99 protein-coding genes, 3 tRNA genes and 1 other RNA gene (1 of these 103 running past the window's edge) are annotated in these 115,343 nt (G+C 45.2%); 50 read left to right on the top strand and 53 right to left on the bottom strand.

Features of this window, described 5'->3' with window-relative positions; translation table 11 throughout:
* On the bottom strand, positions 1–1,066 hold the 5' portion of the coding sequence (locus MSG33_RS19685) for an alanine/glycine:cation symporter family protein (protein WP_012842106.1). Its footprint begins 482 nt before the window's first position; 1,066 of the gene's 1,548 nt are visible here — the first part of the coding sequence; the start codon lies at positions 1,064–1,066; the stop codon falls past the left edge of the window.
* 307 nt (positions 1,067–1,373) lie between these two features.
* Positions 1,374–2,630, bottom strand: coding sequence for a D-amino acid dehydrogenase (locus MSG33_RS19680; RefSeq protein ID WP_048626052.1), 1,257 nt, complete (start codon positions 2,628–2,630; stop codon positions 1,374–1,376).
* 106 nt (positions 2,631–2,736) lie between these two features.
* Here MSG33_RS19680 and MSG33_RS19675 point away from each other — a divergent pair, with 106 nt between their 5' ends.
* Positions 2,737–3,654 carry a LysR substrate-binding domain-containing protein gene (locus MSG33_RS19675; RefSeq protein ID WP_248381818.1) on the top strand — a complete coding sequence of 306 codons (918 nt, stop codon included), beginning with the start codon at positions 2,737–2,739 and terminating at the stop codon, positions 3,652–3,654.
* Between the two features lie 63 nt (positions 3,655–3,717).
* On the opposite strand, the gene MSG33_RS19670 is transcribed toward MSG33_RS19675, so the two are convergent.
* A complete protein-coding gene (locus MSG33_RS19670; protein WP_248381816.1) occupies positions 3,718–5,463 on the bottom strand; it encodes an amidohydrolase in 1,746 nt (581 codons plus the stop codon).
* A gap of 289 nt (positions 5,464–5,752) precedes the next feature.
* Between MSG33_RS19670 and MSG33_RS19665 the strand changes: the two genes are divergently transcribed.
* The 3 genes from MSG33_RS19665 (at position 5,753) to MSG33_RS19655 (ending at position 9,391) form a co-directional block, all read left to right on the top strand.
* Positions 5,753–7,021, top strand: a complete 1,269-nt coding sequence (locus MSG33_RS19665) for an O-acetylhomoserine aminocarboxypropyltransferase/cysteine synthase (protein WP_025635612.1) — start codon at positions 5,753–5,755, stop codon at positions 7,019–7,021.
* A gap of 208 nt (positions 7,022–7,229) precedes the next feature.
* Positions 7,230–8,561 carry an aspartate aminotransferase family protein gene (locus MSG33_RS19660; RefSeq protein WP_248381815.1) on the top strand — a complete coding sequence of 444 codons (1,332 nt, stop codon included), beginning with the start codon at positions 7,230–7,232 and terminating at the stop codon, positions 8,559–8,561.
* A complete protein-coding gene (locus MSG33_RS19655; protein WP_248381813.1) occupies positions 8,552–9,391 on the top strand; it encodes a 3-keto-5-aminohexanoate cleavage protein in 840 nt (279 codons plus the stop codon). Before MSG33_RS19660 ends, MSG33_RS19655 begins: the two co-directional genes overlap by 10 nt.
* Before the next feature lie 70 nt (positions 9,392–9,461).
* Here the strand turns inward: MSG33_RS19655 and MSG33_RS19650 are convergent, their stop codons facing one another.
* From MSG33_RS19650 to MSG33_RS19635, 4 genes are all read right to left on the bottom strand, one after another.
* Positions 9,462–10,829, bottom strand: a complete 1,368-nt coding sequence (locus MSG33_RS19650) for a Na+/H+ antiporter NhaC family protein (RefSeq protein ID WP_248381811.1) — start codon at positions 10,827–10,829, stop codon at positions 9,462–9,464.
* Between the two features lie 180 nt (positions 10,830–11,009).
* A complete protein-coding gene (locus MSG33_RS19645; RefSeq protein WP_005391489.1) occupies positions 11,010–11,597 on the bottom strand; it encodes a DedA family protein in 588 nt (195 codons plus the stop codon).
* 204 nt (positions 11,598–11,801) lie between these two features.
* A complete protein-coding gene (locus MSG33_RS19640) occupies positions 11,802–13,337 on the bottom strand; it encodes a bifunctional GNAT family N-acetyltransferase/carbon-nitrogen hydrolase family protein (protein ID WP_005391488.1) in 1,536 nt (511 codons plus the stop codon).
* A gap of 120 nt (positions 13,338–13,457) precedes the next feature.
* The gene (locus MSG33_RS19635; protein ID WP_248381802.1) at positions 13,458–14,339 is read right to left on the bottom strand and encodes a LysR family transcriptional regulator; all 882 of its coding nucleotides are present in this window, start codon (positions 14,337–14,339) and stop codon (positions 13,458–13,460) included.
* 424 nt (positions 14,340–14,763) lie between these two features.
* Between MSG33_RS19635 and MSG33_RS19630 the strand changes: the two genes are divergently transcribed.
* The gene (locus tag MSG33_RS19630; RefSeq protein ID WP_005391484.1) at positions 14,764–15,327 is read left to right on the top strand and encodes a porin family protein; all 564 of its coding nucleotides are present in this window, start codon (positions 14,764–14,766) and stop codon (positions 15,325–15,327) included.
* A 285-nt stretch (positions 15,328–15,612) separates the two neighbouring features.
* Here MSG33_RS19630 and ssrA read toward each other — a convergent pair.
* Positions 15,613–15,980, bottom strand: a transfer-messenger RNA (tmRNA) gene (ssrA, locus tag MSG33_RS19625).
* Between the two features lie 66 nt (positions 15,981–16,046).
* Entirely contained in the window at positions 16,047–16,532 is a 486-nt protein-coding gene (smpB, locus tag MSG33_RS19620) for an SsrA-binding protein SmpB (protein WP_005391476.1), read from the bottom strand.
* Between the two features lie 118 nt (positions 16,533–16,650).
* Here smpB and MSG33_RS19615 point away from each other — a divergent pair, with 118 nt between their 5' ends.
* Positions 16,651–17,094, top strand: coding sequence for an SRPBCC family protein (locus MSG33_RS19615; protein ID WP_005391473.1), 444 nt, complete (start codon positions 16,651–16,653; stop codon positions 17,092–17,094).
* Complete coding sequence (locus tag MSG33_RS19610) at positions 17,084–17,437, top strand: RnfH family protein (RefSeq protein ID WP_005391471.1); 354 nt, start codon at positions 17,084–17,086, stop codon at positions 17,435–17,437. Before MSG33_RS19615 ends, MSG33_RS19610 begins: the two co-directional genes overlap by 11 nt.
* A gap of 105 nt (positions 17,438–17,542) precedes the next feature.
* Here MSG33_RS19610 and bamE read toward each other — a convergent pair whose 3' ends face one another.
* From bamE to nadK, 4 genes are all read right to left on the bottom strand, one after another.
* A complete protein-coding gene (gene bamE, locus MSG33_RS19605) occupies positions 17,543–17,902 on the bottom strand; it encodes an outer membrane protein assembly factor BamE (RefSeq protein ID WP_005391468.1) in 360 nt (119 codons plus the stop codon).
* A 330-nt stretch (positions 17,903–18,232) separates the two neighbouring features.
* Complete coding sequence (gene recN / locus MSG33_RS19600; RefSeq protein WP_248381800.1) at positions 18,233–19,897, bottom strand: DNA repair protein RecN; 1,665 nt, start codon at positions 19,895–19,897, stop codon at positions 18,233–18,235.
* Between the two features lie 167 nt (positions 19,898–20,064).
* Positions 20,065–21,255, bottom strand: coding sequence for a DUF3103 domain-containing protein (locus MSG33_RS19595; protein ID WP_248381798.1), 1,191 nt, complete (start codon positions 21,253–21,255; stop codon positions 20,065–20,067).
* A 265-nt stretch (positions 21,256–21,520) separates the two neighbouring features.
* Entirely contained in the window at positions 21,521–22,405 is an 885-nt protein-coding gene (nadK, locus tag MSG33_RS19590) for an NAD(+) kinase (protein WP_005391462.1), read from the bottom strand.
* A gap of 146 nt (positions 22,406–22,551) precedes the next feature.
* On the opposite strand from nadK, the gene grpE reads away from it, so the two are divergent.
* From grpE to dnaJ, 4 genes are all read left to right on the top strand, one after another.
* Positions 22,552–23,148 (top strand): nucleotide exchange factor GrpE, encoded by a 597-nt coding sequence (gene grpE, locus MSG33_RS19585; protein WP_012842091.1) that lies wholly within the window; start codon positions 22,552–22,554, stop codon positions 23,146–23,148.
* Positions 23,149–23,565: 417 nt separating this feature from the next.
* Positions 23,566–24,840: a dicarboxylate/amino acid:cation symporter gene (locus MSG33_RS19580; RefSeq protein ID WP_012842090.1), complete on the top strand. Its 1,275-nt coding sequence runs from the start codon at positions 23,566–23,568 to the stop codon at positions 24,838–24,840.
* A gap of 349 nt (positions 24,841–25,189) precedes the next feature.
* Positions 25,190–27,103: a molecular chaperone DnaK gene (gene dnaK / locus MSG33_RS19575; protein WP_005391455.1), complete on the top strand. Its 1,914-nt coding sequence runs from the start codon at positions 25,190–25,192 to the stop codon at positions 27,101–27,103.
* Positions 27,104–27,307: 204 nt separating this feature from the next.
* The gene (dnaJ, locus tag MSG33_RS19570) at positions 27,308–28,456 is read left to right on the top strand and encodes a molecular chaperone DnaJ (RefSeq protein ID WP_005391453.1); all 1,149 of its coding nucleotides are present in this window, start codon (positions 27,308–27,310) and stop codon (positions 28,454–28,456) included.
* Positions 28,457–28,524: 68 nt separating this feature from the next.
* On the opposite strand, the gene MSG33_RS19565 is transcribed toward dnaJ, so the two are convergent.
* The gene (locus tag MSG33_RS19565) at positions 28,525–28,956 is read right to left on the bottom strand and encodes a type IV pilin protein (RefSeq protein WP_047010170.1); all 432 of its coding nucleotides are present in this window, start codon (positions 28,954–28,956) and stop codon (positions 28,525–28,527) included.
* A gap of 103 nt (positions 28,957–29,059) precedes the next feature.
* On the opposite strand from MSG33_RS19565, the gene MSG33_RS19560 reads away from it, so the two are divergent.
* The 6 genes from MSG33_RS19560 to tadA all read left to right on the top strand — a co-directional run bounded on the left by MSG33_RS19560 (position 29,060) and on the right by tadA (position 34,429).
* Entirely contained in the window at positions 29,060–29,569 is a 510-nt protein-coding gene (locus MSG33_RS19560) for a GspH/FimT family pseudopilin (RefSeq protein ID WP_047010169.1), read from the top strand.
* A complete protein-coding gene (locus tag MSG33_RS19555; protein ID WP_248381796.1) occupies positions 29,550–30,167 on the top strand; it encodes a pilus assembly protein PilW in 618 nt (205 codons plus the stop codon). The genes MSG33_RS19560 and MSG33_RS19555 overlap by 20 nt, the downstream gene beginning before the upstream one ends.
* Positions 30,164–31,417: a hypothetical protein gene (locus tag MSG33_RS19550; RefSeq protein WP_248381794.1), complete on the top strand. Its 1,254-nt coding sequence runs from the start codon at positions 30,164–30,166 to the stop codon at positions 31,415–31,417. Before MSG33_RS19555 ends, MSG33_RS19550 begins: the two co-directional genes overlap by 4 nt.
* Complete coding sequence (locus MSG33_RS19545; RefSeq protein ID WP_053350260.1) at positions 31,407–31,817, top strand: prepilin-type N-terminal cleavage/methylation domain-containing protein; 411 nt, start codon at positions 31,407–31,409, stop codon at positions 31,815–31,817. The genes MSG33_RS19550 and MSG33_RS19545 overlap by 11 nt, the downstream gene beginning before the upstream one ends.
* Before the next feature lie 288 nt (positions 31,818–32,105).
* Positions 32,106–33,665 (top strand): AbgT family transporter, encoded by a 1,560-nt coding sequence (locus tag MSG33_RS19540; protein WP_054867886.1) that lies wholly within the window; start codon positions 32,106–32,108, stop codon positions 33,663–33,665.
* Positions 33,666–33,880: 215 nt separating this feature from the next.
* A complete protein-coding gene (gene tadA, locus MSG33_RS19535; RefSeq protein WP_005391440.1) occupies positions 33,881–34,429 on the top strand; it encodes a tRNA adenosine(34) deaminase TadA in 549 nt (182 codons plus the stop codon).
* 585 nt (positions 34,430–35,014) lie between these two features.
* Here tadA and mltF read toward each other — a convergent pair.
* Positions 35,015–36,592, bottom strand: coding sequence for a membrane-bound lytic murein transglycosylase MltF (gene mltF / locus MSG33_RS19530; protein WP_248381856.1), 1,578 nt, complete (start codon positions 36,590–36,592; stop codon positions 35,015–35,017).
* A gap of 299 nt (positions 36,593–36,891) precedes the next feature.
* Between mltF and purL the strand changes: the two genes are divergently transcribed.
* Complete coding sequence (gene purL / locus MSG33_RS19525; RefSeq protein WP_248381854.1) at positions 36,892–40,785, top strand: phosphoribosylformylglycinamidine synthase; 3,894 nt, start codon at positions 36,892–36,894, stop codon at positions 40,783–40,785.
* 294 nt (positions 40,786–41,079) lie between these two features.
* The gene (locus MSG33_RS19520) at positions 41,080–41,388 is read left to right on the top strand and encodes a DUF3622 domain-containing protein (protein ID WP_005391432.1); all 309 of its coding nucleotides are present in this window, start codon (positions 41,080–41,082) and stop codon (positions 41,386–41,388) included.
* Between the two features lie 90 nt (positions 41,389–41,478).
* On the opposite strand, the gene MSG33_RS19515 is transcribed toward MSG33_RS19520, so the two are convergent.
* The 3 genes from MSG33_RS19515 to MSG33_RS19505 all read right to left on the bottom strand — a co-directional run bounded on the left by MSG33_RS19515 (position 41,479) and on the right by MSG33_RS19505 (position 45,548).
* A complete protein-coding gene (locus tag MSG33_RS19515; RefSeq protein WP_248381792.1) occupies positions 41,479–41,922 on the bottom strand; it encodes a DNA-directed RNA polymerase subunit beta in 444 nt (147 codons plus the stop codon).
* 118 nt (positions 41,923–42,040) lie between these two features.
* Entirely contained in the window at positions 42,041–44,227 is a 2,187-nt protein-coding gene (locus tag MSG33_RS19510; RefSeq protein WP_248381790.1) for a TonB-dependent receptor, read from the bottom strand.
* Between the two features lie 253 nt (positions 44,228–44,480).
* Positions 44,481–45,548, bottom strand: coding sequence for a succinylglutamate desuccinylase/aspartoacylase family protein (locus MSG33_RS19505; RefSeq protein WP_248381788.1), 1,068 nt, complete (start codon positions 45,546–45,548; stop codon positions 44,481–44,483).
* Positions 45,549–45,877: 329 nt separating this feature from the next.
* On the opposite strand from MSG33_RS19505, the gene MSG33_RS19500 reads away from it, so the two are divergent.
* Positions 45,878–46,417 (top strand): DUF3332 domain-containing protein, encoded by a 540-nt coding sequence (locus MSG33_RS19500; protein ID WP_012842079.1) that lies wholly within the window; start codon positions 45,878–45,880, stop codon positions 46,415–46,417.
* A 62-nt stretch (positions 46,418–46,479) separates the two neighbouring features.
* Here MSG33_RS19500 and MSG33_RS19495 read toward each other — a convergent pair whose 3' ends face one another.
* Positions 46,480–47,952, bottom strand: coding sequence for an aminoacyl-histidine dipeptidase (locus tag MSG33_RS19495; RefSeq protein WP_225461964.1), 1,473 nt, complete (start codon positions 47,950–47,952; stop codon positions 46,480–46,482).
* 1,025 nt (positions 47,953–48,977) lie between these two features.
* Between MSG33_RS19495 and MSG33_RS19490 the strand changes: the two genes are divergently transcribed.
* From MSG33_RS19490 to pgpA, 14 genes are all read left to right on the top strand, one after another.
* Positions 48,978–50,267: an NCS2 family permease gene (locus MSG33_RS19490; protein ID WP_054867890.1), complete on the top strand. Its 1,290-nt coding sequence runs from the start codon at positions 48,978–48,980 to the stop codon at positions 50,265–50,267.
* A gap of 265 nt (positions 50,268–50,532) precedes the next feature.
* Positions 50,533–50,997, top strand: a complete 465-nt coding sequence (gene tet(34), locus MSG33_RS19485; protein WP_005391418.1) for an oxytetracycline resistance phosphoribosyltransferase domain-containing protein Tet(34) — start codon at positions 50,533–50,535, stop codon at positions 50,995–50,997.
* Between the two features lie 91 nt (positions 50,998–51,088).
* The gene (frsA, locus tag MSG33_RS19480) at positions 51,089–52,336 is read left to right on the top strand and encodes an esterase FrsA (protein WP_005391416.1); all 1,248 of its coding nucleotides are present in this window, start codon (positions 51,089–51,091) and stop codon (positions 52,334–52,336) included.
* Positions 52,337–52,452: 116 nt separating this feature from the next.
* Positions 52,453–52,842: a sigma factor-binding protein Crl gene (gene crl, locus MSG33_RS19475; RefSeq protein ID WP_005391414.1), complete on the top strand. Its 390-nt coding sequence runs from the start codon at positions 52,453–52,455 to the stop codon at positions 52,840–52,842.
* A gap of 121 nt (positions 52,843–52,963) precedes the next feature.
* A complete protein-coding gene (proB, locus tag MSG33_RS19470) occupies positions 52,964–54,103 on the top strand; it encodes a glutamate 5-kinase (RefSeq protein ID WP_005391413.1) in 1,140 nt (379 codons plus the stop codon).
* 17 nt (positions 54,104–54,120) lie between these two features.
* Positions 54,121–55,371 (top strand): glutamate-5-semialdehyde dehydrogenase, encoded by a 1,251-nt coding sequence (locus MSG33_RS19465; protein ID WP_248381786.1) that lies wholly within the window; start codon positions 54,121–54,123, stop codon positions 55,369–55,371.
* A gap of 206 nt (positions 55,372–55,577) precedes the next feature.
* Positions 55,578–56,027, top strand: a complete 450-nt coding sequence (nrdR, locus tag MSG33_RS19460; protein ID WP_005381578.1) for a transcriptional regulator NrdR — start codon at positions 55,578–55,580, stop codon at positions 56,025–56,027.
* Positions 56,028–56,034: 7 nt separating this feature from the next.
* Positions 56,035–57,162, top strand: a complete 1,128-nt coding sequence (gene ribD / locus MSG33_RS19455) for a bifunctional diaminohydroxyphosphoribosylaminopyrimidine deaminase/5-amino-6-(5-phosphoribosylamino)uracil reductase RibD (protein ID WP_248381784.1) — start codon at positions 56,035–56,037, stop codon at positions 57,160–57,162.
* Positions 57,163–57,170: 8 nt separating this feature from the next.
* Positions 57,171–57,824, top strand: a complete 654-nt coding sequence (locus MSG33_RS19450) for a riboflavin synthase (RefSeq protein ID WP_053811835.1) — start codon at positions 57,171–57,173, stop codon at positions 57,822–57,824.
* 174 nt (positions 57,825–57,998) lie between these two features.
* Positions 57,999–59,108, top strand: coding sequence for a bifunctional 3,4-dihydroxy-2-butanone-4-phosphate synthase/GTP cyclohydrolase II (ribBA, locus tag MSG33_RS19445; protein ID WP_114323819.1), 1,110 nt, complete (start codon positions 57,999–58,001; stop codon positions 59,106–59,108).
* Between the two features lie 169 nt (positions 59,109–59,277).
* Positions 59,278–59,748 carry a 6,7-dimethyl-8-ribityllumazine synthase gene (gene ribE / locus MSG33_RS19440; protein WP_005381572.1) on the top strand — a complete coding sequence of 157 codons (471 nt, stop codon included), beginning with the start codon at positions 59,278–59,280 and terminating at the stop codon, positions 59,746–59,748.
* Positions 59,748–60,215, top strand: a complete 468-nt coding sequence (gene nusB / locus MSG33_RS19435; protein WP_005381571.1) for a transcription antitermination factor NusB — start codon at positions 59,748–59,750, stop codon at positions 60,213–60,215. The genes ribE and nusB overlap by 1 nt, the downstream gene beginning before the upstream one ends.
* 78 nt (positions 60,216–60,293) lie before the next feature.
* Complete coding sequence (thiL, locus tag MSG33_RS19430) at positions 60,294–61,259, top strand: thiamine-phosphate kinase (RefSeq protein ID WP_248381783.1); 966 nt, start codon at positions 60,294–60,296, stop codon at positions 61,257–61,259.
* A 90-nt stretch (positions 61,260–61,349) separates the two neighbouring features.
* Positions 61,350–61,856, top strand: coding sequence for a phosphatidylglycerophosphatase A (gene pgpA, locus MSG33_RS19425; RefSeq protein WP_150916388.1), 507 nt, complete (start codon positions 61,350–61,352; stop codon positions 61,854–61,856).
* A 46-nt stretch (positions 61,857–61,902) separates the two neighbouring features.
* Here pgpA and dxs read toward each other — a convergent pair whose 3' ends face one another.
* From dxs to xseB, 3 genes are read right to left on the bottom strand one after another with little or no spacing between them, the layout of a single operon-like run.
* Complete coding sequence (gene dxs / locus MSG33_RS19420; protein WP_248381781.1) at positions 61,903–63,768, bottom strand: 1-deoxy-D-xylulose-5-phosphate synthase; 1,866 nt, start codon at positions 63,766–63,768, stop codon at positions 61,903–61,905.
* A 20-nt stretch (positions 63,769–63,788) separates the two neighbouring features.
* Positions 63,789–64,673: a (2E,6E)-farnesyl diphosphate synthase gene (ispA, locus tag MSG33_RS19415; protein WP_005391389.1), complete on the bottom strand. Its 885-nt coding sequence runs from the start codon at positions 64,671–64,673 to the stop codon at positions 63,789–63,791.
* Between the two features lie 21 nt (positions 64,674–64,694).
* Positions 64,695–64,937 carry an exodeoxyribonuclease VII small subunit gene (gene xseB, locus MSG33_RS19410; RefSeq protein WP_005381566.1) on the bottom strand — a complete coding sequence of 81 codons (243 nt, stop codon included), beginning with the start codon at positions 64,935–64,937 and terminating at the stop codon, positions 64,695–64,697.
* 263 nt (positions 64,938–65,200) lie between these two features.
* On the opposite strand from xseB, the gene pomA reads away from it, so the two are divergent.
* The 7 genes from pomA to rlmM all read left to right on the top strand — a co-directional run bounded on the left by pomA (position 65,201) and on the right by rlmM (position 72,096).
* Positions 65,201–65,962: a flagellar motor protein PomA gene (gene pomA, locus MSG33_RS19405; RefSeq protein ID WP_005381564.1), complete on the top strand. Its 762-nt coding sequence runs from the start codon at positions 65,201–65,203 to the stop codon at positions 65,960–65,962.
* A gap of 14 nt (positions 65,963–65,976) precedes the next feature.
* A complete protein-coding gene (locus MSG33_RS19400) occupies positions 65,977–66,924 on the top strand; it encodes a flagellar motor protein MotB (protein WP_006741833.1) in 948 nt (315 codons plus the stop codon).
* A gap of 211 nt (positions 66,925–67,135) precedes the next feature.
* Positions 67,136–68,584, top strand: coding sequence for a tRNA uracil 4-sulfurtransferase ThiI (gene thiI / locus MSG33_RS19395; RefSeq protein WP_031780206.1), 1,449 nt, complete (start codon positions 67,136–67,138; stop codon positions 68,582–68,584).
* A gap of 511 nt (positions 68,585–69,095) precedes the next feature.
* Positions 69,096–70,016, top strand: coding sequence for a transcriptional regulator GcvA (locus MSG33_RS19390; protein ID WP_005391378.1), 921 nt, complete (start codon positions 69,096–69,098; stop codon positions 70,014–70,016).
* Positions 69,997–70,620, top strand: a complete 624-nt coding sequence (locus MSG33_RS19385) for an alpha/beta fold hydrolase (protein ID WP_248381779.1) — start codon at positions 69,997–69,999, stop codon at positions 70,618–70,620. Before MSG33_RS19390 ends, MSG33_RS19385 begins: the two co-directional genes overlap by 20 nt.
* Positions 70,610–71,008, top strand: a complete 399-nt coding sequence (locus MSG33_RS19380; RefSeq protein WP_005391376.1) for a DUF423 domain-containing protein — start codon at positions 70,610–70,612, stop codon at positions 71,006–71,008. Before MSG33_RS19385 ends, MSG33_RS19380 begins: the two co-directional genes overlap by 11 nt.
* A complete protein-coding gene (rlmM, locus tag MSG33_RS19375) occupies positions 71,005–72,096 on the top strand; it encodes a 23S rRNA (cytidine(2498)-2'-O)-methyltransferase RlmM (RefSeq protein WP_005391375.1) in 1,092 nt (363 codons plus the stop codon). Before MSG33_RS19380 ends, rlmM begins: the two co-directional genes overlap by 4 nt.
* 107 nt (positions 72,097–72,203) lie before the next feature.
* Here the strand turns inward: rlmM and xni are convergent, their stop codons facing one another.
* The 5 genes from xni to queF all read right to left on the bottom strand — a co-directional run bounded on the left by xni (position 72,204) and on the right by queF (position 79,668).
* The gene (gene xni, locus MSG33_RS19370) at positions 72,204–72,986 is read right to left on the bottom strand and encodes a flap endonuclease Xni (protein ID WP_005391374.1); all 783 of its coding nucleotides are present in this window, start codon (positions 72,984–72,986) and stop codon (positions 72,204–72,206) included.
* A 57-nt stretch (positions 72,987–73,043) separates the two neighbouring features.
* The gene (gene ppnN, locus MSG33_RS19365; RefSeq protein ID WP_248381777.1) at positions 73,044–74,420 is read right to left on the bottom strand and encodes a nucleotide 5'-monophosphate nucleosidase PpnN; all 1,377 of its coding nucleotides are present in this window, start codon (positions 74,418–74,420) and stop codon (positions 73,044–73,046) included.
* A 290-nt stretch (positions 74,421–74,710) separates the two neighbouring features.
* The gene (locus MSG33_RS19360) at positions 74,711–76,276 is read right to left on the bottom strand and encodes a GGDEF domain-containing protein (protein WP_053808743.1); all 1,566 of its coding nucleotides are present in this window, start codon (positions 76,274–76,276) and stop codon (positions 74,711–74,713) included.
* 98 nt (positions 76,277–76,374) lie between these two features.
* Complete coding sequence (locus tag MSG33_RS19355; RefSeq protein ID WP_005391368.1) at positions 76,375–78,657, bottom strand: hypothetical protein; 2,283 nt, start codon at positions 78,655–78,657, stop codon at positions 76,375–76,377.
* A 165-nt stretch (positions 78,658–78,822) separates the two neighbouring features.
* Entirely contained in the window at positions 78,823–79,668 is an 846-nt protein-coding gene (gene queF / locus MSG33_RS19350; protein WP_104971358.1) for an NADPH-dependent 7-cyano-7-deazaguanine reductase QueF, read from the bottom strand.
* A 108-nt stretch (positions 79,669–79,776) separates the two neighbouring features.
* Here queF and syd point away from each other — a divergent pair, with 108 nt between their 5' ends.
* Both syd and MSG33_RS19340 read left to right on the top strand, forming a co-directional pair.
* A complete protein-coding gene (gene syd, locus MSG33_RS19345) occupies positions 79,777–80,322 on the top strand; it encodes a SecY-interacting protein (protein ID WP_053808745.1) in 546 nt (181 codons plus the stop codon).
* A gap of 2 nt (positions 80,323–80,324) precedes the next feature.
* Positions 80,325–81,101, top strand: coding sequence for a Zn-ribbon-containing protein (locus MSG33_RS19340; RefSeq protein ID WP_053808746.1), 777 nt, complete (start codon positions 80,325–80,327; stop codon positions 81,099–81,101).
* A 106-nt stretch (positions 81,102–81,207) separates the two neighbouring features.
* Here MSG33_RS19340 and MSG33_RS19335 read toward each other — a convergent pair whose 3' ends face one another.
* From MSG33_RS19335 to metN, 3 genes are read right to left on the bottom strand one after another with little or no spacing between them, the layout of a single operon-like run.
* Positions 81,208–82,017 carry a MetQ/NlpA family lipoprotein gene (locus MSG33_RS19335; protein WP_248381775.1) on the bottom strand — a complete coding sequence of 270 codons (810 nt, stop codon included), beginning with the start codon at positions 82,015–82,017 and terminating at the stop codon, positions 81,208–81,210.
* A gap of 32 nt (positions 82,018–82,049) precedes the next feature.
* Positions 82,050–82,727 (bottom strand): methionine ABC transporter permease, encoded by a 678-nt coding sequence (locus MSG33_RS19330; protein WP_005391355.1) that lies wholly within the window; start codon positions 82,725–82,727, stop codon positions 82,050–82,052.
* A complete protein-coding gene (gene metN, locus MSG33_RS19325; RefSeq protein ID WP_006743210.1) occupies positions 82,717–83,751 on the bottom strand; it encodes a methionine ABC transporter ATP-binding protein MetN in 1,035 nt (344 codons plus the stop codon). Before metN ends, MSG33_RS19330 begins: the two co-directional genes overlap by 11 nt.
* 341 nt (positions 83,752–84,092) lie before the next feature.
* On the opposite strand from metN, the gene gmhB reads away from it, so the two are divergent.
* The 4 genes from gmhB to treC all read left to right on the top strand — a co-directional run bounded on the left by gmhB (position 84,093) and on the right by treC (position 89,069).
* The gene (gene gmhB, locus MSG33_RS19320; protein WP_005391350.1) at positions 84,093–84,644 is read left to right on the top strand and encodes a D-glycero-beta-D-manno-heptose 1,7-bisphosphate 7-phosphatase; all 552 of its coding nucleotides are present in this window, start codon (positions 84,093–84,095) and stop codon (positions 84,642–84,644) included.
* A gap of 103 nt (positions 84,645–84,747) precedes the next feature.
* Positions 84,748–85,695: a trehalose operon repressor TreR gene (gene treR, locus MSG33_RS19315; protein ID WP_248381774.1), complete on the top strand. Its 948-nt coding sequence runs from the start codon at positions 84,748–84,750 to the stop codon at positions 85,693–85,695.
* A 176-nt stretch (positions 85,696–85,871) separates the two neighbouring features.
* A complete protein-coding gene (gene treB, locus MSG33_RS19310) occupies positions 85,872–87,296 on the top strand; it encodes a PTS trehalose transporter subunit IIBC (RefSeq protein WP_248381772.1) in 1,425 nt (474 codons plus the stop codon).
* A gap of 87 nt (positions 87,297–87,383) precedes the next feature.
* A complete protein-coding gene (treC, locus tag MSG33_RS19305; protein WP_248381770.1) occupies positions 87,384–89,069 on the top strand; it encodes an alpha,alpha-phosphotrehalase in 1,686 nt (561 codons plus the stop codon).
* A 101-nt stretch (positions 89,070–89,170) separates the two neighbouring features.
* Here treC and MSG33_RS19300 read toward each other — a convergent pair whose 3' ends face one another.
* From MSG33_RS19300 to MSG33_RS19290, 3 genes are all read right to left on the bottom strand, one after another.
* Positions 89,171–90,070: a hypothetical protein gene (locus MSG33_RS19300; RefSeq protein ID WP_248381769.1), complete on the bottom strand. Its 900-nt coding sequence runs from the start codon at positions 90,068–90,070 to the stop codon at positions 89,171–89,173.
* 131 nt (positions 90,071–90,201) lie between these two features.
* A complete protein-coding gene (locus tag MSG33_RS19295) occupies positions 90,202–91,722 on the bottom strand; it encodes a winged helix-turn-helix domain-containing protein (RefSeq protein ID WP_248381767.1) in 1,521 nt (506 codons plus the stop codon).
* 90 nt (positions 91,723–91,812) lie between these two features.
* A complete protein-coding gene (locus MSG33_RS19290; protein WP_031780204.1) occupies positions 91,813–92,415 on the bottom strand; it encodes a YitT family protein in 603 nt (200 codons plus the stop codon).
* 347 nt (positions 92,416–92,762) lie between these two features.
* Between MSG33_RS19290 and glyA the strand changes: the two genes are divergently transcribed.
* Complete coding sequence (glyA, locus tag MSG33_RS19285) at positions 92,763–94,013, top strand: serine hydroxymethyltransferase (protein WP_005391333.1); 1,251 nt, start codon at positions 92,763–92,765, stop codon at positions 94,011–94,013.
* 446 nt (positions 94,014–94,459) lie between these two features.
* On the opposite strand, the gene lipA is transcribed toward glyA, so the two are convergent.
* The 12 genes from lipA to leuS form a co-directional block, all read right to left on the bottom strand.
* Positions 94,460–95,425 carry a lipoyl synthase gene (gene lipA / locus MSG33_RS19280; RefSeq protein ID WP_005391329.1) on the bottom strand — a complete coding sequence of 322 codons (966 nt, stop codon included), beginning with the start codon at positions 95,423–95,425 and terminating at the stop codon, positions 94,460–94,462.
* On the bottom strand, positions 95,422–96,084 hold the full coding sequence (gene lipB, locus MSG33_RS19275; protein WP_005391320.1) for a lipoyl(octanoyl) transferase LipB: 663 nt from the start codon (positions 96,082–96,084) through the stop codon (positions 95,422–95,424). Before lipB ends, lipA begins: the two co-directional genes overlap by 4 nt.
* Positions 96,085–96,260: 176 nt before the next feature.
* A complete protein-coding gene (gene ybeD / locus MSG33_RS19270; protein ID WP_005384135.1) occupies positions 96,261–96,539 on the bottom strand; it encodes a DUF493 family protein YbeD in 279 nt (92 codons plus the stop codon).
* A 139-nt stretch (positions 96,540–96,678) separates the two neighbouring features.
* On the bottom strand, positions 96,679–97,857 hold the full coding sequence (locus tag MSG33_RS19265) for a serine hydrolase (protein ID WP_012842069.1): 1,179 nt from the start codon (positions 97,855–97,857) through the stop codon (positions 96,679–96,681).
* Positions 97,858–97,947: 90 nt separating this feature from the next.
* Positions 97,948–98,751: a septal ring lytic transglycosylase RlpA family protein gene (locus tag MSG33_RS19260; protein WP_012842068.1), complete on the bottom strand. Its 804-nt coding sequence runs from the start codon at positions 98,749–98,751 to the stop codon at positions 97,948–97,950.
* Between the two features lie 2 nt (positions 98,752–98,753).
* Complete coding sequence (rodA, locus tag MSG33_RS19255) at positions 98,754–99,875, bottom strand: rod shape-determining protein RodA (protein ID WP_005391317.1); 1,122 nt, start codon at positions 99,873–99,875, stop codon at positions 98,754–98,756.
* Positions 99,875–101,791 (bottom strand): penicillin-binding protein 2, encoded by a 1,917-nt coding sequence (gene mrdA, locus MSG33_RS19250; protein ID WP_005391316.1) that lies wholly within the window; start codon positions 101,789–101,791, stop codon positions 99,875–99,877. The genes rodA and mrdA overlap by 1 nt, the downstream gene beginning before the upstream one ends.
* A gap of 29 nt (positions 101,792–101,820) precedes the next feature.
* Positions 101,821–102,291 (bottom strand): 23S rRNA (pseudouridine(1915)-N(3))-methyltransferase RlmH, encoded by a 471-nt coding sequence (gene rlmH / locus MSG33_RS19245; protein WP_017821762.1) that lies wholly within the window; start codon positions 102,289–102,291, stop codon positions 101,821–101,823.
* A 4-nt stretch (positions 102,292–102,295) separates the two neighbouring features.
* Complete coding sequence (gene rsfS, locus MSG33_RS19240) at positions 102,296–102,613, bottom strand: ribosome silencing factor (RefSeq protein WP_005373015.1); 318 nt, start codon at positions 102,611–102,613, stop codon at positions 102,296–102,298.
* 88 nt (positions 102,614–102,701) lie between these two features.
* Positions 102,702–103,721, bottom strand: coding sequence for a DNA polymerase III subunit delta (holA, locus tag MSG33_RS19235; RefSeq protein ID WP_248381765.1), 1,020 nt, complete (start codon positions 103,719–103,721; stop codon positions 102,702–102,704).
* Between the two features lie 5 nt (positions 103,722–103,726).
* Complete coding sequence (lptE, locus tag MSG33_RS19230; RefSeq protein WP_199803773.1) at positions 103,727–104,266, bottom strand: LPS assembly lipoprotein LptE; 540 nt, start codon at positions 104,264–104,266, stop codon at positions 103,727–103,729.
* Between the two features lie 152 nt (positions 104,267–104,418).
* Entirely contained in the window at positions 104,419–106,992 is a 2,574-nt protein-coding gene (gene leuS, locus MSG33_RS19225) for a leucine--tRNA ligase (protein ID WP_199803774.1), read from the bottom strand.
* 153 nt (positions 106,993–107,145) lie between these two features.
* Here leuS and MSG33_RS19220 point away from each other — a divergent pair, with 153 nt between their 5' ends.
* The gene (locus MSG33_RS19220; protein ID WP_005373024.1) at positions 107,146–107,616 is read left to right on the top strand and encodes a zinc ribbon-containing protein; all 471 of its coding nucleotides are present in this window, start codon (positions 107,146–107,148) and stop codon (positions 107,614–107,616) included.
* Between the two features lie 84 nt (positions 107,617–107,700).
* On the opposite strand, the gene lnt is transcribed toward MSG33_RS19220, so the two are convergent.
* The 5 genes from lnt to miaB form a co-directional block, all read right to left on the bottom strand.
* Entirely contained in the window at positions 107,701–109,218 is a 1,518-nt protein-coding gene (gene lnt, locus MSG33_RS19215; RefSeq protein ID WP_248381764.1) for an apolipoprotein N-acyltransferase, read from the bottom strand.
* A gap of 33 nt (positions 109,219–109,251) precedes the next feature.
* Positions 109,252–110,151, bottom strand: a complete 900-nt coding sequence (gene corC, locus MSG33_RS19210) for a CNNM family magnesium/cobalt transport protein CorC (RefSeq protein ID WP_005384118.1) — start codon at positions 110,149–110,151, stop codon at positions 109,252–109,254.
* A gap of 105 nt (positions 110,152–110,256) precedes the next feature.
* Positions 110,257–110,721 carry an rRNA maturation RNase YbeY gene (gene ybeY / locus MSG33_RS19205; RefSeq protein WP_005391311.1) on the bottom strand — a complete coding sequence of 155 codons (465 nt, stop codon included), beginning with the start codon at positions 110,719–110,721 and terminating at the stop codon, positions 110,257–110,259.
* A 2-nt stretch (positions 110,722–110,723) separates the two neighbouring features.
* Positions 110,724–111,821, bottom strand: a complete 1,098-nt coding sequence (locus MSG33_RS19200; RefSeq protein ID WP_005373033.1) for a PhoH family protein — start codon at positions 111,819–111,821, stop codon at positions 110,724–110,726.
* A gap of 73 nt (positions 111,822–111,894) precedes the next feature.
* Entirely contained in the window at positions 111,895–113,319 is a 1,425-nt protein-coding gene (gene miaB / locus MSG33_RS19195) for a tRNA (N6-isopentenyl adenosine(37)-C2)-methylthiotransferase MiaB (RefSeq protein WP_005391310.1), read from the bottom strand.
* Positions 113,320–113,576: 257 nt separating this feature from the next.
* Between miaB and MSG33_RS19190 the strand changes: the two genes are divergently transcribed.
* Positions 113,577–114,755 carry a 2-octaprenyl-3-methyl-6-methoxy-1,4-benzoquinol hydroxylase gene (locus tag MSG33_RS19190; RefSeq protein ID WP_243327061.1) on the top strand — a complete coding sequence of 393 codons (1,179 nt, stop codon included), beginning with the start codon at positions 113,577–113,579 and terminating at the stop codon, positions 114,753–114,755.
* Positions 114,756–114,890: 135 nt separating this feature from the next.
* On the opposite strand, the gene MSG33_RS19185 is transcribed toward MSG33_RS19190, so the two are convergent.
* The 3 genes from MSG33_RS19185 to MSG33_RS19175 form a co-directional block, all read right to left on the bottom strand.
* Positions 114,891–114,975 (bottom strand) — tRNA-Leu (locus tag MSG33_RS19185).
* Positions 114,976–115,028: 53 nt separating this feature from the next.
* Positions 115,029–115,103 (bottom strand) — tRNA-Gln (locus tag MSG33_RS19180).
* A 50-nt stretch (positions 115,104–115,153) separates the two neighbouring features.
* Positions 115,154–115,238: transfer RNA gene (locus MSG33_RS19175), tRNA-Leu, on the bottom strand.
* Positions 115,239–115,343: the final 105 nt, after the last annotated feature.

Raw genomic sequence — 115,343 nt, 5'->3', positions numbered from 1 at the left:
TCGCCATTTGCGTAAATACAGGACCATTCGCACCAATATCAGCCGGTAGGTTTTGAATTAGGAACGTACCTTCAACTGCACCATTTACGTTGTACGCGCCAGTGATAAGAATCATAAACGCGGTTGCTGAACACACAAGTAGTGTATCGATGTAAATAGAGAAAGATTGAACAAGACCTTGCTGAGCTGGGTGATCAACACTCGCTGCAGCTGCAGCGTGAGGACCAGTACCTTGACCTGCTTCGTTGGAGTAAACGCCACGTTTTACACCCCAACCGATTGCCGCACCAACACCTGCCATTGGTGTGAACGCGTCACCAATGATCATGCCGAAAATGCGTGGAACCTCACCAATGTTTAGAAGGATGATGACAAATGCAGTGATGATGTAAGCCAGCGCCATAAATGGCACAACGATTTGGGTAAAGTTCGCAATACGTTTTACGCCACCGAAGATGATGAAGGCCAGAATGACACAGACAACCGTACCAGTGAAAATTTTAGCAAAACTGAAGGTACCAATAGCGGTTTCAATCATGTCACCTGAGCCAAATGCTGCTTCTACTGCGTTACCGATGCTGTTCGATTGAACGCCAGGAAGTAGAACACCACATGCAAAGATGGTTGCGATAGCGAAGATCCAAGCGTACCATTTTTGTCCCATTGCTTTTTCAATGTAGTAAGCAGGACCACCACGGAATTCACCTTCGTCTTCTTCTTTATAGATTTGCGCAAGTGTCGACTCTGCGTATGCGGTTGCCGCACCAAAGAAGGCAACGACCCACATCCAGAATACGGCGCCTGGGCCACCGAAACCGATAGCGGCAGCAACACCAGCAATGTTACCTGTACCTACACGGCCAGATAGTGAAACGGCAAGTGCCTGAAATGACGATATCCCTTTTGTTGAACTCTTCCCTGAAAGTAATAAGCGCCACATCTCAAAGAAGTGACGAATTTGTACAAAACGCGTCATGATTGAATAGAACAAACCTGCACCAAGGCACAAATAGATCAGTACCGGGCTCCAAATAATTCCATTCAGAAAATCAACTAATGACTGCATGAGTATTTTCCCTGTTAGTTGTGTTTGTGGTTGTTTTTCACACAATACATTACCCTTTATGTAATGCAATTGTTAACTTTTTTGGCTATAAATCCTTTGTAGCGTGATGGTGAACACAGAATGGAGAGTGATTGTTAAAATTTAGTTCTTGTTGCTTATTTGCTCCTTTGGGGTAGAAGATTTGTCTGATGATTAAATATGCAGCATATTGTCATTAAAATGTGCTGCATATTTGATGAGTTAAAAATGCCAAATGTTATGCATTTTGTAGAGTAAAGGCCTGTTTGTTTTTTATGCAGATATGTCCTTATGCATAACGGCAAAGGTTAAGCTCTGTGTCATCCATCACTTTCGCTTTTTCGCCAGCCATAATGCTCGCTAGCAATTGGCCAGAACCACAAGCCATCGTCCAACCCAGAGTGCCGTGTCCGGTGTTAGTAAAAAGGTTATCGTATTTAGTTGCGCCAATAATCGGTGTGCCATCAGGCGTCATTGGTCTAAAGCCACTCCAAAACTCGGCTTGGTTAAAGTCGCCGCAGCGAGGGAAAAGATCACGGATGACCATTTCGATGGTATTTTTTCGTTTTTGCGGAAGGGAGGCATCAAACCCTGCTAATTCTGCGGTGCCCGCTACGCGAATTCTGTCATCAAACCGAGTCATGGCGACTTTATAGGTTTCATCCATCACAGTAGAGCGAGGAGAGAAGTGCTCATCTTCCATTGGGATGGTGAGCGAATAGCCTTTTACTGGATAGACAGGAATCTCAATGTCGATTTGCTTGAGTAGCGCTGTAGAATAGCTGCCAGAGGCAACTACATATTGGTCCGCTTTAAACTGTCCTCGGTTCGTTTGGACACCCATGATCTTTTTACCTACTGTAACCCAATTGCTTACTTCGGTATCGAACTCGAACCTGACGCCATGGGCCTTAGCGAGCTCTGTGAGTTGTTGGCAAAACTGATAGCAATCGCCTGTTTCGTCATCTGGCAGGTGCAAGCCACCAACCAGCTTATCTTTCACAAGATCCAGTCCAGGTTCTTGTTCAATGCAGCGTTCTACGTCCATCAACTCAAACCGAGTCCCGCTTTGCTCTAGAAGCTGCATATCCTTTTCAATGGCTTGCAGCTGTTGAGGCGTTCGAAATACTTGCAAGGTGCCGAACTGGCGACCTTGATATTCAATGGCATGTTCTTGACGTAATTGTTCCAGACACATGCGGCTGTGGTTAGCAATAGAAAGCATGCGAGCTTTGTTGACTTGATAGCGAGACAGGGTGCAATTGGCCACCATCTTACTTGCCCAACTGATCATATCGGCATTGAGGGTTGGCTTGATTTTGAGTGGAGCATGCTCTTCCATTAACCACTTTATGGCTTTAACAGGAACACCAGGCGCAGCCCAAGGCGAAGAATAGCCGTACGAGATCTGCCCAGCATTGGCGAAACTTGTTTCCATTGCACTGCTTGGTTGACGGTCAATAACCGTAACTTGATAGCCTGCTTGAGATAAATACCAAGCAGAGGTTAAGCCGATGACGCCGCTGCCTAATACGATGACTTCCATTGATGTACTCCACACATTTATCTGAGTGGTTAGTTTCTTTTCTTTACCTTTTGTTAACAATCGATATAAATTACATACAGCGTTTAGAAAAACTATAGGCTCAAGGATGAGAAGTAATTTAATAAGTGGCTTGTGTCTGTTTAGCCAAGTCGCGGAACACAGCAGCTTTACTGGCGCGGCTAAGTTTTTGCACCTCACTACGGGAGCCGTGAGCCAACAAATTATTCATTTGGAAGCGTTATTAGGTTTTACTTTATTTGAACGCCATTCCCGCGGTATTCGTTTAACCGTAAAAGGCACTCAGTTACACCAAGCGACGCAGTTTCACTTTTCGGAACTGAGCAAATTGCTTGATGAGCTCAAAGTAGAAAAGCAAACCAATGAAATTCGTTTGAAGTTGACGCCTTCTTTTGCTTTCAAATGGTTAGTCCCAAAGCTCGAAAGCTTCCATCACGATAATCCGGATATCCAAGTACAAATCTTTGCGGAAGGTGCGTTGGTAAATAGTGAGATAAAAGACTATGACGTCGCAATTGACTATGGTCTTCATCCTTATAGAAATGCTAACGCGGAGCTGATTTTGGATGAGCATCTGCTGCCGGTGATGAGTCCAAAATACCTTGAGGATCATGGCTGGCTAAAGACGTTGTTTGGTGAACAAAAAAACTCAATGCCAGTGAAGCAATGGCAAGAGGCGACGCTACTACACGATGCGATGCCATGGGAAAAAGCGACGCGTGACTATGAGTGGCTATATTGGGCGTCAGCAATGGGATTAGACTTTAAAACCGATGTTGGACACTTTTTCAATAGAACGGATATGGCGATGTCTGCGGCGGAAGCAGGAGTTGGGATTGCGATGGCACGAATGGCACTGATTGAGGATGAATTGACGACAGAGCGTTTAGTTTCTCCCTTTCAGCCGGTTCCAGCCAATGCAGGGTACTACTTGATCATGAACACACGAAGCCAGTCCACAAACAAGTTTCGTACTTGGTTATTACAGCAAGTGGCGAGCAAATAGATAAAGTGCCTGGTGAGTCAGATAGAAAACACCGCCTCGATGACGGCGGTGTTTTATTTTGGATTACTGTCGTTGATAAACCGATTCACCTCTGCTGATGGTTTCTTCCACGTTGAGATCTTTTAGCGCCTTAGGTTCAATCTTCATCGGGTTGTTATCGAGGATGATTAAATCCGCATTCTTACCCACTTCGATAGAACCTTTATACGACTCCTCAAAGTGTTGGTAAGCTGGCCAAATCGTCATGGCTTGCAGTGCGGTATAAGTGTCAACACGCTGATCTGCACCCAGTATTTTATCAGTTCTGGTGGTGCGATTGACGGTCGCATCCAATACTCGGAATGAACTTGGCAGCGCCACAGGTGCGTCATGGTGTGTACTGAATTTTAACCCCGCCTTTCTCACCGCTTGAGTTGGTGAAATGAAATCGGCACGAGGATGGCCGAGTACCGAGTCCACATGCCAGTCACCCCAATAAAAAGTATGCATTGGAAATAGAGAAGGGAAGATGCCTTGCGCAGCTAAGCGATCTACTTGGTCTTGGCGCATGGTTTGGCCGTGAATGAGTACAGGTCGGCGGTCTTGCTTTCCTAGCTTTTCATTTGCTTTGGTCACTGCGTTGATAAATTGCTCGATCGCAGCGTCACCATTGGCATGCGTCAGCACTTGCCACTCATTTTTAAAGGCCGTTTCTACGTAATCGTAAGCTTGTTGATCTTCAAAGGTTGGGTAGCCTGCGTAGTCTTTATCTTGTCCATGTGGCGGGTGGAAGTAAGGCTGACTTAGCCATGCCGTTTTACCTTGTGGAGAGCCATCAAAGTTCAGCTTTACGCCACCGATGCGGAAATGGTTTGTGTACTCTGGCGTGTTGTATTCCGAGTCCATAAAATCACTGCTCGATACCATATCGGCGTACGCAACCAAGTCGATCATCAGTTTGTCGTTTTTAGACGCGCGTTTCATCGCTTCATAACCTTCTGATGTTGCTCGTCCTTCTTGAGCCGTAGTATAGCCATATTTCGCGTACATACCTTGCGAGGCTTCTAACATGCGATCTTGAAGTTCAGAATCAATCAACTTATTGAGGTTGAACAGCATTGCAAAGTGCGCGTTTTCTTCTAGGACCCCATTTGGTTCTTGGCTGTTTTCCATTCGGCGGATAATGCCACCTTTTGGATCTTCCGATTCTGATGTGATGCCTGCTAGCTCTAACGCTTTACTGTTTGCGACACTCAAATGCCCCGAAGTATGGATGATTAATACAGGCTTATCTGTGCTGACTTTATCGAGATCCGCTTTGGTAGGGTAGTAATCCAGTTGGGCGTCGTCGTAACCAAAACCTAAAATCCATCCGGTTTTCTCAATGAATAGGCGTTGCGTATTATTGTTCTCGGCATTTTTCAGAGTTTCTATGATTTTCGCAACGGTATTGGCTTCGCCATCAGGAGATGGCAGCACGTTTGCGACCATGGCTTGCAGACCAACACCATACACATGACTGTGCGGATCAACAAAGCCAGGCAACATAGTTTTGCCTTTTAAGTCGATCAACTGTGTTTTACCGAACTTGTGTTCCATCGCTCCATCTTTGCTGCCGACATAAATGATTTTCTCGCCTAATGTGGCGACAGCTTCGGCGTACTCTGGCTTATCGCCTGCCATGGTTAGGATGTCGCCACCATAATAAATTTTGTCTGCGGCGGTTACTTTTAGCGGCTCGGCGACGGCTTCTACTTCTTTCGCTTCTTCAGAAAAACACCCCGTTAAAGCAAGCCCAGAGAGGGCAATAGGGATCCAGTTTTTGTTCATCGGTCATCTCCATACAGAGTAAGGTTTTTGCCTATTGCCCCCATCTCAATGAGTTTGAGAACTCAATAGGTCACATTCACTTTAGTTCATATTGAAGGAGGATTATCAACAAGATTAAAGACTTTCAATCAAGCGCAAGTTATACCTATCGATGAATATCAAAAATGTTACCTTTTCCCATTTCATAAACGTTTCAGGACTTGGGCAATGTGACCCATAACGAGGTTCTGTGGTTAAAAAGTCGGCATGATAAGTCCACGATTTATCTCGATGACGCTCAAGGAAGAACATGAAAGACGAAACGCTATCCATCCATTTTGGTTACGAAACTGACCCTACCACTAAATCTGTCGCGACACCGATTTATCAAACGGTCGCGTACGAGTTTGATAACGCGCAGCACGGCGCTGATCTGTTTAACTTGGAAGTACCGGGGAATATCTACACTCGCATCATGAATCCGACTAACGACGTTCTGGAAAAGCGCATGGCGGCGTTAGAAGGCGGCATTGCCGGGTTGGTCGTGAGTGCGGGGAGTGCAGCGATTAACTATGCGATTCTGACGTTAGCACAAGCGGGCGATAACATCGTCTCTACGCCGCAACTTTATGGCGGTACTTACACCTTGTTTGCGCACATGTTGCCAAATCAGGGGATTCAGGTGAAGTTTGCCAAAGATGACAAACCAGAAAGTTTGGCTGAGTTAATTGATGAAAATACCAAAGCGGTGTACTGCGAGAGCATTGGTAATCCAGCCGGTAATATCATTGATTTAGAACGCGTAGCAGAGCTTGCTCACGCACAAGGCGTACCTGTGATTGTGGATAACACCGTCGCGACACCAGTACTGTGCAAACCCATCGAATTCGGTGCGGATATCGTCGTTCACTCCCTCACTAAGTACGTTGGTGGACACGGCACCACATTAGGTGGCGTGATTGTGGATTCCGGTAAATTCCCTTGGGCGCAGCACAAAGACCGCTTTCCCGTTTTCAACCAACCAGAACCTTCTTACCACGGCGTGGTGTATACCGAAGCGTTTGGTGAGGCGGCATTTATCGGGCGCGCGCGTACCGTACCATTGCGTAATACCGGATCGGCATTATCACCGATGAATGCATTTATGCTTATGCAAGGGCTAGAAACGTTACCGCTGCGTATGGAGCGCCATACCGAGAACACACTCAAAGTGGCTGAATTCTTGGAACAGAATGACAAAGTCAGTTGGGTGAGTTATGCCGGATTGCCAAGTTCTGATCACTTCCATCTCGCCGAAAAATACATGAAAGGTAAGCCTTCTGCGATTTTGTCGTTTGGTTTAAAAGACGGTTATGAAGCCGGAGTGCGCTTTTATGACGCTCTGAAAATCTTTAAGCGTTTGGTGAACATTGGCGATGCAAAATCATTGGCTTGTCATCCAGCATCGACGACTCATCGTCAGTTGAGCGAAGCAGAACAAAAACAAGCTGGTGTGTCACCAGAGATGATTCGTTTATCTGTGGGTATTGAGCATATTGACGATATCCTAGCCGATTTAGAACAGGCACTAAACGCGTAAAACGATTCTTTTTTTAGCTTTTGGTTACCCATAGGCCAGCCTTTAAAAAAGCTGGTCTTTATTTGTTTTATTGTTTAAATATCAAAGGCTTTATTGTTTTTTGGTTGTGGTATTCCAAAAGCTCATGGTGGGTGAAATTTATTCCCTTGTCGCGTTTGGGTTTGTTCCTGATGATATGTGCAAATCTTATACATTGGAAGGGACTCAAATGTCTTACGTATTTCACCGTCATTGCCATGCCACGCTGCCAATCATCGATAAAGGTGAGGGTGTTTATCTATTCGATAAGCATGGAAAGCAGTATCTCGATGCTTGTGGTGGTGCTGCGGTATCAAACCTTGGCCACAGTCATCAAGCCGTTAAAAAAGCCATGTTGGAACAGCTCGAGAGAGTGCCGTTTGCTCATACTGGATTTTTTACTAGTGACAGCAGTGAGCGACTAGCGGAATTGATTTGTCAGTACATGCCTGAGCAGTTCAACCATGTGTATTTAGTCAGTGGCGGATCAGAAGCGGTGGAGTCGGCACTAAAAATGGCGCGGCAGTATTTTGTGGAATCAGGTAAGCCAGAGAAGAAGCAATTCATCGCGCGTCAGCAAAGTTATCACGGCAATACGTTGGGAGCTCTGGCGGTCGGTGGTAATGAATGGCGACGTGAACCGTTCAAGCCTATCTTGCATCCGAGCCATCACATTGCCCCTTGCTATGCTTATCGGTATCAGCAGACTCATGAGTCGGAATTGGATTACTCATTGCGAACGGCGAATGAGCTTGAGGCAAAAATTCTTGAGTTGGGGGCTGAGAATGTAATGGCTTTTGTCGCCGAGCCTATTGTGGGAGCCACCGCTGGAGCTGTACCTGCGACTCAAGGTTACTTTAAACGTATTCGCGAAATATGCGACCAATACGATGTGTTATTGATCTTGGATGAAGTCATGTGTGGCGTTGGGCGAAGTGGCAGTTTTTTTGCGTTTGAGCAAGAAGAGGCAGAGCCCGATCTGGTTTGTATGGCTAAAGGGCTTGGTGCGGGTTATCAACCTATTGGCGCGGTGGTTGCGAATGATCGAGTCTATCAAGCTATTGCTGATGGAAGCGGTTTTTTCCAACACGGTCATACTTTTATGGCGCACCCTGTGGCGTGCGCTGCTGCAGTGGCAACCATTGAAACCATCTTCCAAGATGATTTGTTAACGGCGGTGAATCAGCAAAGTGCTTTGCTGCGTAATGAGCTTACTTCTGCATTGGCCCATTTACCATACATTGGCGACATTCGTGGTAAAGGCTTGTTTGTTGGCATTGAGCTGGTGGCGGATAAAGAAAGCAAGGCGCCTCTGAGTAAAACCACATTGGCAGACAAACGCATCAAACATCGAGCAATGGAAAATGGCTTAATGTGCTACCCAATGGGCGGAACGATTGATGGCGTTAATGGGCACCATATTTTGCTCGCACCGCCTTTCATTGTTCAGCCTCACCATATTGATGAGCTAGTTGGCAAACTCTCACTGACGTTAAAAGAGGTGGCGGAGACATGGAAGTAGCAAACCAGTATTTGCGAGAACCTATCGCTATAATCGTGGCTCCAAACGGCGCAAGAAAAACCAAGCATGATCACGCCAACTTACCTATGACAACAGACGAACTGGTTGCAGAGGCTATCGCTTGTCAAACAGCAGGGGCTGCCATGATCCATTTGCATGCTAGGGACGCTAACGGACGTCATTCACTAGACATCGACGACAACATGGCAATTTACCATGCCGTGAAAGAAGCGGTGGGAGAAACCATGATGGTTCAGCTCACCACAGAGGCGGTGGGTTTATATTCTCCGTCACAACAGAGGGCGTTAGTTAAAGCTGTGAAACCAGAAGCGGCTTCTTTCGCATTGAGGGAGTTAATCCCCGATCGCGCAAGTGAGAAAGAAGGGCATGCCTTTTTCCATTGGGTGGCTAAAAACAACATCGTGAGCCAAATTATTCTCTACGATGCAACCGACATTGAACGTTATTTCCAACTGCGTGATGCAGGCGTGTTACCTAAAGTGCATCAGCATGCATTAGTGGTGTTAGGGCGTTATCACCAAGCTCAACAGTCTTCGACATGGGATTTACGAGGCTTGAATTTGGCGCGTTTTGTCGAGGAAGAAATTCGATGTGCCATTTGTGCTTTTGGCGCGCGAGAGCAAGATTGTTTAGCGAGTGCGATGTTACTTGGATTAGATGTGAGAGTTGGGTTTGAGAATAACCACTTCGATGTGGCAGGCGAATTAGCAATCAGTAACGCGGATCAGGTGGAGGCTCTACGCTATGTGGCGCATCGCTTCGCGATTCCTTTACACAGTGCGCAAAGTTTGCGTTCAGTTTTGAAGTAAATCTGTTCGCGGTAAGGAAAATAAAGAAGAAAGTAAAAAGGCTCCATCGGAGCCTTTTCGGTATTTGTCGTTAGTTCTCAGTTTGCACTACAGGTTGACGCGCGGGATGTTTGATAAATACCGCGACAACAGCCGCTATCGCTAATGCAAAGCAGTAGTAAGAATTAGCAACTACTTCAATTGGCGATAGGTTGAATACGGAACCTAGCAGTAGTACTTGAGCACCGTAAGGCAACACGCCTTGCACCACGCATGAGAAAATGTCTAACAAGCTTGCTGAGCGGCGAGGAGAGACATTATTCTCTTCCGCCAGTTGGCGAGCAACGCTGCCCGATACAATGATGGCTACGGTGTTGTTTGCCGTACAGCCATTGACCATCGACACCAAGCCTGCGATACCTAGCTCACTCGCGCGGCTGTTGGCATGCTTAGAGTGGCTAGAGCCAAACGCGTGGATAAGGCTGCTAACGAAATTGGTTAGGAAAGCAAGGCCGCCTTGACGACGCATCAGTTCACTCAAACCACCAATTAGCATGGACAACAAGAAGATCTCTTGCATGTTACCAAAGCCTTTATAAACGTCTTGGGCTAGATTAGTCAGTCCGTAATTGTCAATCGATGCCAAGCTCACGCCGCCAGCCAAAAGGATACCAATCGACAGAACCACAAACACATTCACACCAGATACCGCTAGGATCAAAATAGTGATGTACGGCAAGACTTTTAGCCACTCAATATCGCCAGTTGCAGGCACTTGAGTCGCTGTACTGTTGAAAGCGAACACTGTAATCGCGATCAACGCCGCAGGCAAAGCAATACGAATGTTCTCTTTAAACTTGTCTTTCATCTCACAACCTTGAGAGCGTGTCGCCGCGATCGTGGTGTCAGAGATGATAGAAAGGTTGTCACCAAACATAGCGCCGCTCAGCACAACGCCTGCGGTTAACGGTAAGCTCATCCCGGCTGATTCAGCAATGCCTAACGCTACGGGTGCAACGGCTGCGATGGTACCCATCGAAGTGCCCATTGCTGTTGCGATAAAAGCAGAAATCAGAAAAATGCCCGGTAAAATCATACTGGTTGGAATTGCGGATAAACCAAGGTTCACCGTTGCATCAACACCGCCAGAGGCTTTTGCTACAGCAGCAAAGGCACCAGCAAGCAGATAGATCATACACATTGCGATGATGTCTGGGTGGCCAACACCACGCATGAAGTGTTCGATTGAGCGGTTAAGTTTCTCTTTACTTAAAAGAAACGCAATGATGATGGCTGGTAATACCGCGATGGGTGCAGGCAGCTGGTAGAAGGCAAATTCAACGCCTTGCAAAGATAAGTAAGTGCCTACGCCAATAAACAGCGCAAGGAATACAATCAATGGGATCAGTGCGACCGCAGAAGGTGCAACTGTTTTAGTTGTTTGTTGGGAACCGGACATGTAAACGACAATGTTAATAATAAGAGAGAAGAGCAGACTAATATCACATTTACGCATTGTCAACGTCTAGACGTCTAAATGGCTGTTTAAATTTTGCGCGTAAAGAAAAAGATAAAAGCTCGTATTACGTATCTCACTGATACCACGAGCTTTAGTTATGCGCCAATGAAGAGGCTGTCGTTATTGCATTGATTTGGCTTTTTTGCGTTTAACAATACCTAAAACCATCCACGTAAATAAGACAGCAGCAAATGCCCATACCAGATATTTGTATTCGGTGTACAGGTTGCTCAACACGCTTAAATGTTCAAATGCAAAGTGAGTTAACAAGCTGAATACCAATACCCAAACCGTCGCCGCGAGGGCGTTACCGAGCAAAAACTCTCTACGTGGCATTTTCGCGATACCGCATGCAAGAGGCATAAATTGCTTCATTCCTTCAATAAAGCGACTGACGACCAAGCACGTAGGGCCGTATTTCTGGATAGTCAGTTGAAGTGTTTGCATCTTCGGGCCAGAGATATAGCCTTTTTTATCCAACCAGCCTTCAAAGTAATAACCGATTAGGTAACCACAGGTATTCCCAAAAAAGCAGCTTAGCCACGATACCATCATAACCATACTTAGGTTCATGACTTGTTCTGAAGAGAGCAAAGATGCCGCGATCATCAGCGATTGACCAGGCATCGGCACACCTATCCCTTCTAGAAATATACTGACAATCAGCGCCAAGTAGCCGTATTGCTCGAGCAAAGGCTTCATTGACATGAGAAGTTCGTTAATGTGTTCCAAAAGCTTTCCCCTAATAAAAGCGGAACGAAGTTGGAGTGATACTCCGAATGTCCTACTGGGTCAATTCTTGTTTCTTACCGCTGAGAAAAACTGACATGCCTCTGATTATTGTGCGGAATCAATCTGCTGCTTGTTTTATTCGCCGCCACGCTCCCGTGTGGCGGCGAATAAGGCACACCATTATGACTCTTTAGCTTTAGTAAATGCGCCATACAAATCAAGGCGTCGGTGACGTAAGTTGGTTACTGAACCCTCGGTATTAAGTTGCTTCAACTTAGTCAAATCAACATCGGCGAAGATCATCATTTCGGTGTTGGCGCTTGCTTCTGTCAAGGTTGCATCGTGCGGGAAGTAGATATCCGACGGTGAGAATACGGCAGATTGCGCGTACTGGATGTCCACGTTATCAACACGAGGTAAGTTACCAACACTGCCACCAATTGCAACATAGCATTCGTTTTCAATGGCACGAGATTGGGAACAAATTCGTACTCGTTGATAGCCATTTTTTGTGTCCGTCCAGAAAGGAACGAATACAATTTGTGCGCCTTGTTCTGCTAACATTCTTCCCAATTCAGGGAATTCGCTGTCATAACAAATAAGTATGCCGACTTTGCCCGCATCGGTTTCGAACACTTGAACATTGTCACCACCGTCGATCACCCAGTCTCTTTGTTCATGAGGCGTGATGTGGATTTTATATTGAGCGTTAATTTCACCATCTCGTTGCAGCAAGTAGGCCACATTATACAGTTTGCCATCTTCGATAACGGGCATACTGCCTGCAATAATGTTGATGTTGTAGGTGACCGCCATCTGCGAGAAACGGTTTTTGATCTCTTCCGTAAAGCTAGCCAAAAAGCGGATTGCTTCAACGGAATTTTTGTCGTTTTGCAAGCCCATCAGCGGTGCGTTAAAGAACTCAGGGAATAGGGCGAAATCGGCCTTGTAATTCGCAAGAGAAGAAATGAAGAACTCAGCTTGATCGAGCAAATCCTCCAGGTCATTCATCGCGCGCATTTGCCACTGTACAACACCAATTCGAATCAGAGTCTTTTCTACATCGTGTACGGATTGAATATCCTCTTCGTAGAAAAAGTTATCCCACTCCAGCAGTGTCGCGTAACCTTTAGAAGCGCTATCCTCTGGCAAGTAGCCGCGCATGATTCGTTTTACATCGAAGTCGTTAGCAAGCTGAAAAGACAAAATAGGGTCATGAAGCTCACGGCGCTTTACTTTGTCGATGTACTCTGCAACGCTCAGTTCATCTGCGTATTGGTGGTAATTAGGAATGCGACCACCGGCTAAAATGGCTTTGAAGTTCTTACTACGGCAAAGCTCTTTACGTGCATCATATAAACGGCGACCTAAACGTAGCCCTCGATAGTCTGGGTGGACAAATACATCGAGACCATACATTGCATCACCGGTTACTTGATTCTGTATGACGTTGTTTTCGGTAATGATGTCGGTATACAGGTGAGGAAGAGAAAAGCGGTTGTAGTCCACTTTAATGGTTAATGCTGCACCGACTATTTTGCCGTTATCCTCAATACAGATTTGGCCATCAGGAAACTGATGAATGAGATCCATAATCGTCAGCCGTGGCCATGAGCCGCCAACATCAGGAAACACTAAGTCCATTAGTTCTGCAAGCTCAGGGTAATCCGTTGGCTCAATGGTACGTAATGAGAGTTTGGGCGAATTGCTGTCCATATCTTTCAATCCATTTATCCTTTTGAAACAGTGTTAATGAGAATGCCACAATTTGGAGCAGACAGATACTGAAGTCTTTGAGTTGTTTTGGGTTACCAAAAGCATTTCAAGAAAACAATATTAGCTTAGTTTGCTCTTCAACCATTCGTAAAACGCCGCCACTTTCTTAGCCGATAGGCGATAATTTGGGATCATCACGTAATAACCATAACCACTCTGTAAAGATAGGTTAAGAATACGTTTGATATCCCCTCTTAAAATAGAATTCTGCGCCATAAAATCAGGAAGTAAGGCGAGTCCTTTTCCCATTTTGACGGCTTCGTAAGCTAGGTAAAAATGTTCAAAGCCTACAGAGTGATAGGTAACGGTTGATTCTACTGCATGCGCAGCCTTAAATTGCTCCCACAACTGAGGGCGAGTGATTTGAGGTATCAGCGGATAGTCGCTAACAGCGTGCACATTCTTGAGTGCAGGAGTGTTAGTACAACCGACCAATAGTAGTATTTCTTCGCATAGTAAGTGGCTGTATTCATAATGAGTGGACAATGGAAGACAACGAATATGCAAGTCGCTTTCACCGCTTGAACCTTTGACGTTCCCATCTCCGGTACAGATTCTTACACGGATATTGGGATGTCGCTGGTGGAAGTCATCAATATGAGGCACCAACCAAAGGCTAGCGAAAGAAGGAGTAACATCCACGGTGAGCAATTCTTGCTTTGAATCTGATTGGATTAAGTTAGCGGTTGCATTCTGAATAAGTTCTAGTGCTTCTGTGACTTGCGGTAGGTAGCGTTTTCCTTCCTCAGTTAACTCAATACCATTCGAGCCTCTTTGTATTAAAGGTAAACCCACTAGTTGTTCAAGCGCGGCGACTTGTTTGCTTACTGCGCTTTGTGTAATGCATAGGGCATCCGCCGCTTTAGAGAAGCTGAGGTAATTTGCAACCGCGACAAACGTCCTCAATGCTCGGATAGAAGGGTACTCACTGCCTTTTAACATACTTCAGTCCCATGGAGATAGCCTCTTCACAGAGTAGGAGATTTACCTATTGAAGCAAAGAGAGAAAAAGCCGATGTGTGATTACCTTCCTTACTCGTTCATAAAGAATCCAGACCAAAAATTAAGAATCCTAAATATAATGGGTGTGTAAATAATTGATGATTGGGGTTTGTTTATTGATTTCTCCTATCTTTTGAAAAAACTACAAATAAAATAGAATGTTTTACATCATTAGTATTTACACAAATCTAATATTGTTTTCTCAAGGTAAATAAAACGGTATAACTTTTAGTTTTGTTGTTTTAATTTCAAAATAATGTCAATTTTTTATAAAGTAGAAAATGTTTTTCATTAAATTAAAATTGGCATTGCATTTGCTTTGTATAATTCGAACTTTCAATGGCACTTATATTAGGAGAACGAAATGAAAAGCAATGTTGTTACTTTGATTGGCCTTTTTTCTTTAGCAACGTTTAGTACTTTATCTCACGCAGCGGACTCCAAAGATCATGGTGTTTATGTCGGCGCCAACTATGGTTACTTAAAAGTTGATGGACAAGATGACTTTGATGATGACAGCGATGCTATTCAAGGCTTGGTTGGTTACCGTTTTAACCCTTACTTAGCGTTAGAGGGCGGTTACATTGACTTTGGTAGCTATGGTAATAACCTAGCAAATGCCGAAACGGACGGTTACACCGCAGCACTAAAAGTTACAGCCCCTATTGCTGATCGTGTCGATCTTTACGCAAAAGGCGGTCAAATGTGGTACTCGACGGATTACAACGTTGCGGGCTTCCAAGGCAACAAAGATGACGAAGGTGTATTCGCTGGTGCCGGTGTTGGTTTTAAAGTTACTGATAACTTCTTAGTTAACGCAGAATATATGTGGTACGACGTAGAACTGAATGCAGAGAACGTAGCGAATGGTGCAAACACAAAAACTGATTTTAACCAAGCATCGCTAGGTGTGGAATATCGTTTCTAATATTGTTAACCATGTTTAACCCAAATAAAAATGCGAAGCTAAATGGCTTCGCATTTTTATTTTTAAGAGATTTAATTATCTGCATAAAATTACTAATGAATAAAATATTTATAAAGTTGGAAGTGTTGATTATTAGAGATCGTCTGCTTATTTTTCTATAGGCTATAAAAGAAGCCGTGCACTAATAGAAAGTAACATCGTAAAAGTAGATCGTGTACTGTTGCAACATAAGTACGGATAGCAGATACAAAAAAGGCCACCCGAAGGTGGCCTTTTCCAAACGTTTGGTGGAGCTGGCGGGAGTTGAACCCGCGTCCGAAAACCGTTCATCATTGGTACTACATGCTTAGTCGATCTTTAATTTCGCCACCCACCTGCGAACCGACACGCTAATGAATGACTAGCCTGAATTAAAATTCGCCGTTCATCTCTCAGGCGGGAGAATCCGGGCTAGCGCGTTTGGGTTTGATCCCTCGTTATTCCCCGTCTTACGTGCGGAAGCTAGGGCGAGAGAGCTCTGAGCAGGTTATTAAGCTGCTAGTGCGTAGTTTTCGTCGTTTGCGACTATTTTTTTGCGGTTTGTTAACGAGGCCTACCGCACCTCGGCATGCACCTCAGACTTCTGAATTCCCGTCGAATCCTAAATCAGCCCCAGGTAATATTCGCATAGTAACAGAAAAGCATTGGCTGTCCAGTACTATGCGTTTAAGTGGTCAAGATTAACGCAGTGTACTCTTCATTACGCGTGCTTTCTCTCTTGCCCAGTCTTTTTCTTTTAAATCCGTACGTTTATCGTGCAGCTTTTTACCTTTTGCTACGCCAATTTTTAGTTTCACCCAAGAGCGAGACCAGTACAGAGAGAGGGCCGTTAATGTCATACCTTCACGGTTCACACGTCCGAATAGGTTGTCTAGTTCACGACGACTCATTAGTAGTTTACGCACACGTGTGGGGTTCGCCACAACGTGTGTCGATGCCTGATTTAAAGGAGTGATTGTCATGCCACTCACAAAGGCTTCACCGTCACGCATAAATACGTAACTTTCAGAAATATTGGCTTTACCTTGGCGAAGGGCTTTCACTTCCCAACCTTGGAGCTCCAAGCCAGCTTCGATTTCATCATCGATGAAATACTCGTGGCGAGCTTTTTTATTCAGCGCGATAGTATTGCTACCCGCTTTTTGTTTCGTTTTTTTCTTTGCCATAATAGCGACATTATACGGGTTGGATATCGGATAGGAAATCCTTTTATTTGCGCAATCGTGGAATAAAAGTAAAATTGGCAGGAGCTTTAAATCTGTACATGTATCGATAGGAGTATGTATGAAGCAAGTCAGCCGTTCTGCGCTTGTGTCTTTTAGTGCTGAACAGATGTTCAATCTGGTTAACGATGTTGCTAAATACCCTGAGTTTCTGCCTGGTTGCTCGGGCTCTAGAATCATTGAGTCTTCGGGTAATGGTATGGTGGCTTCTGTCGATGTGGCGAAGGCTGGTATCAGCAAAACGTTTACTACTTCAAATGAGCTGATCCCAGGCCAAGCAATTATGATGAACTTGGTGGATGGTCCGTTTAAGACATTGCGTGGTGGTTGGATTTTTACCGCGCTAGATGAGCAAGCTTGCAAGGTTGAGCTAAAGCTTGAGTTTGAATTCTCAAGTAAAATGATTGAGATGGCCTTCGGTAAGGTTTTTAACGAGCTTACCAGTAACATGGTAAATGCATTCACTAAACGCGCAAAACAGGTCTACGAGTGTTATGAGTATTGAGTCAGATATGATTCACGTAGAGGTTGTCTATGCTCTTCCTCATGAACAGCGTGTATTTAATTTAGTGGTGAATAATCACGCAACGGTAGAAGAGATCATTCGACAATCTGGCGTGTTAGAGTTATACCCTGAAATTGATTTATCTAAGAATAAAGTGGGTGTGTTTAGTCGTAATGTGAAGTTAGATGCGACCGTTCGAGATCGAGATCGAATAGAGATATATCGTCCGTTACTCGCAGACCCGAAAGAGATTCGTCGTAAGCGGGCGGAGCAGGCTAAAGCCGAGGGGAATGCAGACCCAGTCACCGGTGGTAAGCCTAGCTCTGTACGTAAGAATAAGTAGACTTGATATCAATCCCAATGGATGGCGTCATTGATTCAAAGTGTGATTGCGCGATATCTAGATAATAAAAAACCTCTCATGTGAGAGGTTTTTTGCAAAAGTCGTTTACTGAATCTGTTCGTAAAAAGCGTCACTTTTGGGGAAGTCACCACTGATATCTGCGAGTGTGCCTTGATCGTTAAAGTTAACGATCAGGTCTTTTTGCACTGGATCACCGTGACCAGGAGTATGGTGATAAATGTAGTACCAAGTGTTTGGGTAGCCGTTTTCAATAAGCATTGGCGACCCTAGTACGAAGCGAACCTGTGCTTTAGTCATCCCAAACTTTAATTTATCTACCGCACTTTGTTCTACATAGTTGCCTTGGTTGATATCAATGCGATAAACCAGTTTTTCCAATACCGAACATCCTGTCAGCAATGTCATTGCTAATGGTACGGCAACTAACCACTTCTTTAATTGCATAATAATTTCTTAGTAACCTTTAAAATACTGCGCTGATAATAAACAAGCTCGACGCAGATGTAAAAAGCTATGCGTCGTATGATAGGAAATCTGACAACGAATTTTGAGTTGAGTTGCATTTATTGATTCTCTCACATGTATGTTTATGTCGATGAGCGATTTTCTATCCAGTTTAAGCGGTAACTAATGACAAATAGCCAAGTTATTGAGCTATGGGGTGGTACTGACCATTATTTCGAAAGGGAATCAGAACCCAAGCACTTTGATATGGTGATGGGGGAGGTAGAGTCACGGAGTAGTGTTCGTGACTCTATCTTTGAAAGAGCATGGCTAAGCGGCGATGAGGAGCTCTTTGGCGTTTGCAAGGGTAGAATCTGTAATTTGGCTACCTCCAAGTAGGCGAGCTAATTCTGCCACACGTTGTTGTTCATCTAATGCGTGCATTTGTGTTTCGGTTTGGCCAGCTTTTGTTTGTTTAGCCACGAACATTTGTTGATGGCCACAACCTGCAACTTGAGGGAGGTGAGTGACACACAATACCTGAGTAGACTCGCCAAGCTTGCGTAGCATTTTGCCGACTACAGCTGCTGTTGGACCACTAATACCGACATCCACCTCATCGAAGATCAAGCTTGGTGTATCCACTTTCTGAGCGGTAATCACTTGGATAGCTAATGAGATGCGTGATAGCTCACCGCCTGACGCAACTTTTGCTATAGGTTGCAATGGCTGTCCTGGGTTGGTCGATACTAAGAAGCACACACTGTCCATGCCAAGTGGTGATGGGTGCGTGTTTTCATTGCTGACTTCGATATTGAATACCGCTTTTTCCATGCTCAATTCGTGCATGCTTTGCGTGATCAGCTTATTTAGCTCTTTAGCGTAACGGCTGCGTGATTTGTGTAGTTTTTCTGCTTGGTTTAGGAAGCTTTGGTACTTTTGTTCCACTTCTTGCGCGAGTTCCTCTAAACGTTCATCAGAGCAATCTAACGCTTCTACTTGGGCCAGAAGATCTTGATGATGTTGGTATAGTTCTTCTGGCATCACGTGGTGCTTGCGAGCAACAGACATCACTTTAGAAAAACGTTCTTCTACATAAGCCATACGAGCAGGATCCACATCGATGCCATCTAGATAACTGCGTAATTCATTCTTAGTTTCTTCCAGTTGAATCATCGCTTCTGACAACATGTTGGGTAGCTCAGATAGCTTTTCATCTAACTCAGCTAGTTGAATTAGGGAGTGATTGGCCGATTGCAAAATACCAAGCGCATTGACTTCTTCACCTTCGTAAATAAGTTCGATGGCTTGCTGACAGGTATTGGCGAGTTCACCACTATTGGATAGTCGTTTGTGCTCTTGCTCGAGCTCTGCAAATTCTTCTTCACCTAGCGATAACTCATTTAGTTCTTTGATTTGGTATTCAAGCAACTGTTTTTGCGCCTGGTTTTGCTGGCTATTTTCTTTTAGTTGCTTGAGGTTATTGTCCGCCTGACGCCAATGTTGGTAAGCACTTCGTGTGCTTTTTAGTAGGTTTAGATGACCTGCATATTGGTCGAGCATAGCCATTTGGTGTTCGCTTTTCATCAATTGATGATGAGCGTGTTGCCCATGGATATTGATCAGCAGTTGCCCTAGAGATTTGAGTTGTGATAGTGGGACAGGACTGCCATTTATGAAGGCTCTTGAGCGACCTTCTTTTGTGATGATGCGACGCAAAATACATTCACTGCCATCAAGCAGATCGTTATCTTCTAGCCAACGCGTTGCATGTAGGTTGTTGTCCAGTAAAAAAGCGGCACTAACTTCGGTTTTTTCTTCACCTTGTCGAACCATGCCAGCTTCGGCTCGTCCGCCTAAGCAGAGCCCAAGTGCATCGATAGCAATGGATTTACCCGCGCCTGTTTCACCTGTGATGGTGGTCATGCCCTTAGACAGCTCGAGTTGTAAAGACTTAACAATCGCAAAATTATTAACACTTAGATGAGCCAGCATTTTTATTTACCTGTATAACTGAACAATACTGTATAAGAGAACAGTATATACTGTTTCTTTATACAGTAAAGACAGGTGAGAAAAAATTTCTGTGTGGGGTGCTTTTTTGTGATGAAGTGGGAAAAATGAGCCGAAGTGATTACAACGACTCATTAAAATTGAACAGGTTACGGACGAGTTGGGTTAATCGTGAGCGGCTCTAATGTGACTACTGCATTCACACCAGCACCTGGATGATCCACGTATGATGTGTCTTGCATTAGTGTGTAGTAAACGTCGACGAAGTCATCATCATTCGTTAGGACGCCGTCAGGGATCGTGTCGATGATCTTATTCGTGATTTGCGGAATAATCGCGTAAGCCTGAACTTCTGGATCTGGAATCGCTTTCAGCACTTCCCCAGCAACTTGAACAAGGAGTTTTGCCAACTGTTTATAGTCTGTACCATCATCTTGTTCCATGAGCACGATGTCCGCAGCGCCCCAACGGTAACGAGACCAGTGAATAATGATCTGATTTGGGTAGTAATCTTGGTTATCGTAGTCTAAGTATGGAAGCTCTACTAAATCGAGAGTAGGTTCATCACGACTTGGATTGACGCCCGTTACGATAGCGTAGATTTCTGCCTTGCCAGAGATCCAAGGTTCTTTGTCATCGGCTAGACGGATCTTTTTCAACTGCGTTGTTTGAATTGGAGCCGCTTCGCCCACTGTGCTACTTGACAATAGCGGTGCATTTTGGCGTTTTTCATCAGCAATATATGGTTGAACTAAAGCTGGCTGACCGAGTTTTTTCATCTCAGCTTGCATAGCTTGCAAGCCTGCTTTTAGCTCTGCAGAGCTGTTGTTATCAACAACGAGTACAGGTACCTCAGGGAGTTGGTAAACATCGAGTTGATGGATGTTGCCATACACATCAAATGCTTCGATATATTGCCAATTCTCATCATCACCACTTGGTTCAAATGCAAATAATGGCTCGACCTCGCCACTTTGCCATGCTGTTATCATGCTCTCATTCGCTAAACGAACTTCCAGCAACTGATCTGAGTATTCAGAAATACCTTTCCAGCTACGAATTTGAGTGTCAGCTTGTACAAGCTGACGGCTAAACTCGGAGTTGGGGTTTTGTTGAACAAATGCTGATACAGAGACGCTAGTCTGTTGTGGAGTAATATCTCTTCTCAACATGGGTTCAATGGCAGCATAGTTCTCACTCAATTGTTGAGCGAGGGCACGCTTCGTCTTAGTGATATCTTCCGCTTTTGCGTTGGATACACTGTTGACTTGCGTTTCCTCTGATTGGCAGCCAATAAGTGCTAATGTACTGAGAACAGACAGAATGATAGTTTTCTTCATAATATGTCCTTTATTGATTTTATGAAATAGAGTTAATACTCTATTCATGGTGAGAATATCACCGGACATAGATCATTGAATTTGCTTTTCTATCTTTTGTGTAAACTTTGCCCACAGGATCAAAATTTATAAACTTCTCTTTAATGATGGCAAATATCGTGTCGCCTCACTACTTTGTGTCTATTTCTTGTCTAAGAAAGCCAAAAGCCAGTGGCAACTAAGCTACTGGCTTTTTTATTGAAGTCATTTCCCTGAGTAACAAGTGTTAGAACAATTTACTAGACCAACCAAGCTTGTTACGTAAAACGTGATAGTAGCTGTAGTCTTTGGGATGGATGAGTTTGAGCACATTTGGACTTTGATAGATGTGGATTTCGTCTCCTGGAGAAACAGGGAGAGACACTTGTCCATCACAGCTAACTTCTTGTGTTCCTCGGTTCTCTGGTGACACCACCAATTTAATTCGACGCTTTCCATCAACCACCAAAGGTCGACTCGACAAGGTATGAGGAAACATTGGCACGAGTGAAATGGCATTCAAGCTAGGCGAAAGAATTGGACCACCGCCAGAAAGCGAATATGCGGTCGAGCCCGTTGGTGTAGAGACAATCAAACCATCGGCTCGTAAAGAGAAGGCGAAGCTTTCATCAATGTACACTTCAAATTCAATCATATGGGCAATTTGCCCTGGGTGAAGTACAGCTTCATTTAGCGCAGCGTTGTGGCTTTTAATTTGCCCGTGACGGTGTACTTCCGCTTCTAAGAGAAAGCGCTCTTCTTCAATATACTCACCGTCGAGTACCGCTTGCAGAGACGCTTGGAACTCGTCTGGGTTTAAGTCAGTTAAGAAGCCTAGGTTTCCACGGTTCACCCCTATGACTGGAACATCAAATCGGGATAAAATTCTTGCCGCGCCTAGCATGTTGCCATCCCCACCAACCACAATGGCTAGATCGGCATTTTTTCCTAGTTCAACTAAACTGGCAAATTGACTCTGCGGGATATCATCCAGTATTGCGGCAAGGCGATCGTCAATAAATACTTTATAGCCTTCAGAGGTCAGCCATTGGTACAACTCTTTATGAGTTTGAATTGCTTGTTGATCTCTTGGTTTTCCGATAATCGCGATCACGTTACATGGATTTTTCATAGCATTTCCGCATTAAAGAGGCTTGAATCAGGAATCTTCATCCCCATAATAATGGCAAGTCACCTAAATATGCGAATTTTTATGTGGTTAAAGCCCGCAAAAACGCGCATGGCTTTAAGGGCATTATGTTGAATTCTGGAGATATCATGAGCAACGAAGAAAACAAAGTTACAGAAGAAGAGCTTGATCAAATCATCGAAGAGGCTGAAAAAGTAGAAGCTGAAGCACAAGAAGTAGAAGCTGAGCTTGAAGAAATTGGTGATGAGACAGACGCTAAGATTGCTCAACTAGAAGCGGCACTATTGTCTAGCGAGGCAAAAGTAAAAGAGCAGCAAGATGCGGTGTTGCGTTCTAAAGCTGAAGTAGAAAACATGCGTCGTCGTACCGAGCAAGAGATCGATAAAGCACGTAAGTTTGCGTTGAACAAGTTTGCCGAAGAGTTGCTTCCTGTTATTGATAACCTAGAGCGTGCAATTCAAGCGGCAGATACAGAGAATGAAACGGTTAAGCCGTTCCTAGAAGGTGTTGAGTTAACACACAAAACGTTTGTCGACGTTGTGGCGAAATTTGGCTTGAAAGCAATCAACCCTGAAGGTGAAGCATTCAACCCAGAGTTCCATCAAGCGATGTCGATTCAGGAAAGCCCAGATCATGAATCAAACACAGTTATGTTTGTTATGCAAAAAGGTTACGAACTAAACGGCCGTGTGATTCGTCCGGCAATGGTAATGGTTGCTAAATAACCTTAACTGCCTGTTTTCAAGTATAAAGCGCCCATCATTTTTTGATGGGCGCTTTTTTGTTTTAAACGTAAGTTGTTGTAATGAGCTTCATTGTATATCGATAAAATGGAAGTTTGATCCCCTTCATATTTTTTCTTATTGGTTAATTATTTTCCTATAGGAGATTTCTTCTCATCTCACTGCGTGTTTATGAACGAAGAGGGCTATAAGTAATTGTAATCATTCGTTGTGTGAATGTTTGTCCTGCATAGGAATGTAAAGATAGTCATTTTTTCTACAATAATTCCGTTAACAAAAATGTAAATTATCACTTTATTTTGTAACCTTCGTGTGTATGATTTGCGACTAATGCTTTAAAAGTAAGCATATATAACTACAAAGATGTAAATAGCAAATACAACATATCGGAGATTTATAATGGATAAATCGCTTTCTAGTAAGATTTTTATAGGCTTGTTTGCCGGCCTTGTGCTGGGAACAGCAATTCAGTACTTATTTAGCGGTATTGCGATTTTTGATACATACCTACTTGGAGCAGCAGAAGGCGTTGGCGGCATGTTTGTCTCGCTGATCAAATTGCTTGTTGTTCCTTTAGTTTACGTTTCAATCGTATGCGGCATTGTTGACTTGAAAGACATCAGTGCATTTGGTCGTCTTGGTGGAAAAACTTTTACCCTCTACATTCTTAACACCATCATTGCGATTACGGCGGCTTTGACTGTTGGTTTGATTTTCCAGCCAGGAGCGGGTGCTAATCTGGCAGGAACGGTATCTGAGGCCGTACAGCTGACGACGACAGAAACGCCGGACATTTTCTCTCTAGTTGTTAACATTGTTCCTAGCAACCCAGTACAAGCGTTTGCTAACGGCGACATGCTGCAAATCATCTTCATGGCAATTCTGACAGGTCTTGCAATTCAAGCTTTGGATTCTCGTGGTGGTCCTGCCATCCGCACGTTCAAAATGGCAAATGAAATCATGATGAAACTGGTTGGGTTAGTGATGAGTCTTGCGCCATATGGTGTGTTCGCGCTAATGATTCAATTGGGTGCAACACTAAACGCCAATACATTGATGTCCGTGGCTGGTTATGTGGCCTTGGTGGTTGCGATGTTGGTGTTCTGGATCTTCTTCTTCTATCCAATGGCAGTAAGTCTTGCGACAGGGACCTCTCCAAAGACTTTCCTACGTGCAACTCGTGAGCAGATTCTGTTCTCTCTATCTACCGCGAGCTCAAACGCGACTATCCCGGTAACGATGCGTACACTGACAGAAAAGCTTCAGGTCTCTAAATCGGTTGCTGGCTTCGGTGTACCACTGGGCGCAACGATGAACATGTCTGGTGTGTCTATCTATATTGCTCTAGCAACGATGTTTGTTGCGAACGCTTTTGGCCAGCCAATTAACACCGCAGACATCTTCACGCTTGGTTTAACTATTCTTCTATTATCTATTGGTGCTGGTGGCGTTCCTGGAGGCGGCGTGGTAATGGTAGGCGTTTTGCTTCACCAACTAGGCTTACCACCTGAAGGCTTGGCAATTATTGCTGCGGTTGACCGTATTAATGATATGTTCTGTACGTCATCTAACGTTGTCGGTGATACGGCGGTAAACACCATTGTGGCAAAAACAGAAGGTGAGATTGGTAAAGAAGAAGGCGTTGACGCTGAGCCTGCTCAAGCGAACGCATAATGTCTTGAATCATTTATTTTAACCCTAATATTGAAACGAGCTCTTATGAGCTCGTTTTTTTTGTTTAGGAAGAGTCGGGCATAAATACATTTACCTGAGAAATGGTGTTTTGTTGCGCTACAGCAGTGTGACGAGTTCCCAACTAATCAGAAAGAAACACATAAATTTCGAAAAAAGACGCTTTTTTTTAATTCTGCCCTTGAAAAGCATTTTGCCGCCCTTATCTATGTGGCATAGAGAAGCAAACATTGATTATTTTTGTTTGTGAGCAAGGGTTGAAACCCGATTCTCCTCCCCCCACATTGGGGTTATAACCAAACGAAAATAGAATTTATTCGGAGATAGCCAGATGGGTAAAATCATTGGTATTGACTTAGGTACTACTAACTCATGTGTTGCTGTATTAGACGGCGACAAACCACGTGTAATTGAAAACGCAGAGGGCGAACGTACTACTGCATCGGTTATTGCTTACACTGACGGTGAGACGCTAGTAGGTCAACCAGCGAAACGTCAAGCAGTAACTAACCCAGAAAACACGCTATTTGCAATTAAGCGTCTAATCGGTCGTCGTTTTGAAGACGAAGAAGTTCAGCGTGACATCCAAATCATGCCTTACAAAATTGTTAAGGCTGACAACGGTGACGCTTGGGTAGAAGCAAAAGGCCAAAAAATGGCGGCTCCTCAGGTTTCTGCTGAAGTTCTTAAGAAAATGAAGAAAACTGCTGAAGATTTCCTTGGTGAGGAAGTAACTGGCGCAGTTATCACAGTACCTGCTTACTTTAACGATGCTCAGCGTCAAGCTACAAAAGATGCTGGTCGTATCGCAGGTCTAGAAGTTAAACGTATCATCAACGAACCAACAGCAGCAGCGCTAGCTTACGGTCTTGATAAGAAAGGCGGCGATCGCACTATCGCGGTATACGACCTTGGTGGTGGTACATTCGATATCTCTATCATCGAAATCGATGAAGTTGAAGGCGAGAAAACATTCGAAGTTCTAGCGACTAACGGTGATACTCACCTTGGTGGTGAAGACTTTGATAACCGCCTAATCAACTACTTAGTAGACGAGTTTAAGAAAGAGCAAGGTATCGATCTTAAGAACGATCCACTAGCAATGCAGCGTGTTAAAGAAGCAGCAGAAAAAGCGAAAATCGAGCTTTCTTCTACTTCTCAAACTGACGTAAACCTACCTTACGTTACTGCAGATGCAACTGGTCCTAAGCACATGAACATTAAAGTGACTCGTGCAAAACTAGAATCTCTAGTTGAAGACCTAGTACAACGCTCTCTTGAGCCACTAAAAGTAGCTCTAGCTGACGCTGATCTATCAGTAAACGACATCACTGACGTAATCCTAGTTGGTGGTCAGACTCGTATGCCAATGGTTCAAGCGAAAGTTGCTGAGTTCTTTGGTAAAGAAGCGCGCCGTGACGTAAACCCTGACGAAGCAGTAGCAATGGGTGCTGCAGTTCAAGGTGGTGTACTTGCTGGTGACGTTAAAGACGTACTACTACTAGACGTAACTCCACTGTCTCTAGGTATCGAGACAATGGGTGGCGTAATGACTAAGTTAGTTGAGAAGAACACAACTATCCCAACTAAAGCGAACCAAGTTTTCTCTACAGCGGAAGACAACCAGAGCGCGGTTACTATCCACGTTCTACAAGGTGAGCGTAAGCAAGCGATGTACAACAAGTCTCTAGGTCAATTCAACCTAGAAGGCATCCAGCCTGCACCACGTGGTATGCCACAAATCGAGGTTACTTTTGACCTTGATGCGGACGGTATCCTACACGTGTCAGCGAAAGACAAGCAGACTGGTAAAGAGCAGAAGATCACTATCCAAGCTTCTGGCGGTCTAAGCGATGAAGACATCGAGAAAATGGTTCAAGAAGCAGAAGCTAACAAAGAAGCGGACAAAAAGTTCGAAGAGCTAGCGACTGCACGTAACCAAGCTGACCAAATGATTCACGGTACTCGTAAGCAAGTAGAAGAAGCTGGTGAAGCACTACCTGCAGAAGAGAAAGAGAAGATTGAAGCAGCAATTTCTGAGCTAGAAACAGCGCGCAAAGGCGAAGACAAAGAAGCTATCGATGCTAAAGTTCAAGCACTAATGACAGCTTCTCAAAAACTGATGGAAATCGCTCAACAACAAGCTCAAGCGCAGCAAGCACAAGGTGCTGACGCCGATGCACAGTCTAAAGAAGACGACGTTGTAGATGCTGAGTTCGAAGAAGTTAAAGACGACAAGAAATAATATTTCTTAACCAGATGGCTGCAAAGCCATCTGGGGTCGATAAGACTTCGTGTGCGGGCGTTTGGGGCAACTCTTACGCCCGTCTGTTTGTAAACGCTGTCTTTCTAGTTAAGTATGTTGCGGATAAGTGCACTTACCTAGAACGATACAAACACCAAGCGGTGAATCGATGCCGTTTGTAGTAATTAACTGGTGACGAAGAACATGTCAAAACGTGATTTTTACGAAGTATTAGGCGTAAGCCGTGATGCCTCAGAGCGCGATATCAAAAAGGCGTATAAGCGTCTAGCGATGAAATTCCACCCAGACCGAAACCAGGGTGATGAGTCTGCGGCGGACAAGTTTAAAGAAGTAAAAGAAGCGTACGAAGTTCTGACCGACCCTCAGAAGAAAGCGGCGTACGACCAGTACGGTCATGCTGCTTTTGAACAAGGCGGCGGTGGTTTCGGTGGCGGTGGCTTTGGCGGCGGCGGCGCTGATTTCGGCGACATCTTTGGCGATGTATTCGGCGACATTTTTGGTGGTGGTCGTCGTGGCGGTGGTGGTCACCGTGCTCAACGTGGTGCGGACTTACGTTACAACATGGAACTGACGCTAGAAGAGGCGGTTCGTGGTGTAACGAAAGAGATCGAAGTACCAACACTCGTACACTGTGATACCTGCGATGGTAGTGGCGCGAAGAAAGGCTCATCTGCTGAAACATGTGGTACCTGTCATGGTCATGGTCAAGTACAAATGCGCCAAGGCTTCTTCGCAGTGCAACAAACCTGTCCTACCTGTCACGGTAAAGGCAAGATCATTAAAGACCCTTGTAATGAGTGTCATGGTCAAGGTCGTAAACAGAAAACCAAAACACTTAACGTTAAGATCCCTGCAGGTGTTGATACTGGCGACCGTATTCGTCTATCTGGCGAAGGTGAAGCAGGAGAGATGGGAGCTCCAGCGGGTGACTTGTATGTACAAGTGCACGTGAAAGAGCACCATATCTTCGAACGTGATGGTAACAACCTATACTGTGAAGTGCCTGTAAGCTTTGCGATGGCGGCTCTAGGTGGTGAAGTTGAAGTACCAACTCTAGATGGTCGCGTAAGCCTAAAAGTACCTTCAGAAACGCAAACAGGTCGTATGTTCCGCATGCGTGGTAAAGGTGTGAAAGGCGTTCGCGGTGGCGGTATCGGTGACTTGATTGTTAAGTTGGTTGTTGAAACACCAGTAAACCTAAGCTCACGCCAAAAAGAACTGCTCAAAGAGTTTGAAGAGTCTTGTGGTGGTGAAGCGGCGACAAAGCACAAGCCTAAATCAGAAGGCTTTTTCAACGGTGTGAAAAAGTTCTTTGATGATTTAACCAGCTAGACGTTAGTGAAAAGCACAAATACAAAGGCCTGCTAAAATGCAGGCCTTTTTGCATCTCGGTGTTCTTTCTAATTCCAGCAATCACTTGGTTCTTCGACATTTGTTGACGTTAAAGTAATCGTTTTAGCGCCAGTCAAGCACTCGTCGTCGTCTTGTCCCAGAGCCGATTTTGCTGTTGCTGTAATGGTATAGGCCGTACTTGCTGAGCTCGCAATATTGAAAGAAAATCTATCTGTGTCTGAATCACATAGAGTGCATGTGCCTCCAGAGATAATATGACTCCAGTCGTACCCACCATCATAAGATGTCTCTAGCTCTAGCTGAATTCGACTAAGATCGCTCAAGGCAACCGTCCTATGAGACTTGATTACATGATTGGTGTAAGAAGGGTAGGCGACAGCCGCAATGATCCCGACAATCACTACGGCTATCAGTAATTCGATCAATGTCATCCCTCCCAATCTTTTTTTGTAGCTGTTACAGCGAGAAATTCGAATCATCACGAGTAGTTTCCTTTTCACTTTTCCGCCTATTTTTGGCAGGTGATAGCATCTGTGCAAGATGAATTACGGCCCTTTTGCCGTTTACATAGGAATTTGGGAAATGCCTCGCGGGTTTACGTTGTTGGAGCTTCTTATTACTGTTGCTGTACTGAGTATTATATTGGCGTTTGCAGCTCCAAGCTTTAGCCGTGTTTCACAAACTGTGCAAATGCAGCGATTGGCAACTGAATTAGCTGGTTTTCTAAGCCAAAGTAAGTCAGAGGCGGTAATGAGAAATCAAAAGTTATATATACATTTCTCAATGGCTAAAAACGTTGTTGTCAGTCAAGGTGCATGGTCTCTACAGTTAACTGACTCATCTAGCGGCTCAGGGGGAGTAATCTTAAACCTTTCCGGCTCCGCATACTCTGAATTATCTTTGAAGCACAGTTACGATAATCAAAAAATAAGCTTCGATGAGGTCCGTGGACGGCCCCAAGGAGGAAATATAGAGTTTTTCCCAACCAATGCTCAAAACATAAAACTACAAGCAAAGCTCTCAAACCCTCCTGGGAGGATTAAGATTTGTAGTAATTCTGGAGCGAAGTTATATGATTACCATCAGTGCTAACAAACGCTATCAAATAGGTAGCTCTTTAATTGAATTAATGATTAGTTCTTTAATTGGGTTAATTGTTCTTAGTGTAGTGGGCTCTATATTCTTGACTTTACAAAAAACAGCAAAAGAAAAAAGCTTAGAGCTAAATTTATTGCAAGGTCTTAATATCACTTTATCTGTTATGAAAGAAGATATTCAAAGAGCAGGTTATGATGGTGGGAACGGTAGTTCACTCAAATTATCCGGAGCTACAGGAACCATAATACTGAGCGGCGCCTCTTCTGTTGGTTTTGTGTATTTTAAAGAAGACTCAGCTGCCAATGAAGACTATCGAAATATTAAGTATGAGAAGAGAGATACTCGGTTTTTTATATGTGAAAAAGGCGTTGTGTCTCAAACACAAATATTATCTTTTGATGGTATAGATTTTTGTCGTTCTCTATTTGATGATGATATTTTCCAAGTTACCCAATTCACCGTTAGTTCAGAAACAGTGACTAATGGAGGAAATGTAAGTTCGGTCACGAACGTTAAGTTAGGTTTGCAAACGATTGATGGAGTCTTTAGTGAAGTCGCGGAGTTTTCTATCAAACAAAGGAATTGGCAATGACATCTAAATATAACTATTCCGGTTATACCACTTTGCTTGTGACTTCTATACTTTTATTACTTGCTTTAATTGCATCATTAGCATCATCCAAAGGTGTATTTTTTCAAATAAAAGTTGCGCAAAACGAAATAAAATCTCGACAAGCACATTGGTTAGCTGAAGGAGGTGTTGAATGTGCATGGGCGCAATTTAGAGTTAGTAATATTGTACCTGCAGTAATAACAGATTGTGGCTCAGGGCTTTGGACGGTTCCGAATTTTACGAGTACTTCCAATGGGTATTTGGTTACTTCTAATGTTGGATTTACAAGCATTAGTAAGGAGATTATTTTGGGAGGTAACTTGAGCTATGGTGCAATGCAGTCTAGTGCCGACATTTATTTTCATTCTAGTGCAACGTTTTCTACTCCAGATCCAGGGGAATTGAGCAGTGATGGGTGGGAGTGTATTGCGTTAAGGTATAAAAAGCGCTTTTACTCCTCTTCAGTTGATAATAAAGGCGTAATTCATGGAGAGTCTCCCTATGCCGATTTTAACAACCCTACAAATAAAGATTGTGCAAACACGACGGCAAACCGTCATCTCTCATCTAGTGTTGGCGGGGTTGGTGCTGGTGATGATTTTACTCAAGATACAGATTTAAAGCCATTTGAATCCTTCTTTGGAGTAAAGGCTGAAGAGCATAATGATGTCCGAGATAATGGTGTATTTCATGTTATGACGGGCTCAGGGGCTGGTGGCATACCTAATTGTGGTGCTGCTTTAACAGCAGAAATTCAGTCAGGGAAGCATCATTTATGGGTTGAAGGGGGCTGTGAAATCAAGCAATCGGAATACAATGATTTGGTGAATGCTACATCATCGACCAATGGCGTAACAGTGCTCATTCATGATGGTCTTTTCTCCGTGATGGGACCACCGAGCTCCGGCGCTACATCAAATAAGTTTAAAGGGGTCTTGTTTCATTTCAATCATGATTATGCTCCGGCAACAGCGGATTGGGTTGGGTTCGAAGCCAATGCTCACCTAAATCATGTGTCAAGTGTTGTAGAAGACTCATACAGGACAATAGCTTCTTATTATCAGCATGGTTCTTTTACGGTATCTGGTGGTCAATATTTTGATAGTGAAGATCAGGCAGCGGTTTTCTTCGATTCTTTGGACTTTAGATACAATAAAGATGTGATAGACAATTCAAGGAATGCGCATGCAATTCCTAGATGGAAGAAGGGCTCTTGGAATGATCTCTAAACAAAAAGGTTTTAACCTTCTTGAAGTTCTAATTTCTTTTCTGCTTATCGGTGTTGGGGCTCTAGGTTTAACGAAGCTAAACGTGTATCTAGAACGCGAATCCGAATATGCCATAAAAAGTATTGAAGCATTGCGTCTAGCAGAAAACCAGCTCGAATGGTTCCGGACGCGTGGTGCTTCGGATGCGCTTTCTACGATTTCTACTGCCAGTTTTGCCTCTATCGTGACAGGATCTTCCGCCACTGGAGCGTACACGGTGGAGTGGGATGTGCCACCTGCTACTGTATCAGGTTCACTAAAGACGATCATCATCACAACAAGTTGGGAAGATAGAATGGGGCAGACGCAATCCGTTCAGCTGAAAACTATGATTTCACAGTACAGTGAATTCGAAAACTAAGTTCAATTGCATGCATGCGCTGAGACAAATGCGGGTGTAATTCCTGTTTGATACCGGATTTGTCGCGGTTAATAAATGGTTTTTGAACTGTTAATCGAGTTGATGTGCTACTGTTTTTATTATGTTTAATTGAAGTGGTGTTTTTGCAAAATATGTCTCCAATTATGAAAAAAAATATAGAACCTTGTGCTTTCTCTATTAGTGTTTACTAGAATACTCGTTGGATAGTAGGCCGTCATAATTACTCAAATAGGCCTTGGCACCAACATCATTCACTATGGAGTTACCATGAGTAACCAAGCTGTAAATAAGGCACCATCATCGAAGCCGAGCGGGATGGAGCGCTTTTTAAACTTTATTGAGAGGACAGGTAACAAAATTCCTGATCCTGCGATTTTGTTCTTCTGGGCATTGATCATTACTTGGGCGGCGTCAGCACTTTTATCGAATGTATCATTCGATCTTCCAAACCCTCGAACGGGCGAAGCTCTTACCATCACTAATTTACTTACGGGCGAAGCGCTAGCAAGTTTCCTTGCTAACATGGTGACGACGTTTACTGGCTTTGCGCCACTGGGTATCGTACTTGTCGCGATGCTAGGTGTGGGCGTTGCAGACTCTTCGGGCTTTATTACGACGGGTCTTAAGAAGATGCTGAACTTCACGCCAGCTAAGCTTCTTACTCCAATGCTGATTTTGGTTGCTATTGTGTCGCATACTGCGGCAGATGCAGGCTATGTTCTGGTTATTCCTCTGGGCGGTATTATCTTCCATGCGGCAGGTCGTCACCCTCTAGCGGGTATTGCGGCAGCATTTGCAGGTGTATCTGGTGGCTTCTCTGCAAACTTTATTCCTTCAGGTATAGATCCACTACTAGCAGGCTTTACGCAAACCGCGGCGCAGGTTCTTGATCCTGAATACGTGGTTAACCCATTAGCGAACATCTTCTTTACTGGCCTATCTTCCATCATTATTGTAGCGATTGGTTGGTACGTGACAGAAAAAATCATCGAGCCTCGTTTGTCAAAAATGCCAATTGATGACGATGCGGAAACTGCGCCAAACCTAGGTTCATTTACTGAACTGGAATCAAAAGCATTCCGTTATGCAGGTTGGGCAATGATGGCGGGTATTGCTTTACTTGTTGTAGCGTTAATTCCAGAAACATCAGCACTTCGCTCGCCTGAAGGTGAAATTACGGCCTTCTCAGCACCGATAATGAAGTCTATCGTGCCGTTGATCTTTATTCTGTTTATCATTCCTGGTTACGTTTACGGTAAAGTGTCTGGAACGTTCAAGACCAGCAACGACATTATCAAAGCGATGGCTGATACTATGTCGACCATGGGCGCATACATTGTCATGTCATTCTTCTGTGCCCAATTCTTGTCTGCGTTTGCTCAATCGAACATTGGGACGATGCTGGCGCTATATGGTGCAGAAGGTCTGAAAGCGATGAACTTACCTGGTGAAGTGACCATCATTGGTATGATCCTTCTAACTGCGTCTGTAAACCTACTTATTGGTTCTGCATCGGCAAAATGGGCTTTAATTGGTCCAATCTTAGTGCCAATGTTAATGGCGGTTGGTATCTCGCCTGAGCTCTCTCAAGCGGCTTACCGTGTGGGTGACTCAGTATCGAACATCATTTCACCTCTAATGGTATTTTTCCCTCTTGTAGTGGTTTACTGTCAGCGTTATGTGAAGTCGGCTGGTATCGGTACGCTTGCGTCACTAATGATGCCATTCTCGATCGCAATGCTGATCGGTTGGTCTATCTTCCTAGTTGCTTATTGGATGGTTGGTATCCCGCTAGGCATTCAAGCTCCTTACACTTACACAATGTAAAAACGTTTAGGGTGTGAAAGCCGATAATTGGCAGCCGAAAAGCGCAGGTCTTCGATCTGCGCTTTTTTGTTCTCGTAAAACGAACATCGATAGGTCTTGTAACTAGGTTTTTTTTGGAGTTGCAAACTTTGTCCCGTGATGTGTTGCTGTAGTGAAACCGAAGTTGGTGATAAAATTCCTGACTTCAATCGTTTTTTGTTTCTTTGGAGCCTCCTTTGTCTAACCATCCGTTTACCCCTCAAGATGAATTGTTTATGCGCAGAGCGATGGTGCTTGCTGAGCAAGCAGAAGCTGAGGGGGAAGTACCTGTCGGTGCAGTGCTTGTCAAAGATGGTGAAATTATCGCTGAGGGGTGGAATCGCTCTATTGGTACTAATGACGCTACCGCACATGCTGAAATCCAAACACTGCGTAAAGCAGGCCAAAAGCTAGAAAATTACCGCCTTCTGGATACGACGTTATATGTAACACTTGAGCCATGCCCAATGTGTGCCGGAGCCTTATTGCATAGCCGCGTTAAGCGGGTTGTTTTTGGAGCGCCAGATTTAAAAGCTGGAGCAGCAGGAACAGTGCTTAATTTGTTTGAAAGCCAAGCTGCTTACCATTACGCCTTGGTTGAAAAGGGGCTACTAGAAGATGAGTGCCGCACTCAGCTACAAGCGTTTTTTAAGCGTCGCCGTAAGGAAATTAAAGCGAAGAAACAAGCACAAAAAGCATTAGAAAATGGAGAGAGTGGACAAAATTATGGAAATAGTGAGAGTTAGCAAACATCTACAACCGGGTAGATGTTTGCCTGAACGTACTAGTGATTGACTAAGTGTACAAAAACACGATTACGTGAACTTACTTTCTTTTTCATACATGTCAGTTTACGTTTACGTCGGATAGCAGCTACTGTGTTATTTAAACGCTTTGACTGCACTCTACGTCTTCTCATATTCAAAACCTCCTGCAGACAAGACTTATACCAGTAAATAGCGGTTCATCGATGCTTTACAATAGGCTCGATAATCGCACTAAACATTTGATGGTTTAACGTTCTTCATTTGACTTCTGCATTGCACAGAGCCAGCAAACAATTTCAATACGGTGCTTAATAATAGGAGTGACGTTATTTCGGCAGAGCGTAGCCGAAAGCGCCGCTTCATCAGTGAGCTAAACCATGTGGTTACAAAGCAATCTGTTACAAAGCAATCAGTTTAACTAACGGTGAAAAAAAGGCGACCAACCAAAGGAATGGTTGAGTGTGGTTGGTGTCACTCAGAGTCTTGGATTCTAGATAAGTTTTCGCTAGGACTCAATAAAAATGACGAGCTCATGGGCTCGTCATTTTTTAGTTTACAGGGGGTCTATTCTTCAAGGCTTTCTTGTTCGGTGTCTTCTTCAACCGTGACATCAGAAGCACCTGAGACTTGCTCGACGACAACCTCTACTGCTCCTGATATCAAAATGTCGGGGTTGAGCGGCGGAATCACTTGTAAGTCATCGCTATTCTCATCAATCGCTGGCTGTTGGCTGACATGACCAATGATGGATTGGTAGTAACGTCGAATATTTTCTACGTAATTACGCGCTTCATCGCCTCTGGCGTATCCATAGCGAGTTTGACTGTAATAGCGCTTCTGACGCAGTAAAGGCAGCCTGTCTTTTACATCCGCCCAAGCGTTCGGATCGCCACCTTGTGCTTTGGTGAGTCGGCGTGCGTCCATCATGTGGCCGTAACCAATATTGTATGAAGCTAACGCAAACCATATTTTTTCATGCTCGTTAATGCTATCAGGCACGCGACTTACAATTCGACGTAAGTACTCGACACCACCACGAACAGATTGCTCAGGGTCCAAACGGTTAGTCACCCCGACGCTTTTCGCCGTTGGCAGAGTCAGCATCATCATTCCCCTAACACCCGTTGGCGATTTTGCTGTTGGTTTCCAGTGTGACTCTTGATAAGCCAATGCTGCAATTAATCGCCAGTCGAACTCTTCGCTGTATTTTTGGAATAAAGGTGCCCATTTAGGCAATTTGTCATCCAGAGCTCGAATGAATGCGCGAGTATCAACGTAGTCAAATGCTTCAATATGACCAATGTACTTTTCTTCGAGAGTGGACAGTTCTCCTGATTGTTTGATGTTACCGAAAAATTCTATCAGCATCGCATACAAACTTTCGTCTTCAGAGCGTCGAGTAAACCACGATACTGGTTGATCTTCTGTAAGTTCAAACGCGAGCGCAAGATCGGGGTAAAGGCGCTGAGCTAGGGAAAGTTCCACAGAGTCAGTCACAGTAAAACGCAACTCACCAGTGGATACATATTTAAGTAAGTCTCTCGTGTCAGCATCGCCAACAATTTCAAACTGCAGCTCTGGGTATTTCTTCTTTAATGCGGTTAGGGTCGGAACATATTGCGATTGTTCGACGATCTTTAATGTTTGCGCGCCTGCATTTGTATCTTCGTCAGATTCGCTGTCTTTCGATGCTTGGTATTCAATCAGCTGTTCGATATCACGTGGTCGAAGTTGCCCCTTTTTATACACAACTTGTTGGCTTACATAATAATAAGCAGGGCCCGGTCTAAAGCGTTTTACCGCTTGTGACGTTTGATTTAAGCCCGTAGCGATGAGATCAATATCTCCTTTCTTAAGAGCAGGAAAAAGCTCAGCTTGGCGAAAGGCAGGTTTAATCTCGAGCTTGACGCCGAGCTGCTCCGCAAACTGACGCGCCAATTCGTAATCCAACCCAGCGGGACCATCGGGACCAATATAATAGGAAAGCTGATTGTTTAGCGTGCCAACACGAAGCACGCCACGTTCCTGAATTTTTTCGAATTCACTTTTGGGTTCCGACTCAATCTGGCAGGCAGAGAGTAGTAGCACAGAAACAAAAATTAGGGCGCTGCGCTTGAGTCGGTTGAGCTGGCTTATTTGCATTAATAGGTACATCTTAGGAAATTTCTATTTGCCTTTATATCAAAGCGAGCTCATGGGGCAAAGTGAATCACACACTTATAGCGTGACATTGTGTGTTTTATCGACATTTTAGTCGTAATTCAAATTTGACAAAAAAAATGACGCAAACGGTTGCTTTTGGTGTTACATCACAAAAACAATTGCTATATAATGCGCTCGCAATGACGAGGTGGAATCGGCATAGGTTCGACAGGGCTTATTTTAAGTGTCTGAATTTATTCCAATATCACCTTAATCAATTGCATAAGAGACCTAAGCACATGAGAATTTTGCGTGGCTCCCCAGCTCTTTCTGAGTTTCGTGTTAATAAACTACTGGAACTTTGTCGTGAACAAGATCTGCCTGTAACTGGCATTTATGCCGAGTTTATGCACTTTGCCGATCTAAAGTCTGACCTTGATGACCAAGAGTTAGAAAAACTTGAAAAGTTACTAACTTACGGCCCAACCATCGAAGAGCATGAGCCAGAAGGTCTTCTACTTCTTGTTACGCCTCGTCCAGGCACTATCTCGCCTTGGTCTTCTAAATCTACCGATATCGCTGTTAACTGTGGCTTGGATAAAGTGAAACGTCTAGAGCGCGGTACGGCTTATTATGTCGAATCTTCAGTTGTTCTATCAGAGGCTCAAGTTGGCGCTGTCAAAGCGTTAATTCATGACCGCATGATGGAAACGGTATTTACAGAATTTGAAGCTGCGTCAGCGCTGTTTACAGTCGCAGAGCCTAAGCCAGTGGCGCATGTTGATATCTTAGCGGGCGGTCGTCTTGCGCTTGAAGAAGCAAACGTTTCCCTTGGCTTGGCACTCGCAGAAGATGAAATTGATTACTTGGTAGAGAACTTTACTAAGCTTGGGCGCAACCCAAACGACATTGAATTGATGATGTTTGCTCAGGCGAACTCAGAGCACTGTCGCCACAAAATTTTTAACGCAGATTGGACTATCGACGGGGTAGATCAACCTAAGTCTCTGTTCAAAATGATCAAAAACACGTTCGAAACGACACCTGACTATGTGCTGTCTGCATACAAAGACAACGCGGCCGTTATGACGGGCTCTAAAGCGGGTCGTTTCTTCCCAGACCCTAAATCTCGTCAATACACTTACCACCATGAAGATGCACACATCTTGATGAAGGTAGAGACGCACAACCACCCAACGGCAATCTCTCCATGGCCGGGCGCATCGACTGGTTCAGGCGGTGAGATCCGTGACGAAGGTGCGACGGGTATCGGCGGTAAGCCAAAAGCGGGTCTGGTTGGTTTTACAACCTCTAACTTACGTATTCCTGGTTTTGAACAGCCGTGGGAAACCGACTTTGGCAAGCCAGGTCGTATTGTTAACGCGCTAGACATCATGCTTGAAGGTCCTCTAGGCGGCGCGGCATTCAACAACGAATTTGGTCGTCCAAATCTATTGGGTTACTTCCGTACTTACGAAGAAAAAGTGACCTCTCACGCGGGTGAAGAAATCCGTGGTTACCACAAACCAATCATGATTGCTGGTGGTATGGGTAACATTCGTGACGAACACGTGCAGAAGAAAGAAATTCCAGTGGGTGCGAGTTTAATCGTACTTGGTGGTCCGGCAATGAACATCGGTCTTGGTGGTGGCGCGGCGTCCTCAATGGCGTCTGGTCAGTCAGCAGAAGATCTGGACTTTGCTTCAGTACAGCGTGAAAACCCAGAGATGGAGCGTCGCTGTCAGGAAGTGATCGACCGTTGTTGGCAGCTAGGCGACGACAACCCAATCGCATTTATCCACGATGTGGGTGCGGGCGGTATCTCTAACGCATTGCCTGAACTTGTCGACGACGGTGAGCGTGGCGGTAAGTTCCAATTACGCGATGTACCAAACGATGAGCCGGGCATGAGTCCGCTAGAAATTTGGTGTAATGAATCACAGGAACGTTACGTTCTTGCGGTAGCGCCAGAAAACATGGAAGCATTCGATGCAATCTGTAAGCGTGAACGCGCACCATATGCAGTGGTGGGTGTGGCAACTGAAGAGCGTCATCTAACGCTAGAAGATTCTCACTTCGACAATACGCCAATCGATATGCCAATGGATATCCTGCTTGGTAAGCCACCGAAGATGCACCGCGACGCAACCACACTAAAGGTGGAAAGCCCTGCCATTGTTCGTGATGGTATTGAGCTTAATGAAGCGGTGGATCGCGTACTTCGTCTTCCAGCGGTTGCAGAAAAAACATTCCTAATTACTATCGGTGACCGAACAGTAACGGGTCTGGTTGCTCGTGATCAAATGGTTGGCCCTTGGCAGGTACCAGTAGCAAACTGTGCAGTAACAGCGGCAAGCTATGACACTTACCACGGCGAAGCAATGTCGATGGGTGAGCGCACGCCAGTGGCATTACTAGACTTTGGTGCATCGGCTCGCCTAGCGGTTGGTGAGTCACTAACGAACATTGCGGCAACAGACATCGGTGATATTAAACACATTAAACTGTCTGCGAACTGGATGTCGCCAGCGGGTCACCCAGGTGAAGATGCCGGTCTTTATGAAGCAGTCAAAGCGGTGGGTGAAGAGCTCTGTCCTGCATTAGGTTTGACGATCCCAGTTGGTAAAGACTCCATGTCGATGAAAACCAAGTGGGAAGAGAACGGCGAGAGTAAAGAAGTCACTTCTCCACTGTCGCTAGTTATCACGGCATTTGGTCGTGTGGAAGACGTACGTAAGACCGTGACTCCACAACTACGCACTGACAAAGGCGATACTTCTCTAGTTCTTGTTGACTTGGGTAACGGCAAAAACCGCTTAGGTGCGACAGCATTGGCACAAGTATACAAACAGCTTGGTGATAAACCTGCTGACGTAGATAACGCAGAGCAGCTAAAAGGCTTCTTTGATGCAATGCAAGCGTTAGTACGTGATGACAAGCTAGTGGCTTACCACGATAAAGGCGACGGCGGTCTGTTTGTTACACTGGCTGAGATGGCGTTCGCGGGTCATTGTGGCGTAAAAGCGAACATCGCAGAGCTGGGTGATGATGCGCTAGCCGTTCTATTTAACGAAGAGCTAGGTGCGGTTGTTCAAGTTAATAATGATGATCTGGATTCAGTTCTATCTACTCTGGCGGCAAACGGCTTAGAGGCATGTTCACATGTGATTGGTTCAGTTAACGCTTCAGATGACTTTATTATCACTTCTGGTGATGCAGTTGTTCTTGAACGTTCACGTACCGAACTACGTGTTATCTGGGCTGAAACAACGCATAAGATGCAGGCGCTACGTGATAACCCAGCGTGTGCTGACCAAGAGCACGAAGCTAAGAAAGACAACTCTGACCCGGGTCTAAACGTTAAGCTAAGCTTCGACGTAAATGAAGACGTTGCAGCGCCTTACATTGCAAAAGGTGCGAAGCCTAAGATGGCGATTCTACGTGAGCAGGGTGTTAACTCCCACGTTGAAATGGCAGCAGCGTTTGACCGCGCAGGTTTTGAAGCAACCGACATTCATATGAGTGATATCCTAACGGGTCAAGCCGTTCTGGATGAATACCATGGCCTAGTAGCTTGTGGTGGCTTCTCTTACGGCGACGTACTAGGTGCGGGTGAAGGCTGGGCTAAGTCTATCCTGTTTAACGCACAAGCTCGTGAACAGTTCCAAGCCTTCTTCAACCGTGAAGAGACGTTCTCTTTAGGTGTATGTAACGGTTGTCAGATGCTTTCTAACCTGAAAGAGCTGATCCCGGGTGCAGACTTGTGGCCACGTTTTGTTCGTAACGAATCTGAGCGTTTTGAAGCGCGCTTTAGCCTAGTTGAAGTTCAGAAATCTGATTCTGTATTCTTCGACGGAATGGCTGGTTCGCGCATGCCAATCGCGGTTTCCCACGGAGAAGGGCGTGTAGAAGTACGTGATGCAGAGCACCTAGCAGCGATCGAGGCATCAGGTACGGTTGCGGTTCGTTACGTGGATAACCTCGGTAACCCAACACAACAATACCCGAACAACCCGAACGGTTCGCCAAACGCGATTACCGGTTTAACAACAGCAGACGGTCGCGTAACTATCATGATGCCTCACCCAGAGCGCGTATTCCGCACAGTTGCAAACTCTTGGGCTCCGGAAGGTTGGGGTGAAAATGGCGCTTGGATGCGTATGTTCCAAAATGCACGTAAGAATATCGGTTAATTAACCTCAGGTTAATCTAGCTTAAGTAAAGCGTTGGTTGAGAGACCAGCGCTTTCTTTTTTTTATTACTCTTTTTTCTTCGTCGCTCTTTCTCGTGACTAGGCGAAACGTTGATTTGTTCTGCCTCTTCTTTGTCATCTATTATCTCGCATAAAAAACTTGCAGCGTTTAGATTACTTTTATGCTCTAATACCGCGCTTACCAAGGGATGGTGTTAAACAGCTCAGCTTAGATGGAGTTATCAAGTTGACCGAATCCCTGATTGATCCCTAAATCCCTTAGGAAATGAAAGAAATGTCTAAGAATCCAAAATTTGCTATCCGCGTCACTGAAAAACGTAACGGCTGGAGCGCAGAAATCACTCGCCAAGTGACATCTCGTAAGACTGTAGTATCAAAGCGTGAAACTGGCTTTGACAGCGAAGAGAAAGCACAAGCTTGGGCTGAACAAGAACTGGCTGGTTTTATCCAAAACCAAGTGGTTCGTAACGAGCGTAAAGCAGCGCAACGTCAAGAGCGTGAAGCAGAACAACTAGCGGCAAAAGTTCGTAAAGAAGAAGCCCGCAAAGCACGTGACGCTGAAGTAGACGCTGACGAAGAATAGATTCAAGTCGGTGAGATGGTGACGTCACCCATCAAACAAAAGGTGAAAATGCCCTGAGCTTTGTCTCAGGGCATTTTTTATTGTATCGACTTAAAAACAATCCGAGGATACTGACAGACTAAACGTACCGTCTTCAGGGGCTGCAAATTGTTTATTGCCAGGAAGAAGGTGAGGGTTATTAGCATAAGTGCGATGTGTTGACTTACCCTTTGCCGAGTGCCTCTCTGGTAAATCAAAGTGTTGCAATCCGTCAGATAGATCGTTTGCTTCACCGTAGTCGAAATGTGTTGCGACGTCCTTGGGCTGCTTGGCGTAACGACAGTGATCCGGCTTGCCATCTTCGTGCCAAGTTAACGCGTTTGCTTTGGCGTCTAGATTCAGATTATTTGTTGTTGGTTTTGCGTAATGATCCTCAATAACTTGGTGCTGACTCTGCTCTTGTAAGTAGTCAGCAATGCTCTCGGAAGTCTGTGCCAGGCTTTGACTTGCTGGAACGAAGCAAGCAAGAAGAAACAGTGTTTTTAAGTTGTTCATAGTGTGTATGCAAGCAAAAAGAAGTGATAGTACTGATAAATAAAACAGTGTGCAATTATGGTTGTTAGTTAAGAAACAGCAGGGCAGTTAATATCTGCCCTGAATCTTTTAGGTATGGTTAGTATTGATAAGTGAGGTGCAGTTTGACTTCACGACCAGGCGAAGGCACGCCATTAGATAGGTATGCTTCGTAGTAACGATCGGTTAAGTTTTTCACAACCGCGCCAACACTCAAGCCTTCGACTTGTTGTATTTCCCAAACCACGTAAGCGTTTTGTAGCGTGTATTGCTCACTTGGCGATTTCACTTTTAAATTGTTACCGCTTGCCTTGGTTTTGGTTTGCGCATCATACCAACGGACTTCCCAGCCCGTACGTAAACCAGGAATCCATTCGTAACCTAAACCCAGATTAATGTTTAATGGTGGCACATCAGGGTGATCATCATCTGAACCTGTGGAGTCAGATAGACTACCTTTGTTTTTGCCGCGAATGTAACTTGCTGAGAAATTACTGTAGAAATCTTCAATCCGGTATTGTGAAATTAGCTCAAAGCCGTAGTTTTTAAAGCCATCTAGGTTTGTATTCCAGCTTTGTAACTCAGTAGTATTTTTGTCGAGGTTTTCGCCCGTTCGTATATCAACTGTGTCGCTAACATCGTTATAGAACAAAGTTAACTCTGTTGCGAGGTTATCGCGAGAGTTCACCAGCCCTTCCGTTAAGTTGATAACGCTTGCTTGATAAGCATGGATACGAGACACGTCCAGATTCAAAGCAGTAGCCGTAGCGGTAGCTCGCGCATATTGCACTGAGTAGATGTTATCAACGGTTGGTGCTTTTAAAGCGTAGGCGTAGGAGGCGTTTAAACGCGTATTATTGGTCGCATCAAAGTCGATATCCAAACGTGGGCTAAAGCCTTTATGCGTCGTTTCACCGTAGTCATGTCCGGCGGCTGGATCATTATAATCCGGCGCGGCGTTCCCTTTTCCTTCACTCTTGATGTATTCGTAACGCAGAGAAGGTGTGATGGTTAGACGGTCTGTTGCTTGATAGTGATCAGCAATGTAAGCCGCATAAATTGACTGAGTGCCAGATGGTTCGTAGTAAGGGGTATACCAACCGTAGTTTTTGGCTTCATTACTGTCGTATGATGCGTTGAATACTAATGAGTCTCTATCGGTTTTTTGATATTGAAGCCCTGTGACTAGAGTGTGGTCTCCGAACTGTGCTTGGTTAAACACATCAGCATAGTCACGCTCGTAACTCAACCAAGACTCGTGACCGTAACTGCCAACAGAAACGAACATTTTCTCGAATGCCACGTCAGGGCGAACCCAGTGACGATCGTTTTCAGAACGTGCCATTTTGATATTGAAATCAATATACGGGTTAGTCGGCATGTAGTGGTAAGAGATGGTCGTGGTGTTATCTGTGTATTTATTATCGACGGTGTATGCGTATTTGGCTTTTTCTAATGATCCGTATTTCTTGATGTTGTACTCAGTGATGTTAGGCATTTTTCCGCGGCGGTTAGCCCAAGGTTTACGACCTTCATCTTTGTAGCGAGTGTGGCTAATTTCAAACTCGTGATCGTTGTTTTCATAACCGACTTTTACGAGCATGTTTTCTTGCTCATAACCTGAGTAATCCAGCGTTTCACCACCACCGACTTTAATGTCATCAGAATCTTTTACAGAGCCATTCGCTAGAAAATAAAAACCAGCATCGTTTTTACCATAGAGTGTTAGCGTGTAGGCATTCTCATCGCCGTTGGTGTTATATGCACTTGAGATGCGAGCACCAAAGTTTCTGTCACCGTACAGTAGGTCATCGACACTCTTGGTTTTAATGCGAATGGAGCCACCAAACTTCCCGTTGAGTGCTCGATAGTCGTGCGCGCCCTTGATAATTTCGGCTTCACCAATCAAGAACGGATCAAAAAAGAAAGTACCGTAGCGGTATTGTTGAAAGCCAATTGGAGCGCCATCGACAAACACGGCGATATCGCTTGGATCATCAAAACCACGAATGTTAATACGTTCGCCACCAGAACGACCGCCACCATCTAATGATGCGCCCGGAACGGCATCGATCATTGAGGCAAAATTAGAGTACTGTTGCTCTTCAATCTCTGACCAATCAATGGTGGTTTGCGCAGGCTCAGCAACGGTGATGGGTTTGGCATAACGCACACCGATGACTTCAAGCTCTTCATTTGGCGTTGTCTCGGCATATGAATAAAGAGGGAAGAGCAAAGTCAGTGAAATGAGATTTACTTTGAATGGATGACTTTTTAATCGTTTCATATTGATGATTTATAGTGTTTTTATGAAGCTCGGATTATAAGAACATTATTACTATTAATAAATGATAATGAGATTAATTATCAAATGTGTTTTTGCGATGGCTTGTAAAGTTTTTTATCCATTCGTGGAAACTACGATGAGTATCTGTAGCTTACAGAAAACAAAAAGCCCAGCATCATGGACGCTGAGCTTATTGGCTTTAAACAAGATGGTGCGAGCACTGTTAGCTAATCAAGTGCGTCCTTGGTAGGAGTTACTGAGTTTCTAACGGGATCTGTCCGGTAGTCAGTGGCTCGACATCGAACTCGGTTAGTCCTTCAATGTAACTTTCAACGGCTTGTTCTACCGAATCATCACCTTGGTTGAAGTAAGCAAGGTGGAAGATCGCATCGCCTTCATTAACCAGTGGCAAAGTTTGTTGACCGATCACCAAGCCACGCTTTGGCGCTTTGAGCTCTACTTCATCATGTCCAAGAGGAGAGCTGATATAGGCGAGAGTTTCACCCTGTTCCACTTTGTCTCCCAGATTAACGACAGTACGCAAAATACCGTTACCTGACGCACGAACCCAGCTGGTGGACTTCGCTATGATAGGCTCAGGCAGCTTTTTTCGGCTAGCGCGCAGCATGCCAATGGCTTGCATTACACGCCGAACCCCGAGTACACCAGCGCTGATTGACAGTGGATCAAAACGCAATGCTTCGCCAGCCTCGTAGGTGAGCACGGGGATATCACATTTTTCTGCTTCACTGCGTAAAGAGCCATCACGCAATGCTGAATCAACAATCACTGGCGTCGCAAACGCCTGAGCAATACGCAGAGTTTCTGGGTTGCTTAAGTTTGCGCGAATCTGTGGCAAGTTCGTGCGGTGAATGGCCCCAGTGTGCAGATCCAAAATGTAGTCACAACGTTTGGCTATGTTGTTAAAGAAGCCGTGTGCCATTCGAGATGCAAGCGCGCCTTTTTCACTGCCAGGAAAACAACGGTTGAGATCTCGTCGATCGGGCAAGTACCGTGATTTATGGATGAAACCAAAAACGTTAACGATAGGTACTGCAATGACAGTGCCTTTCAGTTTTTGTGGATCCAGTTGGTTAATGATCTGACGAACGACTTCTACGCCATTAAGCTCATCACCATGGATAGCAGCATTGACCATTAACACAGGCCCTTCTTGTTTCCCATGGATGATTTCCACAGGAATAGATAAAGGCGAATGTGTGTATAGTTTCGCTGCTTCAAATTCGATCTCTAATCGTTGTCCTGGTTGTATTTGATGCCCTAAGAGCTCAAACACTTTGCTTTTTTTACTTCTGGCCATAAACCATCTCTGTCAAATGCGTTATCAGCAATGTAACAATTGCTGCAAAATCGCACTAATCATTCTCATTAAGGACACGACAAATTACTTTAATCGTCATGCGCGAAATCTCAGCATGTGTGACGTTTTTGTTTTCAATATGATCTTTTATATCAGTTTAATACATAACGAGAGGTACAGAAGGAAGAGCAATCATAGGCTTAAAAAATGTGACTGTATTAAAAATAATACTGATAATGAGGGACAAAAAAACGGACTTTTAACCCTACTTTTTATCCGATAATATCCGCGCCGAATTTGAGGTCTAACATTTCTAACTAGAGGTTTTGATGAAAAAGGCAATTGCTAAAATTGGTGCATTGACTGCTGTAGCAGTTTCACTTTCAGGTTGCGTTGGCAGTAATGCCGTGACAGGTTATGTCATGGGGTTTAACTTGAAAGCTGTAGATAACCGTTACGCTCGAGGTGGTCTAAACATGCTTTTAGCACCTGTTTATGGTGTCGCAATCGCAGCGGACTACATCGTGTTTAACTCTCTAGAGTTTTGGACGGGTAAGAACCCTTTAAATGGTAAGCCACATATCTTCGATACAAAGATGGATACTTACATCGATGTCAATCACCAGTTAGATAAATCGTTAACGACGGCGCCAATTGCACCGTTAGCGAATAACCGTGTTATTGAGCAGGGTCGAATGCAGCAAATCGATGAGAATACTGTTCAAATGGATATTACTTACAATAACGGCGAGAAGGCGATACTCATGGGTGTGCGCGATGGTGAGTTTGTCACTTACTACATTGATGGCGAAGTCGTTGCACAAACCTCAATGGATGAGCTAGCTGCTTATACGCAAAATCGCGTGTAATTTGGTCCAGCCAAACAAAAAAGGGGGCCGTAAAGCACCCTTTGTCGTTTTTCGTGGTTGAATTACGCTTTCTCTGGAATTGCCTCTAGAAGCGCTACCATTTGGTCCCAGTACAGCTGAACGGTATCAATCTTCACTTTCTCATCTGGTGAGTGAGGGAATTTAATTGTTGGACCGAAAGACACCATATCCATGTGTGGGTATGGTTCTTTAAACAGGCCACACTCAAGACCAGCATGGATGACCATTATGTTCGGCTTATGACCGTAAATGCCTTCATACATATCACGGAAAATTGCCATGATCTCGGAATCTGCATCTGGCTTCCAGCCAGGGTAAGCACCTGAGAACTGAATTTGTGCGCCTGCTAATTCAGCAATTGAACGTAGCATACTCTCAACTTGGCTGCGGCCAGAGTCAATGAGAGAACGAATCAAGCAAAGCACGGTGACTTTATTTTCTTCTGTGCTGATCACACCAACGTTTAGAGAAGTTTCAACAACACCTTCCACCTCGTCACTCATACGCATTACTCCGTTTGGACAAGCGTTAAGTGCCGCAATGAATCGTTGCTGATCGGCGATTGAAAATACTTGCGCGTCAGTCGTGATCACTTCATTAAAGGTTACGATACCTGTTTCGATTTTACCCAGTTCAGTTTTAAGCAGCTCAGTGTAGTGGTTGAACAGCTCAGCAAGCTTGTCTTGGTTTTCAGCAGGAAGAGCGACAGTGACAAACGCTTCGCGAGGGATTGCATTACGTAAGCTACCACCACGGAATTCTACCAAACGTAAATCAAGCTCTTGAGCATGACCCGCTAGGAAGCGGCCAAGTAATTTATTGGCATTACCACGACCTGTGTGAATGTCACAACCTGAGTGACCACCTTTTAGGCCTTTCAGCGTTAGTTGGCGTGTTACGAAACCGGCAGGTGTTGCTTCTCGAGAAATGCCGAAAGTCATGGTGCCATCAACACCACCAGCGCAACCCATGTAGACTTCGCCTTCTTGTTCAGAGTCTGTGTTGAGAAGGATCTCACCTTCTAACCAACCAGCCTCAAGACCAAATGCGCCAGTCATGCCTGCTTCTTCATCAATCGTAAGCAGAACTTCGATTGGGCCGTGCTTAATGTCTTTAGATGCCAATACAGCAAGGCAAGAAGCCATACCAATCCCGTTATCTGCACCAAGCGTCGTGCCTTTCGCCGTTACCCATTCGCCATCGATGTAAGGTTGGATTGGATCTTTGGTGAAGTCGTGTTCGGTGTCTTCGTTTTTCTGCGGCACCATGTCGATGTGTGCTTGAAGTACAACAGCCTTCTTATTTTCCATTCCAGGTGTCGCGGGCTTTTTGATGAACACGTTACCGGTTGGATCACGGCGAACGTCAAAGCCTTGCTCTGTTGCCCAGTTGATAATGTACTGTGCTAATGCTTCTTCATGCTTAGATGGGTGAGGGATAGAACAAATCTTATCGAAAAACTGCCAAAGTGGAGCAGGTGATAAGGTACTGATCTCAGAATGGAACTCAGACACGGAGGACTCCTTTTGATGTGCTTTGCCAAATATATACCGTAAAAATATTGTCGAGATAGCATTAAATGCTAGACGATTTGGCCTTCAAATTGCCGTTTAGCATACCACCAGATAAGGAGTACGAGTAGTCGCGTGCACAAGGATTTCTCTCAGAACTGTCACAGTTTGTGAACACAATAACAGGCACTATGTGTTCTTTATCATACATTCTGAAAGTGGCTTTATTTTTTAATTCACAAAACTGTAATTTAATTACATTTAAACTTTGATGAAGGTCAATTTATACATTTTTTGTGATTTTAATCACTAAAATGCTTGTAATTAAATTTCTTAGTGGTATATTTGTAACCAGCTTCTGAGAGAAGAATGAAATGCTCAAAGGATGAGTCCGTTTTATCGCCTCCAAGGAACCGAGAAATCAACTAATGTTTAATTGATTTAAAAGGTGATAGTTATGAAAGGTTTACCAAGTACAATGTTCTGGAATAGCAAGTCTGTTTACACCGGCAACTTTGTATACCCAACAAGCTTTGGCTACTAAGTGAAGTCAACGCATGTGACTCGAACAGTTTGTTCACCCCTATAAATTGGAATTTTTTTTCAGTGATAGTGCTGACATGATTCGCCGCCACCCAAATTGGGTGGCGTTTTTTTATCTCCACTTTCTATTTCTGACACATTTTCTGCCATCAAGGCTAGATTCTATTCTCCGTTCTTTAGTTTTATCGACTTCCCCGTCAAATCCACCTAGATATGACGCTTAAAACGCCCAGTTTCTATTTGAAAGTTTAGTACATTGTTCAGTTTTTATTCTGTTGTTGGGTTCTGAACGATAATTATTAATTGTTGTTTTATAAGAATATATTTCCTGTTTTGCTTTTAAGAATTAGCGAATGGGTTTCATATCCAAAGAAAAAAATCGCATTAGAGTGAAGATTCTATCTAGAATTTGCTATTTGATAACTTTATAATTCCCGCCAATCGATTACGCAACCGTTTACTTTTTACCTTTACAGGATTCGATCATGCTCGAGAGGCTTTTTAAGCTCAGTGACAATGGCACAAATGTGCGCACTGAGATCATTGCAGGTGTTACCACCTTCCTAACCATGGCTTACATTATTTTTGTAAACCCAGCGATCCTGTCGGATACCGGTATGGACCGTGGTGCCATTTTTGTTGCAACTTGTCTTGCGGCCGCTATCGGCTGTTTCATCATGGGATTTGTTGCCAACTACCCAATTGCACAAGCACCAGGAATGGGGCTGAACGCATTTTTCACTTACTCTGTTGTGTTGGGAATGGGCTATACGTGGCAAGTTGCGTTAGCGGCGGTGTTTGTTTCGGGCCTGCTGTTTATTCTTTTGAGTATATTTAAGATCCGTGAGTGGATTATTAACTCGATCCCGCATTCTCTTCGAACTGGTATTTCAGCCGGTATCGGTCTTTTCTTAGCATTTATCGCATTAAAAAATGCAGGCATCGTCGTTGATAACCCTGCGACATTAGTTTCTATGGGAGATATCACATCATTGCCATCTGTATTGGCTGCGATTGGTTTCTTCCTTACTATCGCGCTTGTTCACCGTGGTGTGAAAGGTGCGGTGATGATCGCCATTCTTGGTGTTACAGCGCTTGGCCTTCTATTTGGTGATGTGCAGTGGAGCGGCATTATGTCAACACCACCAAGCATTGCACCCACTTTCATGCAACTGGATTTCTCTGGCTTGTTTGAAGTTGGCATGATTTCCGTTGTGTTCGCTTTCCTATTTGTCGATTTGTTTGATACCGCAGGTACGCTAGTTGGTGTTTCTCAAAAAGCAGGCCTCACGGATGAGAATGGCAACATCCCGCGTCTAAACAAAGCGTTACTTGCAGACTCAACGGCAACGTCAGTAGGTGCATTACTCGGTACCTCAAACACCACATCTTACATTGAGAGTGTTTCTGGTGTGGCGGCTGGTGGTCGTACTGGTCTAACAGCAGTGGTTGTTGGTGTGCTCTTCCTACTTGCTCTGTTGTTTTCACCACTAGCAGGAATGATCCCAGCTTACGCAACATCGGGCGCTCTGTTCTATGTCGCGATTTTGATGTTGTCTGGGCTGGTAAGCATTGATTGGCGTGACCTAACGGAAGCATCACCAGTTGTTGTGACTTGTTTGGTGATGCCGTTAACGTTCTCGATTGCAGAGGGTATTACGTTAGGCTTTATCGCGTACGCGGCGATCAAATTATTCAGCGGCAAGGGCCGTGAAGTGTCGATGAGTGTGTGGGTGATGTCTGCCATCTTCATCGTCAAATACCTCGTCGGTTAATTTCTCGAGCAAAAAGCCAGTGTGGATTTATTCACGCTGGCTTTTTCTTTTTTCACGTTGTTCACTTAAGACGGTTTTTCTGCGGAATAGGCAGAGAATTTTGATATCACCGTTGGTATTAGCGGTGTGTTTCGGTAGAATAATCGTTTGCGCAGCTTGAAATCCTCATCTCCATACGTTTTTGGAGAGGTCAGTGAGCATTCCGCTTTTGAGTGAGTTCACTAGATTTTGAGGATGCATATTTTCAAATTATTAGGTTATTACAATGAGTAAAAAATTCATTATCACTTGGGATGCAATGCAGACTTACTGCCGTGAACTGGCTGAAAAACAAATGCCAGCTGAGCAATGGAAAGGGATTTGGGCGGTAAGCCGCGGTGGTTTGGTTCCTGGCGCTATCTTGGCTCGTGAACTGGGTATTCGTTACGTTGATACAATCTGTATTTCAAGCTACGACCATGATCATCAGCGCGATATGACGGTACTAAAAGCACCTGAAGGCGATGGTGAAGGTTACCTAATCGTTGAAGACCTAGTAGACAGTGGTGATACGGCGCGCAAACTACGTGAGATGTATCCAAAAGCGAAGATGATCGCTGTGTGTGCAAAACCTTCAGGCAAAGCGTTGCTAGATGATTATGTGGTAGATATCGCGCAAGACACTTGGATTGAACAACCTTGGGATATGTCAATCCAGTACGCTGAGCCTGTAAACCGCAAGCAAAAATAAACGCTATTAAAGAATATTGAGAAATGCCCCTGTATAGGGGCATTTTTTTTATTATCATAACAACTCATGCTAATAGCCTAAGGTTCTTCCTATGTCTGAAGACGTCAGTAAAAATCTTTCCGAAACTTTGTTCGTGAAACATAAGCAAGCAAAAGAAACCTCTGCGCTTACCCAGTACATGCCGACCAGTCAAAAAATACTTGATGAGCGAGAGGCGCAGGGTGATCGTGCTTGGTATCGTCATTTGCGCCGCTTGCAATGGGCTTGGCAAGGGTTGTCTCCGATAGAGATGGAAGGTGTGCTTTCTAAAATCGCTTCTTCTTCCCACTCTCGAACCAATGATGATTGGTTAGACACCGTAATGGGGTACCACAACGGCAACTGGACATTTGAGTGGATTAAGCTCGGCATGGAGCATCAGAAGCGTTCAAATGAAATGCAAGGTGAGGAGGCCGCCGATGAACTCTTCACTGCTTCTTTGTGTTTTAGTATCGCAGGCTACCCACATCTGAAGAATGATAATTTGGCCTTGCAGGCTCAAGTGCTGGCAAACAAAGCGTACTCTGACGGCGCAGAGAAGACCAAGTACACTATCAAGCAAATTGAAGTGCCTTACCAAAATCGCAAAATCATCGCGAATCTTCATTTGCCAAGAACCGACAAACAACTGCCTGTGGTGATGGTGAGTGCTGGTCTCGATACGTTACAAACCGACATGTGGCGTTTGTTCCGCAATCATCTTGCACCACGAGATATCGCAATGTTGACGGTCGACATGCCTTCGGTGGGGCACAGTTCTCACTGGCCTTTGACTGAGAACTCAAGCTGTCTGCACCAAGCGGTACTAAATGAGCTGTATTCATTGCCTTGGGTGGATCATCACAAAGTGGGGTTAGTTGGATTTCGTTTTGGTGGTAATGCCATGATCCGACTCTCTTTTGTTGAGCAAGAGAAGATCAAAGCTTGTGTAGCCCTCGGCGCACCCGTACATGATATTTTTACTTCCCCTGAGAAGCTGCAAAAAATGCCGAAGATGTACTTAGATCTTTTGGCTTCTCGCTTAGGGAAAAGCGCGGTTGATATTAATAGCATGGCGGGCCAGATGATGGCCTGGTCATTGAAAGTTCAGGGCTTCTTGAGCAGTAGAAAAACTAAAGTACCTATTTTAGCTTTGAGCCTTGAAGGCGATCCGGTGTCTCCACACAGTGATAACCAACTCGTCGCGCTGTTTAGCCAGTATGGCAGAGCGAAAAAAATCAGTTCCAAAACGATTACAAAAGGATATGAGCAATCCCTCGATTTAGCCATAAAGTGGCTAGAAGATGAATTATTAGGGTGACAATTCTCCTAAATTAGTTAAAAGTGATATATCTGAGCAAAAAAATAAGCTCATGATAATTAAAAATAATAATCATTCTTGGGTGTTTACTTTTAACTATGAAAACGGAGATTCATATGTCAGAGACGACTCAGGGCCCGACTCACTTTCGCTTGATGTCAAAGTTGAAGGCGATAGGGCCTTACCTGCGCGAACCACAATCGCAAGAAGGGCGCTATTATTTTGATTGTCTATCTGTTTGTGTAGACGACAAAAAATCGCCTGAGAAGCGTGAATTTTGGGGCTGGTGGATGGATTTAGAATCCATCGAAGGAGGCTTTACTGCCAAATATCATATCGGCAAGTACAACAAAGAAGGGCAATGGGTATCTGAAGCCCTGCCTAAAAAAGCGGTAGAGGAAGTGTATCTGACGCAGAGCACATTCCATCAAAAGCTGGTTGATACTTTAGAAGAACACTTCAAATTAGAAGTCGAATATCACACGGAGTCTTTCGATTTCGCTTAATTTGGTTGTTTTCATTTAATACCAAACAAAAAGGTGCGAAAACGCACCTTTTCTCTTGTTAATTCCCTCTTTGATTGTTAAAACATCCTCTCTTTATTTGTTTTTCACTTCAGAAGACATCATGACAACGAATCAACAAAATGCAGTTGTTTCACAACCACAAACTGTCGTTGTGAAACTGGGTACAAGTGTGCTGACAGGCGGCACTCTGGCACTCGACCGTGCTCACATGGTTGAGTTAGCGCGCCAGTGTGCTGAGCTTAAAAAACAAGGCCATTCAGTGGTAATGGTTTCGTCTGGTGCTATTGCAGCAGGTCGTGAGCACCTTGGTTACCCCGCATTGCCCAACGAGATGGCGAGTAAACAATTACTTGCGGCGGTGGGTCAAAGTCGCTTGATTCAAACATGGGAGTCTTTGTTTGGTATTTACGGCATTAAGATTGGTCAAATGCTACTAACTCGTGCTGATTTAGAAGATCGCGAGCGATTCTTAAACGCACGTGACACCATCAATGCGCTCGTTGCGAACGATATTATTCCTATCGTAAACGAAAATGATGCCGTTGCGACCAGTGAGATTAAAGTGGGCGATAACGACAACCTTTCCGCTTTGGTGGGCATTTTGTGTGGCGCAGATAAGCTCTTGCTTTTAACTGACCAAAAAGGTCTGTTTACTGCTGACCCTCGTAAAGACCCAAACGCAGAGTTGATCAAGGAAGTAAAAACCATCGACGATACGCTGCGTAAAATCGCAGGAGGAAGTGGTACAACATTGGGTACTGGCGGTATGGCAACGAAGCTGCAAGCCGCAGACATCGCTCGCCGCGCTGGTATCGAGGTTATTATTGCTGCCGGTAGTGCACCGAATGTTATCTTTGACTCTTTGAGTGCAGAGCCACAAGGCACACGCTTCCTACCTTGCGCTGAAGCTTTAGAAAACCGTAAACGCTGGATTCTGGCGGGACCTGCGGCATCGGGCGACATCATTATTGATGACGGTGCGGTAAATGCTGTGGTCGGTAAGGGCAGTAGCCTACTTGCTAAAGGGGTAATCAAAGTAAGTGGTGACTTTGCACGAGGCGAAGTGGCGCGTGTAACAAATTCTCACGGTAAGTTGGTGGCTCGTGGCATCAGCGCCTACTCAAGTGATGATCTAACTAAAATTACTGGTAAGCACAGTAAAGATATCATCTCTATTTTGGGGCATGATTATGGCTCTGAGGTGATTCATCGCGATGATTTGGTCGTCATTCAGGAATAGAATTAGAGGGAAGCAAAGTGGATTTAACGAATATGGGTAAAGCTGCTAAAGATGCAGCTTTCGAATTAGCGACAGCGTCAACTGCGCAAAAGAACCAAGCTTTAGCGATCATCGCTGATGAGCTAGAAGCAAACTCCGCTGCTATTTTGGCGGCAAACGCTAAAGACATCGAACTTGGCCGTGAAGCGGGTTTAACCGATGCGCTGCTCGATCGCCTTTTGCTGAATGAAGAACGATTGACTGCAATTGCGAATGATGTTCGCAACGTCATTAGCTTGAACGATCCTGTGGGCAGCGAAATCGACAGTAAGGTACTGGAAAATGGGATGTCACTGTCCCGTCGCCGCGTACCACTGGGTGTCGTAGGCGTAATTTATGAAGCGCGTCCTAACGTAACTATTGATATTGCGGCGCTGTGCTTGAAAACCGGCAACGCAAGCATTTTGCGTGGCGGCAAAGAGACATTTTTCTCGAATATGGAATTGGTAAAGGTTATTCAGTCTGCGCTAGCAAAGGCGAACCTTCCTGCCGCTTCGGTTCAGTACATTGAAAAGCCAGATCGTGAGCTAGTCTCTCAACTGCTTAAACTGGACGATTACGTCGACATGATCATTCCACGCGGTGGTGCTGGCCTACACAAAATGTGTAAAGAAAACAGCACGATTCCGGTGATTATTGGCGGCTTTGGTATCAGCCATATCTTTGTCGATGAATCCGCTGATCTAGAGAAATCCCTGAATGTGGTTGAGAACTCTAAAGTTCAACGTCCATCTGCGTGTAACTCATTAGATACGCTGCTCGTGCATGAAAACATTGCAGCGCAATTCTTACCAATGATCGTAGAGCGCATGAACGATAAAGTGACCTTCGTGACAGAGCCTAAGGCAAAAGCACTGATGGCTCAAGCAACACAAATTCGCGATGCTGTTGAAGGTGACTTTGATACGGAATGGTTGAGCTACACTCTTGGTGTAAAAGTTGTGTCTGATGTGAAAGATGCCATTGATCATATGCGTGTCCATAACGCGAGCCACTCAGATGCGATCATGACCAATAGTTTGGAAAACTCAGAGCTGTTCATCAATTCTGTCGGTTCGGCGGCGGTTTATGTGAATGCTTCAACGCGCTTTACAGACGGTGCGCAATTTGGCCTTGGTGCAGAAGTCGCAGTATCCACGCAAAAGCTACATGCACGCGGTCCGATGGGCTTAGAAGAGCTAACTAGCTACAAGTGGGTTGGTAAAGCGAACTACTTAGCACGCAGTTAACACATTCAACGAGATCTTGAGTGAAAAAGGGGCCTTTGGGCCCCTTTTTGTTTTGTCTAACATACCAATTCCGCTACACTACATGAGCTTTTATTTCGGTTTGAAAGCGTTATACCCAAATAGCTTTAATAGAGTCCGTATAACCATGAACGCGTGGTTAGCCGTGATTGCTCATGAGGTTATTTGGGTATAGATATGGAGGTGATATGCATTGTCCTTTTTGTTCCGAGAACGATACCAAAGTTATTGATTCCCGCTTAGTGGCTGATGGCCATCAAGTTCGACGTCGCCGTCAGTGCTTGGCGTGTAGCGAGCGTTTTACTACGTTTGAAAGCGCAGAGTTAGTGATGCCTAAAGTGATCAAATCGAATGGCAACCGTGAACCATTTGATGAAGATAAAATGGTTGGCGGTATTCAGCGCGCATTAGAGAAACGTCCAGTGAGTGCCGATTCTATAGAGTTAGCGATCAGCATGATCAAATCACAACTGCGTGCGACGGGTGAACGAGAGGTTCCGAGTGAAATGATTGGTAATTTAGTCATGGACCAACTCAAAGAGCTCGACAAGGTCGCTTATATCCGTTTCGCCTCAGTTTACCGCAGCTTTGAAGACATTCGCGAGTTTGGCGAAGAGATTGCCCGCCTAGAAGACTGAGTAGCTAATGACTCAACACACTCCTGAAAGAGCGTTTTCTGATTTAGATTTCGCCATGATGTCACGAGCTATTAAGTTAGCGAGACGTGGCATTTATACCACCGCCCCAAATCCAAATGTGGGGTGCGTCATCGTTCGTGATGAAGAAATTGTTGGTGAGGGCTATCACCATCGCGCTGGTGAGCCGCATGCCGAAGTGCATGCGATGCGCATGGCGGGTGAAAAAGCAGTTGGTGCAACCGCTTATGTGACACTAGAACCTTGCTCTCATTACGGCCGTACACCGCCATGTGCTGAAGGGCTAATCAAAGCCAAAGTGGCACGTGTAGTTTGCGCCATGGTAGACCCAAACCCTAAAGTTGCGGGGCGGGGTATCCAGATGTTGCGTGATGCCGGAATTGAAGTACAAATCGGCTTGTTAGAGCAAGATGCCCTTGCCCTTAACCCTGGTTTTATAAAGTACATGCGTACAGGCATGCCGTTTGTTCAATTAAAAATGGCAGCCAGTTTGGATGGGCAAAGCGCACTCAGCAATGGGCAGAGCCAATGGATCACCTCCCCAGCGGCCCGCCAAGATGTGCAGCGTTATCGAGCGATGAGTGGTGGTATTCTCTCTACCAGCAAAACGGTGATTGATGATAATGCGTCACTCAATGTGCGTTGGGATGACTTACCTACCAGTGTTCAAGCGCAGTATTTACGAGAAGAACTTCGTCAACCAGTACGTGTAATCTTAGACCGTCAGAACCATTTAACGGATGCGCTCAAGCTGTTCCACACCGATGGAGAGCGAGTTATTGTTAGCCCAGATGGAGACAGTATCCCTCTATTGGACAGCGCTGACCAAATTGACTTATCAACAACATTAAAACGTATCTCGGATGAGCACCACATCAATCACTTATGGGTTGAAGCTGGAGCCACGCTAGCCAGTGCGATGATAAAGGCTAATCTTGTAGATGAGCTCATTGTTTACCTTGCGCCAAAACTCATGGGCAGCGATGGTCGGGGGCTTATCGGTGCTTTAGGATTAAGCGCTATGGCTGACGTCATAGATTTAAACATTACAGACGTTCGTATGGTTGGGGTAGACATTCGCATCACCGCCACCATAAAACGTAATGAACTTAGATAAGAAATAGTATGTTTACAGGAATAGTAGAAGCAGTTGGCAAGTTAGCTGCGATTACGCCGAAGGGCGAAGACATCACCGTCACGGTTGAAACGGGGACGCTTGATATGTCAGACGTTAAGTTAGGCGATAGCATTGCGACCAATGGTGTTTGCTTAACGGTAGTTGACTTCGGAAGCCACTATTACAGTGCTGATCTGTCATTAGAAACCTTGAAGAAAACTGGGTTTGCTGAATACCAAGTGGGCGATAAGGTGAATCTAGAAAAAGCCATGTTACCAACAACGCGATTGGGTGGACATATCGTTTCAGGTCATGTCGATGGGGTTGGTGAAATTGTCGAACGCAATTTAGTTGGCCGCGCGATAGAGTTTTGGGTTGCAATGCCTGCGGAAATTAGCAAGTACGTCGCAGAGAAAGGCTCGATTACCGTTGATGGTATTAGCCTAACTGTCAACGACTTACGTAAAAATGCTTTTAAGCTGACGATCGTTCCTCATACGAGTGAAGAAACTACGATTGACCAGTTTCAAGTGGGGCGCAAAGTCAACTTAGAAGTTGATGTACTTGCGCGTTATATGGAGCGTTTACTGCAAGGGCAGCAAGAAGATAAGGCCGAGTCTCGTATCACGATGGACTTTTTACAGCAAAACGGTTTTGCATAAGTCTTGGGAGTGGCTGCGTGAGGCATGCGATAAAGAGCAGACTCACAGAACACCGCGAGATTCATTGACTTGCTTGGTGCAAAGCTCAAACTATTGACCTCACCAGCATTCACTGCAACATGATTTTTTCATTGCTGCCGCAATAACAAATTTAGAATAACGGGAAAACAGACTATGCCAATCAGTACGCCACAAGAAATTATTGATGATATTCGCGCTGGCAAAATGGTCATCCTAATGGATGATGAAGACCGCGAGAATGAAGGTGACTTGATCATGGCTGCCGAGCATATTACGCCGGAAGCCATCAACTTTATGGCAACCTATGGCCGTGGCCTGATTTGTTTAACCATGACCAAAGATCGTTGCGAAAGCCTAGGTCTGCCACCAATGGTGCAAGACAATAATGCGCAATACACAACCAACTTTACTGTTTCGATTGAGGCGGCAGAAGGGGTAACGACGGGTATTTCAGCCGCGGATCGCGCACGTACGGTTCAAGCGGCAGTCGCGCCAAACGCCAAAGCTGCGGATTTGGTGCAGCCTGGTCATATCTTCCCGCTCGCGGCCCAAGATGGCGGCGTACTGACTCGCGCTGGTCACACTGAAGCTGGCTGTGATTTGGCTCGCCTTGCTGGTTTAGAGCCTGCATCGGTGATTGTTGAGATCTTAAATGACGACGGCACCATGGCTCGTCGCCCTGATCTAGAGATCTTCGCAGAGAAGCACGGTATTAAATTGGGCACTATTGCCGACCTAATTGAGTACCGCAATAACACTGAGACAACGATTGAACGTGTGGCAGAGTGCAAGTTACCGACAGAGTTTGGCGAGTTCACGTTAGTCACGTACAAGGACACCATTGATAACCAAGTGCACTACGCAATGTGCAAGGGCGATTTGAAAGAAAAAGCGCCATTGGTTCGCGTACATCTTCAAGACGTTTTTACCGACTTACTACGTAGCGATCGTAATGCAGAGCGCAGCTGGACACTAGATAAGGCAATGAAACGCATTGGTGAAGAAGGTGGTGTGCTGGTTGTTCTTGGCCATGAAGATTCGACCGATCTACTTATTCATCGTGTGAAGATGTTTGAAGCGCAAGACAAAGGTGAAGCACCAACGCTTGCTAAGAAACAGGGCACGTCTCGCCGTGTTGGTGTGGGCTCACAGATTCTTGCGGATCTCGGTGTACATGATATGCGCCTTCTGTCATCGACCAACAAAAAGTACCACGCATTAGGTGGTTTTGGTCTGAACGTGGTTGAGTACGTCTGCGAGTAACAACCGAACAATAAGTTCCTAGTCTTTTACGCACTCAACTCGTCAATGGCTAGGAACCGGTGATTTGCCTCCAATTTCCATTAGATATTGCTCACAAATTTGTGCTAGAATCCGGCGATTCTCACTTGATGAACATATTTCACTTATAAATAGAGTTAAAGGAAAGCTTATGAAAGTGATCGAGGGTGGCTTCCCAGCGCCAAATGCAAAAATTGCTATCGTTATTTCTCGTTTCAACAGTTTTATTAACGAAAGCCTACTTTCTGGTGCGATCGATACACTAAAGCGTCACGGACAAGTAAGCGAAGACAACATCACGGTTGTGCGTTGTCCAGGTGCCGTAGAACTACCTCTAGTAGCTCAGCGTGTTGCTAAAACTGGCAAATTCGACGCTATTGTTTCTCTAGGGTCTGTTATTCGCGGTGGAACGCCTCACTTTGACTATGTTTGTAGTGAAATGAACAAAGGTCTAGCACAAGTGTCTATGGAATTCAGCATTCCAGTAGCATTTGGTGTTTTGACTGTTGATACGATCGATCAAGCGATTGAACGCGCAGGAACCAAGGCTGGTAATAAAGGTGCAGAGGCTGCACTAAGCGCACTTGAAATGATTAATGTACTATCTGAAATTGATTCCTAATGGGGGCCAGTGTGAAACCAGCCGCACGTCGTAACGCACGTCAATTCGCTCTACAGGCGATCTACTCATGGCAAATTACTAAAGAGAATGTTGCCAAGATTGAAGAACAGTTTTTGTCTGGCGACAAATACGATGAAGAAGAACTTCATGCATCTGAGCCAGCGCTTGCTGCTCCAGAAACAGACGTAGCTTACTTCCGTGAACTACTAAGCGGTGTTGTACTTAGCCACGCTGAGCTAGATAGCAAAATTCGTCCATACATCTCTCGTCCTATGCAGGATTTAGATATGATGGAACTTGCTCTTCTTCGCCTTGCTATGTACGAGATGACTCGTCGCGAAGATGTTCCTTACAAAGTTGTTATCAATGAAGCGATTGAACTTGCAAAAGTCTTCGCAGCAGAAGATAGCCACAAGTTTGTGAACGGTGTACTTGATAAAGCAGCACCTCACATTCGTAAGAAATAACGATTTCTTCAATGAAAAGGTCAGCACATGCTGACCTTTTTTGTATCAAAAGCTTTTACATCAAAAAGTAAGTGAATTATGTCTGGTGAATTTAATCTGATAGACAAATACTTCGTCGGGCGTCAGAGCCAACGTAAAGATGTCCATCTAGCCGCTGGTGATGATTGTGCTTTGGTCAAAGCGCCAGCTAATGTTCAGATTGCGATTAGCACGGATACATTGGTGGCGGGAACGCATTTCTTAGCCGGAGCGAACCCAGCATGGGTAGCACACAAAGCATTGGCTTCTAACATCAGTGATTTGGCAGCGATGGGAGCAACGCCTGCATGGGTGAGCTTTGCATTAACAATGCCCGAGCCAGATGAAGAATGGCTTGCACCTTTCTGTGATGCATTTTTCGAATTGGCTGATTACTATGGTATTCAGTTAATTGGCGGTGACACCACAAAAGGCCCATTGTGTCTGACTCTGACGGTGCAAGGTTTTGTTCCTGAAGGTAAAGCTCTCACACGTTCCGGAGCAAAGCCAGGGGACTGGGTGTATGTAACGGGGAACCTTGGCGATGCAAAAGCTGGCTTGGATGTGATTCTAGATGGCTCTCTACGTAGCAGAGCTGGCGCGGAAGTACTAGAGCGAGCTCATTACCTTAGTTCTCCGCGTGTGCTTGCTGGACAAGCTCTTGTTGGCTTAGCCTCGTCGGCGATAGATATTTCAGATGGTTTAATCTCTGATATTAAGCACATTTTACAGCGCTCTCAGGTTGGGGTGAGTATTGATGTCTCTCAGTTACCGATCTCTTCAGAATTAGTCCAGTTTTTAGATGATAAGATCAGCGCGCAGCAGTATGCTTTAGCAAGTGGCGAAGAGTACGAGTTGTGTTTTACCGTGCCGGAGCAAAATCGAGGCTCGTTACAAAGCGCTTTATCTCATACTGGCTGTAAGGTCACATGTATTGGTCAAATCCGACCAAATGGAACCTTCGAGCTGCATGATAACAATCAACCACTTGATTGGGACTTAAGTGGCTTCGACCACTTTAAATGATCTGAGCTAAGCTCTAGCCAGAGCCTGTTACTATTGAGCAACTCGCAGGCATGACGATTGAAACCAAACTAGCAGTATAGGTTTAAGGATATGACCAACCCTCTTTCTCTGATTTCATTAAAGAACCCGTGGCATCTATTGGCGACGGGCTTTGGCAGTGGATTATCCCCGTTTATCCCAGGAACAATGGGGACACTGGCGGCCGTGCCCTTCTTTTTGTTGTTGGCGCAATTGCCATTTACGGCGTATGTCATTGTTGTTCTGATTTCGTGTGTGATCGGCATTCAAATCTGCCAAGTGACGTCTGCAGACATGAAAGTACATGATCATGGTTCAATCGTATGGGATGAATTTGCGGGTTTTTGGATTACGATGAGCATCGTCCCTGCGCTAAATATTCCGTTGACCGAGTGGAAGTGGTTGCTCACTGGCTTCATCCTGTTCCGTTTTTTCGACATGGTAAAACCGTGGCCAATTGGGTGGCTAGATAAGCGAGTTCACGGTGGGCTGGGTATTATGGTTGATGATATCGTGGCGGGAATTATGGCCGGTGTTGCCCTGTTTCTAGTCGCAAAATACGCAGGCTGGATGAATTAAACGTTGGACATAAAAAAGGGATGCCATGAGCATCCCTTTTTACATGCTATTTTGCTAAATAATCCAAGATGGATTTTTCAATCCCTTTTGCATCGAGACCAAGCTCTTCATGCAGTTCATCTTGTGTTCCTTGATGAATAAACTCATCTGGTAAACCTAGGTTCAACACAGGTTTAATGATTTTATCTTTCATCATGAACTCAACAACACCAGCACCAGCACCACCCGCGATAACATTTTCTTCTAACGTCACGAGCACGTCATGATCTGCGGCTAATTGACGAATTAATGCTTCATCGAGCGGCTTCACAAAGCGCATATCAGCAACAGTGGCGTTAAGGTATTCTGCCGCTTCTAGCGCGTTACCCAAGAAAGTACCAAAGTTCAGAATAGCAACTTTTTCACCTTGGCGAACCATGCGTCCTTTACCGATTTCTAAAGCCGTAAACTCAGTTTCGATTTCTACGCCCATCCCGCTACCGCGAGGGTATCGAACCGCACTAGGGCCAGTATGTTTATGGCCAGTGTAAAGCATTTGTCGACATTCGTTTTCGTCACTTGGCGCCATGATCACCATGTTCGGAATACAGCGCATAAAGCTTAGATCGAATGCGCCTTGGTGAGTTTGGCCGTCTGCACCAACGAGACCTGCACGGTCGATAGCGAACATTACTGGTAAATCCATGATCGCGATATCGTGGATCAGTTGGTCATAACCACGTTGCAAGAAAGTCGAATAGATAGCTACGATTGGATGATCGCCAGCAATTGCCATACCTGTTGCAAGTGTCACAGCGTGTTGCTCAGCAATCGCCACGTCAAAGTATTGGTCTGGGTACTCTTTTGAGAAACGTACCATACCAGAGCCTTCGCGCATTGCTGGCGTAATTGCCATTAGCTTAGGATCTTGGGCCGCCATGTCACATAAAAAGTCACCAAAGATTTTTGAGTAAGTTGGCTTACCGCCACTGCTCTTCGGTAAGCTATTGTTTGCCGGTGCGAACTTCGGTACTGCGTGGTAGCCGATAGGATCTTTCTCGGCAGGCTCATAACCTTTGCCTTTCTTGGTCATGATGTGCAGGAATTGAGGGCCTTTGAGCTCACGCATGTTTTTTAGCGTTTTGACGAGTTCATTGACGTCGTGTCCATCAATAGGGCCAATGTAATTAAAGCCGAACTCTTCAAACAGAGTGCCAGGCACTACCATGCCTTTTAGGTGCTCTTCCGTACGGCGAACCAACTCTTTAATAGGTGGAACACCAGACAGCACTTTCTTACCGCCTTCACGGATAGAAGTGTACAAGCTGCCAGAAAGTACCTTAGCAAGGTGGTTATTCAGGGCGCCGACGTTTTCTGAAATCGACATTTCGTTGTCGTTCAGAATAACCAACATATCAGGATGAACGTCGCCAGCGTGGTTCATGGCTTCGAATGCCATGCCTGCTGTAATTGCGCCATCGCCAATCACACTGACAATTTTACGACCTTTGCCCTCTTTTTGTGCGCTGATGGCCATGCCAAGACCTGCACTAATCGATGTCGAAGAGTGACCGACAGATAAGGTGTCATATTCACTTTCTTCACGCCAAGGGAAAGGGTGTAGACCACCCTTTTGGCGAATTGTTGGCATTTTATCGCGACGTCCGGTGAGGATTTTATGCGGGTAAGCCTGATGACCAACATCCCAAATCAATTTGTCGATAGGGGTGTTGTAAACATAATGCAGAGCGACAGTTAGCTCCACGGTGCCTAAGCCAGACGCTAAGTGTCCGCTAGATTGGCTCACTGAATTTAGCAGATACGTTCGCAGTTCATCACACAGATTTGGTAATGTTTCTTTCGGAAGGAGACGTAATTCTTCCGGTGTATTTGCTAACGCCAGTGTTGGGTACTTTGAAATATCAAGAGTCATATAAATGCGCGCTTATAGTGTTAATTTTTGCGCTCGATGACATATCGGGCGAACTCTTCGAGTAACTGAGTATTGTATGGGATAGCTTCCAATGCTTGAAGTGCTTCCTGTAACAGAGTGTGAGCTTTCTCAATGGCTCCCTCTAAACCCAGCAGGGAAGGATAAGTGCTCTTATTCAGACCTTGGTCAGAACCTTGAGGCTTACCCAGTGTTTCTGTGTCACTGATGATATCAAGAATATCGTCTTGAACCTGAAACGCCAAACCAATTGCTTTTGAGTAGCGCTCCAAGTGAGGTAGAACCTCGATACCTTTCTCACCAGCAGCTAATGCACCTAATTTTACCGCACAATCAATCAGAGCTCCGGTTTTTTTACGGTGTATCTCTTCCATTTCTTCAAGAGAAACTTGGCGATTTTCTGCGCCTAAATCTAAGGCTTGCCCAACACACATGCCGTTGGCGCCAGAAGAATGCGCCAACGCTTTGATCATGTTGATGCGTTGAGTCTCGGCTGCCGGGTTTAATTGACCATCGGCAATAATGGTGAAGGCGAGAGTTTGTAGTGCATCACCTGTCAGTATTGCGGTTGCTTCATCAAACTTAATATGACAAGTTGGTTGACCTCGACGCAGTTCATCATCGTCCATGGCTGGCAGATCATCATGAATGAGTGAGTAGGCATGTATACATTCGATAGCAGCGGCAGGAGTGTCTAAGTCTTCTGGTTTACAGCCGAGCATTTGACCTGTGATGTAAACAAGAAAAGGGCGAACGCGTTTTCCACCTAGCAAAAGGCCGTATTTCATTGCTTGAATCAATGGCTGCTCTTGATATGGAAGCTGATCGAGCCACAAGTTCAATTGCTGATTGTTTCTTTGTTGAAAAGACGTCAATGTCTGTTGCATCACATTGCTCACTACTGATGGTTATTCTGAATCTGGTTTGAAGTCACTCAGTGGTGCTTCATCATCTTCGCTAAGAAGAATACTTACGCGCTGTTCGGCGTCGCTAAGTTTAGTTTGGCCAGCACGAGCTAAGGCAATGCCTCGTTCAAACTTACGTAGAGCATCATCTAGGGCAAGATCGCCATTTTCTAATTGATCAACCAAGCTATCAAGCTCTTCAATGGTTGCTTCGAAGGTCATGTTTTCTGGTTTCTTGACCGCCATCTTTTTTCTGCCTTAATCAAGCCTTGGAGAAGATGCACGAAAGTTACCTTAGCCTAGTAACTTGGTCAAATTTAACCTTATATAATTGTCACAAAATTAGCGTTAAACGAGCCTAAGCGCTGAAACCCCATATTTTGGTTAAGGTTGTTAAGTCTAATTTGTGATCCATTAGCTAAGATTTTTCTAAAAATTCTGCGCGAGTTGTCGATACAGGTAATAATCCGCCCAATGGCAGTATTTGAGTATAGCGTGAGGAGTGCTTTGTGGATTTAGCAACCCTATTAGGTTTGATTGGTGGTTTTGCATTCGTCATTATGGCGATGGTGCTTGGTGGCAGCATCGGCATGTTTGTCGATGTCACGTCGATCCTTATTGTCGTTGGTGGCTCAATATTTGTAGTACTGATGAAGTTCACAATGGGACAGTTCTTTGGTGCAACAAAGATCGCAGGCAAAGCCTTCATGTTTAAAGCGGATGAACCGGAAGACTTGATCGCAAAAATTGTGGAAATGGCCGATGCGGCACGTAAAGGTGGTTTTCTTGCTCTTGAAGAGATGGAAATTAATAACACTTTTATGCAAAAAGGCATTGATTTGCTTGTTGATGGCCATGATGCCGACGTGGTAAGAGCGGCCTTAAAAAAAGACATCGCGCTTACGGATGAACGACATACTCAAGGCACTGGCGTATTTCGCGCCTTTGGTGACGTTGCCCCTGCAATGGGGATGATTGGTACCTTGGTTGGCTTAGTCGCGATGCTTTCAAATATGGATGATCCAAAAGCGATTGGACCAGCAATGGCGGTTGCGCTCTTAACCACATTGTATGGCGCGATCCTGTCCAACATGGTGTTTTTCCCTATTGCGGATAAGCTTTCTCTGCGCCGTGACCAAGAAACGCTAAACCGCCGTTTGATCATGGATGGTGTATTAGCGATTCAAGATGGTCAAAACCCGCGAGTTATTGATAGTTACTTGAAGAACTACCTCAACGAAGGTAAACGTGCCCTTGAGATTGACGAGTAACTTGGAGAGTAGTGATGGATGATGAAGATAACAAATGCGATTGTCCGCCACCCGGTCTCCCGTTATGGATGGGGACATTCGCGGACTTAATGTCGCTACTGATGTGTTTCTTTGTTCTTCTGCTCTCGTTTTCTGAGATGGACGTGCTGAAGTTCAAACAGATTGCGGGATCAATGAAATTTGCCTTCGGTGTACAAAATCAACTTGAAGTGAAAGACATTCCCAAAGGTACAAGCATCATTGCTCAAGAGTTTCGACCGGGCCGACCAGAACCAACGCCGATTGATGTCATCATGCAGCAAACCATGGACATCACTCAGCAGACGCTCGAATTTCATGAAGGGGAGTCTGACCGAGCTGGTGGCACAAAGCGTGATGAAGGCAAGTTAACGGGGGGCCAGTCGCCAGAAACGTCAACGCAAAACAATCAATCTGCAGAAGCGGACATGCAACAGCAGCAATCTGAAGAGATGTCGCAAGAGATGGAAACCTTGATGGAAAGCATCAAGAAAGCCTTAGAGAGAGAGATTGAACAAGGTGCGATTGAAGTTGAAAATCTTGGCCAACAGATTGTTATACGCATGCGTGAAAAAGGTGCATTCCCTGAAGGTTCGGCCTTCTTGCAGCCTAAATTCCGCCCTTTAGTTCGACAAATTGCAGAGTTAGTAAAAGACGTGCCAGGCATTGTGCGAGTATCTGGTCATACGGACAACCGACCGTTGGACTCAGAGCTTTATCGTTCTAACTGGGATCTCTCTTCTCAGCGCGCCGTATCGGTTGCACAAGAGATGGAGAAGGTGAGAGGCTTCTCTCATCAACGTTTGAGAGTGCGAGGCATGGCCGATACTGAACCATTGTTGCCGAATGATTCTGATGAAAATCGCGCGCTTAACCGACGGGTTGAAATCAGCATCATGCAAGGCGAACCACTATACAGTGAAGAAGTGCCTGTAATTCAATAACTAGACTTTAGTTTTAAGTCAGTAGAGAGATAAGAAAGCGAGCAGATTGCTCGCTTTTTTTGTTTTTCCAATCCGCTTGGGTGTATAATCTTGCGCCTTAAAAGTGAGCTCAGACTACTTTTTGTGACTGAAACGCGGTTTTACTGCGTATGAAGCATTGAAGTTGAGTGTCACTCTTTGTTGATTGCGAAACTAACCTGCGAATTAGACTATGAAATTTATTGTAAAGCCCCATCCAGAAATTTTTGTAAAAAGTGAATCTGTGCGTAAGCGCTTCACAAAGATTTTAGAGTGCAACATTCGTAACATCATTAAGAGCCGCACGGAATCTGTCGCGGTATTCAACCGTCGTGATCACATTGAAGTGACCTCTGAGAGTAACGAATTCCACGCTGAAGTTCTTGAGGTTTTGACTCATACACCAGGCATTCACCACGTACTGGAAGTGAAGCAGACCGAATTTAAAGATTTGCACGATATCTTCGAACAAGTACTGGAGCTAAATCGCTCTGCACTCGAAAATAAAACCTTTGTTGTACGTGCGAAGCGTCGCGGTAAGCACGACTTTACCTCTATCGAACTAGAGCGTTATGTCGGCGGTGGTTTAAACCAAGCGATTGAGAGCGCAAGAGTTAAGCTGCAAAACCCAGACGTGACGATCAAGGTGGAAGTCTCGAACGATAAGCTAAACCAAGTGCTGGCTCGTCATAAAGGTCTAGGCGGCTTCCCACTGGGCACGCAAGAAGACGTGTTGAGCTTGATCTCTGGTGGTTTTGACTCTGGTGTTTCTAGCTATCTGCACATCAAACGTGGCTCAAAAGTACACTACTGTTTCTTTAACCTAGGTGGTCCAGCGCACGAAATCGGCGTTAAGCAGGTTTCTCACTACCTATGGAACAAATACGGCTCTTCAGCAAAAGTACGTTTCATCTCAGTTGATTTCGAACCTGTGGTTGCGGAAATCCTAGAGAAAGTCGATGACGGCCAAATGGGGGTTATCTTGAAGCGTATGTTCATGCGTGCAGCAGGCATGATCGCTCAGAAGATGAAGATCGAAGCATTGGTGACTGGCGAAGCGCTCGGTCAGGTATCGAGCCAAACGCTAACTAACCTCCGCCATATCGATAACGTAACGGACACGTTGATTCTGCGCCCACTTATCAACTGGGATAAAGAAGACATCATTAACCTAGCACGCGAAATCGGCACGGAAGACTTTGCGAAGACTATGCCAGAGTATTGTGGTGTTATTTCTAAGAAGCCGACAGTAAAAGCGATTAAAGCGAAGCTAGAAGCGGAAGAAGAGAAATTTGACTTTAGCATTCTTGAGCAAGTAGTTCGTGATGCACGCATGATGGACATTCGTGATATCGCGAAAGAGTCTGAGCAAGCAGCACCAGAAGTCGAGCAGGTTGAAGCGGTAGAAGAGCACGCGGTTGTGCTAGATATTCGTAGTCCTGAAGAGGAAGACGATAACCCGCTTGAAATCGAAGGTGTGGATGTGAAACATATCCCATTCTACAAGTTGGGTACACAGTTTGGTGATCTAGACCAATCTAAGACATATTTACTGTACTGTGACCGCGGTGTGATGAGCCGTCTGCAAGCGCTTTACTTGCAAGAGCAAGGCTTCAATAACGTAAAAGTTTACCGCCCATAGTTGACTGATAAAAAGACGTTAAAAGGCGCAAATTGAGACATCAATTTGCGCCTTTTTTGTTTTTGATCGCGTTACAGCTAACCATTACTTAGCATAATATTGAGGCTTATCGCAAAGCTATACACTTTGTATTGATATAACGATAATTAATCCGAAAGAAGAGTAATAAAGTGATGTTGCTGCCAGATATACGGATGAGATTTTCGATAGATAAAAAAACACCGCCTAATTTAGGCGGTGTAACAAATTTGACAGACAGGTCAAAAATAAATACAGGAAGTATATGTTTTGTCACAGGGAGTGTGGACAAAACATTATGGTAGAAATCTACCTAACTCGAAATACGAGTTTGCAAACACAACATCGCAACAACGAAGCCAATTGATTTCCAAAGAAATCAAGCCGTTCAGGCTCGTGTTGCGGGGTGAAATATAGAATTTATCTGGCTGTTCGACAACGGACATTTTATAATGTTTCAGATTAAAAAAACTAATCCTATTTGAGGTCCCATATGTCTCGCAGATTGCCTCCATTAAATTCGCTTCGAGTCTTCGAAGCGGCTGCTCGTCATCTCAGTTTTACGCGAGCGGCAGAAGAGTTGTTTGTTACTCAAGCCGCGGTCAGTCACCAGATTAAAGCACTCGAAGAGTTCTTATCGTTGAAGCTCTTTCGTCGCCGTAATCGTTCGCTATTGTTGACAGAAGAAGGACAAAGTTACTTTCTCGACATCAAAGATATTTTCACCTCGATTGCCGAGGCGACAGATAAGGTATTGGAACGTAGTGAAAAAGGGGCATTGACGATCAGTCTACCGCCGAGTTTTGCTATCCAATGGTTGGTGCCTCGTTTGGCCGACTTTAATGCTCAAGAGCCAGATATCGATGTACGTATTAAAGCTGTGGATATGGATGAAGGTTCACTGACTGATGATGTAGATGTCGCTATCTACTATGGCCGTGGGAATTGGCCGGGTTTGCGAGCGGATAAATTGTACCAAGAGTTTCTGATCCCACTTTGTTCACCTTCGTTACTTTTAGGCAACAAACCATTAGAATCTCTAAGTGACCTCAAATTACACACTTTGTTACATGATACTTCGCGTAAAGACTGGAAGCAGTTTGCGCGTCATTACAACATCGAAGGTATCAATGTAAACCACGGTCCTATTTTCAGTCACTCGACGATGGTGCTACAGGCTGCTGCGCATGGTCAGGGGGTCGCGCTTGGTAACAACGTACTCGCCAAGCCAGAAATGGAAGCTGGACGACTCATCGCGCCATTCGACGAGGTGTTGATCTCCAAGAATGCATTCTACGTGGTGTGTCATGAACAGCAGGCAGATATGGGCCGAATCGCAACGTTTAGAGACTGGATGTTAGCGACCGCGAGAAAAGAGCAAGAGGAAGTATTAGATGAGCCAATGGATAGTTGAGGGACCTGAGAGCGGTCCTCTATTTATCTTTGCCCATGGCGCAGGAGCGGGGATGGAACATGATTTCATGACCGCCGTTGCCAAAGGATTAGTTGAGCAAGGAATTCGCGTGGTGCGATTTAACTTCCCGTATATGATTAAGCGAGCGGAAGATGGGAAAAAGCGTCCACCAGAGCGTGCGCCAAAACTGCTGGAAGCCTATGAAGAAGTGATTGCTCACTTTACCTCTCAACCTATTGTCATTGGTGGTAAGTCAATGGGTGGCCGCATGTCGAGTTTACTGGCTGAAAATGAGCTGGTGGCGGGCATTGCCTGTTTAGGGTTTCCATTTCACCCACCGGGAAAGCCAGAAAAGTTCAAAGGCGATCACTTAGCGAATATCGAGAAACCTACGCTGATTCTACAAGGGGAGCGAGACACCTTTGGTAAGCGTGAGGAATTCGATGACTTTGTCCTTTCATCGCAAGTTAAGGTGAGTTTTTTACCCGATGGTGACCACAGCTTTAAACCGCGCAAGAGCTCAGGCCATACCGAGGCGGGTAACATCGAGCTCGCGGTAGAGCAGTTAGGGGCGTTTATCAAAGAGGTGTACCGTGAAAAGTAAGTGGTTACTCTCATTTTCTGGTTTGTCTGGGCTGGTTTCTGTCGCTCTTGGAGCCTTTGCTGCACATGGGCTAAAAGCTCAGCTGGCTCCGTATTTACTTGGCGTATTTGAGACCGGAGTGTTGTACCAGTTTATTCACACGCTGGCGATTGTGTTTTGTGCGGTTTTATTGCTATTGAATTTGGGACAAAAAGCACAAAAATATTTTTTCATTGCAGCGATTTGCTTTATCATCGGCATCTTTTGTTTTAGCGGCAGTCTTTACGCACTGGCGCTGACAGGCATTAAGTGGTTTGGGCCGATTACTCCAATGGGAGGATTGCTGTTCATGATTGGTTGGTGTCTGTTCTTTTTTGCTGCGTTCAATATCAAAGAGGTCTCCAAGTGAAACAACTAATGCTCTATTGCCGTTCTGGCTTTGAGAAAGAGTGTGCTGGTGAAATTCAGGACAAAGCGACACAGTTGGAAGTGTATGGCTTCCCTCGTGTGAAGAGAAACTCAGGTTATGTTGTCTTCGAGTGTTACCAAGATGGAGATGCGGACAAACTTGCGAGAGGTTTGGACTTTAAGTCGTTAATCTTCGCTCGCCAAATGTTTGCGGTAGCGGCTGAGTTTCAATCGCTGCCAAGTGATGACCGCATTAGCCCAATTTTGAATGAGCTAGCAGACATTGAAGCGTTTCCTCGCTGTGGGGATTTGAGAATTGAAACTCCGGATACGAATGAAGCGAAAGAGCTACTGAAATTCTGCCGTAAATTTACTGTCCCAATGCGTCAAGCGTTGCGCGGTAAAGGTTTAATGTTGAACAAAGACAACGCGAAGAAGCCAGTACTGCACATTTGTTTTGTGGAGCCTGGCCACTGTTATGTCGGTTATTCTTACACAGACAATAACTCTCAGTTCTTCATGGGTATTCCTCGCCTTAAGTTCCCAGCAGACGCCCCAAGTCGTTCAACGCTTAAACTGGAAGAAGCATTTCACGTCTTTATTCCACGTGAAGAGTGGGATGAGCGTTTGGCTCCAGGAATGTGGGGGGTCGATTTAGGCGCATGTCCAGGCGGTTGGACGTACCAATTGGTGAAGCGCTCGATGTTCGTTCACTGTGTCGATAACGGCATGATGGCAGACAGCTTGATGGAAACCGGCCAGATCAAGCATCATATGGTGGATGGTTTTAAATTCGAACCAGACCGTAAGAACGTAACATGGATTGTTTGTGACATGGTAGAAAAGCCAGCTCGTGTTGCTCACCTTATGGGCCAGTGGCTGTTAAAAGGTTGGGCGAAAGAGGCAATCTTTAACCTTAAGCTGCCAATGAAAGGCCGCTATGACGAGGTGCTGCAAGACCTTGAAAACCTGAAGCAGTTCCTGATTGATAATAAGGTAAAGTTCAGACTACAAGCTAAGCATTTGTATCATGATCGTGAAGAGATCACGATTCATATCCAGTGTCTATCGAACATTTCGCCGTACTAATTCTATCTCCGAGTCATTTGGGGATAGTCCCGAGAATAGAAAAAGCGCCTTCAAATGGCGCTTTTTTATTGTCTGATAGCTCTATGGTTTGAAACCATCATCAGACACTATTCCGCCTTATTTGGTCCTGTAAAGCGAATGTCCTGTAAGTTAAAGCCGAGTTCAATGTCGCACTTTAAAGCCGCGACGCGTTTACATAAGCGTGCAGACTCAATGTGCTCGTCTAATTTTTTACGGTATTTCGGTGCAAGGTCTTCACTGGCGTAGGCTGCTTCAATATTCTCAAACTGAGTAAGAATCTCTTTCGCCGCTTTCGGTCCAATGCCCGGAACCCCTGGCACTTGACTAGAGCTGATCCCCGTTAACCCCCAATAATCGGCCAGTTGGCTCGGTTTTACGCCGAACTCTTTTTCGATAAACGGTTCATCTAACCAACGATGTTGGAAGTAATCACGGATCTGTAGGGTAGGAGAAAGCAGCTGACAGTAGCCTTTATCCGTAGAAACGATGGTGACTTTTTCACCATGACTGGCCACTTTAGTCGCGAGAGTCGCAACCAAGTCGTCCGCTTCATCGCCTTCAGAAAGCAATGAATCAATACCTTGTTCCCACCATGCTTGCTGAATCGCATCTAGACCTTGCATCAGTGGTTCCGGCATTGGTTTTCGATTTTGCTTATAGTCTGGGAGAATCTCAGCTCGCCACCCTCTGTCTTGTTCATGGTGATCGAAAACCGCGATGATGTGTGTCGGGTTGGCTTCTGACAGAATGCGAGTGAGGGTTCTTTGTGTCGTGGTGATGGTTCTTGCTATGTCGGTTGGATCCGGTTGTGCAGAGTGCACACGGCGGATCAGGTTTAGGGCATCAATAATAACAAGATGAATAGACATAATGACTTAGCAATAAAAAGGGGCGTAATGCCCCTAGTGTAACGAATGCTAGCCTGACTATCGACCATCAATTTCTGGGTGAGCGATGCGATAACACGGTTCGTAGTCTGAACCGCCAGGTAATTTCATTCGGTGTTGTTCGACAAAGTCTTGTAGTAACTTATCGAGCTTTTTCATTAGCACAGGATCACCGTGAATGGTGAAAGGGCCTCGACGTTCGATTTCTCGAATGCCTTCGGCTTTGACGTTACCAGCCACGATACCTGAGAAGGCTTGACGCAGGTTGGCCGCTAAGACTTGAGGTTCTTGATCTAAGCTTAAGTCCAATTGCTCCATCGACTCATGAGTTGGATCGAATGGTAACTGGAAGTTAGGCTCGATTTTTAATGACCAGTTAAAGCTATAAGCATCGCCTTTTTCTTTTCGGTGAAGGCGTACAGAGTCCATGGAGCGCTTCATGATACGTGCCACTTCTGCCGGATCGTCAATGACGATCTCGTAATGCTTTTGACCTTCTTCGCCAAGTGTATCGCGAACAAACTCGTCGATAGAGCGGAAGTACTCTTCACTCTCTTTTGGTCCAGTTAACACGATAGGCATTGGCTGATCGGCGTTGTCTGGATGCATCATAATGCCAAGAATATACAGCAACTCTTCTGCAGTACCCGGACCACCAGGGAAAATCACAATGCCATGCGCCATACGTACAAAGGCTTCCAAACGCTTTTCGATGTCTGGCATGATAACCAGCTCATTCACGATTGGGTTTGGTGGCTCGGCTGCAATAATCGAAGGTTCGGTTAAACCAAGATAACGTTGCTGAGTATAACGCTGCTTCGCATGTCCGATAGCGGCACCTTTCATTGGCCCTTCCATCGCACCAGGGCCACAACCCGTGCAGATATTAAGTTCACGCAAGCCAAGCTCGTTACCGACTTCACGTGTGTATTGATATTCCACGCCATTGATAGAGTGACCGCCCCAACATACGACGAGGTTTGGCTCGATACCTGGTGTGAGTGCTCTGGCATTACGCAGAATACCGAACACGAGGTTAGTGATGTGAATTGGGTTCGTCAGGTTGAGTCGTTGTGCGTCTGCTAAATGCATATTGACATAAACGATATCGCGTAACACGGAGAACAGATGCTCTTGGATACCTTTAATTATCTCGCCATCGACAAAGGCGTGCTCAGGTGGGTTAGTCAGCTCAAGCTTAATACCACGCTCGCGGCGCACTACGTTGACATCAAACGACTGGTGTTTATCGAGCAGCTCTTTCGAGTTATCGGTATGACTGCCGGAGTTCAACACCGCTAACGTGCAGTTGCGGTACAGTTGATAAAGTTCACTCGAGGCCGTGTTCTTTAAGCGCTCTACTTCTAATTGAGATAGCAAGTCCATGCTACCAGCGGGGCTTATATGGGTAATCATAACGCCTCCTTGTGTTGCATTATTTTGAGGGAAAGTACCAACACACCTTTTTGGGTTATACGTATGGTTTGATGAAAGGCAGTTGGCCGATTTGGTTTTATGGTTATTGACTCCCAAGCAACCTCAAGATAGTACATTCGCGTTCTGTAAATGCATCATCTTGAAGTGACTTGGGTTTTTACAGCTTAGCAGACTGAAAGGGAAGAAATGTGATAACTCGTTGAAAATGGGTGGTTATAAAGCGTAAATTGCGCCAATTCTGGTTTGTTTGTTCGCTTTTTGTACGAAATCTAGCTCCAGTTAAGCTGATTTGTTCCACGTTTTTTAGCGTCCGCAAGCATCTTGCCGAGTCGATCGAGTACATACTCTGGCGTATCGGACTCTTTAAAAGAGGTCGACACAGCCGCTAGGGTGATCATGATATTTTGCTCACGGAACTTAAATGGTAATTGGCTAATATCACGCTGGATATGTTTAATGAGATCCAGTGTGTATTCTTCAGATTGTTCTGGAACGAGTAAAATAAACTCTTCGCCACCAAAGCGAGCTACCGTTTCAGTTTCTGATACGCGTTTATTAATGGTGCGAGCGATGATCTTCAACGCTTTATCACCAGCCGTATAGCCATAGCTGTCATTCACCGCTTTGAAGTTATCAACGTCAAACAACACTACACGCAGATTCTGTTGAGAGCGAATCCAACGCCGATACTCTAGCTCTAGTCGATCATTAAATGCGGTGCGGTTATAGACTTTAGTCAGAGGGTCTAGCAACATGCGCTGAGCTTGGTCATCTAAGCGTCGACGATGATCTTGGGTGGTTTCAAACACGGCTTCGAGCTGGTTCTTACTGTAATTCAAACGCTCTTGCAGCGCTTGTTCTCGTTCTTCCGTCATTTTAAGTCGCTCTGTCAGCGACGCCATTTTCGCAAGTAACGGGGCGATTTCTTTTTTTACATCCGCTAGATCTTGAGCTTGGTCGAGCGATAGTTGACTCAATTCAACCAGACTGTTCATTTCTGTGTTGAGCTCTTGGCGGTGCTCAAAGTAGGTATGATGTTGGTCGACGTTCTGATGAACGGTTTTTAGGTTACTTGCGAGAGAAGTGTTCAGCTGATCAAGGAATTGGCTAGACGCTTCGCGCTCGAATTTTGTTGCTTCGACAACCAATTTCAGCGTTGAGAGCGTAAGCTCAATGAGAGATTCTGCACTCACGCCAAGAAGCAGCTTAGCCCGAATATCGAGCAATCGATCTCCCGTTTCTCCCTCAAAATCCAGCTCGGTGATGGTATGTTGTAGATCGCTGGCTAAGCACTCAAGTTGAGACTTATCAGGATTATTCTCAAACTCACTGAGATGCAAACGCGAGTTGGAAGTGATGATTTTCAGAGCGCGTTCGTAAATGCTCAGTAGCTTAGTGGCTTGATCGGCTTTATTGCTGGCATGAGCTTCTGAGAAACTCATTAAGTTCCGTAGTTCACGTTTTAACTGCGCAGGTAAACCTGTGACACGTTGGAGTGTTTCACCACTGTGTTTGATTTGTTCGTCTAAGTAGCCGTTCTGTTTGTCCATCGTCTTCGACTGCTGTTTGAGCATTCTCTCTAATACCGCTAAACGTGGGATAAGAGTACTGATATCTTTTTGATGTTGCAGCTCTTGTTGGATTTCAAACAGGTAATTGGATACCTGGGTATTCGAACCCTGGCAAGCTGAAGACAATGATGCCACAACGCGTTTAAGAACTTGTTGTTCACGTTTGAATTTGAGTGAAGTATCACGATGTGTCAGTCTGAGTTGGTCAAGTTGACAACTCAGCTGATGAAGCTGCGACTGAATATCGGATTCCAAGATTCCCATGAAGTGACTACGGTTAAGTCCATGTACTACTGACAATTATCCGATAATAACAAAAAACGTTATAGCGTCATTAGTTATTATGTCTAACAGGCGTTTAATTATCCATTTTTTAATATTTTCTTGATGTCGTCCTCATTCTTGTAGGACGAATGGATCTTAATCAGGCCTTGGCTAATGGCATGCTGACAGGCGGTTCTTATGTTACCCGTTGCAAAGCTCGCGGCGGGTGCGTTATCGATGGCTTTCAAGAAAACCCAGTGGCTTTGCTTATCCTTCAAGCTGACTTCTCGCGCAATGTGAGTCGCAAGCAGCAACAGATCGAGTAATTCCTCGTCGTTAATTGCAGTGTAGGCTCGGGGTAAGAACGGATAATCGCTGATACCCATGCGAATAATACGGTTGACGTTGTGTTGTTGAGCGAACTCATCCACCCAAGTCTGGAATTTCTCGAACATGACTTCGGCAGAAGCATCACGGTCAGCGTTCGGCTCGATATAGAGTAGGTTTGCATCTGAGAAATGGTAAAGACGCGATGGCTTTTCTATCTTTTCCGCTAGAAAGTCGCCAAATGCGCGCTCCAGCTCTAGACCTGCTTTATAACCGTTGTGGACGTACATGCTTCGTAGGAATGGCAAGTCGATCATGACAAAGCGCAGGCGATCGTTAAGTGGCTCGTGGATCAATTCGCCCATTTGCCATTGCTCGAAAGTTTCGCTCGACTTTTTCAATGAGCGAGACAGCTTCACGTTCAGCATACGCAAGTTACGTAAACGGGAACGAGAGTGAGTGAAGAGATCATTACGCAGTTTTTCGATTTCACTTGCTTGGCGCTGCATGATCACGCCGCGGCGCATAATGAACAAAAACATCACCAACACAGTAATAAACAATGCGAATGAGATTTTCTGGAATTTGCGGTGTTCCCTTTCCACTTGCTCAAGGCGTTCCGATTGGCCGATATAGTGGATGGTTTGTTCAGCAAACTCTTTTTGTTGGCGGAATGCATCCTCACTGATTTGGTTGAGCTGTTTTTGCTCTAAACGCACAAGGTTGGTGTATTTCTTATAAGCCTGCAGAGAAAGTTGGTATTCGCCTGCCTGCTCGTAACCAAGCCCGAGTAAGCGGTAAGACTGCTGCTTAATGAAGTTGTTATTTTCAGGTGACTTTTCAGCAAGTGCTAACGCCAGCTTTGCATTGGTAATGACGTTTTTACTGTCGTTTTGATGATAAGCCAGGCCTGACTGAAGCAACGCTGCCTTTGCTTCAAGCTTAGGAATGTCAGTGTATTCTAAAAGCTCTTTAGAACGGTCTAGGTATTGTTCAGCTAGCGCGTAGTTGTAGAGTTGCAGATAGGTAGCCGCTAAGCTTAAGCGAATCTTAATGATCCGATTAATGTTCTTACTGGTGCTTTCATGGTCCAGCACGTTGAAGTAGTGCACTAAGGCAAGGTTAAACTTGCCTTGGTAAAAATAAATGTCGCCCATTTGCTCAAGGACATCCGCTAGGATGGGAGAGCTAGGGTAGGAGTCATAGAAGTCTGCGGCTTGAGATAAGTATTCGATCGCTTTGTCGTAAACTCGGCGCTCTTGGAATAGCCTCGCCAACAGGCGATTAACTTTTGCTAACCTTGCGCCACTGTCACTCTCAATAGATTGCCAATAACCGTAAAGTAGTTCCGACAAAGCCAAATTGTATTTTTTGCTATTCAGATAAAACTCGCCGACGGCTGTGTAATAGTCGATCAAGGCTAAGTCAGATCGGCTGTCTTCAAGCATAGTTTTGGCTTGAGAATACAAACTTTCCGCTTTAATCAGATCGCCACTATGTGAAGCGAGGAGCGCTCTTTGCATCACTAATCGATAGCGAACGCTGTCGGTACGTTGCAATACCGCATCAGCTTCATCAAGTTGTTGCTCAATTTGGTTAAGCGTATCTTCCGCTTTTGAATAGTTTTTGTCGTACATCCAAATCATTTGGTTGCGCATCAGCTGGAGATCTAAGTCCATGTACGGCAATTGATATTCTTGCGCTAAGCGCTCGGCTTTGTTTAGGTGTTCGATAGCCGAACGAACGTTACCCATGGCGTAGTCTGCCTGAGCGATAATCTTGTGTGCTTCGATGGTGCTGCTTGGTGTGCGAACGCTACGATCGGTCTCGTCACGAGACATAGCAGAAGGGCTGTCACTCTCTTTGCGTTCCGTTAGCTCACGTTGTGACAAGTAGTTGGTTGCCGCTTGTTTTGCTTGTGATGGCTCTATTTCCGCCAATTGTTGTGCTTCGTTGAGTAACGCGGACGATAAAATAGTCGCATGAAGCGGCTGTACAAACAGCAAGCAAAGAAAGCCAATCAACTTGAATAGACGCGAACTGTCCCAAAACATCCTTTCGTTCCCTCGAACTGTTTTTAGATATGGCGGATAACGGTAAAAGACCTCAACAAGCCTCTTAAATGCAGGTTGAAGCCATTTGATATAGTAACATGCTTGGACAATAAAAACGTCCGGTAACCCTTTAGATTACCGAACTTATTTCTGTCACTAACGTGATTACTGACGAGCCATGCGGTGGTTGTGATCTGGCTTGTCTTGTTCCGTTGAGCGGTACGGGTTGATGTCCAAGCCACCACGGCGCGTGTAGCGGGCGAATACGGTCAGTTTGCTTGGTTGGCAGTATTTCATTAGATCCGTAAAAATACGCTCAACACATTGTTCGTGAAATTCGTTGTGCTCGCGGAAAGATACCAAGTAACGCAGCAGTTTCTCGCGATCTATTTTCGCACCTTGGTAGCGAATTTCTACACTGCCCCAGTCAGGCTGGTTAGTGATTAAACAGTTTGACTTCAATAGATGGCTATGTAGGATTTCTTCCACTTGCTCTTCACCTGCTGCGCCTTCAAGCAAATCGGCATCAAAATCGTAACTGGTGATGTCAATGTCTTGGTCATCAATGCATTCGCCTTCCATTGTCACAATAGGCTGATTGGTGTAGTGAGTAACCGGGTTCACCTCGACCAACACCTTTTCACCTGCACATTCAGATAGGTCTTGCGTTAAACGCTCTTCAACTTCTTCCCAGCTTGAAAAACGGGTTTGGTTGTAGCTGTTTAAGTACAGTTTGAAAGACTTCGACTCAATCAAGTTTGCACTGGTGGCTGGAATGTATACTTCGCCAACGGCCACTTGTGGTAAGCCTTTACTATTTAACCAAGATAGCTCGTACAGCGTCCAAATGTCGTGGCCCATAAAAGGAAGGCTGTCGCCTAACTGAAGGTCATCTCGGTTTAGGCTACGAGGAACTGGTTGCAGCAAGCTTGGGTCGTATTGGTTCGCATACTCGGTCTTTTTACCTAGTGTGAGGCCAGCAAGCTCTTTAGCGTCAGAATATTTGCTCATACTTTGTGGTCGTTTTCGATTAGAATGGCGAGAATTTTACTGAATCCGCTGGTCAATTGCCATCCGGCAAACACGGCTATCTGATAAATAAGGAATGAGGAGACCTTCATGACCCAAAACGTTACTCAGGCGCTACAAGAGTTCAGCCTGCGCTACCAACAAGCTTGGCAAGCTAAATATAATGAGTTGCCAAGCAGTGAAGAGCTTGCAGATCTTGTTTCTCCTTGTGTCGAAGAGAAGCGTGATGGAAAGGTGCTTTGGAAAGCGGTCGCACGTGATGAAATGGCCGATTTCACTAATGTGGAAAATGCGATTGAGTTGTCACTGCAAGATGATGTAAAAGCCTTTTATGGTTCTCAATACAGCGCCGATATGGAGGCAACTTGGCAAGGTAATTCGTTGACGCTGCTGCAAGTGTGGAGCGATGATGATTTTGTGCGCCTACAAGAAAATATTCTTGGTCATTTGGTGACGCAACGTCGCCTGAAACTTAAACCAACGGTATTTATCGCGGCGACAGATGAGGAAATGGATGTGATCTCGATTTGTAACCTCACTGGTAATGTGATTTTAGAGCGTTTAGGTACGTCTAAACGCGATGTGCTGGCGGATTCATTGGCTGAGTTCTTGAGCAAGTTAGAGGCCGCTGTCTAAATATGTACGTTGTTGAGTTGCAGTTTGAGTGTTTTGATAACACCACCGTCAGCGCGGTAGACAAAGCCATTAATGGCTTGATGGATGCGTTGCGTTACAACGGCCAAGTACTAGGCCGTGAATTCCCGATAGTGATGGGAGATGGCGAGTTTTATGTTCGTGTCGTTTGCCCAGAGCAAGACAGTTTGCATCCACGTTATCACTCAGATTTTGTCAAAGTGTGCATGAACCGTTTGTCAGACGCGTCCTTGCTTGCACCGAAAATGCGTATGCTTGGCCGTGATTTAAATTCAGAACAAGCGGCCGAAGAAGAGACACCTAGCTGGCAAGTGTTGTACACGACTTATGTTCATACGTGTTCGCCATTGCGCAGTGGGGAAACGTTGTTGCCGATTCCTTTGTATCGCAATGAGCCGACGCTAAATGGTGACCATAAAGCCGTCATCAAATGGCAGACAGAATGGCAAGCGTGCGATGAAATCCAAATGGCTGGCGGGTGCCGTGCAGAGCATGCGGCGCTGCACGAGATTTGCGATGTAGACAGCGTGTTGTTCCGCCGCGGTTGGGATTTGCGAGGTCGTATCGAATACATCACGAAGATTCCTACGTACTATTACCAGTATCGTGTCGGTGGTCAGTCGCTGGAGAGTGAGAAAGCGCGCAAGTGCCCAAAATGCGGTGGAGAGTGGCTACTCGATGAGCCACTACATGACATATTTCACTTTAAGTGTGATGACTGCCGAATCGTGTCGAATATCTCTTGGGACCACCTTAAGTAGCGAAGTTACTTAAATGGGTAGATAGACAAATAGAAAGGGCTGATGTTTTCACATCAGCCCTTTTGTGTTTAGAACGTTGTTTTCAGTCATGTTTTGAAAAGTGGGATTACCAACCTTTCACAACACCGCCTTTGAACAGCTCTTTTGCCGCTTCGTAAACTTCTTCCGTTTGGTAAGCTTTTACGAAGTTTTGTACGTTTTGCGCATTAACATTTTCTTCGCGAGCGACGATTAGGTTTACGTATGGTGAGTCTTTATCTTCAACAAACACACCGTCACGCTCTGGCGATAGGTCGATAGAACTTGCGTAAGTGGTGTTGATGATAGATAGCGTTACGTCATCCAATGAACGTGGAAGTTGTGGCGCTTCTAACTCAATGATTTCGATATTTTTAGGGTTGCCTACTATGTCACGTACTGTAGCGAGTAGACCAACGCCATCACGTAGCGTAATCAACCCTTGTTGCTCAAGAAGCAGTAGTGAGCGACCTAGGTTTGTTGGATCGTTTGGAACTGCGATGCGTGCGCCATCTTGGATTTCATCGATTGACTTCACTTGCTTAGAGTAACCAGCAATAGGGTAAACGAATGAGTTACCCGCGATAGCCAGTTTGTAGCCGCGGTCTTTCACTTGCTGGTCTAGGTATGGTTTATGTTGGAACGCATTCGCGTCTACTGAACCATCATCCAGAGCGGCATTTGGCGTTACGTAATCGGTAAATGTTACTAACTCAACGTCTAGGTCGTACTTTTCTTTTGCTACTTTAGCTGCCACTTCGGCAACTTGTGCTTCAGCACCAGCAATAACGCCAACTTTTACTTTATTTACGTCTACTTCTTTGTCACCACAACCCGCTAGAACAAGAGCAGAAGCGGCTGTTGCTACAGTCAAAAGACCTTTAAGGCTAAATTTCATCTTTATCTCCTTATAATTTGTATTTTCAATGCTTATCTGTGGTCTACACGGCGCACCACTGCGTCACCGATAGACTGAATAATCTGTACTAGAACAATCAACATCACGACAGTCACGGCCATGATAGTTACATCGTAGCGGTGGAAACCGTAACGGATGGCTACGTCGCCGAGGCCGCCGCCGCCTACCGTTCCCGCCATGGCCGAGTAGCTAACGAGAGTGACTAAGGTGATCGTTACTGAGTTAACAATAGTCGGCATTGCTTCAGGTAGTAGAACTTTTGTGATGATCTGTGTTGGTGTCGCCCCCATTGATTGCGCCGCTTCCACCAAGCCTGTTGGTACCTCTAACAAAGCACCTTCAATAAGACGTGCAACAAACGGAATGGCACCAATAGTCAGTGGGACGATTGCTGCGGTTGTACCGATAAAGGTTCCAACTAGCATTTTTGTCACTGGAATAATCGCAACCATCAGGACGAGGAATGGCACAGAACGACCAATGTTAACGACAGCGCCTAAGCTGCTATTTAGTTTGGTGTTTTCAAGTAGGCCGCCTTTCTTAGTAATATGGAGAATTACGCCTAATGGAATACCCACGGCAAAGCCGACTAATCCGGCAACCGCAACCATGTAAAGCGTTTCCCACGTTGCACCTAAAAGTAGTTTGCTGTTTAAACTCAGCCATTCAGAAATTGTATTAAAGGACATAACCAAGTACCTCTACTTTTACGTTGTGCTTACGCAGGTATTCCAATGCTGCGTTGTCATCTTCTTCGTTACCAAATAGCTCTGCGACCATCATGCCGAATTTCACGCCGCCAGCGTAATCGAGATCGGAGCTTAAAATACTCACATCAATATTGTATTTACGAGAGATTTGCGACATTAGCGGAGCATCGACGGTTGCGCCAGTAAACTCTAAGCGAACTAATGGGTAGCTGCCTTCAACACGCTCTGTTTGCAGACGTGCTTGGTAATCTTCAGGAATGGATAGATCCAGCGTTGAGCGAATGAATTGGTGCGCCAGCTCCGTTTTAGGGTGCGCGAAAATATCGCCAACGGTGCCTTTCTCCACCAACTCACCACCACCGATGATCGCCACTTCGTGACAGATGCTTTTTACCACTTCCATTTCGTGGGTAATCAGTAGAATCGTGATGTTGAGTTTGCGGTTGATCTCTTTCAATAGCTCAAGGATGGATTGAGTCGTTGCAGGATCCAGTGCGCTAGTGGCTTCGTCACACAGTAGTACGCTTGGATCGGATGCCAATGCGCGAGCAATAGCCACACGTTGTTTTTGACCGCCACTTAGGTTGGACGGATAGCTTTCGTGTTTGTCGGCTAAGCCAACAAGTTTTAGTAACTCAGTGACTTTTGTTGTGATTTGAGATTTGTCTTTGCCTGCCAGTTCCAGTGGTAGCGCCACGTTATCAAACACAGTACGAGACGAAAGCAGATTAAAATGCTGGAAGATCATGCCGATGTTACGGCGCGTTTCGACCAACTGCTTTTTGCTGAGTTTTGTTAAATCAATGCCATCAACGATGATGGAGCCAGATGTTGGTGCTTCTAACATGTTTACGCAGCGGATCAGCGTACTTTTACCAGCACCAGATGAACCGATAACACCGAAGATGGTGCCCTTGGCGATGTGTAGGTTAATGTCTTTCAGGGCAAGGATTTCCTTACTGCCTTGGTAGAACACTTTATTGACGTTTTTTATTTCTATCATGTTTCAACCTGCCCAAAGATACGGGGAACTTCGCTGTCAAAAACGGCCTTTGACAGAACTTAATGTTGAGCTTTATCTCACTTCTCAGTTGATGCTATGGGTTAACCAGAATGAAGTCAATAGATATTTTTACGTCTAGACGTCTAAATGTATGGATGTTCTGTTTTGAAGAGAATGAGGAGTAAGTTACGAGGAGAAGATAAGTGGAGAGCCCCCTCAGAATTACCGATTCTTGCCCAACAAATCAACTGTTTTGTCGAGGCCTAGAACGAATTAGATAGTGTTGAAGTTTATAAGGTATGTAATAATCTGATTAAACCGAGTTAATAGAGAAATATGTTTTGGCAAAACCTGCTGTTTTTATCGATCGTGATGGCGTGATAAACGTTGACCACGGCTACGTTCATGACGAACATGATTTTGAGTACATTGATGGTGTATTTGAAGCGACGAAAGCGCTGAAAGATCAAGGTTACCTCTTAGTGCTAGTGACGAATCAATCGGGCATCGCACGTGGTAAATTCAGTGAAGACCGTTTCTTGTCTCTGACTCAATGGATGGACTGGAACTTTGTTGATCATGGTGTTGAGTTTGATGGTATCTACTACTGTCCACATCACCCTGAACATGGCATTGGGGATTACAAGCAAGATTGTGATTGCCGCAAGCCTAAACCTGGTATGTTTATCTCTGCTCGCGACTTCTTGAAAATCGACATGGAAAAATCTGTGATGATTGGTGATAAAGCCGAAGACATGATGGCAGCAGAAGCCGCAGGTGTTGGCACTAAGATTCTGGTTCGCACAGGTAAGCCAATCACCGAGCAAGGTGAAGCATTAGCAACGGTTGTGCTTGATAGTGTTGCTGACGTGCCTGCATATCTAAAGAAATAATCTGCACAATTCGCATATTTAAGGGAAGCGTTTGCTTCCCTTTTCTCTTATTACTGTTAAAGTTCAGTCACCTAAGCATTCATCCATTCTAGTTTGATCACTTATGAGCAAAAAACTCACCATTCTTGATATCGCGAAATTGGCAGGCGTTGGCAAATCAACAGTAAGCCGTGTGCTTACCAACGATCCAAAAGTGAAACCTCAAACGCGAGAGAAAGTAGAGCAAATCATTCGTGAATCTGGTTATGTACCGTCCAAATCTGCGCAATCAATGCGTGGCGGTAGCCAAAAAGTTATTGGTGTTATCATCTCCCGTCTAGACTCACCATCAGAAAATCGCGCCGTTGGTACAATGCTCAATGCATTGTATTCCGCTGGTTATGATGCGGTGATCATGGAGAGTCAGTTTGACCGAGACAAAACCAATGAGCACTTGAGTGTGCTTAAGCGTCGCAATGTGGATGGCGTGATTGTATTTGGGTTTACTGGATGCGATGAGCAAGCCTTAGCCGAGTGGGGCAATCGCATTGTGGTGATTGCGATGGATACCGATAACGTCTCTTCCATCAATTATGATAACCAAGGCGTGATAGACATGGCTTTGTCTCACCTTGAGCAGCAATCTTTATCTCGCATTGCTTATATTGGTGTTGATCCTGAAGACAAAACCACTGGCTTAGCTCGTCTAAATGCTTATAAATCGTGGTGTAAACGCAAGCAACTTACGCCTTGCTTCCAAACCGGTAAGCTTAGCCATGAAAGTGCTTATCAGTTGGTGGACCACGTTCTGAAAGCAGACACGCAAGCCATTGTGTGTGCCAGCGATACCATTGCATTGGGCGTAATCAAGCGTCTTCAAGAGTTAGGTCGTGAAGACGTGGTCGTGACAGGCGTGGGTGGTAACGAGTTGCTTTCTTTCCTTTTCCCTAAAGTATTTAGTGTCGATCCTGGTTATACCCTTGCGGGTGAAAAGTCCGCTAAAATGCTGATTAATCAATTAAATGGCGATGAAGAAGTGGTTCACTTTACTCAACAGCCTATCGTTTGTTAATCCACACTAAAACGATCTGCTCTAAAATTATACTGTGATCATTCTCAATTAATGGGACTGTTCCCATTTTGTTTTTTGTCTTCGAATGGCAATATTAAAATTAAGAAATGGGAATGTTCCCATTTATAAAAACAAAATGATGAATCGAATGTATCCAATACAGGGTGGACAAAGTTATGAGTAAGATTGCGCGTAAAGACGTGGAGCGTCTTATTGAGCTGGTCGGGGGGCCGGACAATATTGCCAGTGTAAGTCACTGTTTAACTCGCTTGCGTTTTGTTCTAAATGATACGGACAAAGCAGATACGAAACAGTTAGAAGCATTACCGATGGTGAAGGGCTGTTTTACCAATGCAGGCCAGTTCCAAGTGGTTATCGGTACTGAAGTGGATGAAGTTTACAAGGTACTGATCGGACTGACGGGTAAAAGTGAAGCCAGCAAAGACGAAGCGAAGAACGCTGCTCGTCAAAACATGAATATCGTTGAGCGTGGTATTTCCCACCTTGCAGAAATCTTTGTACCACTGCTACCAGCGATCATCACTGGTGGTCTGATCCTTGGTTTCCGTAATGTGATTGGCGACATCAAGATGTTTGATGGTCAAACGCTAACGGAAATCAGCCAGTTTTGGGCAACGGTACACTCTTTCTTATGGCTGATTGGTGAGGCGATCTTCTTCTTCCTACCGGTTGGCGTGTGTTGGTCGACAGTGAAAAAGCTCGGCGGTACTCCGATTCTGGGTATCACGCTTGGTGTGACATTGGTTTCGCCGCAGTTAATGAACGCTTACCTAATTGGTAAGCAAGTACCTGAAGTGTGGGACTTTGGCTTATTCGCCATCGAGAAAGTGGGCTATCAGGCGCAAGTGATTCCAGCAATGCTTGCTGGTATGGCTCTGGCGTTTATTGAAACACGCTTAAAACGCATCATTCCGTCTTACCTTTACCTAGTAGTAGTACCGTTTGTTTCTATCATTGTGTCTGTGATTCTTGCGCACTCTATCATTGGCCCATTCGGTCGTATGTTGGGTGACGGCGTAGCATTCGCAGCAAAAGCAGCCATGACGGGTGACTTTGCGATGATTGGTTCAACCATCTTCGGCTTCTTATACGCGCCACTTGTGATCACAGGTATCCACCACACAACCAACGCCGTTGACTTGCAGTTGATGCAAGAATTGGGCGGTACGCCAATTTGGCCTTTGATTGCACTATCGAACATTGCTCAAGCATCGGCAGTGGTTGGCATCATTATCATCAGTAAAAAGCAGGATGAGCGTGAAATCTCAGTGCCAGCAGCGATTTCTGCCTACCTTGGCGTAACAGAGCCGGCGATGTACGGCATCAACTTGAAATACAAGTTCCCAATGTTGAGTGCGATGATCGGTAGTGCATGTGCTGCTGCTATCTGTGGTAGTGCGGGCGTCATGGCGAACGGTATCGGTGTGGGCGGCTTGCCGGGCATCTTATCTATCCAGCCGCAGTTCTGGGGCATCTTTGCTCTGGCGATGTTGGTCGCGATGGTGGTACCCGCTGCATTAACGTTACTTCTTTATAAGCGTGCACAAGCGAAAGATGAGCTTGAGGCGGCAAACGCGTAATTCAATTTGAGGCAGTGACTTGGCTGCCTCCCCCTATTTTTCTTTTCAAATTTTAAGTTTCCGATTACTGGTAAGTGAGTGTTAGAAATGGCTATGACCAAGCATGATGAGAGCTGGTGGAAAACCGCAACCATCTATCAAATTTACCCAAAAAGCTTTTGTGACAGCGGCAGTAAAGGCACGGGCGATATTAAAGGGATCATTTCTAAACTGGATTATCTTAAGCACCTTGGTGTGGATGCGATTTGGCTGACGCCGGTTTACCAATCGCCAATGATCGACAACGGTTATGACATCTCCGATTACTACTCGATCAACCCCGAGTTCGGCACGATGCAAGATTTCGATACCCTGTTGGCAGAGGCTCATCAGTTGGGCATTCGAATCATCATGGACATCGTGGTCAACCATACTTCGACAGAACACAAGTGGTTCCAATCGGCGTTAGGGGACAAAAACAGCCCTTACCGTGATTACTACATCTGGAAAGATCCGGTTGATTGCGCAGAGCCCAACAACTGGCAATCGAAGTTTGGAGGCAATGCTTGGGAATTGGATGAAGCGACAGGGCAGTACTACTTGCACCTTTTTGCTAAAGAGCAGGCGGATTTGAACTGGGAAAACCCAGTGGTGCGTGAAGAAGTCAAAGAAGTCATCAGCTTCTGGGCAGACAAAGGCGTGGATGGTTTCCGTCTTGATGTCATCAATCTGATTTCTAAACAGCAAGACTTCCCAAGCGATGATATTGGCGATGGCCGTCGTTTCTATACTGATGGTCCTCGCGTGCATGAATATCTGCAAGAAATCAGCGAAGCCGTGTTTCAAAAGTACGGCAGCGTGACGGTGGGAGAAATGTCTTCGACCACGCTAGATCACTGCCAGCAATATTCTTCGCTAGACGGCAAAGAGTTATCCATGGTGTTCAACTTTCATCATCTGAAAGTCGATTATCCGAATGGTGAAAAATGGACCAAAGCGCCATTTGATTTCATTCAGTTAAAGCAGATCTTCAACCATTGGCAAACGGGCTTAAATGGCAAAGGGTGGGGCGCGCTGTTCTGGTGTAACCACGATCAACCTCGTGTGGTAAGCCGCTTAGGCGATGATAAACAATACCGCGTTGAATCTGCCAAGATGCTGGCGGCGTCTGTACACATGATGCAAGGCACACCTTATGTTTACCAAGGTGAAGAGATTGGTATGACCAACCCAGGTTACACTGAGATCAGCCAGTACCGCGACGTAGAAAGCACCAACATGTACGACATCATGGTCAACCGTGATGGCGTATCACACGAGGAGATGATGGCGATTTTGGCGCAGAAGTCGCGTGATAACTCACGTACGCCAATGCAATGGAACAGCCAAAAGCACGCCGGTTTTACCGAAGGCACACCGTGGCTTGAAGTGGCGCAGAACTACTCTGAAATCAACGCAGAAGCTGCGGTTGCTGATTTAAACTCGGTGTTCTATTTCTACAAACGTTTGATTGAGCTACGTAAACAGGTTCCGGTGATCACCGATGGCCGTTATGAAGATTTATTGCCAGAGCATCAGCGCATTTTTGCTTACGCTCGCCAGAACGACAAACAAACGCTGCTGTGTATCAACAACTACTACGCTGAAGAGGTGGAATGCGTTCTGCCAGAACGTTTTGATATGAGTAAAGCGAAAAACTTGCTATCTAACTATCAAAACTCAGCGAGTGCAGTCGCGTCAAACCATCAAGTATTACGACCTTACGAAACTCGTATTTTATTGATAGAAGAATAAACTCGGGTGTCACCCCCTAAGATTGATGTTCGAGATAAAGGCTTTGGTGCGCTCCCCAAAGCCTTTTTTATTGAGATGCGAGATACTTGTGGAGTACAGGCTTATTTTGTTTCAATTGCTGTTAGCAGCACTTTCTCTTCATTGACTTGTACTTGTTGTACTTTTAGCAGTTCGATTTGCTCAATCAGACCTAAGCTCGGGTTAAACCAACGTTCTGCCGAAGTGGCGAACTCCATTGAGTCCATATCATCGCAGTTTAGGTTGTAAGTATTCTCTTCCGTCAGGTACGCCGCTTCAATTTTCTTGCTTGAAATTGAGAACGTTTTACGTACGCCAGTCTCTCGGATTTGCTGCTGCCAAACCACTTGGCAAGATGCTGTCATTGGCAGGTTTTGCACCCACTCATGATCTTCAAAACTGTCTAGTAGGTTGTGAACTGCGTAGCCTGTTAGAGTGGTTTGCAGAGATATGGTCTCTTCACCGATATCAATGTTCGGGCTTTTCTCTTTTACGTCGTCACCGTTGAGACGGAAAATAGGGCTGCTGTGCATCAGCATGGCAACAAACTGCTGGTTAATGGAATAAGCGTCGGTGACTTCATGAAGTGCGCCATCAGAGCCTGCAAAATAAAGCGTATTGCCCTCTTCATCGTCGTTGTACTGTTCGTCAGAATAGTAGAACTGTTTGGCGCCGTAGTTCACCAAGTCATTAACCAGCTGGATGATTGCCTCGCTGTTTGGGATTTGTGCCAATGCTGCCAATATTTGCTCGTTATCCATCGCTTGGAAGCTCAGCTTCATGTCACCTTCAGATTGGCCATCCAAGCTAAACGAGTAGCTAAGTTGTGTGTTTGTCTCGGGAGCGAAAATGGAGTTTTGAATCGCGATGTCGAAACTTTCTTGAGGCACTTTGTTTGGATTAGCACTGCCAGAAGACGAACCTCCGCCACAGCCGTAAAGAGCCAGAGTTGCTGATGCGATAAGCGTCATTTTGTTTAGCATGGTTTACATTCCTGATTGATAAGGCCGCTTCATGTTGGGCCGTTGCTTGAATGCGAGCATGCTAAGTTCAGTGAGATAAAAAGGGCAAAAAACAAAAGCTAATAGCGCTTAACGAAAGCTTAATTTTATATTTAGGTCTTTGTTTTATTTGGGCTTATTTCGTTAGCTACGTTGGTGCAATACTCATTGATGAGCGCTTTCCATCGGCTGATAATTTCTTGATCGGTCAAACTAACATGCAACGTTTTCCATGGTTGAAGGCAAGTTTCTTTCGATTCTGATTGAGAAAGACGTTCAAATAATGTCTCGGAGGGTAAAACGCGCAGCAGTGCCACCAGTGATTCCATGTAGTTGAGACGGAACTGTTCAAGTTTGTTTTGTTTATAAGCGATGTGAGACACAAACGTATAAATCAGCGCGTTTTGAATACGAGAGTCGCCATCTGGAGTGGTCAGCAGAACTTTTGCTCGGTCTAGGTTACCTAGTTTGAAATGTAATACGCCCAACCAGAGGCTTAGCTCATCTGGCAAAACATCGAACGACGACTGCACTTGCGTCAAATACGCCTCCAGCTTTTGAGGTTCTTGCTCGTACAAAGCGAGATGCCTTGCGGTTGTGATAGCTGCAAACTCATCAGCTTGTTGGAGAGGTTGGTTAGAAAAGACATTCTCAAACAGCATTTTTTGGTGAACGTCTGACAGTTGCCATGTACTGGCTGAAGGTGCAGGCAAGTTGAAGTACTGCGCGACATCTGAGTGAATTTGGAATATATCCGATTGTAGGTCGGATAATCGCAGTGTGTATTCGTTGCGAAACGCCAGTTTCCCTGTCGCAGGATAAATAAGGTTCATCTGAGCTTTCAAGGTGCCTTGCTCTGCGCCGTCTTTTAACTCTATGTTGAGTTCGTAATCACTGGTCTGCATGTTTCGCGCGCCAGGGAAATACGGCGTATGACCGATAGGATCAAGAAAGTAACTGGGAGCGTCTTGGTTGGCGATGTCGGTGTATGGATATTCGACCTGTTGTTGCAGCAAGATGGCTTTGACCAGTATGCGATACTTTCTTGCTTGGGAGCCAATCGCATCGACACGGTTGAGCAGCAGTTCGACTTTGGGGATAAGTAACTGATGACGTGTTTGTTGCGTTGAAATCTCTTGGCGTTGCCATAACAAGCTTGCGAGCGTCACGCTACAAACCGTAAGTACGGCACATAAGCTATAAGCAAAAATCAACTTTATGTTCTTACGGTTCGTAACTTGAGCTGTGATAACGCGTCGATGGTTTTTCGCTGGTGGCACTAAACGGATATTCGCTGGGTTTAGAAAGTAACCTTTGCGAGGATAAGTGACCAAGAGCTTAGTCGCATCGTACTCGGGGAGATGCTGTTGTAGCAGCGCACGTAAGGTGCTAATGCGGTTAGTGAGTACATTCTTAGAGATGAATTTGCTCTGCCAAATGGTTTCGATAATGGTATCGGCAGAGAGCGGATGTCCCACGCTTGTTAGCAGCAGCTCTAATAACTCAATGGTACGAGGTTCGAGATCAATCGCGACAGTGTCTTGATGAAGAGTTTGTGTCTTCGGATTATAGACCAACTCGCCAATCGCAATACAACTGTGAGTTTGTTTGGCTTGTTGCAAAAAATCGCGCATACCGCACCGCGTTATTTGGAAATGGCGAAATATTATATAGCGATTGGAGCGCGAAATCTTATAAATTGCGCTCCAATTACCATCAAAAGTTTATGAACCGTAGGTCACGGAATAGCGATGAGGCTTGTGGTTCATCGCTAACACGACATTCAGTGCAAACGCGCCCAAAATCGAAAGACCAATTACTTCTGGAGTAACAAAGAAGAATGACGCAAACAGAATGCACGCATCGATTGCCATTTGGCTTTTGCCAACTGAAATGCCAAATTTATCCTGAATAAATAAACACAGCACGTTAAAGCCACCTAAGCTGGAGCGATGTCGGAACAAGATCAGCATACCGAGTCCCATTAAAAGCCCACCTGCGACGGCACAATAAACTTCATTTACCGATTCGAGCGAGATTAGCAAATAAAGATGATCGGCAAAGATAGAAACCAAAGCGCCAGAAATGGCACTATTAATGGCGAAATGACGGCCGAAGCGTTTCCATGCTAGCAAGTAAAAGGGACTGTTTGCTAAAAAGTACAGCACACCAAACGTAAAAGGTGTAAATTGGCTAATGAGCAGAGCCAATCCTGTCGTCCCCCCTGTTAGGAGGTTTGCGGATTGGAGAAAGAAAACGCCTTGAGCTACCAAAAAGGTACCCGTGAGAATCGCTATCCAGTCTTCTTTTAATGAGTGTTTTTCCATCAATGTTGCAGTCATTAGTGATAAATAAGGCGTGCATAGTAGTAAAAAGATGATCTTTTCGGTAGCTAGAGGGTAAAATTTACGGTAAACCTATGTAATTGCTGTTTTACAGGGTGTAAAGCACAAAATTGACAGGCAATAGATCGTCGTTATGCAATTGCAATGCGGGCGTGATACAGATTGCTTGCCATCATGAAAAAACTGCATGAGAAAAATTATAAATTTCTCTTTATGACCCAGATCAAATTATGTAGAATGCGCGCCATTAGGGTGACGAAAACGTTTGCGTAGGGTCATTCAACAGTTTTTTTGCAACTTTCAGTACTAATCTGAGTCAGGAGATACAGATGCTTAAGCGTGATATGAACATCGCAGATTACGATGCGGAACTGTTCGCAGCTATCCAGGAAGAAACTCTTCGCCAGGAAGAACACATTGAACTTATCGCTTCTGAAAACTACACAAGCCCACGTGTAATGGAGGCGCAAGGTTCTCAGCTAACGAACAAATACGCTGAAGGCTACCCAGGCAAGCGTTACTACGGCGGTTGTGAGTACGTAGATAAAGCGGAACAACTTGCTATCGACCGTGCATGTAAACTGTTCGGTTGTGAATACGCGAACGTACAGCCTCACTCAGGTTCTCAAGCAAACAGCGCGGTTTACATGGCGCTTCTTAACCCAGGCGATACAGTTCTAGGCATGAGCCTAGCACACGGTGGTCACCTGACTCACGGTTCTCCAGTAAACTTCTCTGGTAAGCACTACAACGTTATCCCTTACGGTATCGATGAAGCGGGTCAAATCAACTACGACGAGATGGAACAGCTAGCGCTTGAGCACAAGCCTAAGATGATCATCGGTGGTTTCTCTGCTTACTCGCAAATCGTTGATTGGAAGCGCATGCGTGAAATCGCTGACAAAGTAGATGCTTACCTTTTCGTTGATATGGCGCACGTAGCGGGTCTTATCGCAGCAGGCGAATACCCAACACCTGTTCCACACGCTCACGTGGTAACAACAACGACGCACAAAACACTAGCAGGTCCTCGCGGTGGTCTTATCTTGTCAAATGCTGGCGAAGATATGTACAAGAAATTGAACTCAGCAGTGTTCCCTGGTGGTCAAGGTGGCCCTCTAATGCACGTTATCGCTGGTAAAGCAGTAGCGTTCAAAGAAGCGATGGAGCCAGAGTTCAAAGCTTACCAAGCTCGCGTAGTGAAAAACGCAAAAGCAATGGTTGGTCAATTCCAAGAGCGTGGCTACAAAATCGTATCTAACGGCACAGAAAACCACTTGTTCCTTGTGGACCTGATCGACAAAGACATCACTGGTAAAGATGCAGACGCGGCACTAGGTGCAGCAAACATCACAGTGAACAAAAACTCGGTACCAAATGACCCACGCAGCCCATTCGTAACGTCTGGTATTCGTGTAGGTACGCCAGCGATCACTCGTCGTGGCTTCACTGAAGAAGACGCAAAAGAGCTAGCAAACTGGATGTGTGACGTTCTAGATAACATCGGCAACGAAGAAGTTATCGAAGCGACTAAACAGAAAGTGCTCGAAATTTGTAAGCGTCTACCGGTTTACGCCTAACTATTCTTCATAGAATGAGTCAATTTCGGTGTCGAACATACTCACTTGCTCGCGCAAACTCCGTGTGTTCTCCTAGAACTCGACTCATCTATTTTGAACATTGATATACTAAAGGTCCTCAATTGAGGGCCTTTTTGTTTGTCTGGCGTTTGGAATGAGATATAGCGAAGAGTGTGTGATAAGGAGATGGCTACCAACACTGTCCCTTTCAATATATCCAAACCGCGTCATTCCGACGAGCCTAGGCGAGAGCAGGAATCTTGTTGAGGCATACTCTTTTACTCAGCGTTTCCCAAAAAATCATCAGTACGTTGGAAACTGATTCTCAATCACGCTCGTTCCTCGCTGTTCAGAATGACGGAGGTAGAATGGCTTTTTATCATCATTTGACAGATACAAAAAAGGTTGGCACTGAGCCAACCTTTCTTTTGAAAACAAACGAGAGCTTACTTAATCTCGATGCCTTGAGCCTGCATATCAGCATGGTAAGAAGAGCGAACAAATGGACCACACGCTGCGTGCGTGAAGCCAAGCTCTAGTGCAACTTCTTTTAGCTCGTCAAACTCTGATGGCGGAACGTAACGCTCTACTGGCAAGTGGTGACGGCTTGGCGCTAAGTACTGACCTAGAGTCAGCATCGTTACGCCGTGTGCGCGTAGATCTTTCAGTACTTCGATGATTTCTTCTTTGGTTTCACCAAGACCCATCATCAAACCAGATTTGGTCGGTACATCTGGATGCTGCTCTTTGAACTTCTTAAGAAGCTCCAGCGACCACTTGTAGTTTGCACCTGGGCGAGCTTTACGGTAAAGACGTGGCGCTGTTTCTAGGTTGTGGTTGAAGACATCTGGCGGGTTATCTTTCATTAGATCAAGCGCTACGTCCATACGACCACGGAAGTCAGGAACCAGAGTTTCAATCTTAATATGAGGGTTCAACGCACGGATCTCGCGGTTACAATCGGCAAAGTGTTGTGCACCACCATCACGCAGATCGTCACGGTCTACAGAAGTGATTACTACGTATTTCAGCTTCATATCGGCGATGGTTTTCGCCAGTTTTTGAGGCTCTTCTGCTTCCGGTGGTAATGGGCGGCCATGAGCAACGTCACAGAAAGGACAACGACGAGTACAAATGGCACCTAGGATCATGAAGGTAGCTGTACCGTGGTTAAAACATTCCGCTAGGTTAGGGCAAGATGCTTCTTCACATACGGAGTGAAGTTTATTCTTGCGCATCGCCGCCTTGATGTCTTGAATTCGTTGGCTGTCGGCTGGTAGCTTGATCTTCATCCAATCAGGCTTACGTAGCACTTCTTTCTGCTCTGTAGGCATGTTCTTTACGGGAATCAATGCCATTTTATCGGCGTCACGATATTTAACGCCTTTTTCCATCTGGATTGGTTTGCTCATGCTTTATTACCTTGAGAAGGTGCTTCTGTGCTGAATTCTACTTGCTCATAGTCGAGCAAAGTAACGAGTTCTTCTATTAATTGTTTTTCTACGGCTTCTACATTGTCTGGGCCGCCAAATTGGCTGACCTGAACCATTTCCATACCTTCATAACCACAAGGGTTAATACGCAGAAACGGTGTTAAATCCATATTTACGTTCAAGGCTAAGCCATGAAACGAGCATCCTTTACGAATGCGTAAACCGAGAGAGCATATTTTTTTACCGTCAACGTAAACGCCTGGTGCGTCAGGTCGCGCGGCCGAATCGATATTGTATGCTTTTAGCGTGTTGATCACGAGGTTCTCGATAGTGGTAACGAGATCTCGTACACCTAATTTTTTGCGGCGTAAGTTGATCAAGAAATAGGCGACCAACTGACCAGGGCCATGATACGTAACCTGGCCTCCGCGATCACTTTGTACAACAGGAATGTCACCAGTGTTAATAAGGTGCTCAGCTTTACCTGCCTGACCTTGCGTAAATACTGGGTTATGTTCTACCAACCAGACTTCATCAGGGGTTTCTTCTGTGCGTTGGTCGGTGAACTCATGCATCGCCTTCCATACAGGCTCATAGTCTTGGCGGCCAAGTCGTTTTACAACAAGTTGGTGTTGCATGGGAATTCCTGTTGCTAATATATAAAGTTTTTGGATTATAAACCGGATAACCCTGATGCTCTACCGCTGAGTAACAGATTTTTAACTGAAAGCGATGTAAAGTTTTGTTATCTGGTTGATAAATAAAAAGAAAGCAGCCGAAGCTGCTTTCAAAAAAAATTTAATCTATCAAAAAATTATAGAACCATGCGCACGATGTCAATTTCACCTAACTCTTTGTATAGCGTCTCAACTTGCTCGATAGACGTTGCAGTGATGTTGATTGATACCGAGTGGTAGTTGCCCTTAGCACTTGGTTTAACGGTCGGGCTGTAGTCACCTGGAGCATGGCGCTGAATAACTTCAAGAACAAGCTCTGGAAGTTCAGGCTTTGCATGACCCATTACCTTGTAAGTAAATGAACAAGGGAACTCAAGCAGGTCTTTTAATTTTGCATCAGAGTTGATGGTTAGCATATCGATAACTCCAGTAGATATTCGTTGCGGTGCGAAATAGTACAGTCAAATTAGGGGGAACTCAAGACGAGGATCTCAAACTTAAAAAGCCGCCCTTTCAGGCGGCTTTGCGAATAAGTTTGCTACTCTAACGTCCTTCTTAAAAGAAGCTCTTGAATAACAATACGATGTAATCCCACATGCGGCTAAATAGACTACCTTGCTCTACGGTTTCTAGTGCCATTAGTGGGTATTCGGCAATATCTTCACCATCGATCTGATAGTATAGCTTACCAACTACATCACCTTTATTAATTGGGGCTTCTAGCTCTTTTTCAAGGACGAAGCTGGCTTTTAGGTTTTTCGCTTCACCACGTGGTAGTGTTACGTAAGTATCTTGGTCAAGGCCTAACGCTACAGTGTCTTTGTTACCCATCCACACTTTTTCTTCAACGAACGTTTCACCTGCTTTGTGCGGTGCTACTGTTTCGAAGAAACGGAAGCCGTAGCTTAGTAGCTTTTTGCTTTCTGACTTACGAGCATTGGCATCTTTCGTGCCCATAACGACCGCAACCAAACGCATTTGGCCTTCAGTTGCTGAACTTACTAGGCTGTAACCCGCATTGCTTGTGTGACCCGTTTTGATGCCGTCAACGTTCATGCTCTTATCCCAAAGTAGACCGTTACGGTTGTATTGGGTGATGCCGTTGTAAGTGAATTTCTTCTCTGAGTACACGCGGTACTCATTTGGTACGTCACGGATCAGGGCTTTACCTAGCAATGCCATGTCGTATGGTGTCGAGTACAGCTCGGCGTTATCTAGACCATGAACGTTGGCAAAGTGCGAGTTCGTCATACCTAGTGTGTTGGCCCAAGCGTTCATTAGGTCAACAAACGCATCTTCTGAGCCTGCAATGTGTTCAGCCATCGCTACACAGGCATCGTTACCAGACTGGACAATGATACCGCGGTTTAGGTCACGTACTTTTACAGTTGTGCCTACTTCAATGAACATTTTTGATGATTCAGGGAAGTTTTTCGCCCATGCATTTTTACTGATGGTGACATCGTCATCTTCTGAGATATTACCACGCGCTAGTTCTTGGCCGATTACGTAGCTGGTCATCATCTTAGTCAGACTAGCTGGAGACAATTTTGTGTTCATCTCTTTCTCTGCCAGTACTTTACCTGAATGGTAATCCATCAGTACGTAGCCCTTCGCCGCGATTTGAGGGGCATCTGGAACAACGATAGGTGATGCAAGAGCAGATTGAGCGAAAGTTGCAGAAAGGGCAACCGAAGAAACGAGAATAGATTTCACAAACTTATTTTTATTCATGGTAATTCAAATTTTTGGGTTAACTGCGGACATCTTATCAGAATCCCCAGCTATGTAAGAGGGGATCGAGGAGAAATTCATGACACTAGGTCATTTGGCAGTGTTGTGTTTTTTAATAAATGCAGACGAATAGCCGAGCAACTTTACTTTATCTAGAGTGGCTTGCGTCAGGGAGTAGTCAGTAAATGGCCCTAACAACAAGCGATAAGACTCTTTCGCATTTTCTAGGAAAGTTTCTGTATCCAGTTTTTGACCAAGCTCTGTCCCTAAAGTTCGTGCGCGTTCTTCATTTTTTGATGATGCCACCTGAATAACGTACTTAGGGTGCGCTTCTAATGATTTTTTATCCGTGGGCTGATTGATACTGATTACTTCAATTTCCACGTTCGCTGTACCTGTTTTTATCACATCTAACTTATGTGCTGCGGCATAGCTTAAATCGATAATACGGCCATCGTGAAACGGACCTCGGTCATTAACTCGTACTACGGTAGTTTTGCCGTTGTCAGTGTTGGTGACTTTTACGTAACTTGGTAACGGTAGCGTTTTATGCGCAGCCGTCATTGAGTACATGTCATAGATTTCGCCATTAGAAGTCAAATGACCTTGGAACTTCTTCCCATACCAAGACGCTCGGCCTTTTTCCTTAAAGCCTTTGGCATCGCGAACTATCTTGTAGTCTTTTCCGCGCAAGTGGTAATCCTTGTTGCCACCTAAGCTGTAAGGTTCATATTTAGGGTGCGCATCCTCGATGTGTTCGACTGAAAGCGGTGTATCAGGTGCAACATCGGATTCGAGTTCGTAACGGCCGTCTTGCGTTTTTTGGCTGGTGGATGAACAGCCTGCCAAAATAAGAGCTGAGAAAACCAAGGAATATAAAGCGCGTTTTTGCATGTCTAGGTCGCCTTAGAGAATGCTTTTCGGTGCGTATGAATTGACATCAGAATACCAAAGCCAGCCATCAAGGTTACCATTGATGTGCCGCCATAACTAATGAGTGGCAACGGTACACCTACTACAGGTAGGATGCCACTTACCATGCCAATATTTACAAAAATATACACGAAGAAGCTGAGTACAATACTGCCTGCCATCATTCGTCCAAATGCGGTTTGCGCTTGGCTGGCGAGGTATAAACCTCGTCCAATAATAAATAGATAGATGGCTAAAAGGCAAAGGAAGCCAATCATACCCCATTCTTCAGCAATTACTGCAAAGATAAAGTCAGTGTGTCGTTCAGGAAGAAATTCCAGTTGTGACTGAGTACCTTGCAACCAGCCTTTACCGGAAATACCACCGGAGCCAATCGCAATTTTACTCTGAATAATGTGGTAGCCCGCACCAAGCGGATCTGACTCTGGATTAAACAGAGTACGAACTCGTACTTTTTGATACTCACGCATCAAGAAAAACCACAAAATCGGAATGAAACCACCCAGTGCAATTGCAGCACCAGCGATGATTTTCCAACTAATGCCCGCGAGGAAGATAACAAAAATACCGGAAGCGGCGATTAGAATAGAGGTCCCTAAGTCAGGCTGTTTTGCAATGAGGATGGTTGGCAAGCAGACCATAATCAGTGCAACGATGAGTGTTTTTAGCGTTGGCGGAAGGGGCTGTCGACCAACATAGCGTGCCACCATTAATGGCACCGCGAGCTTCAATAACTCGGAAGGTTGAAAGCGCACAAAACCGAGGTTAAGCCAACGCTGTGCGCCTTTAGATGCTTCACCGAAAAACAGTACGCCAAAAAGCAGTATGACGCCGCCGACGAACATCAAAGGTGCAAGGCTCTCGTAGGTTCGTGGAGAAAGCTGCGCAAGAACGATCATCACAACGAGTGAAAGCACCATCCGCATAGCTTGGCGATCCATCATCAGTAAACTTTGGCCACTAGCGCTGTACATGATCACGAGGCCAAACCCCATCAGGGCCAATATGCCAAGTAGGAGTGGTAAGTCGATATGGAAGCGTTCAAACAGGGCGCGATTTTTACCTGTAGAGGGATCCATCTTCATTACTGTTTTACCTCTTTCTTCGCATTGTTTTCAGGCTCAATTTCTTCTGGGCCAAGTACGACTCGATCAAAGATCTTTCTCACTACTGGGGCTCCGTTGCTAGAGCCACCGCCGGCGTTTTCTAGCACTACAGTGACGACCACTTTAGGATCATCAAATGGTGCAAAGCCAGTAAATAACGCATGGTCACGTAAGTGCTCGGCGATCTCATCTGCGTTGTACTCTTCATTTTCACCCAGACCGAAGACTTGCGCAGTACCTGATTTACCCGCTGTTTGATAACTCATTTTGTAGAATGAGCGGCGAGCTGTTCCGCGCGTGCCATGGTTTACACGACGCATGCCTTCTTTCGCCATATCCCAGTACTTTTTCGGTACATTCTTGATTGGCGGGTAAGTCACGTATTCTGTTGTTTGTTGTTCTTCGAAGTCGTTGCCGTTCTCTATCGTCGCTTTGAGCAAGTGAGGTGCGATCACTTCTCCCTCATTTACTAATACGGAGGTCGCTTTGGCGATTTGCATTGGTGTTGCTGTCCAATATCCTTGGCCGATACCCACAGGGATCGTATCACCTTTATACCATGGGGTTTTATGGCGAGACATTTTCCAGTCACGAGTCGGCATATTCGCCTTACTTTCTTCGTAGATATCAATGCCAGTGTAATCACCAAAACCGAACATCATCATCCAATTCGAAATACGGTCAATACCCATGTCATAAGCGATTTGATAGTAGAAAGTATCAACAGACTCTTCGATCGACTTAATGATATCGACGCGTCCGTGCCCCCAACGCAACCAGTCACGGAACGGGCGTGTGTTGGAGTTTGGTATGCGCCAATAACCAGGATCATTTCGCGTAGTGTTCGGTGTGACGACACCTTCTTGTAGCGCGGCTACCGCCATAAATGGTTTGATGGTAGACGCAGGTGGGTAAATGCCAAGTGTGGTACGGTTGACCAAAGGACGGTTTTTATCGTTCAAAAGGGCGCGATAGTCTTTACCTGAGATTCCGTGCACGAACGAGTTAGGATCGTAGCTAGGGCTTGAAACCATAGCCAGTACGCCGTTGTCTCTAGGATCGATCACTACAGCACTGCCTCTGCGGCCATCCAATAATTGGTGTACGTACAGCTGCAAGTTGATATCAAGGTTTAAAACGATGTCTTTTCCGGGTACAGGTGGAACGTACTTTAACGTACGAATTACTCGGCCGCGGCTGTTTACCTCGACTTCTTGATATCCGGCCGTACCGTGTAAGAGGTCTTCGTAGTATTTTTCGATACCCAGCTTACCAATGTCGCGAGTGGCTTGATAGTTTGCGTCTTTTTCTTCTCGGATCAGGCGCTGCATGTCGCGATCATTGATTCGAGAAACGTAACCAATCACGTGGGTTAAGACTTCGCTGAAAGGGTAATAGCGCTTTAAGGTCGCACTTATTTCTACACCAGGAAAGCGGTACTGATTGACGGAGAATACCGCTACTTGTTTTTCGTTCAGTTGGGTCAGCAGTGGGACTGACTTAAATCGACGAGTCCGTTTACGCTCTTGGTGGAAACGTTCAATCTGATCTGGGGTAATTTCCAGAATGGTTTGTAGTTCTTGGATGGTTGCATCAATGTCTTTAATTTTTTCTGGAGTCAGTTCTAAGTTAAAGACGGGACGGTTCTCTGCCAGTAAAACACCATTTCGGTCATAAATCAGACCTCGGTTGGGCGCGATAGGAACCACTTTGATACGGTTATCGTTCGAGCGGGTTTGATAATCTTGAAACTGGTTCACCTGAATGTTGTACATGTTGGCGACCAGAGCTCCCATCAAGAGAACAATGCCGATAAAAGCGACAATAGCGCGGCTGGCAAACAGACGCGCTTCGGCTTGATAATCTCGGATTTGACTGCGGCGCTTACGAATCATTAACGCTTGGCTCTAAAGTTAAACAACGATTATTCGCGGTGGTAAGGATGGTTCGCGGTGATGCTCCACGCTCGGTATAAGCTTTCTGCCATTACGATACGCACTAAAGGGTGGGGTAGCGTTAAGGCAGACAATGACCAGCTTTGGTCTGCTGCAGCTTTGCATGCAGGAGCGAGTCCTTCAGGACCGCCGATTAAGATTGATACATCACGGCCATCTAATTTCCAAGCTTCTAACTGCTCAGCAAGTTGAGGAGTGTCCCATTTTTTACCTGGGATATCTAACGTGACGATACGGTTGCCTTTTGGTACCGCAGCGAGCATCGCTTCCCCTTCTTTTTGCAGGATGCGAGCGATATCGGCATTTTTTCCACGTTTGCCAGCAGAGATTTCAATCAACTCCAATGGCATATCATGTGGGAAACGGCGACGATATTCTTGAAAGCCTTCCTCAACCCATTTTGGCATTTTTGTGCCAACAGCAATTAGTTGAATTTTCAAAAGATTAACCCCAGAGTTTTTCTAGCTGGTAGAGTTCGCGGTGCTCTTCTTGCATCACGTGAAGCATGGCGTCGCCCATATCTAGGACTACCCATTCACCTTCGTTTTCACCTTCCATTCCTAGTGGCTCAAGACCGGCTTTTTTCACTTCTGTTGCAACGTGGTCAGCGATGGATGAAACGTGGCGTTTGGATGTGCCAGTACAGATGATCATGTAATCTGTCACGCTTGATTTATCTTCCACGTTTAGGACGATAATGTCTTCCGCTTTCATGTCGTCGGCTTTATCAGCTAAAAAGTCTTTCAGTTCTTCGCGAAGCACTCGGTTTTCCTCGGTTTGTCTCTTATCTCTACAGTGTTTTACATTCTTGCTTGCAAAACAGGTCGCGCACTATATCACGCTTTGATTTTTAAATTGCCAGCTTAATATCAGGAGAGCAGGTTTCTAAGCTCAACTGATGAATAGTTGGCCATACAGACTCGTCATATTGAGTTTTGGCTTTTATCTCTGCTTGAGCCAACAAGGAGAGCAATGCACAAATACGACTCGCCGATAAGCGGGTCAGTGCTGCGTTATAGAGTGGACGCTTGTTTTGCCAAACTCGATATTTCTCAAATACCTGGTTCATTCCCATTTGAGTTAAGTCTTGATGCATATTTAAAAGTTGGCTCAACTCTTTTTGTACACTTCGAATCAAGATCACGGTCTCGACCCCTTCCGCCTCAAGTTGGCGAAGAATACGTTGTGCACGGTTTGCTTTACCTGCCAGTAAGGCGTCGATCCAGTTAAACGTAGTAAAGTGATTATGGCGACTTAGGGCTTCCTCTAAACGTATGATGGTCAGCTCACCATCCGGGTAGAGTAGGGCCAATTTCTCTAAGCTTTGTGACAATGCAAACAGGTTACCTTCATGCCATTGAGCCAACATTTGCAGTGATTGTTGATCGGGTTTTAGGCCCAACGCGCGGCAACGTGCCTGAATGAACATAGGTAAGCGTTGTAGATCTGGCGACAAACAGCTTACCCAGTCGCCTTTTGAGCTTAATGCTTTGAACCATTTCGCATTTTCTTGGGCTTTGGTCAGTTTGCTACCAACAATGACGAGCATGATGTCATCATGCAGCATATCACACAGTGTTTGCAGCTCTTTGCTGACGGTGGTTGTCACGCCACTTTCTGGAATTTCAAGCTCGATCAATTGACGGTTTGAGAACAGGCTCATCGCTTGGAAGCAATCGTAAACTTGATTCCAGTCGATGCTTGTGTCTACCGCAAAACGGTGTTTTTCCTCAAAACCTTGTTGAAACGCTGCCTTTTGGATTGCTTGGCGGCTCTCTTGAATCAGTAACGGCTCATTACCAAAGATTAGGTAAACTTGTTTAACGTGTTTAGTTAAATGATCCGTTAATTTATCGGCATAAATTCGCATAGTGATTAAGAGTTTGTGTTCGATGGCTCAGAGATTTGTCCTGCTTCATATTCGGCACGAATACGGCCCAACTGGCGCATCATCTGTTTTGCAGCTTGCAAGCGCATCTCGTCTTCAATTACGTCACGTTCAACAGATTTTGCAAGTGCCGTCAACGGGTTGTCTAGGTAGTTGCGGTTTACTGTTGTCGTAAAGTTTTTAGAGCCATAGCCAGGAATCGTCACACGGTATTTTACTACGTATGTCAGCTCTTTTTCTGCTGCACGGCTATTTTGATACAGAGACAGTGTACGCTCATCGATAGTCGCTTCCGTCAAATGAAGGTTGGGTACAGTCGATGATGGTTGAACAAGTTCAACTTTGTTCAGTTCGAGTTGAGAGCGAACATAGCGAGTTAATTCACTGTATTCATCGTAGCTGGAGAAAGACATAGTGTGCAGCTCTTCCGGTACGGAATACTCGCCGCGAAGGTGAAAACCACAGGCAGAAAGAAGCCCCGCTAATACCAATACCACTGGTAGTTTAATCAAAGAGAAAAAGCGCATTGATTGTATTCATCCTAAATTGAAGGGGTTATTTACCTTAAACCACTCATGTGAATGGTTTGAGGTAAATAAACAGGGTAGCGAACTACCCTGTTTAATGACTCTTGGTTAACAAATAAGTTCGCTAAACAGAGACAAATTGCAAGCTGTGATTAGTTTGCAACGATGTTCAGCAGTTTACCTGGAACGTAAATGACTTTACGAATAGTCAGGCCATCAGTGAACTTAACCACGTTTTCGTCGTTTAGACCAAGCTGTTCGATATCGTCTTTAGAGATATCTGCTGGAACTGTTAGCTTCGCACGTAGCTTACCGTTAACTTGAACAACGATAGTTTTTTCGTCTTCAACTAGCGCTTTTTCGTCAAACGTCGGCCATGCCGCGTTATCAATGTCTGTTTCACCTAGTGCTGCCCATAGCTCGTATGAGATATGCGGAGTGATAGGGTAAAGCATGACAACAATAGCTTTCAGCGCTTCGTCAAGGATTGCACGATCTTGCGCAGATTCTTGAGGCGCTTTCGCTAGTTTGTTCATCAGCTCCATGATCGCTGCGATCGCGGTGTTGAATGTTTGACGACGAGCGATATCGTCCGTCACTTTCGCGATGGTTTTGTGAACGTCACGGCGAAGTGCTTTTTGATCACCAGAAAGCGCGGCTGTATCTACTGCTTCTGCTGCGCCTTTCGCTGTGTGCTCTTTCACTAGTTTCCAAACACGTTTCAGGAAGCGGTTCGCACCTTCTACGCCAGACTCTTGCCATTCAAGCGTCATGTCTGCTGGAGACGCGAACATCATGAATAGACGTACTGTGTCAGCGCCGTACTTATCTACCATTTCTTGAGGGTCGATACCGTTGTTCTTAGACTTAGACATCTTGATCATGCCTGAGTGCGTTACATCGCGACCTTCAGTGTCTTTAGCAGAAGTAATGCGGCCTTTACCATCACGTTCAACGGCTACGTCTGTTGGAGCTACCCACTCTTTGCCGCCTTTCTCGTTCTCGAAGTAGAACGCATCAGCTAGTACCATGCCTTGACACAGTAGTTGCTTGAACGGTTCGTCAGACGTTACGTAGCCCGCGTCACGTAGCAACTTGTGGAAGAAGCGTGAGTACAGTAGGTGCATACAAGCGTGCTCGATACCGCCGATGTACTGGTCTACTGGTAGCCAGTAGTTTGCTTTTTCTGGATCTAGGATGTCGTCTGCTTGCGGTGAACAGTAACGCGCGTAGTACCAAGAAGATTCCATGAACGTATCGAACGTATCTGTCTCACGTAGAGCAGGTTCGCCGTTGAATGTGGTCTTCGCCCATTCTTTATCTGCTTTGATTGGGCTGGTTACGCCGTCCATTACCACGTCTTCTGGAAGAATCACTGGTAGTTGGTCAGCAGGTACTGGGTGAACTTCACCGTCTTCAGTCGTTACCATTGGGATTGGTGCGCCCCAGTAACGTTGACGAGATACACCCCAGTCGCGTAGACGGAAGTTTACAGTCTTAATGCCTTTGCCTTCTGCTTCTAGCTTCGCTGCAATTGCATCGAACGCCGCTTGGAATTCTAGGCCGTCGAATTCACCTGAATCGAACAGTACGCCTTTCTCTGTGTATGCTGCTTCAGAGATGTCTAGCTCGCTGCCATCAGCAGGCTTGATAACTGGCACGATGTCTAGACCGTACTTCGTTGCGAACTCGTAGTCACGTTGGTCGTGTGCAGGTACTGCCATTACCGCGCCTGTACCGTAGTCCATCAATACGAAGTTTGCTACGTATACTGGTACTTCACGGCCGTTCAATGGATGAATAGCAGTAAGGCCAGTAGCCATACCTTTCTTCTCCATTGTCGCTAGCTCAGCTTCTGCAACCTTGTTGTTCTTACATTCGTCGATAAACGCTGCAAGCTCTGGATTGTTCTCTGCAGCAAGAGCTGCAAGAGGGTGACCAGCAGCGATGCCCACGTAAGTCACACCCATTAGCGTATCTGGACGTGTTGTGTAAACTTCTAGGTCTTGTTGACCCTTAACTTCAAACTTCAGCTCAACGCCTTCAGAGCGGCCAATCCAGTTGCGCTGCATGGTTTTCACCATTTCAGGCCAACCTTCAAGCTTGTCTAGGTCGTCTAGTAGCTCTTGAGCGTACTCAGTGATTTTGATGAACCATTGAGGGATTTCTTTTTGCTCTACAGGCGTATCACAACGCCAGCAACAACCGTCTTCAACCTGCTCGTTTGCAAGAACAGTTTGGTCGTTAGGACACCAGTTAACAGAAGAAGTCTTTTTGTAAACTAAACCTTTCTCGTAAAGTTTAGTGAAGAACTCTTGCTCCCAGCGGTAGTACTCCGGTGTACATGTTGCGAATTCACGGTTCCAATCGTAACCAAAGCCTAGAAGCTTAAGTTGGTTCTTCATGTATTCGATGTTTTCGTAAGTCCAAGGTGCTGGTGCAGTTTTGTTTTTTACTGCTGCGTTTTCTGCAGGTAGACCGAATGCGTCCCAACCGATTGGTTGCATCACGTTTTTGCCTTGTAGGCGTTGGAAACGAGATACTACATCACCGATAGTGTAGTTGCGCACGTGACCCATGTGCAGTCGACCACTTGGGTATGGGAACATGGATAGACAGTAGAATTTTTCTTTATTTGGGTCTTCACTTACAACAAAGGTTTTGTTGTCATCCCAGTGCTTTTGAACTTTTTGTTCAATATCTTGTGGGTTGTATTGTTCTTGCATCGATGGTATCCGTTATCTTGGAATTTGTGAGTTCGGTTAGAACAGACTTAAATAGATCGTCATAGAATACCTAAAGCTAGGGATCACAACAATAGCCAATCTGTACCCATGCGCCCTTAAGTGACGCAGGTAGGAGAAAGATGGAGGTCAGTTATGCCTAAACGTAAAACAGGTTATGAGGAAATGCTCGAGGATGTGATTGAAACCTTGAAGCACAGTCCGGAAGAAGTTAACAAAGCGATTGAGACGTCGGGCAAAGTGGTGGATGCTGCTAATGACTTGACCAAAGATGAATTGGCTTTAATCAAAGCGTACCTTAAAGCAGACTTAAAAGAGTTTTCAGAGAGTTACGAGGACAGTAAAAGTGGTCCGTTTTACTTAACGATTGCGGATTCGATATGGCAAGGGCTGTTAGAGATTACAGACCGAACTAAAGTTGAGTGGGTTGAGTTGTTCGATGACTTAGAGCATCAAGGGCTATATGAAGCAGGAGAGGTGATAGGCTTAGGTACCTTGGTCTGTGATGAGTGTGGTCACAAGACAACGTATAACCACCCAACTGTAATCATTCCGTGTATTAAATGTGGTCACAAAGGCTTTACTCGCCAGTCATTAAAGCCATAAATGGCGCGTAACGACTGTATAATGTAATGAATAAAAAAGAGGCTTGGTCGCCTCTTTTTTGTCTTTTCTACTTTCAAGCTGTTATCAGCTCTGTTTTCTTCTTAAACCGAAAGCCAGCGCTAAACTTAACCCAACCCAAATATACAATGGCCAAGTACCAACGATTCGATATGGCGTTTTCCCATCGGTTGGGGTGAGCTCTGCGCGCAGTACTGCAGTTTCAAACTGCGGTACTTGCTCAACGATTTTACCCTTGTGATCGGTTACCGCTGTTAATCCGTTGTTAGTCGAGCGGATGAGCGGTTTACCTAATTCTAAGGCACGCATACGGGCGATCTCCATATGCTGAAGAGGGCCGATAGAGTGACCAAACCATGCGTCGTTCGATAGCGTTAGAATGAAGTCTGTTTCGTCAGTCACATTTTGACGCACTTGCTCATTAAAGATGATCTCATAGCAAAGCGCTGGTGCCATGTGCATGCCATTCGCAACGATGTTGGGCTGCACAAAAGCCCCACGGCTAAACGACGACATCGGTAAGTTAAAGAATGGCGCTAATGGGCGCAAAATATCTTCAAATGGTACAAACTCACCAAACGGTAATAGGTGATGCTTATGGTAGCGTTCGCTCAAGTCGAAACTGTAGTCACCGTATGGCGTGATGCCAAGGGACAGGATACTGTTGTAGAACTGTCGATCTTCAGCTTGGTTGACGACACCAGTGATGATTGCGCTGTTATTCATTTTTGCTGCGCTGTCGATATTGCTCAAAAATGAAGGCACTTCAATTTCAAAAGCAGGAATTGCAGCTTCTGGCCAGACGATAATATCAGCGTCCCAGTTTTCACGAGTGAGATCGGTGTATTTCATGATGGTTGGCCAACGTTGGCTTGGCAGCCACTTAAGGTTTTGGTCAACGTTACCTTGAATCAGCGCGAGCTTAGTCGTGTCTTCTGGCCGAGGTGTTACCCAATCGTAGTTTCGAATCCCAAAGCCTGTGCTGAGTAATACCGCGGGAATAACCACCATCAGCCACTGTTTATGAACCCAAGCATAGGCTAATGCCCCCGCACTAATAAGGATAAACAGAGTGAGCAGTTCCACGCCACCGATAGGCGCAAAGCTTGCTAGTGGAGCATCAATCTGGCTGTAGCCTAGCCATAGCCACGGGAAGCCGGTCATCACCCAACCACGCAACCAATCACTGATTAGCCATAAAGCGGGCGCAGCGAGAAGCGCTTTTGTGAGTGTGAATTGAGGAAATAGCTTGTTGTTAAGCCAAGCAAATAAGCCTGAATAAACAGCCAAGTAGGCGACAAGCAAGCCCATTAAAAATAAATTGGCAATCAGTGGCATGCCACCAAAGCCGGAGATACTGACGTACACCCAGCTAACGCCAGTTGCAAATTGACCCAACCCCCAAGCATAGCCAATCCACAGTGCACGTTTCGGAGTTTGGTTAGCAAGAAGAATCAGTAGAATAGCTGGGCTAAGAATGGCAACAGGCCACAACTGGTAAGGTGCAAAAGCGAGCGTAGTAGAGGCGCCAACAAAAGCGGCCACTAAGGGCCGCTTGAGGCGATGAAAGAGTTCATTCATCATTATAATTTTCTGAGATTCCCAATGGGTATCGCGTTACTCTTGAGTGGCTTCAACCAGGGTTTCTTCGTCTGGGATCGTCACTTGGAGTTGAATGACACGACGGTTATCGGCAGCGGTGACTTTGAAGTTGTAACCTTCAATTTCAACCAGTTCACCACGAGAAGGTAAGTGACCAAAGGCAGTCATGACCATGCCACCAACGGTATCTACTTCCTCATCGCTGAAGTTAGTTCCAAATGTCTCATTAAACTCTTCGATGGTTGTCAGCGCTCTGACAGCAAACGTATGCTTGCTAAGCTTACGAATGTCTGTCTCTTCGCTTTCATCGAATTCATCTTCGATATCCCCGACGATTTCTTCAAGGATATCTTCAATGGTCACAAGACCAGAAACACCACCGAATTCATCGACAACAATGGCCATATGATAACGTTCTTCACGGAACTCTTTCAGCAGTCGATCAACGCGTTTACTTTCCGGTACCACAACGGCTGGTCGAATAACTTCTTCGATATCAAATGGATTACTGCCTGAGCCTAAGTATTTAAGTAAGTCCTTCGCAAGAAGAATGCCTTCCACATGGTCTTTATCTTCGCTGATCACAGGGTAGCGAGAGTGTTGAGCATCGGTAATCAAGGCAACCAAGGTATCAAGGTCGTGAGTACGCTCAACCGTAACCATTTGCGAACGCGGGATCATAATGTCACGCACGCGCATTTCGGAGATTTCCATAACACCTTCAAGCATATCGCGGGTGTCATGGTCAATCAGGTCATTGACTTCAGAGTCACGGATAACATCCACAAGCTCTTGGCGATCTTTTGGTTCGCCCTGAAATAATTGACCTAGACGTTCAAAGAAGGACTTTCTACTCGGACCTTCTGCCTTTTCTTTCTTATCTTCGTTAGAAGAGGGAGAATTATCTTCGTTCATTGTTTCTCAATTAAGTAACGCTATCAGAAGTGTGATAGCACACATAGAGAGGCGAACACGAGAATCATTTTGGTGGTTCGCCTTTCCCTGCTGAATAGCCAATGGCTACTCTTTTTCAGCAATGTAAGGGTCTTCATAGCCCATACCTTGCATGATTTCGGTTTCGAGGGACTCCATCTCTTCGGCTTCGTCATCCTCAATATGATCATAACCTAGCAGATGCAAGCTGCCATGTACAACCATATGCGCCCAATGTGCTAACAGAGGCTTGTTCTGTTCAATTGCCTCTTTTTCAACGACTTGGCGGCAAATAATTAAGTCGCCAAGTAAATCTATTTCCATACCTGGAGGGGCTTCAAATGGAAAAGACAACACATTGGTCGGTTTATCTTTACCACGATACTCATGGTTAAGCGTGTGACTTTCTTGTTCATCCACAATGCGAATGGTGACTTCGGCTTGTGGCTGGAAGAGAGGAATCGTCTTATCTAGCCACAATTGGAAATCTTGCTGCGAAGGCAGCCCTTCTTCATTTTCGACTGCCAGTTGCAGATCAAGTTCAATCGCCATGATTATTCCTTAGTGGAAGCAACTTGTGCATTCAGTTCGGCTTTCGCTGCTTCTAATAACTTCGCATCGCGTTCTTCACGACGACGCTTCTCGAACTCTTTACGCTCTTTCTGGTCTTGTGCTTCCCACTTCTCATACGCGTTAACGATACGAGCAACCACTGGGTGACGTACAACGTCGTCTGCTAAAAAGAAGTTAAAGCTGATGTCGTCGACTTCGCTTAGTACTTCAATAGCATGACGAAGACCCGATTTTGCACCACGAGGTAAGTCGATTTGCGTGACGTCACCAGTGATAACTGCGCGAGAGTTAAAACCAATACGCGTTAGGAACATCTTCATCTGCTCAACCGTGGTGTTCTGACTCTCATCAAGAATGATGAAAGCGTCGTTTAGAGTACGACCACGCATGTAAGCAAGAGGGGCTACCTCAATCACGTTACGTTCAATCAGCTTCTCTACGCGCTCAAAGCCCAACATTTCAAATAGTGCATCGTATAGCGGACGTAGGTATGGGTCGACTTTCTGGCTTAAGTCACCAGGTAGGAAGCCCAGTTTCTCACCGGCTTCAACCGCAGGGCGCGTCAATAGAATACGACGGATCTCTTGGCGCTCTAGTGCGTCAACTGCTGCAGCAACAGCAAGATAAGTTTTACCTGTACCAGCTGGGCCAATACCAAAAGAAATATCATGCGTGACCATATTAACTAAGTACTGCGCTTGGTTTGGCGTACGTGGTTTGATCACACCTTTCTTGGTTTTGACGAAGACTTCTTTACCATGCTCGATATTAGACTCAGTATTCTGCTCAAGAACACCAGACTCTTTAATCGCTAAATGGATCTGTTCAGGCTCAATGTCTGGGATCTCACCTCGTACAGGCGCGGTATCAACATACAGAGTTTTCAGGATATCCAGCGCAGCTGATGCGGTATGAGGTTTACCGACAATTGTAAAATGGTCACTACGGTGGTTAATTTCAACGCCTAGACGGCGTTCTAAATGCTTGATGTTGTCATCGAATGGACCGCACAGGCTAGCAAGTCGGCGGTTGTCGGAAGGTTCTAGGTTAATTTCTAGAGTTACGATTTTATTACTCAATGTTGCCTCTCATTTTTTGCCACTTAGTGAGAGCCTGATAACGACCAGGCTCTCCATGGCTATTTATACGAGCTTATGGCGTAAAAGTAGCTACACCCAGCTCATCTTCGCGACGTGTTTTCGCCATCATCTGCGTTGGGGAAATCACACTACGAAGATCCATGTCTTTTTCAGTACGTACTAGCTCACCACGCAGTGAGTTCGCAAATACGTCTACGATCTTCACATCAACGAACTGACCAATTAGGTCTGCACTACCTTCAAAGTTTACTACACGGTTGTTTTCTGTACGAGCGCGCAGTTCCATTAGGTTTTTCTTCGAAGGACCTTCAACTAGAACACGTTGTTCTGTGCCAAGCATTAAGCGAGAGTAACGCATCGCTTGAGCATTGATAGTTTGCTGTAGTTCGTAAAGGCGCTCTTTCTTCACTTGTTCTGATACATCACAAGGGTAATCCGCTGCTGGCGTACCTGGACGTGGAGAGAAGATGAAGCTGAAGCTCATGTCAAAGTCTACATCTTTGATTAGCTTCATTGTGTCTTGGAAGTCTTTGTCTGTCTCACCAGGGAAACCAACAATAAAGTCTGAACTGATTTGAATATCAGGACGAGCTTTACGCAGTTTACGGATGATCGACTTGTACTCGATAGCGGTGTGAGGGCGTTTCATCATAGTTAGGATACGGTCACTACCACTTTGCACAGGTAAGTGCAGGAAGCTCACAAGCTCTGGCGTATCTTCGTAAACCGCGATGATGTCGTCAGTGAATTCTAGCGGGTGGCTCGTTGTGAAACGAATACGGTCGATACCATCGATAGACGCAACCAAACGAAGCAGTTCTGCAAATGAACAGATTTCACCGTCGTGTGTTGGACCGCGGTACGCGTTTACGTTTTGACCCAGTAGGTTTACTTCACGTACGCCTTGTTCAGCAAGCTGTGCGATTTCGAACAGCACATCATCCATTGGACGGCTTACTTCTTCACCACGAGTGTACGGTACGACACAGTAAGTACAGTACTTCGAGCAGCCTTCCATAATCGAAACGAATGCTGTCGCGCCTTCCGCACGAGGCTCTGGTAGGCGGTCGAACTTTTCGATCTCTGGGAACGAAATGTCCATAACTGGTGCGTCATCCGACTGAGATTGTTTGATCATCTCAGGTAGGCGGTGCAGAGTTTGTGGGCCAAAAATAACGTCGACGTATGGTGCACGTTCACGAATATGGTCACCTTCTTGCGTTGCTACACAACCACCTACACCGATAACTACGCCAGGTTTTTTATCTTTTAGTGTTTTCCAGCGACCAAGCTGGTGGAAAACTTTCTCTTGCGCTTTTTCACGGATCGAACAGGTGTTAAGTAGAAGTACGTCTGCTTCCTCTGGCTCTTCCGTCAGCTCGTAGCCGTTTGCAGCATTAAGCAGGTCGGCCATTTTTGATGAATCGTATTCGTTCATCTGGCAGCCCCAGGTTTTAATTAGCAGTTTCTTACTCATCTCACTTTCGCTCGTTCAGTTGTACTTAAATTGGAGAGCTATTGCTCAAATTATAGCCGCCATCACGGCGGTAAGCGGCGTATTGTACTGCTTTAAAAAGCACCTGACTAGTGATCTGGCTAATTCTCTGCAAAGCCTGATGAAATCTAGTTTTTCGCCCTATGCAGAACAAGGTTTTTTGTTAAACAATTTTGTAAAAATAGCCATGGAAAGTACAATAAAAAACGCCAATTAATCAGCACGATGAAGAGTAAAAAATGAACAAGTATGACATCGCCGTGATCGGTGGCGGTATGGTTGGGGCAGCCGTCGCTGTTGGATTTGCCAAGCAGGGCAGAAGCGTTGTCTTGGTTGAAGGTGCAAAACCCAAAGCTTTTGATGCCGCTCAGGCGATGGATATTCGCGTATCTGCGATTTCGCACCAGTCGGTGGAGTTACTTGATTCACTCGGCGCATGGTCAGAAATTAAAAGTATGCGAGTTTGCCCTTATCGGCGTTTAGAAACTTGGGAGCACCCGGAGTGCCGTACTCGTTTTCACTCTGATGAACTGTCATTGGAGCAGCTAGGTTATATCGTTGAAAACCGCCTAATCCAATTAGGTCTTTGGCAAGTCTTCTCTCAGTATGACAATCTAACCGTGATGTGTCCCGAGCGATTAAAAGACATTGAGTTTGCAGATGTAAACCTTGTGACACTAGAAAGTGGGGTGCAGTTTGAAGCTAACTGGGTAATTGGTGCTGATGGTGCAAACTCTAAAGTTCGTCAATTGGCTGGAATTGGTGTGACTGCGTGGGATTACCGACAACACTGCATGTTGATTAACGTGAAAACAGAATTGCCACAGCAAGATATCACTTGGCAACAATTTACTCCTTCAGGCCCGCGTTCATTTTTACCTTTGTGCTCTTTGACTAATGAAGACGGTCAAGAAGTAGGCCAAGGTTCGTTGGTTTGGTATGACTCGCCAAAACGCATTAAACAACTGTGTGCGATGGGTAAACCTCAACTAAGGGAAGAAATCTTACGTCATTTCCCTGCTGAATTGGGCGATATTGAAGTTTTACAGTTTGGCTCATTCCCACTCACTCGTCGTCATGCGCAAAGCTACTCAAGCAAAAATTGCGTGTTAGTGGGTGACTCTGCCCATACGATTAACCCGCTTGCAGGGCAAGGGGTAAACTTAGGCTTCAAAGATGTAGACGTTCTCCTTTCGGTAACAGAACACCAAGAAAAGCTGGAAGATACCTTACTCGCGAAATACGAACGCGCACGTCGACCTGACAACTTACTCATGCAGACGGGCATGGACTTTTTCTATAAAGGTTTTAGCAACGATCTTGGGCCATTGAAGTTCGTACGTAATGCTGCATTGAAGCTTGCTGAAAACTCAGGGCCAATTAAGGCTCAAGTACTGAAATACGCGTTAGGTATGTAGTAAGCTACTCAAATCACAGATAGAAAAAAAGCGAGCCATGAGCTCGCTTTTTTAATTCGGCAAATCTAATGATTTCCCGAGTCCAGAACCAAAAAAAGAAAAAACCCAGCAAAGTCATGCTGGGTTTTCCGATAATGGTGCGGAAGGAGAGACTTGAACTCTCACACCTTGCGGCGCCAGAACCTAAATCTGGTGCGTCTACCAATTCCGCCACTTCCGCAACTTAATCTATAGATATCAAGATAATTGGTAAAATCTCAATATCGTTGTATATGGCAGGGCTACCTGGATTCGAACCAGGGAATGGCGGCATCAAAAGCCGCTGCCTTACCGCTTGGCGATAGCCCTACAGTGTAAATAGCCAAAGACTACTTAAGCTCTCTTATCGAGAGAAAGAATGGTGCGGAAGGAGAGACTTGAACTCTCACACCTTACGGCGCCAGAACCTAAATCTGGTGCGTCTACCAATTCCGCCACTTCCGCGTATTCTGATAGTGTAGATTAATTTAAGATGGTGCGGAAGGAGAGACTTGAACTCTCACACCTTGCGGCGCCAGAACCTAAATCTGGTGCGTCTACCAATTCCGC

It is taken from the genome of Vibrio sp. 1CM7H, assembly GCF_023161645.1.
Classification (GTDB): Bacteria; Pseudomonadota; Gammaproteobacteria; order Enterobacterales; family Vibrionaceae; genus Vibrio; species Vibrio diabolicus.
The sequence above is the reverse complement of the archived record's forward strand: the minus strand, read 5'-3'. Positions and strand labels throughout refer to the sequence as shown.

Bases quoted from the DNA above. Each gene is read 5' to 3' on its own strand.
- MSG33_RS19680 (WP_048626052.1), bottom strand. From the start codon at position 2,630: ATGGAAGTCATCGTATTAGGCAGCGGCGTCATCGGCTTAACCTCTGCT.
- MSG33_RS19675 (WP_248381818.1), top strand. From the start codon at position 2,737: ATGAGAAGTAATTTAATAAGTGGCTTGTGTCTGTTTAGCCAAGTCGCG.
- MSG33_RS19670 (WP_248381816.1), bottom strand. From the start codon at position 5,463: ATGAACAAAAACTGGATCCCTATTGCCCTCTCTGGGCTTGCTTTAACG.
- MSG33_RS19665 (WP_025635612.1), top strand. From the start codon at position 5,753: ATGAAAGACGAAACGCTATCCATCCATTTTGGTTACGAAACTGACCCT.
- MSG33_RS19660 (WP_248381815.1), top strand. From the start codon at position 7,230: ATGTCTTACGTATTTCACCGTCATTGCCATGCCACGCTGCCAATCATC.
- MSG33_RS19655 (WP_248381813.1), top strand. From the start codon at position 8,552: ATGGAAGTAGCAAACCAGTATTTGCGAGAACCTATCGCTATAATCGTG.
- MSG33_RS19650 (WP_248381811.1), bottom strand. From the start codon at position 10,829: ATGTCCGGTTCCCAACAAACAACTAAAACAGTTGCACCTTCTGCGGTC.
- MSG33_RS19645 (WP_005391489.1), bottom strand. From the start codon at position 11,597: ATGTCAATGAAGCCTTTGCTCGAGCAATACGGCTACTTGGCGCTGATT.
- MSG33_RS19640 (WP_005391488.1), bottom strand. From the start codon at position 13,337: ATGGACAGCAATTCGCCCAAACTCTCATTACGTACCATTGAGCCAACG.
- MSG33_RS19635 (WP_248381802.1), bottom strand. From the start codon at position 14,339: ATGTTAAAAGGCAGTGAGTACCCTTCTATCCGAGCATTGAGGACGTTT.
- MSG33_RS19630 (WP_005391484.1), top strand. From the start codon at position 14,764: ATGAAAAGCAATGTTGTTACTTTGATTGGCCTTTTTTCTTTAGCAACG.
- smpB (WP_005391476.1), bottom strand. From the start codon at position 16,532: ATGGCAAAGAAAAAAACGAAACAAAAAGCGGGTAGCAATACTATCGCG.
- MSG33_RS19615 (WP_005391473.1), top strand. From the start codon at position 16,651: ATGAAGCAAGTCAGCCGTTCTGCGCTTGTGTCTTTTAGTGCTGAACAG.
- MSG33_RS19610 (WP_005391471.1), top strand. From the start codon at position 17,084: ATGAGTATTGAGTCAGATATGATTCACGTAGAGGTTGTCTATGCTCTT.
- bamE (WP_005391468.1), bottom strand. From the start codon at position 17,902: ATGCAATTAAAGAAGTGGTTAGTTGCCGTACCATTAGCAATGACATTG.
- recN (WP_248381800.1), bottom strand. From the start codon at position 19,897: ATGCTGGCTCATCTAAGTGTTAATAATTTTGCGATTGTTAAGTCTTTA.
- MSG33_RS19595 (WP_248381798.1), bottom strand. From the start codon at position 21,255: ATGAAGAAAACTATCATTCTGTCTGTTCTCAGTACATTAGCACTTATT.
- nadK (WP_005391462.1), bottom strand. From the start codon at position 22,405: ATGAAAAATCCATGTAACGTGATCGCGATTATCGGAAAACCAAGAGAT.
- grpE (WP_012842091.1), top strand. From the start codon at position 22,552: ATGAGCAACGAAGAAAACAAAGTTACAGAAGAAGAGCTTGATCAAATC.
- MSG33_RS19580 (WP_012842090.1), top strand. From the start codon at position 23,566: ATGGATAAATCGCTTTCTAGTAAGATTTTTATAGGCTTGTTTGCCGGC.
- dnaK (WP_005391455.1), top strand. From the start codon at position 25,190: ATGGGTAAAATCATTGGTATTGACTTAGGTACTACTAACTCATGTGTT.
- dnaJ (WP_005391453.1), top strand. From the start codon at position 27,308: ATGTCAAAACGTGATTTTTACGAAGTATTAGGCGTAAGCCGTGATGCC.
- MSG33_RS19565 (WP_047010170.1), bottom strand. From the start codon at position 28,956: ATGATTCGAATTTCTCGCTGTAACAGCTACAAAAAAAGATTGGGAGGG.
- MSG33_RS19560 (WP_047010169.1), top strand. From the start codon at position 29,060: ATGCCTCGCGGGTTTACGTTGTTGGAGCTTCTTATTACTGTTGCTGTA.
- MSG33_RS19555 (WP_248381796.1), top strand. From the start codon at position 29,550: ATGATTACCATCAGTGCTAACAAACGCTATCAAATAGGTAGCTCTTTA.
- MSG33_RS19550 (WP_248381794.1), top strand. From the start codon at position 30,164: ATGACATCTAAATATAACTATTCCGGTTATACCACTTTGCTTGTGACT.
- MSG33_RS19545 (WP_053350260.1), top strand. From the start codon at position 31,407: ATGATCTCTAAACAAAAAGGTTTTAACCTTCTTGAAGTTCTAATTTCT.
- MSG33_RS19540 (WP_054867886.1), top strand. From the start codon at position 32,106: ATGAGTAACCAAGCTGTAAATAAGGCACCATCATCGAAGCCGAGCGGG.
- mltF (WP_248381856.1), bottom strand. From the start codon at position 36,592: ATGCAAATAAGCCAGCTCAACCGACTCAAGCGCAGCGCCCTAATTTTT.
- purL (WP_248381854.1), top strand. From the start codon at position 36,892: ATGAGAATTTTGCGTGGCTCCCCAGCTCTTTCTGAGTTTCGTGTTAAT.
- MSG33_RS19520 (WP_005391432.1), top strand. From the start codon at position 41,080: ATGTCTAAGAATCCAAAATTTGCTATCCGCGTCACTGAAAAACGTAAC.
- MSG33_RS19515 (WP_248381792.1), bottom strand. From the start codon at position 41,922: ATGAACAACTTAAAAACACTGTTTCTTCTTGCTTGCTTCGTTCCAGCA.
- MSG33_RS19510 (WP_248381790.1), bottom strand. From the start codon at position 44,227: ATGAAACGATTAAAAAGTCATCCATTCAAAGTAAATCTCATTTCACTG.
- MSG33_RS19505 (WP_248381788.1), bottom strand. From the start codon at position 45,548: ATGGCCAGAAGTAAAAAAAGCAAAGTGTTTGAGCTCTTAGGGCATCAA.
- MSG33_RS19500 (WP_012842079.1), top strand. From the start codon at position 45,878: ATGAAAAAGGCAATTGCTAAAATTGGTGCATTGACTGCTGTAGCAGTT.
- MSG33_RS19490 (WP_054867890.1), top strand. From the start codon at position 48,978: ATGCTCGAGAGGCTTTTTAAGCTCAGTGACAATGGCACAAATGTGCGC.
- frsA (WP_005391416.1), top strand. From the start codon at position 51,089: ATGTCTGAAGACGTCAGTAAAAATCTTTCCGAAACTTTGTTCGTGAAA.
- crl (WP_005391414.1), top strand. From the start codon at position 52,453: ATGTCAGAGACGACTCAGGGCCCGACTCACTTTCGCTTGATGTCAAAG.
- proB (WP_005391413.1), top strand. From the start codon at position 52,964: ATGACAACGAATCAACAAAATGCAGTTGTTTCACAACCACAAACTGTC.
- nrdR (WP_005381578.1), top strand. From the start codon at position 55,578: ATGCATTGTCCTTTTTGTTCCGAGAACGATACCAAAGTTATTGATTCC.
- ribD (WP_248381784.1), top strand. From the start codon at position 56,035: ATGACTCAACACACTCCTGAAAGAGCGTTTTCTGATTTAGATTTCGCC.
- MSG33_RS19450 (WP_053811835.1), top strand. From the start codon at position 57,171: ATGTTTACAGGAATAGTAGAAGCAGTTGGCAAGTTAGCTGCGATTACG.
- ribBA (WP_114323819.1), top strand. From the start codon at position 57,999: ATGCCAATCAGTACGCCACAAGAAATTATTGATGATATTCGCGCTGGC.
- ribE (WP_005381572.1), top strand. From the start codon at position 59,278: ATGAAAGTGATCGAGGGTGGCTTCCCAGCGCCAAATGCAAAAATTGCT.
- nusB (WP_005381571.1), top strand. From the start codon at position 59,748: ATGGGGGCCAGTGTGAAACCAGCCGCACGTCGTAACGCACGTCAATTC.
- thiL (WP_248381783.1), top strand. From the start codon at position 60,294: ATGTCTGGTGAATTTAATCTGATAGACAAATACTTCGTCGGGCGTCAG.
- pgpA (WP_150916388.1), top strand. From the start codon at position 61,350: ATGACCAACCCTCTTTCTCTGATTTCATTAAAGAACCCGTGGCATCTA.
- dxs (WP_248381781.1), bottom strand. From the start codon at position 63,768: ATGACTCTTGATATTTCAAAGTACCCAACACTGGCGTTAGCAAATACA.
- ispA (WP_005391389.1), bottom strand. From the start codon at position 64,673: ATGCAACAGACATTGACGTCTTTTCAACAAAGAAACAATCAGCAATTG.
- xseB (WP_005381566.1), bottom strand. From the start codon at position 64,937: ATGGCGGTCAAGAAACCAGAAAACATGACCTTCGAAGCAACCATTGAA.
- MSG33_RS19400 (WP_006741833.1), top strand. From the start codon at position 65,977: ATGGATGATGAAGATAACAAATGCGATTGTCCGCCACCCGGTCTCCCG.
- thiI (WP_031780206.1), top strand. From the start codon at position 67,136: ATGAAATTTATTGTAAAGCCCCATCCAGAAATTTTTGTAAAAAGTGAA.
- MSG33_RS19390 (WP_005391378.1), top strand. From the start codon at position 69,096: ATGTCTCGCAGATTGCCTCCATTAAATTCGCTTCGAGTCTTCGAAGCG.
- MSG33_RS19385 (WP_248381779.1), top strand. From the start codon at position 69,997: ATGAGCCAATGGATAGTTGAGGGACCTGAGAGCGGTCCTCTATTTATC.
- xni (WP_005391374.1), bottom strand. From the start codon at position 72,986: ATGTCTATTCATCTTGTTATTATTGATGCCCTAAACCTGATCCGCCGT.
- ppnN (WP_248381777.1), bottom strand. From the start codon at position 74,420: ATGATTACCCATATAAGCCCCGCTGGTAGCATGGACTTGCTATCTCAA.
- MSG33_RS19360 (WP_053808743.1), bottom strand. From the start codon at position 76,276: ATGGGAATCTTGGAATCCGATATTCAGTCGCAGCTTCATCAGCTGAGT.
- MSG33_RS19355 (WP_005391368.1), bottom strand. From the start codon at position 78,657: ATGTTTTGGGACAGTTCGCGTCTATTCAAGTTGATTGGCTTTCTTTGC.
- queF (WP_104971358.1), bottom strand. From the start codon at position 79,668: ATGAGCAAATATTCTGACGCTAAAGAGCTTGCTGGCCTCACACTAGGT.
- syd (WP_053808745.1), top strand. From the start codon at position 79,777: ATGACCCAAAACGTTACTCAGGCGCTACAAGAGTTCAGCCTGCGCTAC.
- MSG33_RS19340 (WP_053808746.1), top strand. From the start codon at position 80,325: ATGTACGTTGTTGAGTTGCAGTTTGAGTGTTTTGATAACACCACCGTC.
- MSG33_RS19335 (WP_248381775.1), bottom strand. From the start codon at position 82,017: ATGAAATTTAGCCTTAAAGGTCTTTTGACTGTAGCAACAGCCGCTTCT.
- MSG33_RS19330 (WP_005391355.1), bottom strand. From the start codon at position 82,727: ATGTCCTTTAATACAATTTCTGAATGGCTGAGTTTAAACAGCAAACTA.
- metN (WP_006743210.1), bottom strand. From the start codon at position 83,751: ATGATAGAAATAAAAAACGTCAATAAAGTGTTCTACCAAGGCAGTAAG.
- treR (WP_248381774.1), top strand. From the start codon at position 84,748: ATGAGCAAAAAACTCACCATTCTTGATATCGCGAAATTGGCAGGCGTT.
- treB (WP_248381772.1), top strand. From the start codon at position 85,872: ATGAGTAAGATTGCGCGTAAAGACGTGGAGCGTCTTATTGAGCTGGTC.
- treC (WP_248381770.1), top strand. From the start codon at position 87,384: ATGGCTATGACCAAGCATGATGAGAGCTGGTGGAAAACCGCAACCATC.
- MSG33_RS19300 (WP_248381769.1), bottom strand. From the start codon at position 90,070: ATGCTAAACAAAATGACGCTTATCGCATCAGCAACTCTGGCTCTTTAC.
- MSG33_RS19295 (WP_248381767.1), bottom strand. From the start codon at position 91,722: ATGCGCGATTTTTTGCAACAAGCCAAACAAACTCACAGTTGTATTGCG.
- MSG33_RS19290 (WP_031780204.1), bottom strand. From the start codon at position 92,415: ATGGAAAAACACTCATTAAAAGAAGACTGGATAGCGATTCTCACGGGT.
- glyA (WP_005391333.1), top strand. From the start codon at position 92,763: ATGCTTAAGCGTGATATGAACATCGCAGATTACGATGCGGAACTGTTC.
- lipA (WP_005391329.1), bottom strand. From the start codon at position 95,425: ATGAGCAAACCAATCCAGATGGAAAAAGGCGTTAAATATCGTGACGCC.
- lipB (WP_005391320.1), bottom strand. From the start codon at position 96,084: ATGCAACACCAACTTGTTGTAAAACGACTTGGCCGCCAAGACTATGAG.
- ybeD (WP_005384135.1), bottom strand. From the start codon at position 96,539: ATGCTAACCATCAACTCTGATGCAAAATTAAAAGACCTGCTTGAGTTC.
- MSG33_RS19265 (WP_012842069.1), bottom strand. From the start codon at position 97,857: ATGAATAAAAATAAGTTTGTGAAATCTATTCTCGTTTCTTCGGTTGCC.
- MSG33_RS19260 (WP_012842068.1), bottom strand. From the start codon at position 98,751: ATGCAAAAACGCGCTTTATATTCCTTGGTTTTCTCAGCTCTTATTTTG.
- rodA (WP_005391317.1), bottom strand. From the start codon at position 99,875: ATGAAGATGGATCCCTCTACAGGTAAAAATCGCGCCCTGTTTGAACGC.
- mrdA (WP_005391316.1), bottom strand. From the start codon at position 101,791: ATGATTCGTAAGCGCCGCAGTCAAATCCGAGATTATCAAGCCGAAGCG.
- holA (WP_248381765.1), bottom strand. From the start codon at position 103,721: ATGCGAATTTATGCCGATAAATTAACGGATCATTTAACTAAACACGTT.
- lptE (WP_199803773.1), bottom strand. From the start codon at position 104,266: ATGCGCTTTTTCTCTTTGATTAAACTACCAGTGGTATTGGTATTAGCG.
- leuS (WP_199803774.1), bottom strand. From the start codon at position 106,992: ATGCAAGAACAATACAACCCACAAGATATTGAACAAAAAGTTCAAAAG.
- MSG33_RS19220 (WP_005373024.1), top strand. From the start codon at position 107,146: ATGCCTAAACGTAAAACAGGTTATGAGGAAATGCTCGAGGATGTGATT.
- lnt (WP_248381764.1), bottom strand. From the start codon at position 109,218: ATGATGAATGAACTCTTTCATCGCCTCAAGCGGCCCTTAGTGGCCGCT.
- corC (WP_005384118.1), bottom strand. From the start codon at position 110,151: ATGAACGAAGATAATTCTCCCTCTTCTAACGAAGATAAGAAAGAAAAG.
- ybeY (WP_005391311.1), bottom strand. From the start codon at position 110,721: ATGGCGATTGAACTTGATCTGCAACTGGCAGTCGAAAATGAAGAAGGG.
- miaB (WP_005391310.1), bottom strand. From the start codon at position 113,319: ATGAGTAAGAAACTGCTAATTAAAACCTGGGGCTGCCAGATGAACGAA.
- MSG33_RS19190 (WP_243327061.1), top strand. From the start codon at position 113,577: ATGAACAAGTATGACATCGCCGTGATCGGTGGCGGTATGGTTGGGGCA.